Below are 115,343 nucleotides of genomic sequence, written 5' to 3'. Positions count from 1 at the left end.
TAAAAGTACAGGCAACGCAGTCCGGAAAAATCAGTATCTGGGATAATGGTTTATTGCTTGCTGAATCTTCTGCTGGGCTGTCATTAGAAAAATCGCTCAGCCTACAGAGCAATGGCCTGCACGAGCTTGAAGCACGTCTTGAGGCCGGGGGCAAAATATATTTCAGTAAAGCACAGTTATTTGTGCAATCAAAACCTACCATCGCTGCACTCCCGATAGGCGTCAATGCAAACGGAACAACCATAAACAGGGAAAAAGGAGAGGTCAGTTTTGCGCTCACAGCACCATTAAAAACGAGTGTGTATGTCTTGGGCGATTTTAATAACTATAAAGCATTACCAGCCTATGCGATGAGCCAGACACCGGATGGAAAAACCTGGTGGGTTACCGTATCGAATCTGGATTTCTCTAAAAAACAGACTTATCAGTTTTTGGTGGACGGTCAACTGAATGTCGCCGACCCCTATGCTGAGCTGATTCTTGATCCGCAAAACGACGCGGCACTCGGGCTGACCGCGGCGGCTGTACCCGCTTATCCCGCTGCTGCGCAGGGAGTGGTTGGCGTATTGGATCTCCCAGCCAAGTCTTACTCATGGAAAACCACGCTATTTAATAAGCCAGCTCAAGGTGATTTAGTTATTTACGAACTCTTGGTCCGTGATTTTGTCAAACAACATCAATATACCACATTGAAAGACTCTTTGTCTTATTTAAAACGGCTGGGTGTAAATGCGGTAGAGCTTATGCCTGTACAGGAATCGGAGGGGAATTCGACCTGGGGTTATAATCCTTCTTTCCACCGCGCTTTGGATAAATATTACGGCTTAAAAAACGACTTGAAAGCCTACGTAGATGCTTGTCATGAAAATGGTATTGCCGTGATTTTGGATGTTGTTTTTAATCATGCTTTTGGTCAATCCCCGCTAGTACAGCTTTATTTTGAGCAGGGCAACGTAGCTGGCAATAGCCCTTGGTTCAATACGGTTGCCAAGCATCCGTTCAATGTTGGCTTCGACTTTAACCATGAAAGTAGCTATACACAGACTTTTGTTAAGGATGTTTTGACCTATTGGATGCAGGAGTACAAGATTGATGGGTTCCGATTTGACTTGTCTAAAGGGTTTACACAGAAAAATTCGGGTACCTCAGAAAGTGATTTAAGTGCATGGAATGCTTACGATGCGTCACGTGTGGCTATCTTGAAGCAATACCAGCAGCATATTCGCAGCATCGATCCCTCGTGTTATATTATTCTCGAACATCTTGGCGGAGATCAGGAAGAGGCCGAACTTGCGCAATCGGGGATGTTGCTATGGAACAACATGAATGCGGTCTTCAATGAGGCGGCAATGGGCTGGAATGCCAACAACGGCTCGGATTTAGGCAGATTATTCCCTTCGGGCCATGGCATGACACAACCTTCGTTTGTGTCTTATATGGAAAGCCATGACGAACAGCGGCTGCTGTTCAAATGCCTGAATTACGGCAATTCATCAGGTAGCTATAACGTCAAGAACCTCAGTACGGCATTAAAACGTATGGAACAGGCCGCCGTGTTTTTATTGGCTTCGCCTGGACCTAAGATGATCTGGCAGTTTGGTGAATACGGCTATGATGTGTCTATCGATGAAAATGGGCGCACAGGCGAAAAACCATTGTTGTGGAGCTATCTACAACAAAATGATCGCAAAAAGCTCTTTGAGACCTATGCCAAACTTACACGTTTCAAAACCAAAAATAGCATTTTCCAAAACGGGACGATTATCACATCGGCTATGAAAGATGCCGTTAAATATTTTGTTCTCGAAAAGGAGGGACAACAAGTAGGGGTACTTGGCAATTTTGGGGTAGAAAGTGTGGACTTTGCCTTGCCGGCAGCGTTGCAGGGGCAGTGGGTCGATAATTTTACGGGAAAAGAGCTCAATTGGTCAGGCCAGTCAAAATTGAGTCTCCTACCTGGGCAGTACCAATTAATAAGCAAAACAAAACTAAATAAATAAATAAACAGTTATTTTATGAACAAACAGCTATCACGTCCATTTTGGGCTCTGAGCATGCTACTCGGTGTAAGTGCTTCGGCATTCGCGCAACAGGCAACGCTAAAAGGGCGAGTAATGGACCAGAAGGGGAGTTCCTTGGTCGGTGCTACACTGCGCTTCGAGGATATTCAAAAATCACTGTCTACCAATGCGAATGGGGATTTTAGCTTGGATAGACTACAAACAGGGAAATTACGTCTGAAAGTAAGTATGGTCGGATACGCGACCTTGGATACCTTGATCCAGGTCAACGATGGACAACATCCGTTAAACATTTACCTTAAATCCAATACCAGTGCACTGGAAGAGGTTGTAGTGATTGGTTATGGTACACAAAAGAAAAGTGACCTGACGGGTTCAATCAGCACAGTATCTGCAAAAGATTTTCAAAAAGGACAGATCTCCTCGCCGGAGCAACTCATTATGGGGAAAGTTCCAGGCGTACAGATTACAACAAGTGGGGGGCAGCCGGGTGCAGGAAGCACCATCCGTATCCGTACCGGAGCTTCATTGAACGCCAGTAACGATCCGTTAATTGTCGTAGATGGAATTCCATTGGCAGGTGGTTCTGTATCCGGGGTAGCTAACCCATTAAGTTTGATTAACCCAAATGATATCGAGACATTTACAATTTTGAAAGATGCCAATGCAACAGCCATTTATGGTTCGCGGGCGTCGAATGGGGTTATTTTGATCACGACAAAAAAAGGCAGTCGCTCAGGAACACAAATCAACTTCTCTACACAGAATTCATTGGCTACCGTAGCCAATAAAGTAAAGTTGCTCAACGCCGATCAAATCCGCGATTATGTCAATACAAATGGTAGTGATGCCATGAAAAAGTTGTTGGGAACAGCAAATAGCGACTGGCAGGATGTGATTTATGGCAATGCATTTACAACGGATAATAACGTTAATATTGCTTCCAGCGGGCAATATGCCTTACCGTATATCTGCGGGCTATATGAACCAGGATGGGGTATTGAAAAATGATAACTTAAAACGAACTACTGCTGCATTGGCATTAACGCCAAAATTTCTGGACAATCATCTTTCATTGGATGTAAATGTCCGTGGTACCTGGTCAAAATCGAAATTTGCGACACAAGACGCAATCGGAGCAGCCATTCAGTTCGACCCGACCCAACCTGTCTATGTGGATGATAAAAATAGTTTTGGCGGGTATTATGAGTGGATTCAAGGGGGGAAACCTAATCCCAATGCACCACGAAATCCTTTAGCCTTGTTGGATTTACGCAAAGATAATGGCGATGTGTTTAGAAGTATTGGAAATGCAAAGGTGGATTATAGTTTTCATTTCCTGCCGGAGCTGCATGCCAACTTAAACGTTGGATACGATCTGGCGCGTTCGAAAGGGAACACATTTACACCAGCGATAGCTGCACGTAATTTTAATGAAGGGGGTGAAAGAACCCAATATAAAACCGATATCAACAATAAAACGCTGGAGTTTTATTTAAAGTATGATAAGGAATTACCTACAATCAAAAGTACGATAGACGCGGCGTTGGGCTATGGCTACTATAAAAATAGCAGTAAGGTTTATAATTTTAACCGTACAAATGCGGAAGGTGATAAGATCCTAAATGAGCCAACTCGACCTTTTGATAAACCCGAAAATCTGTTGATCTCTTATTATGGGCGTCTGATTTATACCTATGACAACCGGTATGTTCTGTCGGGAACCTTGCGGTCGGATGGTTCTTCCCGTTTTAGTCCTGATAACCGTTGGGGATATTTTCCTTCTGTAGGATTCACCTGGCGCGCCAAAAATGAAGGCTTTTTAAAAGATATAGCTGCAGTGTCCGAACTGAAGCTCCGTTTAAGTTATGGAAAAACCGGGCAGCAAGATGGCATCGCCAACTACTCTTATTTGCCTAATTATACCATCAGCGGCAACGAGTCGATGTATCGCTTTGGTGATGAATACTACTATTTAAGTTCACCTGTGGCCTACGATAAAGACATTCGTTGGGAAAATACAACAACCTATAATGCCGGAGTTGATTTTGGCTTTAGCAACAATCGGGTCTATGGTAGCGTGGATTATTACTCGAAAAAGACCAAAGACCTGCTCAGCACGATTCCCGTTCCTGTAGGCTCTAACTTTAGCAATTTCCTATTGACCAACGTGGGTAACATGGAAAACCAGGGGCTGGAGTTTAATGTACACTTCGTCCCGCTAAAAACGGATAATTCGACCTTGGACATCGGTTTTAACCTAACTTATAATAAGAGTAAAGTAACCAATCTGACACAGAGTGATGATCCGAACTTTATTGTAGAGACCGGTGGTATCCGTGGTGGAACAGGCGGAAATATCCAGGCGCATAAGGTTAATTTCATGCCAAACAGTTTCAATGTTTTCCAACAGGTATATGATGAACAGGGGCATCCTGTCGAAGGTGTCTATGTTGACCGTAATGGAGATGGCGTTATCAGCGATAACGATCGCTATCTGTATAAATCACCGTTACCGAAATATCTTTTGGGTTTTACGGCGGCATACAGCTATAAAAAATGGTCGGCAACAACGGTATTGCGCGCAAATTTGGATAATTATGTCTACGACAATGTTTCCTCTAATTTGGGAAGTGGAGCTAATATCAACGATCAGGCCGTTCTGGTGATTAATAATGCGCCGGTAGATTTTTTAAATACCAATTTTCTGCTCAAACAGCTCCGAAGTGATTACTACATTAAGAACGCTTCGTTTTTGAAAATGGATAATGTCAACCTGAGTTATAACCTTGGAAAATTTATCCGGAATAGTAACGCTTCAATGTCGATTTCTGCAACTGTACAAAATGTATTTACGATCACCAATTATAAAGGTGTTGACCCAGAGATATCTAACGGTATAGACGATCGCTTTTATCCGAGGCCAAGGACTTATGTATTGGGTGTAAATGTGAGTTTTTAAACGATATAACAATGAAAAAATTAAATAAATATATAGGTGTATGCTTGCTGGCTATAGCACTGAGCAGCTGCCATAAGGATTTGGATCTAAAACCGACCAACGACGTAACTGCAGATGTAGCCTACAGTGATTTTAAAGGCTATACCTCCTCTTTCGCAAGATTATATGGATCATTGACCTTAACCAGTACATCGGGGCCGAATAACTCTGATCTGGGAGGATTGGATGCCGGTACATCGGATTTTTTACGCCTCTTTTGGAACGCACAGGAACTTACAACCGATGAAGCCGCCTGTGCCTGGCTCAATGATTCGGGGATTAGCGGACTGGATTACCTCGATTTTGACGATAGCAATCCCATGCTCCGTGGTCTTTATACCCGCTGTGTCTATAGTGCCACACTTGTCAATGAATTTTTAAGAGAAAGTACAGATGCTAAATTGGCCGAACGCGGTATTTCAGATGCCGATAAAAAAGAAATCGCTTATTATCGTGCCGAAGCAAGATTCTTACGTGCTTATAATTATTGGGTGCTGCTTGATTTGTTTGGAAATCCACCATTTGTAACCGAAGAAACTCCTGTCGGAAAAGTATCGCCGCCTCAGATCAAACGACCTGAACTTTTTGCGTATGTAGAGAAAGAGCTGTTGGAAGTTGCAGGCCAGCTAAAAGGTGCCAAACAGAATGTATATGGTCGTGTCGATCAAGTTGCGGCATGGGGGCTGTTGGCTCGTTTATACCTCAACGCTGAAGTTTACCTGGGTGCCGGTAATAAGAAATATACCGAAGCGATTACATACGCAGAAAAAGTACTGAACTCGAGCTATAGTTTGGGGACAAATTATCGGGAGCTCTTTTACGCGGATAATGATGTGAACAACCCCGAATTTATTTTCTATCTACCTTATGATGGAACCAAAACACAGAGCAAGGGTGGTACAACTTATCTGATCAATGCAGCTATTGATGCAACGATGGATCCCACTTCATTTGGTGTACCGGGCGGCGGTTGGGCCGGAAATCGGACACGCGACAATATCGCAACGATTTTCGGAGACTACAGCGGAGCAACGGACAAGAGGGCAATGTTTCACTTAAATACGAGCGTTAAAATTGAAGATATCGCCGTCTATAAGCAAGGACTGGCGGTTACCAAATTCCGCAATGTGAACAAGGACGGAAAAACTGCTCCTCCGGCAGCTGAAGGTTTCGTTGCTTCGGTGGATTTCCCGTTGATCCGTTTGGCAGAGATGAACTTGATCTATGCTGAGGCGACATTGCGTGGCGGCTCTGGCGGCAGCTTGGCCAAAGCACTGGACTATGTCAATAAACTGCGTGTACGTGCCTATGGAAACAACAGTGGGAACTTAACGAATCTTTCTTTGGATGATATTCTCAATGAGCGTGTGAAAGAATTATACTGGGAAGGATTTAGACGTTCGGATTTAATCCGCTATGGCAAATTTACGGGTGATAATTACCTCTGGCCTTTTAAAGGTGGTGTGCTTGCAGGTCAGGCAGTTGCCGGGTATAGGACGTTGTTTCCACTTCCTGCTTCGGATATTATTGCGAACTCCAATCTTGTACAGAATCCAGGCTATAATTAATCAGCATCGGACAGGAAGAACGGCGAGTCTCTTCCGGTCAATGTAGCCTTACCTGTAATAAGACAATTGTTGACAGATGAAACCGGGCAATATCTATTGTTCGACGCATTGGCGAATGGTCAGTTACCCGGGCTTTCATCAGCTATTGAAAACAAAAATTAAACAGATGAAAATTAGACACTATATCGGAATCATGCTGCTATTTATCGTGGCGTTCCAAAGTTGTAAAAAAGACGAGACGCGCGCTATATTGGCTAGCGGGGAGAGCATAAAGCCGGCAACTTTAAGCCTCGATAAAACGAATGTAACCTTGTCAAAAGATAACGCAGAGGATACGGTACTGCACCTCAATATGATTCAGCCTGACTTTGGTTTTCAGGCCGCAGTAACCAACGTCCTGCAGTTTGGACTTAAAGGAGATAATTTTAAAACAGTAAAAGAAGTTGTCATTCCCAACGGTCGGACAAGCCTTGGATTTACAGGCTATGAATTGAACAGCTATTTACTTTCTCTTGGTGTTCCGACGGGAACGGCTTCGGACTTTGATGTACGCCTCAAGTCGAGTATCAATACTAAAATTACGGTGGTGTTTTCTGCGTTAGCTAGTCTTAAAGCAATCCCTTTTGCTTCGACCAGCTATTTGTACGTTCCAGGAGCTTATCAGGGATGGGATCCGGCCACTGCTGAATCGATAGTCTCCCCAACAAGCAACGGCATCTATACGGGCATTATCTCCTTTCCGGAAGCGAATTCGGAATTTAAGATTACGACAGAGCGCAATTGGGCAAATTCCTATGGACAGACTGCAGATGGTAAACTCGCTTTTAATGGCGGTGGAAATATAAAAGCTCCCCGTGCAGGAAATCTGGAAATAGAAGTCAATACGACGGCAAATACCATTTCATTTAAAGATCACAATTGGGGTATTATTGGTAGTGCCACGCCTAAGGGCTGGGATGCCGATACGGATATGAAATTCGACAATGCCAATCAGGTATGGAAGCTCACAGTGAGCTTAACTGCAGGCGAGATCAAATTCCGTAAAAACCACGATTGGGGAACGAATTTCGGCGGAGCTAACGGCAGTCTGATTGCCGGCGGGGCCAATATCGCGGTTGCGAATGCCGGTACGTATGATATCGTCGTGGATTTCAATGCAAATACATATACGTTGACAAAGAAATAAAAAACGATGTTTAAACTAAATAAAAAGATTACCACAGTATTCGTGGCACTAATGGTGTTTGGATGGAGCCCCCTAATGGGGCAATCCATCCAACGTGTAGAACCCCTAAACTGGTGGGTAGGAATGGAAAATCCGACCTTGCAGCTTGTTGTCTATGGACCTCAGATAGGGAAAAGCGAGGTACAGGTGGAGGATAAAGGGATAGAACTTGTCAAAGTCAATCGCGTAGAAAATCCCAACTACCTGTTTTTGGATGTCAAGGTGGCTGCTTCGGCCAAACCAGGATGGTCAACTTTTACGTTTAGTCAGGGAAAGAAAAAACTAACCTATCGTTATGAGTTGAAGCAAAGGGATCAAAAAGTAAAAGCACAGGGTGTGAACAATGCCGATTTGATCTACCTGATTATGCCCGATCGTTTTGCCAATGGAAATAGAGAAAATGATCAGGTGAAAGGCATGTTGGATATGAGTTTAAACCGAGACTCGATGTATCTGCGTCATGGCGGTGATCTGGAAGGCATTATCGGAAAGCTGGATTACCTACAAGATCTTGGGGTGACATCCTTGTGGCTGACTCCTGTGTTGACCAATGACATGCCCCAGGCTTCATATCATGGTTATGCCAACACCGAAACCTATCATATTGATCCCCGTTTTGGTAGCAACGATACCTATGTCCAATTGGGTGAACAGCTGCATAAACGTCAGATGAAACTGATTTTTGATGTGGTGCCCAATCATATCGGAAGTTATCATTGGACGGTAAAAGACAAGCCGATGGCCGACTGGCTCAATGAATGGCCTACCTATACGCAGACATCTTACAAAGACCAGGCAGTTTTTGATCCTTATGCCTCGGCAGATGACAAAAAGAAAATGGTCAAAGGCTGGTTTGTTCCCACAATGCCCGATATGAACGAACAAAACCCATACGTTCAAAATTATCTGACCCAAAGCCATATCTGGTGGATAGAGACTGCGGCAATAGATGGATTCCGAATTGATACCTATCCGTACAATGATCTTGATTTTATGGCCAAATGGACAGATCGCATTCTGCAGGAGTATCCAAAATTCACCTTTTTTGGTGAAACATGGGTACATGGTGTGGGGAACCAGGCCTATTTTCTGGGTGGAAAACGAGTTGGTCAGGAGGTCGATTCCAAGCTGATGGGTGTGACGGATTTTCAGCTTAATTATGCCATAGGTGATGCACTCAACCAAAAGACAGAATGGACCGCCGGAGCCAATAAATTGTATTCAACCCTCGCTTCAGACTTTCTGTACCCACATCCCGAGCAAAATGTGCTTTTTTTGGATAACCACGATAAAGATCGTTTTTTCTCCGTTGTCGGTGAAAATGTGCAGAAATATAAATCGGCAATGGCTTGGCTTATGACAACAAGGGGCATCCCACAATTGTACTACGGGGCTGAAATTCTGATGAAGAATTTCTCAAATCCAGATGGTTTATTACGGGAAGACTTTCAGGGTGGTTTCGCGGGTGACAAACTGAACAAGTTTACCGCAGGCGGAAGGACTAAGGCAGAGCAGGATATGTGGACTTTTGTTCAAACGCTAGCCAATTATCGTAAACGACATGCTGTATTACAAACTGGTAAAACGATGCAGTATGTGCCCGAAGATGGTGTGTATGTGTATTTCCGCTACAACGAGCAACAGACGGTTATGGTCGTGATGAATTGCAATGATTCGACGAAAGAGATCAAACTGGATCGTTTTAAGGAAAGAAACAGCAGGGTCAGATCCTATGTTGATATTATCCAAAAACAGGAAACCACTCCAGCTGACAATACCTTGAAACTGGAAGCTTATGAGACTAAAGTTTTGGAGCTTAAGTTTTAATACAATTTAAAATTCTATAGAATTCATTTTTCAATGATTAATTATACTACTGTAAAAGCCGTAATATTTGATTTGGACGGTGTGTTGGTGGATACGGCAATCTACCATTTTCAAGCTTGGCATAGATTGGCCGAAGACTTGGGCTATTCGTTTTCCATTGTTGACAATGAGCAGCTGAAAGGTGTCAGCCGGATCGAATCCCTGGAGCTTATTTTAAAATGGGCCGGGGTGGAAAAGTCCGAAGCTGAAAAAGCGGATTTACTGGTGCTTAAAAACCAATGGTACCTGGAGTTGATTGAACAGCTGAGTCCTGACCACTTGCTTTCGGGTAGTTTGGAACTTTTGAAAAAACTACAGCAAAAAGGAATTAAGATTGGACTTGGTTCGGCCAGCAAGAATGCAATGGGTATCCTTGAAAAAACCGGAATTAAAACCTATTTCGATGCGCTGATCGATGGGAATGTAGTGCAGCTTTCTAAACCCAACCCGGAAGTTTTCCTTAAGGGGGCCGAGGTGCTGGAGATTGCGCCGGCCCACTGCCTGGTGCTGGAAGATGCACAGGCTGGAATAGATGCAGCACGGGCAGCCGGTATGCAGGTAATAGGTATAGGCCTGGAAGAACATCTCAGGGGAGCGGATTTGGTCGTGGCAGATTTAGGGACCTTAGTCGATAAATTTTAAAATTTAGGAGAAATTCAATAGCGGAAAGCATGCTGTAGATGGTATCGGTAAATAGGGCAATCATTTATTTGCCTTCGATTCCGAGCATGCGGTGAAAAAAATAAAAAGATGAAAACATATATCAAACATAACCCTTGGCAAATTATCGAAGATACATTTCGCCCCGAACATAATGAATTTTCGGAAAGTATCTTCGCTATTGGTAATGGTCGGATGGGGCAGAGGGCTAATTTTGAAGAACAATTCAGCGGGAAATCTTTGCAAGGGTCGTATTTGGCCGGTATTTATTATCCGGACAAAACACGTGTAGGCTGGTGGAAAAATGGGTATCCGGAATATTTTGCCAAGGTCATCAATTCCATCGATTGGATAGGCCTGGATATTCTGGTCAATGGGCAGGTGCTGGATCTGAACAAAGTTACGGTCAAATCTTTTGAGCGCCGACTGGATATGCAGCATGGCGTTTTGTACCGCAGTTTTGTCGTGGAAATGCCAGACGGAGCACAGCTTAAGGTAGAAGCAAGCCGGATGTATCATCTGTTTGCTTCCGAAACAGCTTCATTGCAGTACAACATCCAGGCGCTTTCTGGTCCAATTACATTGGAGATCAGGTCGCAGTTAAATGCTGAAGTCGTTAACCGTGATAGTAACTATGACGAGCAATTTTGGGAAAGTACAGCGCAGGGTAGGGATGGTGAAAGTACCTTTGTGGTAGCGCGCACCAAGAAAACGGGTTTTGAGGTCTATGCCATGCTTAAAACGAGTGTAGCAGGTCGAACAGCGGTCGTGGAAGTGCACGATACCGTCGCAAGTCCGGGCTGTATGACAGAGATCTATCAGACAGATCTTGCTGAATCTCAAATTTGTCGTGTTGAGAAGCGCGTTGCCATTGTCACCTCGCAGAATCACCTGCAAGCTCAGCTAAAAGAAGCTGCTTCGGTTAATCTACACCAATTGAATGGGCTGAGTTATGAGCAGTTAAAGGCTCAACAGGCAGCAGCCTGGCAAGCGATCTGGGCAGAAAGTGATATTGAAATTAGTGGTGATGTCGCAGCACAGCAGGCAATACGCTACAATATTTTCCAGCTTAACCAGACTTATACCGGCGAAGATGAGCGCCTCAATATTGGCCCTAAAGGTTTTACAGGTGAAAAATATGGTGGTGTCACGTATTGGGATACCGAAGCATATTGTATTCCATTTTACCTGGCAACACAGTCACCAAAGATTGCCCGTAATTTGTTGATTTATCGTCATCAGCAATTGGAAAAGGCAATCGAAAATGCCGCTAAACTCGGCTTTAATCGGGGCGCTGCACTCTATCCCATGGTTACGATCAATGGTGAGGAATGCCATAATGAATGGGAGATAACATTTGAGGAGATTCATCGCAATGGAGCCATAGCATTTGCAATCTATAACTATGTCCGTTACACCGGAGATCAGGATTATATCTGGTCACATGGATTGGAGGTTTTGGTTGCAATAAGCCGTTTCTGGGCACAGCGTGTCAATTGGAGTGCCGATCGCAAGCAATATGTTATGTTGGGCGTGACGGGACCAAACGAGTATGAAAACAACGTAAACAATAACTGGTATACCAATCGTATTGCTTCGTGGTGCCTTCAATATACACTGGACTGTTTAAAAAAGTTGGTGCAGCTGAGCGACGGTAATGCTGACGTATTGAAAAGGAAGCTGGCCGTAGCATCGGAAGAACAACAAAAATGGCAGCACATTGTCGATAACATGTATTATCCGTTTGATGCGCAACGCAATGTGTATTTGCAGCAAGATGGCTTTTTGGATAAAGAGCTGATTCCAGTGGCAGAACTTGATCCCTCTCAACGCCCTATTAACCAGCATTGGAGTTGGGATAGGATTCTGCGTTCCTGTTATATCAAACAGGCCGATGTATTGCAAGGTTTTTACTTCCTTGAGGATCAATTTGACCTGGACACCCTAGCTCGACATTATGAATTCTATGAGCCTTTTACGGTGCATGAAAGTTCACTCTCTCCCTGCGTACATGCGATATTGGCGGCTAAATTGAACAAGCCGGAAAAAGCGTATGAATTCTATCTGCGCACCTCGCGTTTGGATCTGGATGATTACAATAACGATACCGAAGACGGTTTACATATTACATCGATGGCGGGTACCTGGATGACAATCGTGGAGGGCTTTGCAGGAATGCGGATTAAGGAAGGACAATTGTATTTAGATCCGATGTTGCCCAAAGAATGGGAAGGCTATAAATTCCGGGTGTTATTTCGTGGAGCGACTTTACTGATTGCAGTAGATGCCGATGGCTATACGATCGAAAATGTCAGTGATACTGCAGTCCATATCCAGACGGTAACCGAAGCTTTCGTGCTTCCTGGGCAAAGCAAAAAACAGGTATTTCAGCTGAGATAAACCCCAGTTTTCAGCAGTGAAAGAACCTATCTTATGCTGCTGAAAATAACGGTTAAATGGTAATTAAATTGTATTTTGTCTTAAATTTTGATAGCCTATTATGGGAAATAAACCTGAATTAAGCATTAGCCAGGTCATCAATATGAGTTTTGGATTTCTGGGGATACAAATGGGTTTTGCTCTGCAAAATGGCAACGCCTCCCGTATTCTCCAGACATTTGGTGCTGATGTGGAACATCTTTCACTTTTTTGGCTTGCTGCTCCGATCACGGGGATGATTGTACAGCCAATTATAGGTCATTATAGCGATCGAACCTGGAATAGACTAGGCCGGCGTCGACCTTATATTTTGGTGGGGGCACTGTTAACTACCCTGACTTTATTTTTAATGCCCAATGCGGCATTATTGACAACATTATTGGCGCCACTTTGGATCGGTGCTGGCTTATTGATGTTTATGGATGCTTCCATCAATGTGACCATGGAGCCCTTTCGAGCGCTGATCGGTGATAATCTGCCGAGCAGTCAGCGGAGTTTGGGCTTCTCGGTACAGACGTTTTTAATCGGGATTGGCGCTGTCCTTGGCTCGCTACTTCCCTTTATGTTGACGAAGTATTTTCATGTAGCAGGTACTTCTGAAGCCGGGCAGGTACCGAGCAATGTTATCTACTCCTTTTATGTAGGCGGTTTTGTCCTGCTTCTAACGGTGTTATGGTCTGTGTTCAAAACAAAAGAGTACTCACCTACAGAACTTCAGACTTTTTCGGATACGGTTGCTATTGAACAGGATGCGGCACCAAAGTTTGGCTTGCGTTCTATCTTTAGCGATATCGGTAAGATGCCATTGATCATGCGCAAGTTGGGCTGGGTTCAGTTTTTCTCCTGGTTTGCCCTTTTTATGATGTGGGTGTATACCACTCCAGCTATTGCTGATTCGGTTTTTTACCTGCGGGAAGGAAATCGGCAGGATCTCTATATGGAGGCTGCCAATTGGGTAGGTGTGCTTTTTGGTATTTACAATGGAGTCTCGGCCTTGTATGCCTTGTTTATTCCGCGGATAGCTAAACATTTTGGGCGTGGAAAAACGCATGCTCTTGGGCTTTCCATTGGTGGGCTTTCGTTAATTTCATTATTTCTGATCAAAGATGCCAATCTACTGATTCTTCCTATGATCGGTATTGGTATCGCTTGGGGAAGCATTTTGGCAATGCCCTATGCAATTTTGAGCGATCATTTACCTACGGGTAAAATGGGGGTCTATATGGGGCTATTTAATTTTTTCATTACCCTACCTCAGATTGTATGTGGATTTTTTGGTGGCATGATCATCAAATATTTTTTTCATGGCCAATCCATTTATGGCTTGCTATTGGCCGGCATATTTATGTTACTGGCGGCATTCTTTGTTCCAAAGCGTAAGAATTAAGTTCATGCCATTATCGTAGACGTAGGCTAAACCTTCTACGTCTACGTTTTTTTTCTTCGCTAGCGTCTTTCAATAAGATTTTCGAGCTCCTTGTATTTGTCCCCGATTCTTTCTTTACCTAGGGACGGTTTCTTTCTTTATCAAGTGCCGATATTCTTTTGGCATCTCGGGAACAGTTTTTACGCCATTGGAATAATATTCTTCCTGGTACTAGAACTGGTGTTCATCACTTGCTGTTTTCAAGAATATAGCTGCTTGGCGACATGCCATAGTGCTTATGAAAGTCCCTTGAAAAATTGGATTGTACGGTATAACCGACCATCGTTGATACCTGGGTGATGTTATATTCTTTTTGGGTGAGTAGTTCTGCCGCCTTTTTCAACCGTGAAATATTGATCAATTCATTGGGTGTGAGGTCGGAGAGTCCTTTGATTTTACGGTAAAGTGTTGGACGGCTCATATGCATCAATTTGGCGAGTTCATCCACATTGAGATCTATCGTTGAAATATTCTCATAAATAACCGTATTCAGCTGACTGATAAAATCTTTGTCGGGTGCTGAAACGTTAATATCCATTAAGTTGGAATTGGAAGAATTGGTCAGGTAATTCTTGATAATTTTACGGTTTTTGAGGATGTTGCGTATCTGTACCATGAGGAATTCAAGCGAAAAAGGTTTTTCGATATAGGCATCGGCACCATTTTTTAATCCCTGAATTTTTGAATCCAGCGCATTTTTTGCCGTTAGAAAAATAACGGGAATATGGCTATACAGAATATCTGTTTTGATGCGTTTGCATAGCGCTAGACCATCCATAATGGGCATCATAATATCTGTTAGTACAAGTTGTACATTCTCTTGGTCTAATATTTCAAGGGCCTCGGCACCATTCCCTGCCCGTAGAACAGTGTAGCTGGTTTTCAATTCTTTATTGAGGTAGGCCAATATTTCTTTATTGTCCTCGACGAGTAGAATCACCGGCTTTTCTTCCTCCTGTTCATCGGATCTATCATGCAATACATGATCGTCATTATCTTCCTGAAAAGATTTGATGTCGAGCGATTGTTCCTGAAAAATTGGGATCGATAGCAGGAATATATTGCGGTTTTCCTCCAGATGTACAAGGGATAAGTTTCCTTGGTGCAATTCGACCAAGGAGCGGGATAAAGGAAGACCAATTCCCGTCCCCGTATCTTTATCGGATTCATTTAAGCGATAAAATGGTTCAAATATTTTTTCTCTTTTCTCAAAAGGAATGAGCTCACCATCATTCTTAAACTCGATATTGAACATAATGTCATCGCTATTAAAAGGGAGGAGTTTGACATAGACTTCTTGATCCGCATATTTGATGGCGTTGTGAATCAGGTTGGTAAAGATTTTTCGAAGGGCTTCCTCATCCACATAAGCCGTGAGACTGATACGCGGGAGACTGAGGTCATAGTGCAGCTGTTTATCTTTTGCGAGATAATTTAAATCGTGAAATACTTCGGATAGGAGGGCATTAATATCCGTTTTAGTAAAAATAAGGCTCATATTGTTGGTTTCTGCTTTTCTAAAATCAAGTAATTGGTTGGTGAGGCGAATTAATCGTGCCGTGTTTTTTTCAATCAGCGCAAGGTCTTTGGCTGTGTCGCGATCGGTAAATTTATGGTTATTGATTATTTTCTCAAGGGGCATTTTGATCAGCGTGAGTGGCGTACGAATTTCGTGGGCCAGGTTGGTGAAGAATTCCAGCTTGAGGTTATATATTTCCTGTTCTTTTTTTCGTTCATAACTATCCATCTTTTGGGCGTTGTTGGCCTTTATAAGGAGAAAGTAATACCGTAATACGAGCAATGCAATGGTGCCGAAGCTCAAAAAATAAAGTAAGTATGCCCAACCTGACTGCCACCAGGGTGGCGAAATGATGATGAGCAGTTTTTTTTCATCCGGATTCCAGACGCTGTTGTTATTTGCACCTCTGAACTTAAACGTATAAGTGCCCGGAGGAAGTTTATTGTAATAGATTTTTTGATTGCCTGTAATATCGGTCCAGTCTTTATCGTAACCTTCCATGATATAACGATAAGGATTGCTCTTTGGGGAAACAAAGCTCAAGGCGGCGATATTGAAGCTAATATTGGAATTGTCGTAGGTCAGTCGGATCTCTTCTGATAGGGAGATGGATTCTTTCAGTATGCCATTTTCACGAACCGGTACGCTCACATTGTTAATCTGAATGCCGCTGATGAACATAGGTGGAATAAAGCTGTTCTTAATGGATTTTGTCGGGTTGAAGCTTACCATCCCTTTGATAGTCCCGAAATATAAAGTCCCGTCGCTATCTTTATAAGCCGAATTATAATTAAACTGATCTGCGGGAAGCCCGTCTCTCGATGTATAGATGACCCTACGCGGGACACCTTCGTCCAGTCTGACCAGTCCACCACCGGTAGATATCCAGATGCTCCTGTTGTCATCTTCCAGGACCTTGAATACCTGATTGGAAGGTAAACCGGATTCGGTCAGATAATTGGTGAAGTGCCCATCACGACGGTATTTTGAGAGGCCGCTTTCGGTGCAAAACCACAAGTTATTTTTGCTGTCTTCAAATAGACCGTTGACGTAATTATTGACGAGTGTATTTTGTTTACCTTGTTCGGATAACAGATGCTGAATTTCTCCCGAACTGCGGTTATATTGGTAGACCCCGCTACCGTAGGTGTTGATCCAGAGTATACCATATTGATCTTCATAAATGCCTTGTATCCATGCGGTAATTGGAAGGAGGTCAAAACTGTCGCTATTTTTGTTGTAGCGGTATAGTGCGCGGTCTGTCCCGACAAACATGCTGTTGTCTTTAGACTTATAGAGGCATACGGCAAAGCTGCTTTGTAAGGGGCCTTTGCCGATACGATCATAGTGTTTTTTTAGTTTTCCGGTTTTTACGTCGAGAATGTCTAGTCCATGTGTTGTGGAGCCTACCCAAAGATCGTCACCAATTGTTGCCAGGCCATGAACATTGTTATGCGCTATACTTCCTTTTTTTCCATTGGCAAGGAAATGCTGAATCTGTTGTGTTTGAGCATCTATTTTGTTCAGGCCGCCATCTTCTGTTCCTATCCAGAAATTTCCATAGCGATCTTTTTTGATATCGTGTACAATATTGCCTGATAGGGCCGATTTTCCGAATCCGGATAGATACTTTTTGAAATTGTCGAATTGGTTACTGTATTGGTTAAAGCCGCCGAAAAATGTTCCAAACCAGATGTTGTCTTCACGGTCCCGATAGAAATTCAGGACGGCATTGTCAGATATGGCAAATGGATTGAGCAGATCTTTTTTAATGTGTTGGCTCTGACCCGTGTGAATATCATAGGTATATATTCCAGTTTCTGTTCCAATCCAGTATACTGACTCCGTTTGTTGAATAATACAGTTTGCCTGGATGACTTTACTGGGGTAATGACTTGCAAATAGATTTTTTAACCGGCCGTTTTTGAAATCAAACAAATAAGCCGAATTGATTGTACCGACCATTAACAGAGAATCATTGATGGCGTAAACGGTTTTGGTATTTGCCAATGCTTTTCGATCGATTTTTTTAAGGTCAACTTCGACAAATTTACTCGTATTAACCTGATACCGTTGTATGATACTGTTATTGTCCGTTGTCCATAAGCCGCCTTTTTTGCTACTGGTAATCGCTACAATGGTATTTTTGTTCTGATCAAATGGAATTATTTCTGTTGTATAAGAATTATAGCGATAAAGTTTTCCGTTCGAAAGTAACCAGATAAAACCGGCGTATTCGTGTATGGCATTTACTTCACCGATTGGTACACCCCTGAATGGTGTAAAATTTTCTTTAATAGGATCGTAACAATAGGTACCGCGTGTGGTTCCCACCCATAGCACTCCTTTACTGTCTGTGAGAATACTTAAAATGGACGAACTTCCGATACTTGTAGAGTCTGAAGCATTGTGTCTAAATATCTTAAATTGATTGCCATCAAAGCGATTGAGGCCATTCCTTGTCCCTAACCATAGAAAACCCTGAACATCCTGTGTAATACATTTGACTGTGCTATTAGAGAGACCGTCGTGGGTTTGATAATTTTTAAAATAGATCGATTGTGCCTGCACGTTAATACATGCTAGCAAGATATATAAAAGGAGTATGGTGGTTATTCTTTTCAAAACTGATTACGTTGAACTAAAAATAGTCAATTAAAAGATAAAAAAGAGTTTTACTGATACGCTTTGATATAAAATTGAGACGCTCTGATTGGACTAGCTACAAGGATTTCCGCATTTTTATAAAACAATAATAACCAAATATAAACGTATGTTTCGCCCTAGAATTATGACAGGTAAGTCCTGTGTCCTTGTTTTTCAGTTTGTTAGGTTTTTGTTTTTACCTGTGAGACATGATGTTCACGATGCTTTGGTTTTGAATTTTGGCTTTAAAGGCCTTGATACCCAGCGCTACGTCTTTGGCATTATTGGGGAAGACTATACGCATTTCAAAAGGGCTTTGGAGCCTAAAAAATATCATTAAAAATCACTTAGTATCATTTGTGTATCCTAGATGCACGATATAAAAATCAATTAAACCACCAATCAAAAAGCGTATGAAAAATAAACTACTTGCACAATGCGTAATGACGCTTACATTTTTGCTTGTATCTTTTATTGTAGTTGCCCAGACGAAAGTCTTGAAGGGAAAGGTTGTAGATGAGACTCAAGGTCCATTGGCAGGAGCTACAATTAAGGTAAAAGGGGGGACCGCGGCTACAACAACAGACACGGAAGGTTCCTTTACATTTACTGTTCCCAGTGAAGCGAAAACGCTGGAAGTATCCTTTATTGGATATACTTTAAAAGAAGTACCCATTGTGGGAAACGATATCACCGTAGCGCTGGAACCTAGTGCCGGTCAGGGCCTAGATGAGGTCGTTGTGATCGGTTATGGTACGGCCCGTAAAAAAGATCTAACGGGGTCTATGGTCACTATTGGAGCGAAAAACTTCAATAAGGGGATCATGACGAGTCCCGATCAATTAATACAAGGAAAGACACCAGGGGTTATGGTGATTAATAATACGGGGCAACCTGGCGGATCAACCACAGTACGTATCCGTGGAAACTCATCGATCCGGGCCAGTAACAACCCGTTATTTGTGCTGGATGGTGTGCCTATGTCGGGTAATTCGCCTCTGCCCGAAGGAAGAGGAGGCTTTTCTTCCGATAGAGGAAATCCTTTGACTTACTTGAATCCGGGTGACATTGCTAGTATGGACATCCTTAAAGATGCATCGGCTACAGCAATTTATGGTTCACGTGGGGCAAATGGCGTTGTCATTATTTCGACGAAAAGAGGTAAAGTAGGGCAGCCCGAGGTTTCTGTAGGAGCCTCAGCAGGTGTTTCTACCATGCGGGAATATCCTGATGTGTTAGATGCTGCTCGATTTAGAGAAGCGTTGAAATATTATACACCATCTGAAGTCGCAAATGCTGATTTCGGTGGCAATGAGGATGCTTTTAAAGCGATCACAAGAAAAGCGATCACGCAAAATTACTATGCTGATGTAGCTGGCGGAACCGAGTATGGTAAGTATCGCCTTTCAGGTGGATATTTAAACCAAAACGGTATTATTCGTGGATCACAGCTGAAGAAATACACAGCCAATTTTAACGGGAATTTCCGTTTTCTGGAAAACAAACGATTGGGATTGGATTTTGCAGTCTTTTTGACGCAAATGGATAATAAATACGCACCGATCAATGCGATGGTAGGTTCGGAAGGAAATGTGATTTCCCAAGCCTTACAATGGAATCCGACACGACCATTACGGGACGATCAAGGCAATTTAACCTTTGTCAGTTCAACTACGCGAAACCCATTGACAAGTATTGACGCCTTTAAAGATTTGGCGACAACAAATACCATGGTAATCAACTTGGCGCCATACTATAAAATTACAGACGATTTGGAATATCGCTTTATCTATAGTGCAATGCGACAAACTGGAAACCGTGAAGGTATGTACCGCGCAGGACTTATTGATCCTTCAGCTGTGAACAATGAGCAGGCCTTTATTTCCAATAACGGAGAAACCAACTTGCAAATGACGCATATGCTCTCTTACAATAAACAAATCAATTCAGATTGGAGTGTCAATGCGGTAGCAGGCTACGAGTATTTGGATTATAATTATAATAATAACATTTCCTTTGGCGGTGGATTTCGCTACCTGGGGTTAGATTATTTTGACTATCTACAATATACGCCTGTTTCCACGCGTGAAATATCGTCGTATAGAAGTCCAACAAACCAATTGCAATCGCTTTTTTTACGGGGCGGCTTCAATTACTTAGACCGTTATTTATTCACTGCAACAGTGCGAAGGGATGGTTCAACGAAATTTGGTTCAAACAACAAATACGCCATGTTCCCTTCGTTGGCCGTAGCCTGGAATGTTAATCAGGAAGAGTTTTTAAAGTCTTCCGGTATCTTTGACCAATTGAAAGTGCGATTGGGTTGGGGAAAAACAGGTAACCAAGAATTCCCTTCTGGTGCCTCATTGAATAGATTGGTCTTCGGTAATCAGAGTGTAAGCCAGGCTAACTATGGAAATCCTGACTTGAAATGGGAAACTTCGACGACGATCAATGCGGGTATAGATTTCGGAATCTGGGGCAACCGTCTATATGGATCCATTGATTATTTTAATAAAAAGACCACAGATGCGCTATTTGAGCAAACGCTTGCACAGCCAGCTCCTGCGGGACGTATTTGGGTAAATTTGGACGGTGAGATTGTCAATAAAGGGGTAGAGGTCGCGTTGACAGGTACAATTATTAAAAATGACAATTGGACTTGGGATTTGACAGGTAATGCAACGTTTCTTAAGAATAGTGTAAGTGGCCTTGTTGGTTATTATGAGACAGGAGCACTCCGCGGACAAGGTTTTTCTGGTGTATTGGGACAACGAATGGTCAATGGCCAGCCATTGAATGTATGGTATTTGGCCGATTACCAAGGTATCGACCCGCAAACCGGAATGAGCATGTACCGTGGACAGGATGGTAGTATCAGTACGGCCAACGATCCTGCAATTAATAAGTTTTATATGAACAGTCCAAATCCAACCACATTATTGGGTATCTCCACCAATGTAAATTATAAACAGTTTTCTTTGGCTGCCAATATGAATGGCGCTTTTGGACATTATCTATTCAATAATACGGCAGCGACGACTTTGGGATTGAGCAATTTGTCATCACGGAATATCGGTTCAGCATTCTTTAATACAGCTGTAAAAGAGTCTACTTCCAATTCGGCTGCGCCTTCGACGCGATTCCTTGAAAAAGGTGATTATCTAAAAATGGCTAATCTTACTTTAAGCTATCGTGTTGGAAATGTAGGTAGAACACTTAAGAACTTAAATGTATCCCTTACTGGACAGAATCTTTTCATCATCACGAAGTATACAGGATTTGATCCAGAGGTGAATACAGATGGTGCAACAAATGGTATTCCTTCGTTGGGTATCGAATATTTACCCTATCCACCGGCAAGAAATATCCTATTGGGGGTTAACTTCTCACTTTAAGCGTATACTGTAGATCATTAGATAATAAAAAGAGGAGAGCATCAAGATGGATTTAAACGTATTAGTGAATGAATAAAAATGAATAAATCTGATCGCCTCATTACAAATGAAACACCAAAGGCAGTATGAATGCCTTACAGTCAAAATGGATGAATAAATAATCAAATTTAGACGGATGAAAAAGATGAAATTAAGAACTTTATTATATATCGGAATAATTGGCTCCATTGTAACAAGTACATTTTCTTGTACGAAACTAAAGGAGGAATTTAAAGGAGAATTAGAGGAAGGGACATCCAATGTGGATCCTGGAAGCTTGTTGATCACAGCTTATAATTCATTGAATACCCCTTATCAGCAGGAACAGCGCTGGGTGATGCAGGAAATATCAACGGACGCAGCCATGGCTCCTACACGGGGAGGTGACTGGGATGATAATGGGATGCATCGTGCGATCCATTTACATACCTGGAATGCTGATAATGGTTATATGAACAATACATTTGTAAGTCTTGGTACAGCCATCTATAATGCGGGTAATGTGTTGCGGTATAATCCGAGTGCACAGCAAGGTGCTGAAGCGAAGTTTATTCGTGCGTTGGTCATGTTCGATATGTTGGATCTCTATGGCGTAGTACCCGTCCGGGAAGGAGCCTCTTTTGAAGATTTTAGAATCGCACCAGAGGTGTTACGGCCACAGGCGGCTATTGATTATATCGTGAAGGATCTCAACGAAATTATAGCGAGTTTGCCTGCAAACGGTCCGAAAGCAGCCTATGTAGCCAATAAAAATGCGGCAAAAGCATTGCTGATGAAGATTTATTTGAATAAGGGAACATTTTTAAACAGACAAGCTCCTTCTTTTGCTGCCGAAGATATGAATAAAGTGGTGGCCTTAGCCAAGGAAATTACGGCTTCGGGATCCTATACTGTTTCTGCAAAGGGCAAGTACTTTGATAATTTCGCGCCCGATAACGACGAAAAGTCTACCGAAAATATTTTCACTTTATATAATAAAAATGGCGATAGAGGTGGAAATGTGGATCGTACCTGGAATACTATTGCGCATTATAATATGAGACCTGGGGGCTGGAACGGTTGGTGTACATTATCAGATTATTACGATAAATTTTCGGATGCCGATGAAAGAAGAGGAATTTACTATAATTATCCGGCTGATACGACTTCTAACAGAACAAAAGAATTCAAACGTCAAAATGTAGGTTTTTTTGCAGGACAGCAATACAATTGGAGTACAAACAAACCATTGATGGCGCGAAATCCAGCGAATGCACCTTTGGTCTTCACGCGTGAAGTGACCATCCGGACCTCTGGAGCTACATTGGAAACAGCGGGTATCCGTCCAATGAAGTATGCCTTTGATTATGCTGTCACTGGTCAACGAAACAACGACTGGGTAGTCTTCCGTTATGCCGATGTATTGCTGATGCAAGCAGAGGCTATTCTGAGAGGTGGAACAGGAACAGCAACAGAGGCACTCGGTTTGGTCAATACTATTCGGACGAACCGTGGTGTTAATAACCTGACGGCATTGACGCTCGATAATTTATTGGATGAGCGTGCTCGCGAGTTATATTGGGAAGGCTGGAGAAGACAGGATTTAATTCGTTTTGGTAAATTTTTATTGGCCTGGCAAGAAAAGGCTGCGGATGCCGATCCCAAAACATTGGTTTATCCAATCCCGAGCCAACAGATTGCCGTCAATCCAAATTTGAAGCAAAATACGGGTTATTAATTTGCTATATATGCATCAGTAAAACAAGCAACTTCAAGAAGTTCGTTTTATTTTAAAAGGTATTTAGCTGATAGGAACTTACTCTTATCAGCTAAATACCTTCTTTTTTTGAAACAGGTCGTTTCTTACAATTCGTTTCTTTTGACCAGAAAGAACCAGCAGTTTACTTTCATGACAGTTGGTTCTTGTGAGACCAAAAAGCTTTTAGGAAAGAAGGTGCTTAAAATAGAGATAGAAGCAATTGCTTTATTGAAAAATATTGTCTTGTTTTTTTGATAAAAAATAATCACTTTAGAGGTGGATAACTAGCCAAAAAGCATGGGTCATATTGATGGATCAAATTGAAATTCTGTCAGATACCAATTTCGATATTCTTTGTGAAAAGGATAACAGCATTGAAACAAGACTATCTAAATGTAGATTATGATTAATAAAATCCTACAGCGGGCACCTACAAACGAAAAAGAGTTTTTTTTAGCTTATCGTTATTGGTACAGGAAATTATACTATTTTCTGTATCAGAAGACCCAATGTTCGAATCTTGCTGAAGATGTCGTCCATATAAACGCAAAAACGAAATGTAAGAATTTTTAAAACCAAATGTTACAAAATTTTTCTATATTTGATTAACGTCATCAAGGGATTAACTCCCTTGACTCAAAAAATTTTAAAAGGAAAAGGGAGCTACAAAGCTCCCTTTTTTATTATTCTTTACGGTTAACCATAAATTATATTAAATACCCTTACCGACCTTAGCTATATGATAAAAATAATTTTACCAAGTAGCGATGTTATTGAAGCAATCAACAAAGCTAAAGAGGATCACTTGTTTGTAACTGGTTTCTTCATTAAATACAATGTGAAATTCAACGAATCAAGTATTGAAATTGAACCCAAAGAGGGATTTGAGTACAATTTAAGAGACGTCTTTCATCTCGGTTGGGCAGCAAGGGAATACATGTAATTTAATGGCCGTTTAAATTAAATTTAAACGGCCATTAAAATCTATTAAATATCAAATAATATAAGGCGCTTCATTGGATTACTAGGATCGTAATTTGCAGTCATTACCTCGATCATATTTTACAATTTATTAGCAATGTAATTCATTAACATATTAGATATTTGATTGATACCAACATCATGAGGATGCACAACATCAGCAGGAGTGCTGTATTTAGTATCATTTTGAACCGAAATAGTTGTAGAAGCATTTGCAGGATAATTCCAAGCAAATGACCTATCAACCGACATGATCACAGGCACAAAATCAAGTTTGAAATTTAAACTTTCCAAAGTAGTTTTTAATGATTTAACTAATACAATTGCTCTCTCTAGATAATTACTAAAAAGAGTATTCCATATCAGATTAACATTTACTACCAATAATCCTGAAATTCCAACAACAACTTGTTTTGTAGGATTCGCAGTTGCATATTGCTTTAATCGATTCACAACTATCTCAATCCCCAGTAGCGCATCTTCAACACCTTGAGTGGTCTGCAAATGGTTTACATCATTAAATCCCCAATTAGAAATAAATATCAATTTATCCCCGACAATAATGTTGTGGCCACTTACATATCTTTCAAAGTCAAAGGTGTAATAATCTCCGCTATATCCACCATCTAATTGTGATTGTGTATAGTTCTTTTCATTATCCAACCCACCACTCGACACATGGTTTTCAAAGCACCAAGTTGGATTATTGGATATTTGTGCTGGTGTAGCTGGATAAATGAATGGATTTTGATTAATATCACTATCAGATCCTATCGGCTGAGGAAGGATTGCTTTAGCTTCATTGAACCTCTTAGTAGTCTTACCTATAGCTTGACGGTACTCCCAGCTTGAGCGACCTTCATTCCTTGTTGTCACTCCTGATATAATATCAGTCATGGTTCCTTGATAATTCAAGTTGATACCCTTTGCTGTCAATTTTCTATTGACGTTGCCCATCATATTAAAGTCTGTAATTGAGTCACCTGCTCCTATAACGGTGGCAGTCTTACCCACTAAGTCAGAACTGTTGACTTTATGAACTGTCAAGTCCTTGTAGTACGCTACATTATTAATACTCTTATTTTCAGAATATTTAGCAGAAATCCGTAGCGAGCTACCTAATTCTGAAGGACTAATCAAAGCACTATGAGGCACGTGATTCATCATGGGGTAATCTCCATCTATTCGTCCATAATAAAGGTTTACTCTATCTAAGTCGAATGAGCTTGAAAATACCGATTGCTTGAATATTGGCAACTTAGCATCATCTAAAAAGTAAATGTTGTTAGGCAATATCAAACGATGGGAGGTCGCTGTTACAGGCTTGTATAATCTTGTAGGAATAAAAATACGTGGACTTAGTAAAGCGCCTGTGGTAGTCCCAACTGTCGAATAACTAACATTTTCATGCACTGAGAAATCAACATCTATATAACCTATCTCAATATTTGCAAAACCTTTCTTATAAATAGGCAACCTTTGAACGCCTGATTGTATAGTCGGGGTTGATATATAAGCTAAAGTACTTGCTGATGGAGCAATTGTATACAAGAAGTTACTTCCGCCGCCCGAATCAATTCTTGCTATTGCAAAATAGATAAGATAAGCATTTTGTGTGGAGTTAAAATTGTTTAGATTGTAGTTTAATAAATAGTAATCTACGCCTAAATCTACATCGGCATCAAATATCACTATATTTTTCAACGATTTGTATAATTGACGATTGAAGTTGATATTTTTATTTGAAAATGGAAATATGTCAACCCCTGCTTTTTGGGCATTGTCCTTATATTTTTTAAAAATAGACTTCTTCAATATTCCATACATCGAAGTATTATTGTAGTTTCCCGAAGTGCGGATTTTGGAAAAATCAAAAGTGACACTTCCTATTGCTACATTAGAATTACCTGATTTATAGATAGAGAAAGTCTTTATTCCTGTGTAATCACCTCCTGTTATATTACCATTTCCCGATGGTGCTATACCGTATAGATTACCCGATGACATCTCGGTAGAGTATATATTAAAGTACAACACATTATCTGTTGTTCTAATGCCAAGACCTCTGATGTAGTAGTCTTTGTTCAAGTCAACCGCTTCATCCCATATTTCTAGATCCAATATTCCCCAATTACTTGATGAACGTTGGTATTTTGTATCGGTGAATATAAAGGATTCGTTACTTTTTACGTCAATCCAATCCGTTAGATTTGTCAATAGGGATGTATTTAAATTTTTTGTGCTTAAATACTCAAAGTTTTCACTATTTCTTATTACTTCATTTATTAAATATCCATCAACTTTATTTGCATCCCATAATTTACTTAAAGTTCCCCCGTCAGCTCCTTTTGACATAGGTACCTGATCTTGTATTCCCCAAACCTTTGTTGCACCAGTCCAAAAAAGAATACCTTCATAGTTCGGATTAATGGGATACTGAGCACCTTTGTAAGTAAATGTTTTGCCAGCTGTTCCTCCCAGAACTCTGGCAGTTTTGTTTTTAGTCTGAAAAGAAAGATCAGGCAACTCCATAACGCCCGGCTCAAGGATGACGGCAGAATCATCTGTCCATCCTTCAACTTGCGATGCCGGAATCTTTGTATCTTTATGCCAATAACTATCGATCCAATCGCCGAATTGATTAGCTGTAGGCATTTTAAATGCTCCAAACCATTCTTTTAATTTTGATATAGGTTGTTTCATGACTAGACAGTGTATAAAGTGATTGAAAACTCAACGGCCCATTTTGTATTCGCTGGAGCGTTGACAGAGAAATTAAGGGCAGGGTTCGTAAAGCATTGTGTAAAAAAGGCGGTCGACTGATCTGGAACCTTAAAAGTTCTTGCTATACCATTTTGCTGTCCGGCTATATTACCGATTGCTGGAAAACCGTTAACAACCAATCCTAATTGCGTTCCAGTCCCTAAAAATGTAAAAACGATATTACCGGATAGAATGACTAACTTCCCCATTTTAAACATCCAACATTCCGATACATTTAGATCTATAACATTATTAGGATAATTACTTAGAGGCGTCCACTGCATCACTTCCTGATCCTTGATCCGGTCAGCCATTGCAAGCAGGTTGGATACGCGTTTAAGCGAATCGAAATCCATCACACCGCCGGCAACTACCATCTTAGCCACTCGCGTGTAGTATACGGGCTTACTGACACCGTCTTCAAAGGTTTTATCGGTTACGGTTTCTTCGATGATTACACGTGCTAATTTAGGCCCTCCAACGAATGGCAGCACCTCGCCATCAATGACGATGGTTCCGTCTGTGACGTTACCGCCGACAACTGTACATCCGTTCAGGATATAGTTCTGACCTCCGAGACCAGCTAGTCCCGATAACTGGCCATAGGCCGACTGTAAAAATGAAAGTGTATTTGTTTCTAGCGGAAAACCGCCTGTCTGTTCAAAATTGACCTTATTCATATCTGATAATGTATTTGGTGCCTGCTAATTTGTATTTGTTGATCATGGCCTTTAAACGGGCCGTTTCTGCTGTATTGTTGAGGGCTTCGGGTACGATCACCACAAAGCCGGTTCCGCTGCGCAATTCATCTGCTGTATATATCGCACGTTCGCCCAGGAACAGGGGGCGCTGCTCACCCTCGGTAAAGATGTAAGAACGCTCATGCAGGTTCGCATCTTCAATCCTGATCGTTCGGTTGCTTCCATCAAAATAATCGTTCAGAACGCGTCTAAGGATGCAAACCTGCGGTGTGATCTGGAGCTCTTTGTTATCGTCGTTGCGCTTGCTCAAAAATAACAGGTAAACGGTACGCAATCCCGATGTAAAGGCGTCGATCAGCGCAAAGATCCTTTTGCGCCTAAAGAACTTTGGCAAAAAGTTCAGGATGACTTTCTTGAAATCGACTGCGAATATTCTATCCATTGTACGGCTGATAAGTGATGTTTGAAAAATCTTTCGGTTTAAAGTATCCGCTTTCCGGAATCTTGTACACCCCGATTGCTACGGGTGGATTATAACCACCGGACGTAGGATTGATCCATGCACTCGAAGCTGATACAATGTGCGGTATTTCTACACCCTCCACCTGCTGTAAGGCATCGACAAGCTTGACAAGTTGCAGAACCCCGTTAAACGGCAGGTTTTTCAGAAAGGTATTGATCGCCTTTTCAACCGGACGGCTGCCATCGATCAAAAGCGTTCCATCCGGTGCGAATATCAAAGGATCATAATAGATGACCATCGTCAGATAGAGCAGATCCGGCAGATAATTTGTCACGGTTATGGTATTGCCTGCATCCTTGACCTCGCTCAAGTATTCCTTGAATGCTGTGAGCTGCTCCCCAGTGATCGGCTGCAGGTTACCGTCCGAATCTTCGGTAGCAATCTTGATGATCAGGCGGCTTTCATTTACCGCTTCATTAACGGCGCAATATTTGATGATTTGCGAAGCGGTTATCTGTTCATCCGTTAGACCGGTATTGTCGTACTGGTCGCTATCCTCGATCAGGCCATAACCAAATTGAAATGCTTTCGCTTTACTCCGGTACCAGCGCAATGAATGCGGCTTAAGGTTCGCGATGGTATCGCTCACGTTGTTTGCATGCACATCAAATAGTGACTCCAGCGTCCAGGTGATGAAAGCCATGACCTCGATCAGGATCTTTTCAAAACTGACCTTGGAGAATTCGGCATCAAACTCGGCACCCACGGCAAAGCCATAGGACTGTGCCAATGTTTCATTGGCCATAAAGCTGATCTTAACAGCCTGTTTTATGTCGTTTAATGTTCTAGCCATATTATTTTACTTGAAAGTCTACCTCTACGATCCAATAGCCGATACCGGCATTTGATTCACCCAGCTGTTCATCTGGAGCAATGGATGTGGCCGGTGAATGGGTGCTGCCAAACAGGTTCGTGATCTGTGGCTTTACCGTTCCCTCAACCTTGACCGGACTCATCACCGGGATATCGTCCGTAATGCCCACACCGTTGGAAAGTGCCGTGGAAAAAACATTTTCCACATCTCCGGTCGTTTCGATGGTCGCATCAAAAAGACTCTGTCCCTGTTTTATCTTAGTATTCTGCATTGATGATAATGGGTTTGTCCTTGTATAAATCCAGTCTTGTGACCTTAAGGTCATCCTTTGCGAAATGCTCACGGATCCGGTGCCTGTATTTTAGATAATCCTCATCCAGCAGGATATCCTCCAGTCCGACACCCAGATCGGGATCGCTTTTAAATTCGCCCTGGTAACTGATCAGGATCACGGCCTTGTTCTGCTCGACCGTATTGCCGATCACCAGACCGCTAACGATCTTTCCCTCGCTGTCACGCTTGATATCAATCTTAAGATCCAGCTGATCTTCGGGCGTGATCAAATTGCCAAATTGGATTCCTACACCTTTCATTTTTTACTCCAGTTTACCGTTAAACGTTCCTGTCACTGCACCATTTGGAGCGACCAGACCCGACGTATAGGTGATCTTTGCACCTTTCACATAGGTATCAATCGCGCCTGCCAGACGCTCGGCAAATTCCTCCACCGAATCGGCATCCCTTTTTTGCATGTCCCGAACGATCGAGACAATTCCGCTTTTCAATTCCTGTTTATTAAGTGCCATTTAAATCTATTTTAAAAGACTGTTAATGTTCTGCTGTAACCGTTCGATCTTGACCATGCTATCCGGCAATGCGGTGCCTGACGGCCCCATATTGGTAAATAGCTTCAATGTTTTCAGGATATCGACCAGATCATCCATAAGCGACTTGAGCGATACCGAATTATTGCTGATCGCGACCTTTTTGTCGCTACTGTCAAATACGATCTTAAGACCGGACTGCATCAGTTCAAAGCGCTGCACCTGATCGACCTGGATAATGGTCAGCGTGTCGAGCGAACCATCGTCCGACAGCATCAGTACACTTGATCCGATGGCAGGTATCAGCATGAAGTAGTCACTCCCCTGGGAAACGACCGCTTTCATTTTTACCTCATCCACTTCCAGCCCCGTGACCAGCTGCACCGTACAGGTCTGACCGGATACGGCCGTCACCTCTCCACGGATCGGATAATTGACCATGATACCCAGGGCTTTCTTTAAAGCATCCTTTACCTGACTGTTCTTATCCATTTGAACTCAATTTTATGCCCGGAGTAATCGTACGCACGCCACCGGACGCACTAAAATTTGTTTTTACGCTCACCACATAATACCATCCCGTTTTATAGGGATAATCATGGTCAACTATCTTTGCCGAATAGCCGGGTGCGACCTGTGGGATCAGCCAGCTGTCAAAACTACCCTCATAACCGTCATAGCTGCCACGCAACAAGGCGGCTTTGGCCACTGATCGCATATCCTGTTCACTCATCGGACCTACTTTAAAAGTCTGCTTGTCGCCACCGGTAGTCCCCACGGTGATCGACTTCATTTTTCCCTTGGTGTCGGTACTTTCGACCGTTACCTCAATTTTTTTATCTATGGCCTGCTTATACTCCAGTGAACTTTTTTCAATATTCCGGCTCATGGAGTAGACTACAGAGCCCGCCTTTTCGATATACGGGGGATGGATATGCAATACTTTGGCCTGCGAATCAAAGTAGATGTTTGCCTTTGTTTCCTCCTGGAGCTTCTTGAGCACATCGTAACCTGTAGCCTGATGGATCGTAAACTTTTCATAGTTTATCGTATAATCACAGGAAAGCTTATAGGATTTATCTATATGAGCGATCAGGTACTCGGCGATCTTTTTGACCGATGTCGGTTTGAGCTGCACATCGGGAACCGACACGCGGAACAGAAAAAGACTGTCCTCACAGTGGATCACCAGTGAACCGTCGTTTGTGATCTTTTCGACATAGCCCTCAAATTCATTTACCAGTTCGTTGTCATAGCCCAGCTGGATCACGACTTTGGATCCGCGTTTGATTTTACCTTCGATCTGGAGAACACGGTTGATCACCGCTTCGGGCAAAATAATCTTTGCCCTGTCAGCAAGGTTATCCACGGAGCATTCGATCTCACAGCTTTCCAGCGTGCGGAGCTCATAGGTACGTCCATCTGTGGTGAACTTGATCTGCCAGGTCATGTTAAACATCTTTTTCCTCGATTAAAAGTTGATAACTAAAGTCCGATAACGCTTTGATGTTGTAAGCCTGCACATTCTCACCCTTGGTAAAGGGGAAACTAAAATCTTCGATGACTATAAAATTTATTCCCAACTGTTCAAGCGGCGGACATTTTATCATTATCTTCTTAGCAGTAGTCAAGACATTTTTTAATCTCACAAAATCCTTTAAAGGAAAACAATCCTCCACATTACCAGTGAGCATTGAGCCCATCAAGTAACCAGTGATCTGGATCTGATAATCGTCCCGGCTCCAGCGCTCCTTTATCGTTCCCTGAAAGCTCTGATCCCTATTAGGATCCTGTTTGGCCACATTGCGCTTGACCACATTATTCTTACTGCTGATCGTGATCATTGGCTCATAGGGCAGTAAAAAATAGGTTTTCCCCTCATCAATTGACAGGGATAACGGGAAAAACTGTTCTGATTCTGCCTGTGGCCGGTCTGCCTGCCAGATATCGCCGATAATCTCCGATGGCCGGCCGGTATCGATCCCCAGCTGGTTCCTGATCGGTAAAAAAGGAACCGTGGGCAATACGTGTTTTGCCAGTTCATTTTCCAGTGCCGTAAACCGTGGTACCAGTTTGACCACCTCGCTGCCTACCAGTGAAGCAAATAATATATCCTGATTTGATAGTGCCATAATTAACTGTTTGCTGTTGTGGCCATCGCAAGCAACCGGAGCAATGCGTCCTGTGTCTGCGTGGTCATCTGATCTGCTGTATCCTTAAAATCATTTCCCTGTATTGTCAGTGCCCTGATCAGGCTGTCCAGGTTAATGGTGATGTAATTGTGTTTTGTACCGCCGGTGGCCATGGCCTCATTGGATTTGTCCTTATCCTTGTTACCATTTCCACCAGCCAGGTTGCTGTTTACCATATTTGCGCCCGGAACCCCGGCCGGCGTCGCGATACCCAGTTTGGATTTCATCTCACGGGTAAAGTCACCGATACCCTTATCGTTCCATTTGAGCGATCCCGCCGCTTTTTTGGTTTCCTGCCATGCTGCTGCATAGTCCGATTTCGCCTGGTTGCGTGTCTGGGTAACAGCCTGCTGCCGCTCCTCGCTGCGCCGGGTAATTTCATCAATTGCCAGCTGCGCGCCCTCGGAATCCCATAGCCCCTTGAGCTTATACCAGGCGATCCTGATCTTGTCGATACCCGAAAGCAAAAAGTTTTCGGATTCCAGCCAGCCCAGTTTGAGCGAGCCCATCAGTCCGCCGAAAAGGAACTTGATCGCATTAACGGTATGTTTCCAGGCTTCACCCCAGCCGTCCACCTTATAGATCAGCAGTCCGATCAGCGCGATCAGTGCGATCACACCGGCAACGATCCAGGTGACAGGATTCGCCAGCATGGCCGCATTGTTGAGCCACCAGGCTTTTGTGCTCATATTGATGGCCAGTGTGGATATGGTCGTCCAGGCAGCCTGTGCCATGGTCGCCGCTTTCATGATCATCAGTGCACTGGTCACCACGCCCAGGGCAATAGTGATCCCCCAGATGACGGGATTGCCCTCCTGGAACTTATCCACGAGCCAGCCGATACCGTTAAATACTGCATCCAGCGCCGCGCCCCCCAGATCAATCAGCGCCATGGTGGCCGGACTGATCACACCGTACAGGATCAGGAACTTTTCGCTCACATTGTCCATGAACTGCGCCCATTTACCGCCCATCGTCTGGCCCATCTTGACCGCCATGTTGTGGAACTGGCCGCCCTCTTTGGTGGCGCCCATAAAGGCATCTTCAACCATTTTGGTCGATATCTTGCCCTTTTCCATTTCTTCTTTCAGCTGGCCGATGGATTTGCCCGTCGTTTTGGAGATCTCATTGAGCGGATTGAACCCGGCATTGATCATCTGCAAAAGATCCTGACCCATCAGTTTACCCGTGGACGACATCTGCGAGTAGGCCAATGTGAGCGAGCTCATCTTATTAGCGTCCCCCATGGCAATATCACCGATCGCCTTTAGCGTCGGCATGATCTTCTGGGAGGCAATACCGAACGAGAGCATCGTTTTGGCATTTTCGCCCAGGCCCATTTTATCGTACGGGGTTTCCATACCGTACTTGGTGATATCGGCCACCATTTTCTTTGCGGCCTCCTCAGAATTCAGCAATACTTCAAAAGAGGTGTTCTGTAGATCCTGCTGGATCCCCAGGCGTAAAGCCTGCCCGGCAGCGGCACCGGCCACGATCAGCGGATTGGTAAAGAATCCGGCAAAAGGTATGGCCTGAAATGCCTGGGCAAACATGCCCGGCATACGCTGCCCTGTACGCTCCAGCTGTGCGATCTGGCGTTCCAGATCCTGGATCTCCTGATTGTACCGCCTGATCGCACGTATGTTGGATGTCGGTATCCATTCGCGCTCGGCACGCAACAGCTCCAGGCGCTGCCTCAATGTACCCGTCGTACGGCCGAACTGTGCCATGGCCAGTTCCACCTCACGCGCCTGGCGCTGGAGGTTCGCAAAGCGATTGAGCGCACCATCAGAGTTGACTCCGATCTGTCTCATCGCCGCGCTCATCCGGTCACGTAAGGAAAGGGTATATTCTAAAAGGTTAGACATCTGGATTATTTGATTTTGACTGTTGCTGTTTGAACCAGGCTAGCTCGACCACCCGGCGTCCCCATTCTTCGGGATCAAGGCCGTATGGATCGATGTGCAGGTAATACCGCAAGCCCATATTTGTCTGCCTCAGCCAGCTGGTCCAGGCGAACATCTCCCTGCACCACTCGACCTCGGTGATCTGCTTTGACTGCTGCGGACTGCCTTCGGGGGCTTCGACCCGGTAATCAAAAGAGGCGTCCGCTATAGCTTTTCCAGGCTCGCGGTCACGGTCTCCACCGTCTGCATCATCATGGATGACGCTGCCATCAGTTTATTTTCGTGGGCCTCCACGTCATCACCGCCCAAAAAGCAGGTTCTGAACAGGGAAATATTATAGGTAATGAATTTGCCCTGCTGCAATAAGCTCTGACAGGCTTCAATTTCTTTGATCTTCGGTGAACGTACATAACATACTTCGCCCGTTTCCAGCGGAATGCGGTATACGGATCCGTACTTTACTTTCCACGCTTCGATCTGTTCTTTAGTTACTTCTATCATGATTTCTATTCTTTAAAAAAAGGACTTTACAGTCTGTGGCTCCAAAGTCCTTTTTTATGGTTGTATCTATTATTTGCTATACGTTCTTTTGGATATCCAGCGCCAGGAACGGCACGGTGATCTCCGCAAATTTGTCGCCCTGCTTGAATTCGACGGCCTCCTCCGTAAACCGGATCCCGATCAGCCTGTCCGTCCGCAAGGCATCGCCCCTGGAGGGATTGCCATAGGTAACCTCGGTATCGATGGACAGCGAAAGGATATCGCCGCCGGATGAGTCCAGCAGTTCATTGTAGGTGGACTGCAACAGGACAAGTTCACCCTCCACGGATTCATTGCCCGACTGGATCGCCTTTGCCTTGCGGCCTTTGGCATAGACGGCTTCTCGCTCGATCTTGCGGGTGTACTTTACGCCCCGGATGCCCAGCAGATCACGACCACCGGCAATCACGGTGATATCTGCCCATTCATATTCTCTACTGTTAAATGCCATGTGCTATGAGTTTGAAGTGACCGGAACGAAACCCAGCGGCACATCGATAAAGCGATTGTACCCTTTGGCACGTACCTGTAATTTTGCCAATTTCAGCGTTGAGGTCGAGGTGACATTATAAGTCAGATCCAGCTTACAGATCACGCCACGGTCTTTTGGATCATTTGCATTGAACGACAGTTCATTGTTGGCCGACATCTGTGCATAGATCAGTCCCTCTACCCGGTTTTCTATGGTTTTCGCATAGATCACGCTCACTGTACCGTCCTCATTGACCGTGCTGTCATCCAGTAGGAAGTCCAGCAGCGCTTCATAGGCCAGACGGTAGGCCTTGTCGATCACACGGCGGTGCGTACCATAGTGATAATCGTCCTCTATCGAACAGGCCAGTGGATCATCGGTAAAGAAATAACCGGATTTGCCCGTATGTGTCCTGAACGTGACATATCCCTTATCATGCAGCGCCGTGATATCGTACTGCTCCACCAGTGTATCTTTGATGAATACCTGCGAGAAACTCAGCGCACCATCGATGACCTTGCCCGGATTGACCTGCACCTGGATGCGGGCTTTCCTTCCGGCCAGGAGACCGACAGCTGCACCATTCCCGGCCGGTGATCCCGTACGTGACAGGGTATCGCCGATCAGGATCTGCACGCGGTTGAGGTCCAGCTCTGTCAGATCTTTCAGCGTGACCTTGTCACCGTCAAATCCATAGCCCTCCAGTAACGTGTAGAAAGGTGCATACTTGTTTTTGGTATAATTATCGGCCAGCAGCTGCGCCTTTGTGGCTGCAAGAAATACATCTTTGTCCAGTCCCGTCTCCACTGTGAGCACATATTCTGCCGATGGCGAAAAGGATGTAAACAGCATCCTGATCTTACCGTTGGCGGCATTCAGCAGCGTCTCTGCCGGAGCAGATCCCGATACGTCCGGCGTGAACCAGTCGCTGACCTTGGTTGTCTTCGCCAGGCCCATCAGCCATAGTTCGGTACCTTCACCGGCTTCACCGTAAAATTCGGACAGTGTTTTGTGGAGCATGTAATTGTCGATGCTCGCTGTGATCCCAAGATTCGCAACATCTTCCATGCTGCGAATCTGGTAGGCTTTGCCCAGGACAAACGTAGCGCCAACGGCAACAGCGCTGGCCAACAGGCCAAATACACCGTCCGGAGATTCTACTAGCTGACCGAGATTGCCATTTTTGAAAGTTATTGCTATCCCTGGTAACATATTATTCAGCGTTTTCGATCAATACTTTTCTACGTTCCTCCAATGCTGCCACCACTGTAGCGCGCTTGTCGCTCTCAAATGGAGCGAGGCCTTCCAGCGTATCGACCAGGGAAATTGCCTCGATCTGCTCGACAGCGGTTTTCTTGCCTTTTTTACCGGATTCTTCCTGGTTCTCATCATCCTCACTGGTGCGTTCCACTTTGCTGACCGATTTATCCGTCAGGCCCTTTGCATAGTTTTTGGCGTCCTGCTTTTTGTAGAATGCCTGACCGTCGCTGGTCTCGAAGTATTCCAGTAAGTCTGGATTATTTTTAAAATGCTTGTTCATGATCTTACTTTTTGATGGTGTAGATTAAATATCCCGCTCCGATTGTCCCCAGTATGCCGCCCAGCCACATTAATGTTCTGTGATACCAGCTGAATGGCTTTTCGATATAGACCGGGGGCTTCTGTATGGTGACCGTTCGCGTATTCAGCCGGTGCTTTTCCTGCCACTCGGCAAAAAGTTCCTTTGCCCTGGTCTCACAGTCCACCGTCAGTTTGTTGTTTTCGATACGGACAACCGGATTCTTCAATGTACCGTCCTTCGATGGTCTGGCAGCCGCGTCAATGATCACGACCTTGTTCTTTTCAACGGCCAGTGTCGCCGTGTAGCTGCTCTCCTCAGCCGGGATATGGAAGACTGTATCGCGCTTTACGATACTGTCCCTGATGACCTGTGTCTCTGTGACCGTCGGGGGATCGGATGCGATCCTTTTGGACCGGCACCCGAAGAGCCCAACAATCAAGAATAGAATCATACTGTAACCTAAAATGCTTTTGATGCTCATTGAAATGATTATTTGATGCTGTTTAAATTCTGATAAAACCTTTCATCGTACTTATTTTTCTCACCCTTGAGGTGACGATGTAACCCTCGCGGCTGGCCTCCTGGTCGGTGTTCCCTTCAATGGTTGTCACCGTGCCGTCAGCGTTGACCTTGTCCACAAAACCTGTATGGCCCATGCCGCCCGAAAACTCCATGATAAAAATGTCTCCGCTATGCGGGGCCGTTACGCGTCTGGCCGGCAACGCATTCCATTGTGCCAGCACACCGGCAGTTCTGGTCAGTGGGTTTACCACACCGTTCTGCTGTGCTGCCTGCTGCACGCACCAGTAAACGAAAGCCATGCACCAGGCATAACCTTTGCCCAGGCCAACGCTCCTAAGATATTTTTCGACTCCCGGACCTGCATTGCTGCCTCTGGGGAATTCCTGTACGCCGTACTGGCTGTGAGCTTGCTGTAGCGAACGTTCTGCTAATGTCATGGCTGTTTCCCGTTTAACTGTTTGTATTTTTTGAGTTCATCCGTCATGTTTTCGATCTCCTGGATCAGATCCCTGATCTTTTGATCCTGCTTCTGGATGGTATCGATAGCTGTATCGAGCCTTTTGGTAGCATCGTCGAGCAACGCCCTGTAGAATTCAGCTGCCCTGGACTCTGCCTCGATCTCGGCAATGGATCCCTCAGCAACATTTTTACGACGTGCCAAAAACCATGTCAATACAGCTGGAACCACAAGCATTGCTAGATTAGATACCAGTTCCTGCATTAGATGATCGCCCCGGCATATTTTTCCATCACCTTGACAGCGATGTAATAGTGACGTAAATTGTACTTGTTGGTCTGATGCTCCGGGCTAGTGGCAGCGGATGCAAAGTACTGTTTGGTCAAACCCGTTTTCTTGACCACGTTTTCAGGATGGAAGATGATACTTCCTTCCAGATCCGCCGGATCAGCAACAGCGCCCCAGGCTTTTTTCACGCCGGCAGCGGTGTACTTAGGATTGTCGATGTTTTCATAGATATTGAATCCAGCGAGCATTCCCTTGAGTTCACCGGATAGGTAATCTGCAAGTTTGTCCGCGTACTTGTTGGAGTTGTCCTCCAAAAGGTCGTTGACGTGGTCGCTGCACAATACCAGGCGGCGGCCTTTCTTTTTACACTTCTGTTTGTCCATACGGCGGCGTGCTGTGACAAGGTCTTTCCATAACAGCTTTCTGCGGCCGCCCGGTTCCACCTCATCACCCGTACATTTGATGACAAATGTTTCATTGCCATTATCCGCCTGTGGTGCCAGTGAGTGGATCGCTTTGGCGTATTTGGAATCCGTAATGGAATCACGGTGCGACTTGGTCACCACGTCGATCTGTGCATAGCTCGCGCCCATCACCTGGTCATCGGACAGTGTTGTCACCGTTGTCTGGTATTTATCCAGTTTCACGGTCATGCTGTCATCATCATAGGCAACCATCGCGATCGGATAGGCCGTATTGTTGATCAGCACTTCCGGGCGGAATGTAGAGATCGGGATATGGATAATGTTCTGCTCAGATGCAGAGCCGGATCCCACTTCAAGGACCTGCGTATCGATCTCATCGATACCCTCCAGCCATGGTGCATTGTTTTCGTCGCGCAACAGGGTTCTTACCCTGTTTTCCCATACTTCAGGAAAATTTTGTGGCATATCTTTAATGATTAGATTGTAAATAATTTGTTGTAGGCATCGGGCTGCGTTGCCTTAAAGTTGAGCTGGTCAGCAAGGCTCAGTTTCTGGAAGTCGTCCAGGGTTTTCACCTCGGCTGCTCCGCCGCTCGGATTGGTCACCGAAGCCGCAAGGCCTGTTTTGCCCGGGATGGAATCCAGTGTGGACTGTGCCAGTTCGGGATTGGTCTTAAAGAGGCTCAGGAATGTCTCCTTGCTCTTTGCTTCGATCTTGCCGTCCTTGATGGCAGCATCCACGACAGCGAGGTTCGTCTTTTGCTTTTCGGCCTCACGTTCCGCTGTCAGCGTGTCGTTCTGCGTTTTCAAGAGCGTATTTTGCTGGTGCAGTGCCGTGATCTTTTCATTGACCATGGATTCTTCCACACCATCTTTGTCCGTATCGGTAAAGCCCAGGGCTACCAATGCAGCAAGTGATAATTTAATTTTACTCATATCTGAATGTTGATTTGTTGTCGTTGTCGGAGGGACTACAGCACGCACGGACAGGCAGATATTTTTGATCTGCTCATCGGTCATCAGTTCGCGCTGCTCATTGTAGAGTGCAAGTGATTTCTTGTTGGACGGTACCGGAACAATGGAAGCCTCGACCATTTCCCAGTCCACCAGGTACAGTTTATCGTCGATGATCTCGAAGCGGTACGGGATGAGTCCTATGGACGCACCCTTGATAAAGCCATTGTCAACTTTTCGCTTGACCTCCAGTGCCTTTGTATCGTCGGTATCAAAGTTTGGCTGTGCCAATAAAACATAGGGCTGCTCCTCCAGGTCCTGCCAGTTCCCCAATACCGATTCGTTTTCGTTATTGTGATCCGACAGCATCACCGGATTGTCGGCAAACCGGTCAAACCGGCCACCCGAATTGAGTACATAAAAGCCGTGCGAATTCTCGACACGCTCATCGTTCAGTACAAATTTTTTACTCGTTTTACCTGGCATTTTCTTGTGTTTATGGAGGCAAATATGGTGGGAGATTTTAGGGCAAAAAAATAGTTGTACAGTTTCTGAACAGGTGTGTAAAGTGGCTATACAACAGTGTTCAGCCGCTTTACAACTAATTTAAAAGGAGAGTTTTCAGGGCCATTTTTGCTTCAAAAAGGTATGGCAAATGATATTGGAAAGGACAAGGAATGGGCAAAGTCCCTGTTCCTGGACGGGCTCACCCGAAAGGAGATCGCACAGAAGACCGGACGCACGGAAAAGACCATTGGCAAATGGGTGACAGACGGCGGCTGGGAAAAGATGAGGCAGTCACTGCTGGTGACCAAGGACAATCAGATCAACGCTCTTTATGCCCAGCTGGAGACCATGAACGAGGAGATCAAGACACGCCCGATTATCCATGATGTGCCGTCCCATCTGCTCAAGCCGGTCAAGCTGAAAGATGCGGAGGGCAATGAGTTCCTGGAGTGGCCAGCCTACAACGCAAAAGACTATCCGGTGAAGATCGGCAACTTTCCGACCTCCAAGGAAGCCGATATCATTTCCAAGATCACCGTATCCATCAACAGGCTGGAGACCGAGACCTCGCTGGGCGAATATATCGAAGTGTCCAAGCAGCTGATCCAGTTTGTCCGCAAGCAGGACGTCGAGTTTGCCGGCATGCTGACCAAATACTGTGACGCACTTATCAATGAGCAGCTGAAATAATGGGAAAAAGAAAAAGAAAAAAGACCGAAAAGCAGCTGCTTGAGGAATGGAAGGTATTTCGGGAAAATAGCCTGCGGGCCACACCCATAGACCTCAATGAGACGGCTATCGAAAAAGCAAACCGGATCAAGAAACTGGAGGCCGACGATGAAGCCTGGTTCAAATACTACTTTCCGCATTTCTACACCTCCGAGCCGGCAGGTTTCCATAAGAAGTCCACCAAAAAGGTAATGACCAGACTGGAGCTATACCTGATCCGCTCCTGGGCACGCGAACTTTCCAAGTCAGGGCGTACCATGATGGAAACGATCAAACTGGTACTGACCAAAAAGAAACGCAATGTACTGATGGTATCGTCCACCTATGACAATGCCGTCCGCCTGCTATTGCCCTATAAGGCGGCCTTTGAGACCAACCAGCGTATCATTAACGATTATGGCCAGCAGCAGAGCATCGGACAGTGGGAAACCGGGGAATTTGTGACCATGGGCGGTGCCGCATTCCGCGCACTGGGTGCCGGACAGTCCCCACGGGGTACCCGTAAGGATGAAGTCCGGCCGGATGTGATCCTGATTGATGATATCGATACCGATGAGGAGTGCCGCAATCCTGAAAGGATCCGTAAAAAGGTCAAGTGGATCGAGGAGGCACTGATCCCGACACGTTCCATATCGGGCCACCTGCTTGTCATCGTCTGTGGCAATATCATCGCCAAACTGTGCTGCGTGACCGAACTGGCCAAACGTGCCGATGAACAGGAGATTGTCAATATCCGTGACAAGTACGGAAAAAGTACCTGGCCATCCAAGAACAGCGAGGAGGCTATCGACAGGGTGCTGGCTTCCATTTCCTACAATTCAGCGCAAAAGGAGTATTTCAACAATCCGATAAATGAGGGTACCGTCTTCAAAAAAGTGCGCTTTGACAAGTGTCCGCTGCTGCGCAGCTGTGAGCATGTACTGGTCTATGCAGATCCGGCAACCTCCAACAAGGACAAGGGCAAATCATCCACCAAAGCCGTCGTGGTGATCGGTTACAAGGATTTCAAATTCTATATCTACAAAGTATGGCTGGATACCATGCGCAATTCCAGGTTTATCGACTTCCTGTTTGAGGCATTTATGTATCTGGGCAGGGAACGCGTGGATCCAAAACGGATCTACATTGAGAATAACTCCTTGCAGGATCCATTTTACGAACAGGTATTCACACCGCTGATCCGCGAGCAGGAACAGACTGTGGGCTACACTTTGCCCATCACCCCGGATACCCGTAAAAAGCCTGAAAAGTTCTTTCGGATAGAGGGTACCCTCGAACCCATCGACCGCCGTGGTGACCTCATTTTCAACATTGCAGAAAAGGCAAATCCTCACATGGAACGCATGGAACAGCAGATGCTGGCCGTAGAGGAAAACTGTAAGGTCATGGACGGACCGGATGCTGTCGAGGGCGGAGTAAGTATCATTAAAATTCGTGTATCGGTATCTGGAAATACCTACGTATCGGGTGCACGTGTCAACCAAAAATATTGATTATGTTTTTACAAAGGGAAGATCTCAAGAATAACATCTACAACTACCAGTTGGATCAGATCACCGAGGGTGATGAGGGTATCGTCATGCAGGCCATGCAGGCGGCAGAGGATGAAGCGCGGAGCTACATGGAAGCAAATATCTACCAGAAAGAAAATCAGGACGGCCGCCTGATCTATGATACCGATGCCATTTTTGCCGCTACCGGTGAAGACCGCCACGCCCTGATCGTGCAGCAGTGCATCACAATTGCCAAATGGTATATCGTGGATCTGTGCAATGTCGATATCATCTATGAGCAGGCCAAAGAACGCTATGACCGGGCAACGGCATGGCTGACCAAACTGGCAGGGGGCGATATCGTCCTGAAAAATTTACCCACCAATGAGATCAGCGAGGAGGATACCGAGTTAAAGCCCTTTTCGTTCGGATCACGTCCCAAATTCAACTACGAATAAGCCATGGCAAAAAATAAGAATTCAGTCAAAAAAAATAGTGCGCCCGGCATCAGCCATTCGATTGCGCCAAAGAGCGTATACCGTACACGCATCGATATCCAGCAGTGGAACCGCTCACTGGATATGTTCCGCAATGTCGAATATCCGAAGACCTATCCCTTGCAGCTGCTGTACAACGAGATCAGCAGCGATGCACTTTTATTGTCCCAGCTGGGCAACCGGATCTCCAAATCCCTCAAGGCCAGTTTTACGATCAGCATCGGTGATAAGCCCGACAGCGATATGACCAAAGACTTGCAGAATAAGAAATGGATCAATGACATCAACAAGCAGATCCTGCTCAGCCTGTTCTTTGGCTATTCGGCCTTTGAATTTGAATTTGACAAAGATGGCAACTTTGTGGTCACGCCGATCAAACGCACCAACATGGTACCGTCCAAAGGTCTTTTTTATAAAGACTATACGGACGACACAAATACCATCCTTTACCGTGACCGTAAGGAATACGGCACCTGGTTCCTGGAGTTCGGCGAACCGGATGACCTCGGACTGCTCAATAGCTGTGTACCGCATGTGCTTTTCAAAAAATTTGCGCAGAGCTGCTGGGCAGAGCTCTGCGAGATCTATGGTATTCCGCCACGGGTAATGAAGACCAACACGCATGACAAGTCTATGGTCGCCCGTTCCGAAAAAATGATGCGCGACATGGGTGCAGCGGCCTGGTTCATCATCGATAGCACCGAACAGTTTGAGTTTGCAAAAGGTGTATCCACCAACGGCGATGTTTACCAGAACCTGATCCAGCTCTGTAACAATGAGATGTCCATGGTAATATCCGGTGCCATCATCGGTCAGGATACCGTCAACGGCAACCGGTCAAAAGATGAATCCGCACAGGAGGTACTGGGCGACCTGGTGGAAAGTGACCTGTCATTGATCGAGATGTACTGGGAATCATCCATCATCCCGGCGCTGGTACGGATCGGCATATTGCCCGAAAGTGCTTCGCTCACCTACGACAAGGCCGAAAACCTGGGCGAGCTCTGGGACAGGACAAAGGAGGCCATGCCTTACTACGAAATCAAGCCCGAATGGATCAAGGAAAAATTCGGTATTGAAGTGGAGGGAAAAAGGGAAGCAAATCCGCTGGCAGCGCTCAACATCGCAGACCGTTTTTTCGTCTAAGCCCCCAAAGCTACTTTGCGGGGCTGCATCACCGTTTGAACTTTTTATACCAGTGCGAGTGCCCGGACTGCAAGGTGATCCGGCTGGCAAAAAAGGAAGAGCAGAACAGCCTGTTTAAACCAGTTTTAAAAGCCGCTGAAAAGGCCTTTAAATACCTGCACAAACAGGGAGGTTATAAGGTAGAGGATCTGAGCGCAAAACCCTATCAGGATCTGATCAGGGAGACGGCAAATGTATTTGACATGGCCATCGCTGACAATGTGGTCTCCGAAGAGCTCAGGAGGGCTTTGCAGTCCGATGCGTTTCACTTTGGCACGATCAAGGCACATGCCGAACTGTTCGATGCCTCGCTCTATCTGCTGGATGAAAATGGACATATTAAACCACTGTCACAGCTCAAGCATCAGTTTGACCGGCTCAATATCCAGTACAATGAGCAGTACCTGGACGCCGAATATCAGTTTGCGATAAACAGTGCGCTTTCGGCCGATCAGTGGAGCCGTATCGGGGAAGACAATGAGGTGCAATACCGTACCGCCGGGGATGAGCATGTGCGCAAGCAGCATGCCGAACTCAACCGGATCACGCTGCCAAAGAGCAGCCCGTTTTGGCTGAAATGGTGGCCGCCCAATGGCTGGGGGTGCAGGTGCCGCGCAATTGAGGTATTAAAGGGTAAATACCCGTTGTCCAATGAAGAGGATGCGATCAGAAAAGGCGAAGAGGCAACCACCCAGATCGCCAAAGATGGAACCAACCGTATGGCTATATTCCAATTTAACCCCGGGCTGTCCCTCAAGCTTATGCCACCGGAGCACCCGTACAATAAGGTTAAAGATGCCGATAAGATTGAGGTCAGAAATGAAAAACCGTTTATCCTGGACAAGGCATCTGGAGAGCGGCTTATAGGCCGTGGATTTACCATCGATCTGAATGAGCCGGCCACAGATTTTTTTAACAAGAATTTCGCCGGGTTCAATTTTGAAGAGCTTGACGATGAAATTCAGGCATTGGCAGATGATCATGGCCTGACATTTAAGAACAAGGAGATCACCCAGCTAAGCAGCAGGCATATCCAGTTGGTGTATGAAGCAAACGGGAATAAGTTTACACTCTATAGGGATCTATTTATCAAGGATGACCTTAAAACAGTGGAGCATTATTATTTCAAGATCCACGAGGATTTACAGGGTACGGGTATTTCAAAAAGACTGTTCAACTCGCTTTATACCCAGTACCAGAATGCGGGTATCGAATCCATTTCGGTACATGCCAATATCAATATCGGAGGATATACCTGGGGAAAATATGGCTTTAGTGCTTACAAGAGCCACGACGTTGAAACCCTGTATGAGCGCGCAAGTGGTTTATTCAAGAATGGCACATTGACTGATAAGGACTTTGAGCATTTTGATGGACTCTATAACTACTACAAGACAAACGGGGGTAATTTCAATATGCACGATGTGGCAAATACCGATTATGGTAAAAAACTGTTATTGGGTACGGACTGGTATGGAAAAATTGATCTTCGGGATGAGGAGCAACGGACTATTTTTGAGAATTATCTTAAAGGGAAGTAAGATATGAGCGGATATCATCAACAGATATGCCATATATTTCAGCGGCTTTTTGTTCAGAGTACCCAAGTTTATTCATGGTAGAAACGGCCGCAATAACCTTATGCAGAACATCGGTCTGTGATGTTACAGTAAATTCACTGTGCATTTTTGAGGTTAATTCTTCTTTCATGTTGGACAAATATATAAAATATTGATCAGATGCAAAATTTTGTTACCGAGTTTATTAGAGATGTGGCCATTGACCTCAATGATGAGTTTGACCAGAACTTTGAACGCAAGGCCTTTTTTACCGATAGCTGGCCATCGGTAAAGATGTATAATTCCAAGGGATCCATGATGATACGTACCGGAGCTTTGCGCAATTCCATCAAGTACGATATCATGGGCGACCGTATTACCTGGAGCTCATCATTGCCCTATGCAAGTATCCACAATGAGGGCGGTGAGATCCGCGTCACCCAGAAGATGAAAAAATATTTCTGGGCAATGTATTACAAGGCCAATGAAGCAATGACGACCACAAAAAAGGGTATTTTGATAAACTCTCGCAGAAATATAAGGTTAGCGAATGAAGCCGAAAAATGGAAAAACCTTGCGCTGATGAAAGAAGGGTACATGATCAAGATCCCCAAAAGACAGATCATCGGCAACCACCCGGAAGTCAACAGGCGAATTGAAACAATATGGGCGAGCAAGTCCGAAAACTTCCTTAATTATATGACGCAAATTTTAAGAAGACGATGAAAGACATTATTTCAAATATTCAGCATATTATCGCTACAAACAGCAATATCAAATATGTGGATGAAGATTGGGGACAGCTGGATGACTACAGCCCTAATTTTCCGGTGCAGTGGCCCTGCTGCCTGATCGATATTACGGGCGGTCAGTTTTCCAACATCGGGATGGATAGATCCGCCAAACCACAGAACAGGCAGGAAGGAGACCTGGCAATCACTTTGCGTGTGGCCAATCTACGTTTGACCAATACAAGCGCACTGGCTCCGATCAGGCAAAAGGATCATGTCAGATCCCTGCATCCGCTCATTGAAGAGATACATCAGCTGATCCATGGCACCAGCCCGGTAGAAAATGGGGGAAAATTAATGCGAAGTGCTTTCCGGCGGATCCGCCGTGACGATGGGGTTCAGGAATATCAGATCATGTACACGATGGGCGTACACAATGTTTAGGCAAATAGCCTGGTCTGATAACTGGCCTCGGCCTTTTCAAGTTCCCTTTTGACAGGTGTGCTCAAAACAGCATAAAGCGTGGTACGTGATATGGGATAGATCGGATAAATGTATTTACGCCACACAACAGTTGTGGCCACATCAGGAGTTTTGTATTTATTGTATAGCTCAAGTATGTTCTGATAACGTTTAAGCTTATTGATATTGGCGCCAGCGATTCGGTTATTCATACTATAAATAAAAACTATATTGTACAACTACAAATATAGCAAATGTTTGTTGACAAAAAAAGCCTGAACGATTGTTCAGGCTTTTTTATGACCAGTTTCTTATTGACCAAGTTTTACCATCTTTCAATAATCTAAATCTAGAATTACCATAATTAATAACTTGGAATTTTGGCTCTTCAATAGTTGCTTCGAGTGGAACACCTGGTTTAAAAAATCGCTCCCAAATAGGAAATAAATCCAAATATTTACCGTATACATCTTGAAACCTATAACTAGGATCCCCTTTAATCTCCAGGTCCTCATTGGAGTTTAGGTATCTTTTGATAAAATTAAATTTCATGGTTTCGGTCTCATCCAAGGAATTAACAAACGTTACCACATAATAATCAGGGTTTGTTATTTCCTTATCTTTTAAGAATACCCATTTTGTTTTCGATAATGCCGCGCATTGTTTGGCGAACTCCAGGGCCTCCTCTTTTGGAAAAAAGTTATACTTTGATATATCTGGTTCAGTTTGGGCGACCACTATGCTCCAGGAACTGAAAAGTATAAATAAAGCAAATAGTATTCTTTTCATGGATTTAATAGATTTAAGCCCAAATATAAAATTTTTCTTCTGTTATTTAATCCAATCTGTTGTATTTCCAAGCCTATCTTTTTTCGGCTTGAGCCCTAAGCCCCGGAGGTGTTTCCAATATTCTGATAGATCTGCTGGACTCAATTTGTCCGCATAATCCTTTGACCAACTGTTTGGAAAACCCACGGTACCTTTTTTAGATATCTCCAGCAATAGTTCATTATAGTAACGCACTAGGTTGGATATCGAATGTTTGCCCTTGAACAGGAAATTTTCGCTTTCAAAGTAATGCTTTAAAATCTCTTCAGTAATTTTTATACTGGAGATCTTTCCGCCATCCTGTCGCGAGGCTTTGTATTTGATCCTATTGCATTTTTCGTACATCAGGCAGAACATAGCCACTTTTCTATTTGTGGCCATTTCAACAATCTTCTCACAGGTTAGTCCGATCTGGTTACTTTTGCTGGCGATCTGTTCCTCAGCATATGGGATATTGATCATTAAACCTCTAAACTGTCCATCGTTTAAAGGACTTTTAATAGCTATTTCAATAGCTGTTAAATAGCCCTGGTCAAAGGTGACGTACAGACAGCCTTCTAACTTTTTGGACGTTAATTTATACACCTGTTTCATCGTTTCAATGCGTTAAGATGATCCGGTTTAACTTTTTTTTCGAATATCGAAAGAACCTGACCGAGCTCGATCACATCCAATCTGTTCAATGGCTTCTTTTTTTGCTTTATGCAAAAATCGTCAATGATTGTTTTCAGTTCAGTATTTGATTTATGGAAGTACATTTCCCGGGCTATGCTGAACATCTTTTTTCGCATCGCATCTCCAGGAGCAGGCTCCCAGTCATCCGGGATTTTTTGAACGGCTGTCTGCAGTGTTACAATTTTTGCAAAAAGCTGGTCGAATTCCTCATCGGAAAGTTCCCTGCAGCTTTCGGTTCGGCCGTCTGTAAATTCACAGACGGCCTCTTCTTTTGTTTTATCCAGTGCCTTGCACATGGCGTAAAACCTACGGTAATCCCTATGATTCATTTTCAAAATACACCTTGTAGTAATTCATACCCTTTTCCTCATCAAAGCCTCTCTCGATCAGCTCACGTTTTCCATGCACGCTGATCTGGAAATTTTTATCAAGCTTGATCATATTTTTAAAACCTGCCTTGCTTTTTTTGATTATAGCATTGGAAAGTGGGAATTCATCTGGAATCTTCGCATCCAGTAGGTCTTCAGTATTCGCTTTGGATATTCTAAATAACTCGATAGCTTGTTCTGATCCAATGACCGATTCTTCAAATTCTTCTTGAGAAAACGTCTCATTATTTTTAAAATATGCCTGTGCTTTATTGAGCAGATCGATCTTGTCCATTTTTTCAACCTCAAAGACTTCATCCAATCCGTCAACAAAAGTTTTAAAAATTCTGATCGTTGCCTCGGTCTGGAAATTGGAATCGTTGCGCAATTTCACCTGAAGGAATTCGTCCCGCCAAAAGCTATCGTCAAAAGATTTGGTATTCTCTGCTAGAATTACCTTATATCCGTTGTCGGCTTCACAATTTAAAATGATGACAGCCTTGTCAATATCCCCTACACCGACGCCATTCACAATTTTCAGCTTATATGTGCCATTTTCTGGATTTGCATCTAGGTAACTCTCTTTGTTATCATCTACTTTGAAAAGAGCGAGTGCTTCCCTTTCTTCACCTTCAAAAAGTACATTGTTAAATTTAACTGTATAAAATTCTCCAGCCTTGATTTTTGGATGATTGGAAACCTCATATAATCGTTGTGCCAAAATCTTAGAGGCTTCCAAAAATTCATACCTACCGTCAAAAATCCGACAAGCGTAATAATAAACTTCATTCAGATCCAATGAACTGTTGATATCGGACAATCTATAAACGCGCGGCTCCTTATGGAAAGGATCAATAAAAAACCGCATTAAATAGGCTTCTGTTTCTTCATCAAGGTCAAGGGATTGATCGGACAATATATAAAATTCGTCCTGTGCTTTGTTACCGACTCTATGGACGGAAACAGCTTTAATTTTGCTATCGATAAAATTTAACATAATCGTATTATTTAAGTTGTTATTAATTTAAATGAACTTGTAACCGCGTGGTTTGATTGCTTCAATTGTCGCTCTAAATGGAAAGCCGTTCATCTCCCTAACTTTTTGGCATTGCTGCTGGAGGATCACGGAGCCGGTAAAGATCACCCTGTCCCTGTTGTCATATCGGATCTGTAAGACCAGGCACTTGCTGTTACCTTTGTCCTGGTACTTGGAGGGTTCGATCTTAAAGTCCAGCACCTCGATGGTATGACCGACAACCTCATCGATCTCTATTTTCTTTCCATTGAACTGATCTATCTGAATATTCAAATCACTAAAGTTTTTCATGTATGAGTTTTTTGATTAAATTTTTGGAATTGCAGTGTTTTGCCCAGCCAAGATAACTGGCGATACTCTCCTTGGGTTTGTTCGCCTTTATCGCACGGGCAAAAGCCTGCTTGATGGTTTTTCGCATTAATACATGTGTGGGATAGTGTACATAGCCTCCAAAGTCAATGCCTGTACTTGTTGGAAATGGACCGCGGTTCGGCTTCAATGAAAGCTTGAGGTTATCATATAGGTATCGTTGGATCCTGTCAAACAATCCTTGTAGATAATTTTTATCCTGGTGCAGGATGACGATATCGTCCGCATAGCGCAGATAATACTTGACCTTGCACTCTTCTTTGATCCAGTGATCAAAATACGACAGATAAAAGTTGGACAGATATTGGCTTAAGTAATTACCGATCGGAAGACCAGGGGCACTGTCGACGATCCCATCCAGTAGCTGAAGCATTTCCCTGTCCTTGATCTTTTTCCGTAGCATGGACTTTAGGATCCCATTATCGACGTTGGGATAAAATTTCTTAATATCTAACTTTAGACAGTACATCGTACCCTCAGTATCGCTCATATACTTCTGTAGCACTTTGCTAGCCAAATGCACACCACGACCTTTGATACAGCTATAGGTGTCGCGTGTAAAAACAGACACAAACATCGGTTCAAGGATATTCATAATAGCATGCTGCACGACACGGTCGCGATAAGGTAAAATAGATATCTCACGTTCTTTTCGTTCGTAGATTGTCCGGTGTCGATATGGGGACGTCTGGTAAGTATTTGTTGCTAACTCGCGATATATATCGGCGATATTCTGATCGTAATTTTTATCAAATTCGATGATTCCTGTTTGCTTAGACTTTCCTTTCCTTGCGATGCTATCCGCAAGGAGAAGGTTGTCTATGCTGCATAATTGGTCGTATATGTTGCCTAATCTTTTCATTGTTGCGCCTTTGCTTAAAAGGTCGTCTTCGCCCGGTTGAGCTACCAACGCCCTGCAAGGAATAAGTATTTTTTTACCTTTTGGGTAAGGCCTGTGCTGTTATTATCATTTTTAGCATTGTGGGCACTGACATTCGCGTTGTCGTTGTCGTAATTGTAATCGTTGTACGAAAACGAGGAGGACGAACCAGTACAGCACACGACCTGTTTAATTTTTATCTGCTTGGGGCTAAACTCCTGGTATAAATAGCAGCGAACTGTTTACCCATGTATATAGCCTTTTCCGGCGTATCTACAGAACGGCGGGCACCGACAGACGCGCAGTCGTCGGCGTAAAGGTAACCGTTGCCCGAAAACGAGGAGGACGAACCAGTGGGCTTATAAAAATATGGATAGTACCATTTTTGCCCCATTTCAAGTGTTTTACCTTCACGGAGAGCCATTGCAATCTCTTCTATCTCTTTATCCGCCTTTTGTGCATCCGAATCCCTTTCGGTCTCCCAGTTAAACTGTGCTACTGTTTTACCATTATACACCAGTGCATCTTCCACTGTCTTGATGCGATCCATGATATTTTTGACAAATACCTTTTCGCCAAATAGATTTTTAAGAAGGTTTTTACCTTTATCGTTAGCCCCGTCAAAAGCTTTGATAGCGTTTTCTTTCGTGATTGTTAGATTTTCCATGATTAATCGTTTGTATTGTTAATGTACTGACTGTACTCCAATGGGAATGTCCTTCCGGCATATCTAGCCAGCTCACTTGTTTTCAAAAGCTGGCGGGCACCGACACCCGCGAAGTCGTAGTCGTAAGCGGAATCGTCGTACGAAAACGAGGAGGACGAACCAGTGGGATTGTAAAACCAAGGATAATACCCACGTTTAACATGTTTACCGCCGTTTAGGGCGAATACGATCGCTTTCACCTTCTCATAGCCAATGGTGTCGATATCCATTCCTTTTGTACGCTCATTGAACTGTTCCAATGTTTCGCCTTTGAATTCGAGTGCTTTCTCGAATGTGTTGATTTGTTTGTAATCCATTTTTATTGTGTTAAGATTTTCGTTTTTAATTCTCTTTTAAAAGCCTCTTGCAGATCATCGGAGTAGTTGCCTTTAAAAGCCTTGATAACTTCTTTTTGCTCCTGTAGGAAGACATTTTGATAAGTATTGACTTCCAGTTCCTCCACAGCCATCATAATCACATATCCCCGAGCAAGGAGGAACTCGGCCATCTCATCCTCTGTGAAGTACAACTGCATTATATTTCCTCCTTTTCGATTTTCAATACGAAATAGGACTCTCGCTCTATTGCGTCAGTATATAAGCCATAGACTTTCATCTGGCTACCTATTTGCAACAGATGTGGGTTTATCACGACGCGATCATACCAGTAGGCAGGATCCTTGTCAGCCTTTTTTATCAGGCCATCTACACCAACCCATACGGTAACATATTCGTCTTTGCTTTTTTCAAATTCTATCTTGAACATTTTTTGTTTCGGTTGTTTTTTTTGCACGTAATAAATTGTACCAATGCAGACCAGGCAAAACACAATGACCAGAATGCAGTTTGAAAGTTCCTCTCTCATTGAAAAAAACTCCTTCCTTCCAAAAAGGCATCATGGATGTATCGCATCGCGATCTCATCGTCACCTCCATCTGGCTGTGGCGCAAAGCGATGATAACGGAAAATGCTTTCGTATGCTTCAATGGATTTATTTACCATGACATCATTGTGAAGCTCTTTAGCCTCGTCAATGGATGGGATGGACACCTTAGTGTCCTTGTCCCATCCGATTCTATTTGATATATCGCTGTATATGCTCATTTTGATACTATTTTTTCTACTTTATGAATAAGTGTTCTTAACCCGTCGCGATACTTGCTTATAAATTCTAACTGATCGCCTACTTTAATAAAATCGGGTGCTATAACTTCACTTCCAGTCCAAACGGCGCTTTGGAAGGGGCTACAGTCAACCACGATACCTAACTCATTTATTTCCCACCAGAGGAAATCCTGACCGTTATCCTCGAAATAGATCCTTTTCATACTAAAGACTACTAAAATTCATCTCTAAACGAACCCATTTACCAGCTGCATTTTTCTCCTTGAACTCATAACCGAATTTCTTAAAGGTGATACTGTAGGCTTCCTTGATCAGTTCAAGACCTTTTACCCAACGGGGATCCTGGAAGGTATCCTCATGTTGTAAAAGCTTCATCACTTTTGCATACTCTAGGTCACCATCATCATTTCGTGCTATATAATCCATTAAGATGCCATGCACGCGCCCCGCTGTTTTTTTTATACCTTCAGATAACAAGAACTCTTTGATAAGTTCTACAGCCTTGTTAGCTCGCTCGTCCCATGATGGATCGGTATCTCGGCGCCTGGTGATACGAAGATCATTTCGGGAATGATTTAACGTAAATCCCCCTCGACTATTTGACCGGATTCCGCCATAATTATTTAAGGAATCTTGGTGGTTTTCCATGACGATATGCATTTTAGCTTTGAAACGTGCATTTGCAAGGGATAACTCTCGAGCCTCATCCATCAGCTCCTCGATCGAAACATCTTTCTTAGCTTCATACTTCCTTTTTTCTTTTGCCCGTTTTACTTTCTCTGCCTTAGCCTCTTTAGCTAGTTCAGCCATCAGCTCCTTGCGCTGCTCTGCTGAAAGTTTTGAAATATCTGTCATCTTCTTAATTTTTTGATTCGGATTTCACGAACGATACAATAAATTAAAAAACCAATTATTAACATTGCTCCTGGAAACCATATCGGTGCCAGTACCCACCACCAAGACCAATCGATCTTACCGATCAGCTTCAATACGATGAACACTATGGCCAGTAAACCCGACAAGCCTATTGAACCGCCATTTGAATTATTGTTAGTTGACATTACCTGCATCCTTTCCTTTAGTCTTTAATTCATCCAAAAACCCTGTCTTTTCGGCCATTTTAAAACCTTCAACGGCGATGTTCAATATTTTTATAGCTTTGGGGTTATGCTCCTGAAATTCGCATAGTTTTGCAGAGACTTTGATAACTGATCCATTAAGATGAGCTACCGTGTGGCCCCCGTGGCTGACAATGGAGAATGCTACTGCATCTCTGGGCATTGTACGATACAAGCTGTCAATCTGATCGATATAATCGGATGATTCGGTCTCTCTTTCAGTATGAGGAAATTTGTATGCATCATAAGCCATGGTAATGATTTCGGCAAGGCCTCGGTTTTCTTTCATCTGTATCGACAGCATTGCTGCAAATGCAATTGGATCCTTGGTCACCAATCCGATCAGTGCTTGTTCACCGTCTTCTGCCAATACGAGTCTACTTATTGAATTGTCCATTGAAGTAAATACTTCTTTCAAATTCTCCATTGATTCTTTTTTTGTTTTGTCCATTTTTAAGTTGTTTTATGATCTATTATTCCTATTATTCCATTTATGATGGCAGCATCTGTTGGATTGACCAGATAGTTTGTATATCCCTGCATGTGGGCAACAAACGCCAGGGCTTCCATACTGTCCAGACTAAATCTGTATTCAGATTTTTGGATCAGTGCCTCTGATCTAAGTTTGTGGAACAGGTTGGAGAGTCCATGATAGGCCATTCTTACAATGGCCGGACTATCCCGTTTGGGTTCCATCCAGCATAATTCAAGGCACGCTATCCAAACCCGAAGTTGGTTATCGCTGATTTTAAACTTGATTTTCATAGCTTGAAGATTAAATCCAGTACATGTTCAAACCTGACGATAAATTCATGGTTTACGGCCAGTAGATTGCCGTTATGTAGCGTATGGTAATCATCGTATACCTTTGCAAAGGTTGCGTGGTCGGGAGGTGGTACAGTAATAATTTCACCCGATGGATCTACTTCCTTCCCTGAAAAAAGCTGATATCTGGCAATCAATATAAATTCCTCGTTCCGCTGGATCCACTCATTGTTCCAAAGGCCTCGCATGAGCGGAGCGTGCCTGACCTTACTTAAAAAGCTTTCATCGTTTCCGTGTAAGACTCGTTTCAAGAACTGCTCATACTGTTCAAATTGATGCTCACAGTATTGTATCTCGGTCCATTCGAGGATATCGCATATTTCATTGATCTGGGAGCTGTTAAGTATCCTTGTCTGCTCTATAAGACTGACACGTTTAACACCTTTGTGATTTTCTGTTAATGTTTTCATCTTATTTCCGATTAATCGTATCTGTTATCAATTTGGCACGGTCAACTTTAGAGCATCCCGCACATTTCTTTGGTAGTTCCTCCTTTTGAGGTACAGGTAAATCGTCGTCTTTTTTGCACGATGTCAGTGCTGACAGAAGCATGCAGAGGTAAATCAGTCTTTTCATCTATTCAAAAATTTTATGTTAGTTTCATTTGTGCTTTTCGCATCCCTTCCTCCCAGATCACCATTGGTTCACTTCCTCCATACCGTGTGGCTTCCACCGGAGTGGCCACAAAGTGACGTACACGCAATTTCACATCCGCATCATACCTTACATCGTCGGCAAGGTCACCCTTTGGCCATAAACCCTGTGCGTGGCAGGTAAAGACAAATAACTTGTCGGGAAACGCTTCAATGAGTTCAAAATATTGCGCTTTGGTAATGCGCAGATATTGAAGACTGTCAATAAAAACGACTTTTCTGCTACGCTCCCTACGCAAACGGTATTTCATGTGTTCAAAGGATTCGCTCTGGAACTGGATCCGGTTTCCTACAGCTCCGACATTTGCCAGTCTTAACGCCCGGCGGAAAGTCATTTTCTTTTTTTCCTCCAGGGAATTGAAATACACCGGCTCAAATCCAGAGAGATACTTTGCCATCTCCAGTACAAGTTTTGTTTTACCATTGGCTGATTCTCCCCAGATGATCCATACCCCTGCGAGCTCAATCTCCTCACCAAGGAGTTTTGCCCAATCACCCTCCAGCTTTACCGTCTTGTACTTGATTTTCTCGATATCAGCATAGCTGAACAACGGTGCTAACTTGATATCCTGTGACATTTACGCGACCTCCTTACCGTTCAATAGAAAATATTTGGCTACCTCTTTACGTACTACCCGCAAATCCCCCTCACTAAGATTATAGATACGTGCTATCTCATCTTCATCATCCAAACCGTTCGCCTTGCATACCGCTTCCACATCGCTATGATCAGGTATATTCAGTTGCAGAAAATTTCCGTGAAGCCTGGACAGTACCTCACGATATCCGATCTTGTCATTTTTGGCACCTCTAAGGATACGTTTCTTAAGTGCCGGTACACCGGAGACCACAAAAGAGCAGCATCTGAAAAGGTAGTTATACATGTCCATGAAAAGGTCAAAAGGTCCCTCCTTAAGCTTATCCATCTGATCGATGATAATAATAGGATCTTCCAGCCCCATGACATGATCAATAAAGCATTCGATCATTTCCTCCATGGTTCCAGATGGGACAATACCACAAGCTTTGAGCAGATTTGATATATATGATCTTGTCCGCCAGAAATTGGCACACTCAATATGGATCACATTTCTGTTATAGCGTTCGTAATCTACATAGGCATGTGACTTGCCCACACCGGCATTGAAGCTGATACCTAAAGTCAGATGCCGCTCTTGGGCTGCCTTCAATAGTTCCATCAGGTTGGTGTAGTTGGTCGTTGCTCCGGTATTCCAGTCCATATCAAGCTTTAATGTCGCCTGTACTTTGCGCCACATGGCGTCAGAAATATTATTCCATTGTCCAGATATCATTTTGCTTACCGTCGCGTTACTGATCCCCAGACGTGCGGAAAGTTCCACCTGTGAATATTTATACTTGTCTGTTTTTGACTTTCCAGATCCTGCTAAACGGAAGAGCTCCGTTGCGATGGATGTTTTATATTCGTTTGTCATAGCTAAATTTATATTTCAGTTAATAATGTCTTCTTTCGGTCTGTATCTATGCTGATAGATTTATTCAAACGGCCATGCATCTTAATATTGAGCTCCTGATCAGCGGCGATACGTTCTGGAGTTATCCCTGTACGTTTCTTGAGCGATTCATACGCTTTCTGATCGCGCTCATGCTCTTTGTCCCGCACTTCAAAATCTTTTTGCCACAAAGCCTTTTCACCCTCTGCCATGGTCACCGGTACCGGATCAAACTCACGTTTTGGCTGCGCATAGGCGACAAGGAATTTCTCTCCCTGTTGATTTGTCTGTAGCAACTGTATATAGGAGTCAAGCCCGTCAGGATCGTAACGGACAATGAATTTTGCACCGACATATTTGCGACGGAATTCAAGATCTATGTTTCCCTCATCATCATACACCTCAAATAGATAATCCTTTTTGTCGATCGTGATCTCCAAGCCGTGCGCACGATAGGTAATCGGGCGTTTTCTCTCTTCAATCCACATGTATTTAAGGATATCTTCATAATTCAGCTCTTCGCTCATCGGCATCGGATCAGCGTAAAGAGTATTGCGGCTGACAAGTTTTGTTGAATGTTTACCTTCATTCCATGTACGTACTATTGCTTCCCATTGTCTGAGTGCCTTATCTTTCGTTGGTAAGCTTTCCTTGATAGACTCCAGATAGTCCATATTGGCGTGCGAATCCGCCCTTTTTGTTTTTATACCCTGACCATCAGAATTGTACAGTCTTGTTGTTACTTCCTGCTGTAACATCCCGTGTAATTTATCCGCTGGATTTCCATGGCCGTAGGCTCTGTGCGGATAATGCGTGCCACCGCTATCTGCTACGATTTTGCTATAGAGTTCCTGCATCTTCGCTGTTTTATGACCGGATTGCTGATCATAGGTTAGAAGGTACGGGCGGCATCCCGCAGTCTGCACGGCCATTTTTATCGCTTTGAAGTGGTCTACATGTGATTCTGTCTCTGATAGGCTCCAGCCAATGATCGTCTCGCTGTAAACGTCAAATACAACGTCAATACGGAAATGTGCGCTCATCTTTGTCGAGCTGTCAGGATCAAAAAATGTCAGATCCAGTTTGGTACCATCCAGTGACCAGTACACATTTGGGAACCACCTGGTCCGATTGCGTGATATTGTATGCTTGAACTCCTTGTCATAGGCATCTTTACCCAGACGCGGCTCTATCCAAATCCGTTTGTTTTCAGGCTTGTTCAAAAACAGTTTCACTGCGGCCTCACTTAGGCTGGGCCATCCTTTCGCATCCATTTCACCCCGATAAAAGTTTAGCAGTTCAGGGATGCTGTACCTGTTCGGCAGGCAATAAACGGCCATGATATAATCGGCTACATCACCCTTTATCTTGATCGTATTTGCGTTTCCCTCACCTGCATGGATGAAAGAAGCATAACCTTCTTTTTGATATTTGTTGTATCTGGCCTGTAAACGGGATGGATGCTTGGGTAAATTATAGCTCCATCGCTTTTCCTTTTTGCCTTCATTCAACGAATTAACGGCTTTGGATATCTCCACCCATGCTTTACTCATTTTAATGGATCTGCTCGAATATTTAGGGTCCTTTAAAAGAGTTTTAATAGCATTTAAGATACAGCAGTTGGTAGCACGCTCTATTTTGGCTTTATCATCCAGTTCTCTACCATCTGGATAACGATGCATTGCAAAGAAATCTATTGCTTTGGTGTCCGGTACAATGTATGGCTCCAGTAGATTGACTACCACCACCTCATTGTAATCACCTAAATTTTCTTTACATGCCATTTTGTATTCTTCTGGAAGAGCATGATAACTTACCAAAGCTTCATTACCCTTACCTTTACCTTCACGAACTCGGACTAATTTTCTGGTTTCGCATTGATACAAGTATTTTCTATAGCTCATTAACTCCCAGTCCTCATATAGAAGACTAGCAGGTATACACAGCTCATTTTTATGGTATTGATACGTTTTCGTTTGCATCATCTTTACTTTTTTCTGTTCCCGCCCGGCGGCGATGACCGGATTACGCTTTCGGGAATTTTGCTAACTTGATAGCTGTCAAACTTTCCGTTTTACAATTCGCTTATTTTCTTTTGGATTGCTGCTTTGGAAGCGCGATCCAATTGATGATATTCATCCTTTATTTTTGTCGGAAAGGTTCCGACACGGTCACCTCGCACCGACATGATGATATAGTTCTTGTGGAACCCGTATTTTCTCCTCAACTCTTCGATGACTGCATCATTGTAGTTGTGTTTATTTTTCCTAGTTTTGTTCATTGTTCAAACTGTTCTTATTGTAGAACAAATATATAAACATTGTTTCGATTTAAACAAGTAAAAATCGAAACAAAAGTTATTTTATTCTTAACTATTTAAAAATGACTGAACTAAGTAGAGTTAAAAAGGTATGCAAATGGCTAATTTTTAATGAAGTTGCAGATAACGACAAAGAACTCTCTGATATTTTAGGTTATACTAAATCGTCTTTTTCACAAATAATTAATGGTAAAGTTCCATTATCAGATAAGTTTATAGATAAATTGATTGGCTTAGATCAAAATATAAACAAAGTTTGGATAAAAACAGGGGAAGGACAAATGTTGCATCAAGAGGAAAAAAATAAAGTTTTGAGCATGACACCACATGCTTCTGACAATAGTCTCCCATTAATTCCAGTAGAAGCTTTTGCCGGTGCAGCACTTAATAATGGCTATGCAGTAGACTTTGAAGCGATTGAGGAGCGCTATAATATCCCATTGTTTGAAGGCAAAGGAGTTGATTTTTTAATGTACGTTCGTGGATCTTCTATGTACCCAAAGTATAGATCGGGCGATATCGTAGCATGTAGATTTGTTAGAGAACTTTTATTTATTCAATGGAATAAAGTATATATAATTGATAGTAAAAGCCAGGGAGCTATGATTAAGAGACTTCTTCCAAGTAAAAATCCTGATCATGTTATTTGTCGATCTGATAATAAGGAGTATATCGACTTTGAGGTCCCGTTAAGTGATATACAAAACATAGCTATGGTTATTGGCTGTATTAGCTTAGAATAAGAACAAAATGTATTCTCAATTCAAAAATCTATCAATATTATCCATTTAGCCACTTATAATCAGTGTTTTATAAAAAATCAACAGGATGACATTACTAAACCACATGTCAATTCAATTAAATTTACAGGCAAAACACACGTTTTTATGTAAAACTACTATCATACTCACGTCAATAAAACAAGTGCTTTCATGTACCTAAACATGTATCTAAACTAGTATCTTACTTAAACAAACATAACAATACGCCATTTTTTCTAATGTTTAAATAACAATCAAACAATAGCAGTTCCTACAGTTGCATATCATAGCTTTTACAAATAAAAATCACATTTAATCGGGTATCAGGCCGTTTAAAGACATTTTAATTTACGAATGGTACTTATGGGATCACTATGGTATCAAACTTTTAATACAATGGTATTAAAATGGTAGACTATGGTAGGCTTATAACACTTTGTTTTTTTCGCGCTATGCGCGGCGTTTGTGGGAAAACGCCGTTTGTTATATCATTAACAATGATTTTAACCGTTTTTGCCGTTTTTGATTTAATAACGTTTTGTTTTACCCCCTATATCCAACAGACTTTTTTAATTGTTTGGGAACGTAAAAATAATGCGAATCAGCAAATCCAATTCAGTACCCAGCTCTTCCAGATTGCGCGCACAAAATTGATTGATGAATTGCGCCGGCGTGCATTGAATAGAAAATATGTAGCGTTTGAGAAACCATTTGTACTGACCCAATATGAAGATCTTGAACGACAAATTGCCTATAAAGGAGAGTTAGAATACGTAAAAGAGCTGATTACACAAATGCCTTTTATGCGGCAACAGGTGTTTTATCTTCATAAAATTGAAGAATTGAGTTATAAAGAAATTGCCGTCAAATTGTCCATCTCCCCGAAGACTGTAGAAAACCACGTTAGCATTGGCCTGAAATTTATTAAAAAATTTTTTAAGTTGTCTTAGGGGACAAGCCCATCACTATTCGTATAACAGTTATATACCTATCCCGCTAAAAGGATAGAAACTGTTATGAATCGCAAATCCTTATTAAATAAATTCCTGGCGAATGAATGTTCTGCTGAGGAAGCGAAACTTGTGTTCACCTGGCTGAATGACGATCCGACATTATTGGACGATCTCATTTCGGAAGATGATTGGGTATCCTATATCAATCAGGAAAATAAGTCAAAACGTGGTGGCGATAGCCTGTTGAGAATTATTACTGTATTTGTTCTGTTTGGTTTCCTGTTCGTTTTATCCAATCTTTTGAGCACATCAACCGATAAACCTATACAAACAGCAAGCTTCATTCATGAAATTTACTACAACCCTTCTGCTCAGCCTAAAGAAATTATTGCAGCAGACAATTCAATTTTAACCTTGGAACCCGGTGCACTGATTCAGCTAGGTATAAAACCGGATCTTGATTTTCGGCGGGTTAAACTATTCAGTGGAAGAGTCAATTTTAAAGTAGCAAAGGATCCTTCAAAACCTTTCATCGTCGAAAGCGGCACGTTGATGACCACAGCGCTGGGAACAGAATTCATTGTGGATTATAATGCGGCAGTTGAACATGTTTTGATCCGATTATTTGAGGGGAAAGTTCGCGTTGAATCTATAGAACCGTCCGTAGTAGAGACAAATATTTTGAAACCTGGCCAACAGATTTATTTTGGCGGGGCGAACAAGATGCTTGTTTCAAATTTCAGAGGTACGCCAAAAATGAGCGCGAGGGAAAGTCTACCAGCCCAGCTTATGCTTTCCGCGACGGAAAAACAGTACCGCAATCCGGCAACAATTCACCAGAGCGCCAATTGGCTCCAATTGGAAGAAACCGCTGTATCTGATATTATTCAATATATCAATCATGAGCTTGATGTACCTATATCCTATGATTCATTAATCGTGAAAAACTATCGGATAAAGGGGCGGTTTAGCAAGAATCCAACAATGGATCTGAAAGACAAAACGGATCTTGCGGCGTCTATTCTGCAGTTGATTGTTGAGGTGAATCCGTTTATTCTTGAAAAACAACATAATACATATATACTCAAACCTAAAAAATAGAATCATGGTAAATTTCAACTTAACCAAGAAACCATTTTTTGTTTTTCTTGTCTTGACACTGTTATCTTTTCGATGTCTAGCGGGAACAATAAATGGTGTAATCAAAAACTCGTCGGGGCAACGGCTGGCAGGGGTAAGTATAATTTTGAAAAATCCCGGCAGCAGTTTTTCAACAGCAGCCTCGAGTGCGAGTGATGGGAGTTTTCGTTTTGCTGATGTACCGAATGGAAAGGGGTATGAACTGACTTTTTCATACATCGGGTATCAAAGCTATGTAGAACGAAATGTGCAGGTTTCCGCTGATGGAGCCACCACTCTTTCCATTATTTTGGAGGATCAGGTGAATCAGCTAGAAGATGTTGTCGTGATCGGATACGGTAAACAAAAGAAAAGCGATCTGACAGGTGCCATTGCATCGCTTTCCAGCAACGAGCTAACGAAAGGAGGAGCGGTGAGCAATGTAGGTCAGGCCCTACAGGGTAAAGCTTCCGGTGTCGTTGTAACCCAGAATTCAAAGGCCCCGGGTGGTAGCACGTCTATTCGGATTCGCGGAACCAATTCGATTAGTGGAAGTAATGATCCACTCTATGTGATCGATGGATTTCCAACAAATAATGGAATCAACATCAATCCTGATGATATTGCTTCCATGGATATCTTAAAGGATGCTTCGGCAACGGCTATCTACGGTTCCAGAGGTGCCAATGGTGTTATTATCATTACCACAAAACGTGGTCTTACGGATAAAAACAACATTACCTATAGTGGCTATGTGGGAACACAGAAACCGATTATACCGTTCACCTTTCTCGACGGTAAGCAATATATGAATCTTGCCAATGCACTTTATAAGGAGATTCAGGGGCAAGAAAATCAGGAATATGCAGTCTACACCAAATCACAGCTCGAGTCTGATGTCAATACGGATTGGGTAAAGGAGACCATGCGGAACGGTATTTTGCAAAACCATAATTTACAGTTTTCCGGAGGTGGTGAGAAAACCAAAGTGTTGACGAGCATAGGTTATTTTGATCAAAAGGGTGTTTTGAAGACGACAGACTTTAATCGAATTTCGGGACGTATCAACGTGGATCAAAAGGTAAACGATTATATTCGCACTGGGGCGAGCCTATCCGCGCAACGGGAAAAATCGAATATGCAGGTGTATGACGGAAATATCCTGAATTCAAATGTTTTGTACAGCATATTGACCTATGATCCGACGGTACCTGTTTACAATGCAGACGGTAGTTTTGGAAGACCTCCAGGGGGGCAGGGTGACAATCCCTTGGCCAACCTGATGTCACGGATCAATGATGTGCAAAGGGACAAGTTGAATGGAAATATTTTTCTTGAGGTAAATCCGATCAAGGAACTGACTTTGCGCATGGATGCAGGAACAGAAATAACGCATGATCAATTGGGCAGTTATCTGACTAGAGACTCTTATCAGGGTGGGATAGATGATGGTGTGGCAAGTCAGGCCGATTATAATGAAACCCATAACCTGATTGATTTTTATGCCACCTATGCGAAGGTGTTTAATGAGAAACACAATTTGAGTGTGATGGGGGGCTATTCGTATGAGAAATACGTGCGAAACAATAAGGGGATCAATGTGAAAGGTTTTTCAACGGATCTGCTGGAATACAATAATTTAGGAATGGCCTCTAGTATTACGGGAGTAAATTCTGCAAAAGCTGAGAACTTGGTCATCTCTTTTTTCGGGCGGGTAAATTACGCCTATGCTGATAAGTATCTGTTGACTGCAACCTTACGTCGTGATGGATCCTCGCGCTTTAGTCCCAACCATCGTTGGGGAACCTTTCCTTCAGCAGCTTTTGCATGGAAGGTCAACAATGAGGATTTCATGAAAGAGCAGCAGTTATTTTCGGATCTAAAATTTAGGTTGGGTTACGGACAGACGGGTAATGATCGCGTTGCGGATTATGCTTCTTATGGATTGATGGATAATGGTCACTATACGTTTGATGGTGTGACCAATTCGGGTGGCGTTAAACAAAACCCAACTTATCCTGAAAACGATAAATTAAAATGGGAATCCACAACGCAATATAACGTAGGACTTGATTTTTCATTTTTTAAAAATCGATTAGCCTTTACCGTAGATGCCTATTATAAGAAAACCAATGATCTTTTGATTAAGAGTATATTGCCTTATTACACAGGATATACCTCCGGACAGCGCAATCTAGGTACGATGAATAACAAAGGGTTGGAGTTTTCGGTAACCAGTAAGAATATGACCGGAGCGTTTACCTGGGAGACAAAATTGAATTTAACGATGAACCGCAATAAGGTGTCAAGTTTGGGTGGAGAGCCTGAACAGTTGTTGACTTCGTCAAAACCAATGGGTAATGTTTCTGAAGAAGCTTATTCGGTTATTCGTGTCGGGGAATCGTTGGGCTCTTTATTTGGCTATAGATACCTGGGGGTTATTCAACAAGGAGAAAACTATGCGCCACAGCCAAATTCTAAACCCGGCGATCCAAAGTTCGCGGATGTGAACGGCGATGGTACAATCAATTCTGCGGACCGGACGATCATCGGTCGTGGTTATCCGAAGTTCAATTTTGGTATGACCAATACATTCGCGTATAAAAACTTTGATCTGACGGCCTTCATTTATGGAAATGTCGGAAACGATCTCCTTAATATGACACGCATGAATCTGGAGTGGAAACGTACCACAGAAGCTTTAAATCGATGGACACCGACAAACACCAATACGGATATTCCAAGAAACGGATTCTACTACATGAACTATGGTGGCTATATCAATGACCATTTTATTGAGAATGCTTCTTTTTTGCGGTTGCGTAATCTGACACTCGGTTATACCATTCCATTGAAAACAAAAGCGGTTCAATCGATACGGGTATATGGTATGGCGGAAAACTTATTTACGATTAGCAATTATTCTGGATGGGATCCTGAGGTGGATACCAAGGGATATGAAAATGATGCGCTGGTTAAAAATAGAGCTGGAAATAATCAGAGTGCCAATGCAGGGGTGGGGCTGGATTTTAATTCATATCCTTCGATGCGCTCGTTTACTTTTGGTGTAAGTGCAACATTTTAATAGCTAATATCTAAATCAGAAATGACATGAAGACGTTTAAAAATAATATCAAATATATCTTGGGTATGGCAGGTTTGGCCATTGTTTTGGGCCTCAGCTTGAATAGCTGTACCAAGCTGGACCCTAAATTATACAGTGATCTTACAACAAAAAATGCCTACTCAACAGAAAGTGATATCAATGCTGCCCTGACGGGTGTCTATACGAGTTTATCGCCTTATCCGGGGGATGCTTATTTATACTATGCGGGTTATTTGGTGATGATCACCGATTACGCAACGGATATAGGCTTTTCTACAGCGGCAGGTGATCCTACACGGATGAGCAACTTTACCTATGATGATAATAACAGGTATTTTAAATTTAATTATCAGAATATGTACCAGGTGATCAGCAATGCCAATATGTTGATTGATCGTATTGAGAGTGTAACTATTCCCGACGATCGGAAGAAGAAAATTATCGCACAGGCCAGGTTCTTGCGGTCATTATCTTATATGGATCTTACAGATGCCTGGGGACCGGTACCACTGATAACGACAGTCAAGAATCCGACGGAAAGCTACAATGAACCCTTGGTTGCTGTAGAGAAAATTGATGCACAAATTGCTGAAGATTGTCAGTATGCAATCGATAACTTGCCGGAGAAATGGTCGGACGAACTGGGCATTGGCCGTGCTACAAAAGGCGCCGCGTTGACCTTAATGGGAAAGATGTATATGCGTTCGCACAATTATGAAAAAGCAAAAACGTATATCGATCAGGTTTTAGCGTTACGTGATAAAGGTGTATACACGCTGAATCCAGATTTTAAGAAGGAGTGGTCCGACAATAATAAAATGGATATGGGGCTGATATTTGGCATCTTGCATGAGCCTACATTAAATGGAGGCGAGATTACCAATCACTTTGGTCCGACCGACAACCCTGAAGTACCGGATAGATGGCAGTACTATGGTGTTTCCCTTGATTTTTGGCGAAAATATAGTGATCTCGATCCGCGTAAAAAGTTTTTCTATTATAATTACACCGGAAAGGCTGCACGGGACAAAAATACAAAGTATGGATTTTTTTACATGTTGCCTGCTAAAGGACAGACTACTCCGCCAAGTGATACCGTAAAATTCCTGCAAAATGTTGCGACGAAAAAGTATTCTTATGATATGGTCAATAACTCCTATCTGGATGGGCGCACGATTCAGGTTCTCCGTTTGGCGGATGTTATTTTGTGCAAGGCTGAGATTGAAAATGCACTGAACGGACCCGCGGCAGCATTGCCTTATATCAATGAAGTCCGGAAGAGAGCTGGAGCACCTGAATATGGTAAGCATCCTGATTTCCCTAGTCCTGCAAGTAAGGAGGCTCTGATCGATGCGCTTGTTGACGAACGTGGTTTTGAGCTTGTCTTTGAATACAAAAGACGTCAGGATCTGATCCGCCTGGGCCGCTATGAAAAAGTAAGCAATGCTTATTTGAAAGGTCGCGGACTGAAAGAAAATGTCACTGAAGCCATGCGCTATTTCCCTTATCCATTGGAAGAAGCACGTTTGCATCAAGAAATGACTACAGCCAATCCATCGCGATTGCCTAAATAACCCAAACTAAAGCGCATTATATTCGGTAATGCGCTTTGTTTGATAGACCAGTGGAATTGAAATTATTTACAGATGAAACCAATTAAAGCAATTATTGCACTGATTGTGGTGGCTATAGCAGTATTTGCTGCTTACTATTATTATGCACATCAGGTTGACATTGAAAATATTGAGGTGAGCTCACCCAATAATTTGCCGCTCAACGCTGCTATTCAGGTGAAACTAAATCAGGCAGAAGCCGTGTATGTGGAGTATTGGAAAGAGGGGGATAAACAGTCTTATAAAACAACTGTTTCAAATGCTGCTGTTCAGCATAACATTCCGTTAATGACGCTTGAACCAAATACAAGTTATAAATTTAGGGTTATCATAGACCGGATTATTCCCATAAAATCCAGCGAACAATCTTTTAAAACAAGAGCGCAATCGCCATGGATGGTGCACGACTGGATCAAGGCCGACCATCCACATGATGAAAAGGCCCTAGGTAATGGTATGGTATTATTATGTTATCGCGGATTTCCAGGCTACATGGCCATGGTGGACGGCAAAGGGACGATTCGTTGGTATTGGCAGGACGAAAAGCTGGGCGTGCGTCTTGCCTCTTTGACCCCAAGGGGTACTATCCTCGCCTTATTGGCTCCAGCGAGTAAAGATGAATTCAACAAACCCAATCAGCCAAGCAAGAAATCGACCAATGCAAGTTATTATTTAAGAAGTGGTCGTATCGGATTTGTCGGTGGGACTGTACTTGTTGAAATTGATCTTACGGGTAAAGAAATAGCACGTATCGATTTGGATAAAAAAGGGATCATCATGCACCATGACGTGCAGATGGATCACAATAATAATATTGTCGGTATCGTGCGGGATTTTAGGATCGACGATCGGCCCAACCATCCAAAAGATACCCTTTGGGGCGATGCTATTTTGACGATGGATATAAAAGGTAATATTTTGAAGAAATGGTCTCCCTGGGAAAAATGGGATATTCAGCAGGATAAAAAATTAGACAGCCTGAAGCATGACCGATTTCATTTTAATACCATTTCCTTCGATCGTGACAACAATTATTTGACTTCTTCGCCAATTGAAAATCAGGTCTGGAAAATTGATGCCAAAACTGGTGATATTCTCTGGAAATTGGGAAAGGGTGGCGATTATAAATTAAAGGACCAGGAACTGTTTTATTTCCAGCATGCACCGCATATCACAAAAACTGGTGAGCTGTTGCTTTTTGACAATGGTGATTTTTCTCCGCGTGACAGTACAACAGCCAATAAGCAATCTCGGGCGATCGCTTTTAGGCTTGATCAAAGGAATAAAACGGCAACAGTAGCTTATACGGCCCCAATTCCTAAAAAGCAGTTTACAGCAAGAATGGGCAGTGCCTATGAACTGGATAATGGTAATTTACTGCAGACTAGCTCAAAAACAGGTAGTGTATTGGTGACGGATAAAACAGGAAAAGTGCTTTGGGAATTAAACGCTTATTTTATTCCGTATCGCGCTATTTATGTGCCTGAGGAAACCTGGCATAAATACAGACAAAACTAAGTTAAGATGTTAGGAATAAAACTTAATATTAGTTCTCTTATTGACCAATAAAAGTAGCTGCACTATAGACTCATGTTAGGGAAGCAGTGCAGCTTGTAAATCGTATCAGGCCTATGGAAAAGCTTGGTAAAGACAAAAATATTTTGAATAAATACTATTCGCATGAAAAAAAGAACAGCCTCTTATAAGCTGGCAATTATCCTTGCCGTATCCTTATGCGCAAACTCGGCCCGGGCGCAATTGACCTATCCTCCGGAAACACAAAAGTGGGATGCGGACCTGCTGGGTAATCATCGAGCAGTGCTGCAGGTAAACACGGATCAGAAGGAGGTGCAGGTTACTATTCCGTGGCGAAATCGCTGGGTTGAGGCAAATCAGCAAGTTATTATCGTCGACAGTGCCAGCAATAGGCAAATCGCACCCAGCTCTTATCTTTGGATGAATACGGAATCTGGTGGACTACGGTTTAAGCCGATTTCCGGGAAGGGCGTTTACTATGTCTATTATTTACCGTATCAGATGGGTGGCCGCAGCCGCAATTATCCGGATGCAATTTATCTTAAAAATGCCGTTTCAGCACCAGTGAAAGTAGCACAACATGAGGCAGGGAACTCAAAAGGAGTTACTGTTGCACGCTTTGATGCCGTAGATAAATACAATAGTAATGATCCGATGGAACTGATCGCGAGTGCCGAAGAAGTGCGAGGCTTTGTGAACAGAAATGCGAATGCCGCTTATTATCTTTTTCCTGAATTGCGGGAGTTTCCGATTAAAATGGAAAGCAATCTTCCGCAACGCTGGCTTATGAAGGGTAAAGCCATGACTAAGTTGCAGGGCACAGGGCAGAAAGGTGAATTTTATGGATTTCAACTCGGGGTATGGTCTCCAAAGCAGGACCTCCATGAAATTCAAATTTCTTTCTCGGATTTTAAAGCAAGTGATGGGGCTATTATTCCCGCGAGTAGCCTGAATTGTATCAATACCCAAGGTACGGATTATACCGGAAAAGCAATGGCACTGCAGGTTGATATACCAAAAGATAAGGTTCAGGCCCTGTGGTGCGGTATACAGATTCCGGAGGTTACTGCAAGCGGAACTTACCATGGCGTGGTTACCGTAAAGCCAAAAAATGCGGTAGCGAAACAGGTCAATGTGGAAATAAGGGTTTCAGATGCTTCAGGTGATATATCCGGTGTTGATCAACCATGGAAAATGACGCGACTACCATGGCTCAATTCGACATTGGCCCAAAAAAACACAGTGGTTGCGCCTTATACAGCTATTGAATTAAAAGCGGACTCTACCTTACATATTTTAGGCCGCGAGGTGAAACTCCATGCGAGTGGTTTTCCAAAACAGATCAGCACGTTTTTTACGCCCGAATTGACTGAAATATCGTCCAAGGCGAATAACCTCTTATTTGAACCGCTTCATTTTCATTTTTATAGTGCTTCAGATGGAAAGGAAATTCAACTTAAACCAAGCGGGATCCGATTTGAAACCAAAAGTGAAGGTGAATATAGTTGGACGGCCAAAAATGAGTCTTCCGATCTGACAATGGAAGTAGAGGGTAAATTGGAATTTGATGGCTATATGCATTATGTGGTCAAGCTCACGGCGCTAAAGGACCTGTCATTAAAAGATGCCACGATGCATATCCCGATGATGCCCGATAAGACGGATTATTTTATGGGACTCGGGCAAAAGGGAGGAAAGAGGCCCGAACAGCTTACCTGGAAATGGGATGTAGCCCATAAAAATCAGGATGGTGGTTGGATAGGTGCTGTAGATGCCGGACTCCAGTTTTCACTCCGTGACGAGCATTATTCTCGGCCGCTCAATACGAATTTTTATCTTCAAAAGCCGCTTGTGCTGCCACAGTCCTGGGGTAATGAAAATAAAGGGGGAATTGATATTGGCCTGAAAGGAAAATCGGTTTTGGTCAATAGTTACAGCGGAGCCCGTGAACTCAAAAAAGGCGATGTGCTTTATTACAATTTTAACCTGCTAATTACCCCTTTTCACCCGATCAATACGGAAGCACAATGGAATGAACGGTATTACCATGCCTATAAACCCGTTGATTCTGTTGTTGCAAGTGGATCTAATGTCATCAATATCCATCATGGAAATGAAATAAATCCATATATCAATTATCCGTTTATTGCGACAAAAGAAATGAAGCAATATATCGATCAGGCACATGATAAGGGCTTAAAGGTCAAGATCTACAATACCGTTCGTGAGGTTTCAAATCGGGTTTATGAGCTCTATCCATTGCGTAGTCTGGGCACTGAGGTGTTTTCACCTGGAAAAGGAGGCGGATATTCCTGGTTGCAGGAGCATGTGGGTAAAAATTATATCGCTGCATGGTATGTTCCCCAATTTAAAGACGCGGCTATTATCAATAGCGGAATGAATAGATGGCACAATTATTACGTGGAAGGCATGAATTGGCTGGTAGATCATATCGGTATCGATGGGATTTATTTGGATGATGTTGCCTTCGATCGGGTAACCATGAAAAGAATAAAACGTGTACTGACAAAAAATGGCAAACCTGGTCTGATCGATTTGCATTCGGCAAATCAATATAATAAAAGTGATGGATTCAATAATAGCGCGAATCTGTATCTGGAGCATTTTCCGTACATCAATAGATTATGGTTTGGTGAATACTTTGACTACGAGAATAACCAACCCGATTTTTTCCTTACCGAGGTGAGCGGCATTCCGTTTGGTTTAATGGGTGAAATGCTACAGGATGGTGGAAATCCTTGGCGGGGTATGCTCTATGGCATGACCAATAGGATGCCTTACCAAAAATTGACACCTGCTGATCTATGGAGAGCGTGGGATCAATTTGGCATCAAAGGGAGTAAAATGATAGGTTATTGGTCGCCAAATATTCCTGTTAAAACCGATCATGATAAGGTTCTTACAACTGTTTATAGCCGTGCGGGCAAGGCGATGGTAGCTATCGCTAGCTGGGCGGATGGTGATGTGGATGTAAAATTGGCCATTGACTGGGAAAAATTGGGGATTGATTCTGGAAAGGCAAAATTATCCGCACCATTAATCCCTAATTTTCAAAAGGGAGCGCAGTATAAATTAGGCGATGCGATTCCGGTAGCAAAGAATAAAGGACTTTTGTTGATTATTGAATAGCAGTACGATATTGCTACAAGATGCAATTTATCATAGGCTTTTTGTTGATGCAAAGATGCAAATAACCTATGATAGATTCATTTATGTTGAAGTTCGGTGAAGTTAATGGCTTACATGACGGATTTAATCAGATCGGACAAATCAACGATTTGGGGAATGCCATTAAAATTGTGAAATTTTTAAATTAAAATGCCAATGAAAAAGTGGATTATGTTATGGGCAATGGGCAGCTGTGTGCTCGGAGTTTTTGCACAGCATCCGGCAAAGGTTTCTGAGCTTAAGAAACGTTATGTAACCTATCCCTTTACGGATCCGGATCCCATAGCTTCAGCTCAAAAGTTGTATCCTTATTTCCGCTTTGACGGTTTTACAAATACGGCTATTGAAAAGGACTGGAAAACCGTTATCCTGGAAAACGATTATATTCGGGTACAGGTGATGCCAGAGATCGGTGGGAAAATTTGGTCGGCCTATGATAAGGTCAATAAGCGGGACTATATTTACAACAATGGCGTTGTGAAATTTAGGGATATTGCCATGCGGGGACCATGGACGAGTGGTGGTATCGAAGCGAATTATGGTATTATTGGACACACGCCCAATACTTCTACCCCGGTCGATTACCTTACGCAGGAAAATGCGGATGGAAGCGTAAGTTGCTTTATCCACGCTTATGATATGCTGAGCCGTAGTAACTGGACCTTGGAGATCCGATTAGAAAAAGACAAAGGTTATTTTTCTACACGTTCCTTTTGGTATAATGCCAATGCGGTTGAACAACCTTATTATACCTGGATGAATCTGGGTGTTGCTGCGGGACAAGATCTGAAGTTTTTGTATCCCGGAAATCAATATATCGGTCATGATGGGGATGCGCATGCCTGGCCTATCGATAGCCAGGGACGGGATCTTTCTAACTATAGCGAGAATGCTTTTGGCAGTTCTAAATCATATCATGTATTGGGCGCGCATAGTAATGCTTTCGGGGTTTACTATACAGATCATAATTATGGAATGGCCCGTTATGCCCTCCGTGAAGATAAATTAGGGAAAAAGATATTTCTTTGGTCGCAGGCTGGAGATGGCAAGATCTGGGAAAATTTATTGACTGATCAGAGTGGGCAATATGTGGAAATCCAAAGTGGACGTCTGTTCAATCAAAATGTTCCTTCCAGCAGCCAGACCCCCTTTAAACAACTTGGATTTGCGCCTTATCAAAGTGACAGTTGGACAGAATACTGGATGCCATTTTCAGGGATAGGAAAACCGAAGGAGATACAACTTTCAGCAGCAATTCAGATAAAACGTGAGAACAATACGCTATTATTGGATCTTGATCCAAAGCGACCTTTAAAAGATAGTATATATGTGCTTGATAGCATAGGTACTGTATTAAATCGAAGTTTTATTGAAGCCCAATTGGGCGAACCTACCAGGTTATCCTTGATGGTAGCAACCGACTCAAGACCTCGCTATCTGAAATTGGGACAGGATTATTTTAATCTCAGAACGGATACATCTTGGTCAAAACTGAATAGACCCACTGTAATTTCAGCGGAAGTAAGCTCAGATACGGGGCAGACCAAATTATTGGAGATACGTGATCTCATTCGCTTTAGGCAATATACGCTTGCGGAAGTAAAATTAAAGGAACTGATCCAGCATGGCGCTACTTCGCAGACCTACCTTGAAATGGCCAAAATGGCCTGGTTTAAAATGGAATATCAGCAATGTTATGCCTATGCCCGGCAAGCATTGTCTATGGATACTTATGATGCACAGGCAAATTACTACTATGGTTTGGCAGCGATTAAGCTAAAAAAAGATAACGATGCTTTAGATGGTTTTGAAGTCGCTTCATTAAATCCGACTTGGCGAAGTGCTTCCTTTGTGCAAATGGCCAAATATTACTATCGGATTAAACAATATGAACGTGCAGGGGATTATATCGCAAAAGCTGTAGTTGCAAATCCGCTAAATATAGATGCCTTGCAGATGGACGTGTTGGTTCAGCACAAAAAAGGAGCTGTAACAGATCGTCTTTCCCATCAGGCAATTCTCCAATATGATCCGTTTAATGCCTTTCTCCAATTTGAGGAAAAGAAGACATTTTCATCCCGGCAAGAGTTTGCCGCTGAAAAGCTGATGGAACTGGCGATATGGTATGCTGATCTTGGAGAGTTTGAATCGGCCACCGATCTACTCCGCTCGGGACAGAAGAATACGGAAGCATTAATTTGGCTAGCTTGGCTGACACGATCGAATAAGTCGATCAGTCAGGAATGGTTAAATCAGGCAACGCAAAGTAAGCCAGCTTTTGTCTTCCCATTTCGAGAAGAAAGTAACCAAGTATTCCAATGGGCAAAAGAGAACAGTAAAAGTTGGACGATCGATTATCTGACTGCACTATTGTATCGTTTCAGGAATCAGCCCCAAAAAGCAAGAGAAATTTTGTCGGCAGTAGGCCAGGAGCCAACAGATTTTGCCGCCTATTATGCGCTGAAATCAAGTTTGCAAGATACGAGCCGTATAGATCTGGCGGTACAGATGATGCAGCAGGCAACCTTGATGGAACCACAAGAATGGCGATATGGGCTACATTTGGTGGAGCTCCTAAACAATAGTCAGTCTTATAAAGAAGCCCTTAAGGTGAGTACAGCATATCATCGCAAATTTCCGAAGAATTATATACTAACCTTGGCACAGGTACGTACATTGTTATTGGGGAAAGAATACATGCGGGCTGAGAAAGAATTGGAAGAGGTGACCATACTTCCATTTGAAGGTGCAACTGAAGGCCATCGGTATTATGTACAGACTAAATTAATGTTGGCCTACCAATTTATCCTTGAAAAGAAATATAAAGAGGCAAAATTGAAAATTGCGGAATCGAGATTATGGCCCATGGATTTGGGTGTTGGTGAGCCTTATGCCGATGAAAAAAATGAAATATTGGCTGACTGGCTTGAACTGCATTTGCAGCAAGGGAATAATCCGGGAAATCCAGATCTTTTGAAAAAAATTGCCCAGCGTAAACCTTCAAAAAACAGGTATGAACTGATGCTTCGAAAACTTGCAGAAGAACAATTAAAGCTGTCGAAAGGGGAAGGATCTGCCGCGAAGAAGGAAGATTTAAAAGGAATGATTCCTTCGGATCATGATCTTTTCAAGCGGATTAAAGAAGGAACCCTTGCAAGTTATTGGCCTGAATTGATCCGAAAAATCTATTTTGAACAGGATCAACGGTTATTCTGATGCGGTGTTAACGTTGCAAGGATATGTTAATCACATTAAAAAGTAGTCGCTTTTGCGACCACTTTTTAATGTGATATTTTCAGATTAATCTAAGCCTATACGAATGGCTTGTTCAACTGGAGTATATCCTTCTGTGGAATCCGAGATTGCTAATTCCTCCCTCAACAACAAGGGCGGTTGTGCCATAAATTTAGGAAGAGTTCCACTGTGTGGTTGAGCTGAATGGACTAGAAACGGATGGCAAAGATAAACTGTACCTGCTTTACCCGTTGCATACACCTCTTTCCTTTTGGGCAGCTCGTCCAACTTATTCGCAAGCTGCATAAACGAAAGACCAAACTCTCCCTCCTTGGCTAAGAGCTTTGCCACATCAATGTGAGAACCTTCATATATGATCGTAGACGCATCATTTTCGCTTACCTCCGAATACAACACAAGCATTAATAAAGCTCGACCTTTGGATCTGACATTGATACGCCACTCTAAATAATTGTTTGGGTCATGGCCAGCGAAACTTGCGTCGACGTGCTTACCCGTATCATTTGGTTTCTGGATAGATGGAAACCTTATAGGGAAGGTACCCACATTTCGACAGGGTATCCACCTGTCTTTACCCACCAATTGATCAAAAATTAAATGTATTTTTTTTGTATTTAATGATTCGATAAAAGGTGGTTGAGTATACATACCCAAGCGTATAACTGGTTCGGTCCAAGTTTGCGGATTAGACCTTTCACAGGGAAGGTCATTCCATAGGATATCTAAAACTGCATCCGCTGTTTCTTTTGAAAATGCATTTTCAATGCGAACAAAGCCACTAAGAATGAATTGCTCTATTTCCTTTTTACTTAGTATTTCTGACATAATTCTTTTGATATATAACCTATTTAGGGACAATAATTGCGTATTGACCTATTTGTTTAGATAATGAATAAAATTTTAAAATAGAAATCTACGCTATGTGGATAGTACACAGCGCCATGCTTAAGAACTAAGCAAGAAAAGGGTGTTATAACATTACAGTCATTTTCATAGTGCAAATGTAAAGAATTATTTTGAGATCGAAACGTATCATATGGGGCCGGGTAGTAGGTTCTGTACTAGCTTAGATAAAAAAAGCCCTAACATTCGTTAGAGCTTCTCCCGTCGGGATGGCCGGATTTGAACCGACGACCTCCAGCACCCCATGCTGGCGCGATACCGGGCTACGCTACATCCCGTTTATTCCAATTTGATTGAAAGTCGTATTTAAATAGGACGATTAGCCGGAATAATTTTTTTGTAGGGCTAAAATAGTAATTATTGACAAAAAATAAAATGTAAATACGAAAAAACGCCATTTTAAATCGAATGGCGTTTTTCTTAGTTAATAGATGCTGATTAGAACTTATAACCGACCATAATGCCGATTGTTTTATTTTTTGCGTCTAAGGTCTTGTCGATACTCGTAAAACCATGGCTGTAATAAGCATCTAATGTAAGGTGACTGATATCTACACCGATCCCCACTCTACCATCAAATGAAAATTTCTTATAATCGGTATTTGCGCTGGACTTCACTGTTTTTACATCATAGTTTAACTGCGGGCCCAATAGCCCACGGAGGTTGAAGTCGCCATTTTCCAAAAATTTATAACCGACCTGTAATGGTAGATTTATTTGATAGAATTTAGGTGTTTTCTGCACATTTTCGAAGGTATATTCTTTACGCAACAGACTGGCACCGATTCCGGGCTGGAAGAAAACGCGATCTCCAATACGGGCAAATCCTGCTACAGATACGCCGACTTTGCCATTATTATCTTTGACAGACTTGTTGCCAAAGGAACTCATATGATAGTTGCTTCCGACCTGTAAACCATAAGTGATATCTTGCGCTTGTGTAGTACCTGCAATTCCTAATAATGTCAATCCCAACAGGGCTACTTTGAATGTTGTTTTCATTGTCAAATTATTTTTTGTGATCAATTGTATGTTGTTCTTTCCTTTATGACAATGGAAAATCCATATACCCTTAGAAAAAAAATATTTTATAAAATAGATGGCTTACCTTTAGTCGTCACAAAAGCCTTTTTATAAAGTTTTTTGGGTAAATATCATTGGCCGATGGGAGGATGTCATGTACTCGCCTGAGCATCTATACGAAAAGAATTACGAATAGGTATAAATAAGGGATTTGAAATTATATGGCGGATGTATCGAAGTTGATATTAAAAAAAGTGAAAAATTTGTAAGGGTAATAGTCTATTGGGGTGTCTTACTAATAAAGTGGATTATTTAAACAATAAGACAGATTTGATCAATGTCGGAAAATAAAGAAAAGAATTTTGAGCAGCTTTTTCGGGCGCACTACAAAGAGTTACATCGTTATGCCTACCGGTATCTAGGCGATAGTGATGTGGCGGAAGAGGTTGTGCAACAGGTGTTTTTGCGGCTTTGGGAACGCGATTGGGAGGAGCAGATACATACTTCATTAAAAGCGTATTTATATCGGGCTATTTATAATGAAAGTATGAATGTGCTGAAAAAAGAGCAACGTAAGCTAAAATATCAATCCCACGAACTGCATAGGCAGGATTTTGTACCTGCGGTTGATGAAAGTACGCGGGATTTGGACGAAAAGCTACAGGTCGCATTGGCGGAATTACCTGAAAAAAGCCGTACGGTCTTTGAGTTAAGCCGTTTTCAGGAAATGAAATATAAGGATATCGCAGTAACCCTGGATCTGTCGATTAAAACTGTTGAGGGACATATGAGCAAGGCACTGAAGCATTTGCGTATCGAACTTATGGATTATTTAACATTGATTATTTGCTTTCTTATCTATACGCTATGAATAAGGAACTGTTAGAAAGATATATCATTGGCGAGACCAATGAAATAGAGAATATCATGATACACGATTGGTTAGAAGAAGACGCTAACAATAAGGAGGAGTACATAAAAATGAAAAAAATGTGGGATAGTTTGCCCAAACCCCTGGATGTTCCTGATGTGAACGTAGATAAGGCTTGGGCTGACTTCAAAGTTGTGCGAGATAAAAGAGCGGCAGAAGCTGCGGTAATCCCCCAAAAAAAGACTTCTGTAATTCAATGGAGCTGGTGGTTAGCAGCAAGTATCTTGGTCTTTTGTGCTGTAGGATTCTATGTGTTTGATCAATCTCATCGTGAGGAAATGTTTCTTTCGAGTATGGAGCAAGTGCGCCAAGATTCCCTACCTGATGGTTCGGTAGTTACCTTAAATAAAAATACGGAGCTGGCTTATTCAAGCAGGTGGACCAATAATAATAGAAATGTGGCATTGAAAAGAGGGGAAGTGTTTTTCCAGGTCCACAAGGATAAAAAACATCCCTTTGTCATTGAGACAGGGAAAACCAAAATTACGGTATTGGGCACCAGCTTTAATGTGCGCCGAACATCAGATGCGACGGAAGTTATTGTTGCTACAGGATTGGTTAAAGTCGGTTATGCAAAAAAGGAAGTCTTTTTGCGACCACAACAAATGATTACAATCCGGGATAGTGATACAATAAAAGTAGGAAAGGAACCTGTCAAGGATCAGTTTTATAAATATTATGTGGATCGTGTGTTTGATTTTGAGAATACCCCATTGCAGCGTGTTGTTGAGCTGCTAAATCAAGCTTATGCGTATAAGATTATTATTGACCATCCTGCTGATCAGAAATTATTATTGACAGCAAAATTCGAACAAAATAGTTTAACTGAAATTTTGAAAGTCATTTCTAGCACATTTGGATTAAACGTAAATGTGAAAGACAGCGAGATTCATCTGACGAGGTGAGCCAACAGATAGATATATTTTCAGAACAAAATTGTATAGAAAACAACATGATACTATTTTTTATAAAGAGGGTAGAGCTTTATCTCTTAATTTTAATGCTGTGTTCGTTCCATTTGGGAAGGGCACAGCAAAAGCTCGCTGCAACGATTCAAATACCAGCCTTTCCAGAGACTACTGTAGGTGAAGTTTTTCGTTTGTTGAAGGAGCAGCAGGATGTATTGTTCTCCTTTAATGGAAATATCCTACAGACAGACAGTGTGATTCATACTAAAGCCTTCAAAGGGAATTTGTATGATTATCTGGATCGGATTTTGGGCAAGGAATATAGTTTTAAAGAACTTGGACGGCATATTATTATTCAATATACACCTCAGCGGATGTCGGTGGAGTTTGAAGTGAAGACACCTCATAAAAACAAAGTTGTTATAGCGGGGTATATCAAAAATATTCGGACTAATAATCCGATTTCCAATGCCAGTATCTTTGATCGAAGTGCTTTATTGTCTACGTTGACGGACCGAAATGGCTACTTTGAGCTGGACGTAAAGAAAAAAAGTAATCTCATTGCAGTGAACGTTAGTAAGGAGGCTTTTCGGGACACCAGTGTTATGGTGATTTTTCCGATAGAAGCGCAAATTGGCGATAAGAAGAAGCGTGAATATGGCTATTTTGAAGGGTATGAAGAAGATCATGGTCTTTATCGATCTTTTTGGGGACGGGTATTTCTGTCTCCTGCCCAAAAGATCCAAAGTATGAATTTGGGCGGGATGTTTTTGTATAGCCCATACCAAATTTCGATGACACCGGGATTAAGTACACATGGTTTTATACAATCGCAAATTGTGAATAAATTTTCCATAAACATTATTGGTGGATCTACTGCGGGGGTAAAAGGTATTGAGCTTGGTGGCGTATTTAATATTAATCAATATGATATGCAAGGCTTGCAAATGGGCGGTGTTTTCAATGCCGTTGGGGGAAGTGTGCGTGGTGTACAACTTGCCGGTGTAGGAAACCGTGTGTTCGGAGAAATGAAAGGTTTGCAAGTGGCAGGCGTCTTCAATGGTGTAGGAGAAAATGTAAGTGGGGTACAGATCGCCGGTGTGGGAAACCATGTTTCCGGGGAAGTGAAAGGTCTGCAAATAGCGGGTGTTTTTAACAAAGCGGATACGGTTAGAGGTGTTCAAATCGCTGGTGTTGTAAATTTAGCCAATGAGGCTCCAGGAACGACACAGCTTGCTAGCATACTTAACAATAGCGAATCGACTGTTGGAAGTCAATTAGCAGGCATCGCTAATAAAGCTAAAAAAGTAAGCGGAGTTCAGGTGGCAGGTATCGTTAATATTGCCGATAGTAGTGATTATCCCATTGGTCTGCTTAATTTTATTAAAAATGGTGAGCAGAGTCTTTCAGTAGCGGTCAATGAGGATAGCTATCTCGGATTACAATTTCGTTCAGGTGGTCGTGTACTCTATAGTATATTATCGATCAATAGGGCACTCGATGGCAACAGACCGGATAAATATGCCTTTGAAGCAGGTTTAGGTGCAGTATTGATCAATAGGACCAAGTTTAGTCTGCGTACGGAAATAGCTACACGTAATTATCTGACAGAGAAATTTAAAAGCCTGGATAATCATCAGTCCTCGCTGCGGGTAATTCCGGCGTTTAAACTAAGTGAGCGCATGTCTATATTTGTGGCTCCCAGCTTGAACTATGCGGAAAGAGACGAGAATTCAATTTATGGTGGTAGTACATTGTGGAAAGCTTGGCGGAGAGACCGTACCCGAAATACGTTTTATGGAGGTGGAATGGCAGGTCTTATGCTAAAATTATAAAACTAAAAACTATTTGGCAATAGCATTGTTCTATAGATAGCTTTTAAACATTTAACATTTTACGTAAACGCCCTATATCAATCTGATAGAGGGCGTTTATCTTTGTATAGCTGAGAAAGAACAGTGTTTAAGCAACTGTCGCAGTCTTTAATACATTGCGGTAAGGATAAGAATGGAAGATGTGTCTACGGGCAAATCGACCTAAAGAATCTGCGTTGACAAATTTAATATAGTCATTCCGCTGAACACCGAAATATTCATATTGACTGCCGTCATGAAAAGTGACTGTCAATATTTGTGCTTTCCAGTCAATATCCTGAATGCCAGAATTGGTAATTGTCTCCGTGTAGATCGGCAACTGTTGCTCTAATGTTTCTGGACAGATGCTTACCAGGAAATGGTAGGCTTCAATCATTTCCACACTTTTTTGCTCTGCAGCCAAACGACCTTCTTCATCATTGACAAATTTATCTGGATGACATTCTTTCATGATTGTCCGGTAGGTAGATTTTAGGGTTTTAAGATCCACAGATTTCTCTACGTTAAGTAACTTCCGGTAGTCGGCAATTTTTTTCATGGCGGCAAAGATATGCTTAATAATCAGATTATTCGTTATGAAATATGAAAAAAACTTATTTCTTCAACAAGGTTTTTACATAGAGCTGTTCGACCTTCTCTCTAGCCCAAGGTGTTTTCCTTAAGAAAGTTAGGGAGGATTTGACGCTCGGATTCTCATTGAAGCAACGGATGGATATGCGTTGTCCCAACTCTTCCCAACCATAATACTCCACTAAATATTCAATGATCGTGTCGAGCCTTTTTCCGTGTAATGGATTATTAATTTGTTCTTGCATGTCGTAAAGATAATAATCTTCAAATTATGGATTGCGCTAATTTTTATGGTTTGGATGAAAATGGAGCTGAACCTAGTGTGTATTAATCTTCTTTAAGTTGTGTTGCCAGCTTTTCTAGTTCTAAATTGAGCTGTTCGTCCCAAATTGCCCCAGTGGCATCCAGTTTCCCTTTGACTCCTTGTATCAGCAGATTTCGTTTTTCATCAATTTGAGCGCCCAGTCCCTGCAGGATACGTTGTAGTTCGATATGCGCTGTTTCGCCTTGCGCAGCAGCGGTAATGATACTAACGGGTTTATCGGTGAAAACCGTGGTTGCGGCGCACCATTCAAGTAGATTTTTTAATCCACTGGGTACACTGAAAATATATTCAGGGCTACTGATCAATACCAAATCGGCATCGTTGATTACCTGACGAAGTGCAATAATTTCGATTGGTGGATGGGTCTGGCTTTCTTCAGGATCAAAATGAGGCAGTTCTTTAAGACGGTCAAATAGCGTGAAATGGATATTGGCACTAATCTCCTGTTGGAGGTGACTTACAATATGATGATTGGATGAATGTGCACTGGCGCTACCTACAATGGCAAAAATAGTTTTCATGTGAGTTTAAATCTAGTCAACGGCTGTATACTGCTGTTGTGTTTTTACTTTTTATATCCTTAATGAAGGAACTAAATTACAATATTCAATTCAAACGATTTACTTTGTTCTTCGCTTCAATGTAATTTTTCGTTTCTTTCTCCTTTTACCGATTAAGTTTATACTTTTGGAACTGAGGACTTATTATTGGCTTTTTTCGGATTATATGCTTTATTATGAGAAATAAAATGGGGTACCGCTTATTGTGGGAACGTATTCGTACAGGAGACGAGACGGCTTTCTTTGATCTATACGCGGCGCTCTATCAAGAGCTTGTCAATTTTGGAATACGCACTTGTGGCGACAGTGACTTGGCAAGTGAAGCAACCGATCAGGTATTTGTTAAAATTTGGGAGAAAAGAGAACAGCTAGATCGGGTAGAAAATGTACAGTCCTATCTCATTACTTTTTTAAAAAGACGTATTCTGCGTCTACTGGAGAAACAACATAAAATCAATACAGCCCTTCAAAATGTGAAAGCTGAAGATGATTGGGTGGAGATGCCCTATGAGGAGTTTGTCATCAAAGTACAGACGAATGAAATTATACAGATCCGTTTGAAGGAGGCGCTGGAGAAGTTGTCTTTTCGTCAGAAACAGCTGGTGAATCTGAAGTTTTTTGAGGGCTATTCCTATGAAAAAATAGCTGAAACTACGCAGATGTCCGTGAAAACTGCCTACAATACACTTTATGATGCTTTAAAGATTCTGAGGGAGGAATTAAAAGATATCTAAGTTTTGTGTCTGGCTTTTTATTTTAAGCCTTCAATAATAACATGCTCGTACGATGTTTGCAAAAGTAGGTGTGTTGATATTTTTTATTTAAAATAATTGATTGATTTTCAGTTGATTGAAAAATAATTTAAATTTTCCTTAGGAAAAAGCCATGCTTTAGGGCACTATAGAGTAAATACCCAAAAGAATGAGCCAAAAAGATTATAAACAGTTAGAAGATTTTTTGATTGATGATACTTTTCAGAAGTATTGTTCGGGAGAAGATAAAAACTGTATTCTATACTGGCAACAATATAGCCTGAATCATCCAGAACAAGCGGAGACGATTCTGAAAGCCAAACGCCTATTTCAACTCTTGGTTGGTAACCGTAGACCTGTGAATGAGCAATTGGAAAAATTGAAGACAGATCTGCAGAATGCTCCAGTAGAACATCGCGTGTCCTATCGGTTTAACTGGCCTAAATGGGCAGCCATTGCCGCTGTATTTGTCGCTTTGGTATCGGGTGGTATCTGGTATTATGCTCAACCAGGCAAAGTTGATACGACATTACCAATAAGCGCAATTGGCCAGGTCTATCAAACAAAAAATGGTGAAAAAAAGACCTTCGAATTAAGTGACGGAAGTACAGTGACATTAAACTCTGCTAGTAAACTGGAGTTATCGGCAGATTTCAATCAGGAATTGCGTGTGGTGCGGCTTGCGGGTGAAGGTTATTTTCAGGTGGCCAAGAATAAGGAAAAACCTTTTGTGGTACAAGCATCTGATTTTGATATCAAGGTCCTGGGAACAACATTTAATGTGAAGAGTTATTCCGATGAACCTACAGCAGAAGCACTGCTTGTAGAAGGTTCGATTGAAATGACGAGCAAAGGACAGCGTGAAAATTCTGTGGTCATCAAGCCGAATCAAAAAATCACGATCTTTAAGAATCAAGCTGAAATAGCAGTCGCTCGTAAAACCAATAAACCAACCGCGAGCAAATTACCGATTAAGGAGATTGCCATAGAGAACATCCCTACAATAGAATCCAATACAGCTGAAATACCAGATATTGCATGGCGTGAAAATAGATTAGAAATCGTGGACCAAGATTTTGAATCGCTTCGCCGGACATTAGAACGCTGGTATGATGTGGATATCCAAATCCAAAATGATCAATTAAAACAATACCGTTTTACGGCAACTTTTAGTAGGGAGAATATTGCTCAGGTACTGAGTGCTTTACAGAGCGTTGAACCTTTTAAATTTAATGTATATGGGAGAAAAATAACTATATCAGAAAAGTAAAAAGGATGGTGGACCAACACCATCCTTCATTGAAAAAATGATTAACCAAAAGCAGCAACATTGGGGCGTGCTGCTTAATATTAATTTTAACCAACACTAAAATATGATTAAAAATTGCTTATTGCAAATGCGCAATGGATATATTGTGCATTTTAGATTCATTATCCGGATGAAACTAGCCTTAATTATGACTACGTGTGCTGTTATGAATGTTTCGGCAAATGTATTTTCCCAACAAAAAGTCTCCTTTGATGTCCAAAAAACAAAACTGAGCAAGGTACTTAAAATGATCGAAGAGCAAAGTGATTATTACTTTGTTTATAATTCGACGAATGAAAATTTAAATAAAGAAGTGTCAGTCAATGCGAATAATACCAAGGTATTGGATGTGTTGGCTAAGCTTTTCAATAAAAGTGGATTGGTTTATTCCGTTTCTAAGGAAGGTCTTGTGGTTGTCAGTCAACAGCAGCAGGTGGCTGTCGCAGGTGTCGTCACTGACGATAAAGGCAATCCCTTAGCTGGTGCTACGGTACGTGTTAAGGGAACCGCGGTAGGACGTGCAACAGATATCAATGGACGCTTTATGATCGATGCGGCAACGGGAAACACCTTAATTATTTCTTTTGCAGGTTACACTTCGCAAGAAGTGGCCGTAACCAAAGAGGGTGATCTGAAAATTGTTTTATTGGAAGATAATCGGATGCTCAATGAGGTCGTTGTGACGGCATTGGGTATGAAGAAAGAGAAGCGCTCATTGGGGTATTCTGTTACGCAGGTTGCCGGTGAATCGCTAACCACAGCCCGTGAAAATAATGTGATGAATTCACTCGTAGGAAAGGTGGCCGGGTTGGATATCAGTTCTACTTCTGGCGGTGCCGGAGCTGCGTCCAATGTGACCATCCGCGGGGTATCGAGTTTGAATCAGACAAATCAACCATTATACGTAATTAACGGTATTCCTATGGAAAGTAAGCCGGTAGGTATCGGAAACGCCAATTCCAAAGGAAACTCAGGGAGCCAATGGGATAATGCACCCGATCTTGGCGATGCAATCGGCAATATCAACCCAGACGATATTGAAAGTATTTCGGTATTGAAAGGTGCTGCAGCATCTGCATTATATGGTTCAAGAGCCAAGGCAGGGGTTATCCTTATTACAACAAAATCAGGAAAAGGCAATTCGATCGATTTTAATAGTAACCTTGTTGCCGAGCAAATTATAGACAACACGAATTGGCAAACAGTCTATGGTCAGGGGGCAAACGGTGAGAAGCCAACGACCCAAGCAGGCGCAGCCCAAGTGGGAGGTTCAAGCTGGGGAGCTAAATTAGATGGAACACCCGTCGTACAATTCGATGGCGCATCAAGACCTTATTCATTACAAAAGGGAAATTTAGATCGGTTTTACCGCACTGGTTCGACATGGACTAATACATTAGCGTTAAATAAATCATTTGATGGTGGCTCTATTCGTCTGTCAGGGACAGATGTCAATAACAGATCTGTTGTTCCAAATTCGGGACTGAAAAGACAGTCGTTCAATTTGGTTGGACTTTTTGAGCCACTCAAAGGTTTGACGATTGATGCACGCTATAATATGATTCTGGAGCAAGTCAAAAATCGTCCAATGGTTTCTGACGGTGCTGGAAATGCCAATTACAACGTCATGTTTTTGCCAACGAGCATCAATGTAAACGATTTGAAGCCATGGAAAGATGACAATGGAAAAGAAATCCTTTATAATTCGGGGAATGTGTATGCAACCAACCCTTGGTTTGCAGCAAATGAGTTTATCAATAATACGAACCGGGATCGTTCGATCGCTTCCGTAACAGCAAAGTATACCATGGGTAATGGTTTGTTTGTTCAGGGAAGGGCAGGAAGAGATGGTTATACCGATCATTATAAGAATGTTGTTCCTTCTGGCACCGGCTATTATGAGAATGGTAAAATTGCAGAGCAAGAAACTAAATTTGCAGATATTAATGCCGATGTTTTGGTCGGTAAGTCATTCACTTTCGGAGATTATACCCTTACACCTAATCTTGGTGCGAGTTACCGAAATACTAAAATCAGACAGACGACCAATTTAGGTACCGACTTCGCGATATTTGGTGTGTATAATATTTTGAACGCAAAAAATAAGTCGGTAGCGTATCTCGAAAGTGAATCGGAGACACAGTCTACTTATGGTACCTTAGAATTTGCTTATAAAGATATAGCTTATTTGACTGGTAGTTTACGCTCTGACTGGTTTTCTACCTTAGCCACACCTGGAGTAGATAATAAATTAAACTCTGTTTATCCCGCAATCTCGGGTTCATTTATCTTTTCAGAATATCTAAAACCATCATGGTTGAGTTTTGGAAAGTTGAGAGCAGGTTTTGCTCAGGTAGGACAGGCAACAGATCCTTATCAAACCTTGTTAACCTATAATTTTAGAAGTGAGGTACTTAACGGACAACCTTTAGGGGTTATTAACAATGTGAATATTCCGAACTCTTCTTTAAAAGCTTCTACAGCAACAGAGTTGGAAATCGGAACGGAGTTGCGTCTTTTTAATAATCGTGTAAATTTGGATCTAACATGGTATAACAAAAAGTCGAAAGATGAGATTTCCTTTATCACAACGCCTTCCGCAAGCGGATATGCCGGTGCCGTACTCAATGCCGGTAAAATGCAAAATAAGGGATTTGAAGCATTGATTTCAGCCACAGTTGTCAAAACGGAAGATTTTAAATGGGTATCCTCATTGAATGGTTCTTACAACGACAATAAAGTGATTTCATTGGCTGAAGGAATGGACGAGCAGACGGTAGCGACTTCGCGTTCGGGTGTAGGTTACTTAATGAATAAAGTTGGTATGCCTGCTTTTCAGATCATGGCTTTCGATTATAAATACGATAGTAATGGTGAGATCGTAAAATTGGCCGATGGTTCTCCTGACCGGGGTGAGTTAAAGTCCTACGGTTCGGCAATGAATAAATGGTTTGCTGGCTGGAATAATGAGTTTAGCTACAAAAGGTTCAATTTTTCTTTCTTGGTTGATGGAAAATGGGGAGGAAAGCTTTTCTCGGGAACAGATTACTACGGTTATATTTTTGGATTACATCAGGAAACTGTGGCTGATCGTGAAAGCTTGGGCAGAACAGCTTCTACTTATTATACCAATACGGCAAATAATGTATCTAAGATATTTGTAAACAGCGCTGATTTTGTAAAATTGAGACAGGTCGTTATGGGCTATACTTTCCCATCCAATCTATTTAATAACAAAGTTAAGTCGATTACAGTAAGTGCTGTAGCGCGCAATCTCTGGACGATCATGAAGAAAACAAATAACATAGATCCAGAGTCGAGCTATAATGCAACTTTCCCGGGCCTAGAGCTTGGAGGTGTACCAGCTGTACGTACTTACGGTGTTAATTTAAGTGTTAAATTCTAATTGCAAACAATCATGAAAAGATATATTAAACCGGTAGTTATTAGTTTAATGGCAGCGACGTTATTTATGGAAAGTAGCTGTACAAAAGATTTTGATAAGATAAATACAGATCCAGTTGCTTATGGTAAAGAAAATTGGGATCCAAATTATACATTGAGCTCTGCACAATTATTTTATACAGGAAGTTTTGATTTTGCATACGATACATGGCGTGGAAATCTAATTTACTCGTCGACAATGATGCAGGGTCTATCGACTGTAGTGAGTTATTGGGCCGGCGATAAATATATGCTGAATGAAAGCTATACCGCGGCGTATTGGGGTACGGGTACAGTTGGGGCCTATATTGAGCAGGTTCGTAATATTGTGGATGTGGTTGAGTTTACAAAAGACAAACCAAAATATGCAAATCTGTACAATGTCGCACGTATTTGGAAAGCTTTAATTTTTGCTCGCTTAACTGATTTGTATGGTGATGTTCCCTATTCGGAGGCGGGACTGGGTTTTTATACCAAAGTTTATAAACCGAAGTATGATAAGCAGCAGGACATCTATAACGATTTGCTAAAGGAGCTTGAAACGGCTACTGCAGCATTAAAGGATGATGGTGATAAAGTCACTGGTGATGTTATTTATAAAGGTGATATTGCGAAATGGCGCAAATTTGGCAATTCTCTGCTCTTACGAACAGCGATGCGTTTGGTTAAAGTAGACGAATCTAAAGCGAAGGAATATGTACAGAAGGCTGTGGGTAAGACAATGGACAGTAATGCCGACAATGCATTTATTTTACACGATGAATCAGGATCTAGGGTTACTCAGAATAGAAATAGCCAGGTTTTATTGGGCGATGGTGGCCAAGAGAATTATTATGTAAAATGGTCTAAAACATTTATTGACTATCTAAAAAGCAATAATGATCCGAGGTTGCAAAAGGTTGCTGTTACAAAACTATATTTATCGGAAAAGGACAAAACACAGAACGGGAGTTTTATCACAGATCCAACCAAGCAAAAGGGGATGCCGAATGGAAAAGATTTGGGATCAAATGCACAGTATAACATTAGTAGCGACCCAAGTTACACGACATTTGCAGAATATTCTTCGCCCAATCCTAATATGATCAAGCGGACCGGTGCGACATTTATTTTGACCTACGGTGAATCCGAGTTGCTTTTGGCTGAGGCTGCCCAACGTTGGGGAGTAGGTGGTAGTGCAGGCGATCATTATAAAAAAGGTGTGAAGGCAAGCATTACCTATCTGAATCAGTATGATGGTTCTTTGACAATAAGTGATGCAGATGCTGAGACTTATTTGGCTGCGAATCCATATAATGCTGCTGATGCCTTAAAACAGATCAATACCCAATACTGGGCACATACGATAACGATGATGGATTTTTATGAAACTTGGAGCAACTGGCGCAGAAGTGGGTATCCGGCGTTAACTCCTGTGAATTATCCAGGAAATGCTACTTCGGGGACTATTCCTAGAAGATTCCCTTATCCTTCTACTGAAGCGGCTATCAATGGCGAAAACTACAGAGCAGCTTCAGCCGCAGTACCTGGCGGAGATAAGTTGTCTGGTCGAGTTTGGTGGGATAAATAATTACAATGGTTTGTTTTTGATTGAGGCTGAACTTTCGTAGTTTGGCCTCTTTAAACCTTTTATAAAATATGATAAACCTAAAAAATCAACTGCTATTTGCGATTGCGATTTCCTGTCTTGTTTTTTCATGTAAAAATACTACCGAAAAGAAAGATGTGGATGCCGTAAAAGCCAAGTCCTTGACCGGTACCTATAAGCTTATTGAAAGCAAAACAATCAAAGGGAAAGATACGGTAACTGCTTTTACGGACACGAGCAAAACCGAAATGTTTAAAATGTTCAATGATGACCATTTTTCCTTTTTTAACCACGATAAGGAAAAAGGTAAAGGTAAAGAACCGCTGTTTGTCGCAGGTGGGGGGACCTATTCTTTTGATGGTGTCAACTATCAAGAAAGATTACAATATTGTTCAATGCGCGATTGGGAAAGTAATAAGTTTGATTTTCAACTTACTTTAAAAGGAGATACATTGGTTCAGACAGGTGAGGAAAACTTACCTGAATTGGGAGTTAAACATACCATTGTGGAGACCTATCTAAAAGTTAAATAATCGATAATCTTATACCTGGAGTTTTAAAATCCTTATTAAGTTTATTTTATTAATGCAGACACTCAAGTTCATTCTTGAGTGTTTTTTGTTGAAAGGAGGCCCTTTAATGGGCTTTTGTGCATTTTTAGAATTATTTTAGAAAAAAAATAAAATTATATTGCAACATTTTCAGCAGAGCCCCGACTACATAGTAGAAACATAAGAATTAACAGTATTAATTTTAGAACGTGCAAAATCAGCTTAGCGATAAAGATTTATTAGCGATGTGCCAAACGGGCAATGAGTCTGGATTTGCACAGCTCTATCATCGGTATGCAAAAAAGATTTTTAATTCTATTTATCGGATTTTGTCCAATCAGGAAGAAAGTGAAGATATTTTACAGGAAACCTTTGTTGACTTTTTTTCAAGATCAGATAAATGGCATTTAGTTCTCAGTGTGGAAGCCTGGTTGAGAAGGATGGGGGTGAATAAGGCAATCTCACTGTTACGGAAGAATAAGCAATATTTTACGCCGGTGGATGATTTGGAAATCAAGGATGATGGCGAAGACGAATTGCTGGAAAAAGAATGGCGTGAATGTCGTTTGACAGATTTAGAGCATGTGATCGATCAATTGACAGGCGTACCTAAGATGGTTGTTAATCTTTACCTGTTTGAAAACATGAGCCATGATGAGGTTGCGGAAACATTGGGGATGACAGCGGTTGCTGTACGTAGTCAATATCACCGTGCTAAAAAGAAAATTTACGAAGAATTGAAGGAAAGGTATAATTATGCGGGATAATTTAAAAGATTTTGTGAACGCTAATCGGGAGGCATTTGATCAGAGAGAACCTTCGGCTGACTTATGGAATAAAATAAGACCACAAGTAGTTCCTCCTGTTCAGGAAAGAAAGATTAAGCCTTTATGGACGTGGGCTAGTATTGCGGCAGCAGCCCTGTTAGTTGGGACAGCAACTTTTATTGCTTTTAATCAACAACGAGCAATAGAAGTAGAAAAGCCTGTGGCTGCGGTACATCCTATTACTGTTCCGGAAAAAGAAGACAATGCAAAAGCAGTTGATGCTGAGGTGATGGGAATTCATACTGATAGCCAAGAGGCTTCAGCTCCCGTTAAGGCAATCGCCGGTATCGAAAGCAAAGGAAAACAATTGGCAAAAGCAAGCGTATCGGAAACTGCTCATCGTGAAATGGAAGAGAAAATGGATTACGTTCAGATGCTTCAGGATTCGAGTTCCGCAAGCACGCGTTTAAGTGCTGTCTTGGCGATGAAAGATGGGGGTAAGTTAGACCGGAATAGTGTGGGAGCTTTGGAAAAGACAGCAGTGTCAGATCAAAGTAGTAATGTCCGCATGGCTGCAATCGAAACCATATTAAGTGGACTTAGTCCAGAAGAACGTCAGCAGAAAGTTCAGGACTTCTTTGTGGAGCAAAATGACCCCACTTTACAAATGGAACTGATGCAAATGATGGCTCAACAGGAGGATCCGACGATGAAAGCAACAACAAAAGAAAAGTTAAATGAAATTGTGGAAGATCCATTTACCCTGAAATTTGTGAAGGAGCAAGCATATGCGGTATTATTAAATCAATAATAGGATATATTAAGGTAGAAGTCAGATTGTGTAGGTTAATCTATGAAAAAGCTTAAAATGCATTATTTGACAAATAATGAAGATAAATTAAAACGAAATGAAAAAGATAAGGATAATGATGATTGGGGTCGCACTGATCTTTGCAAGTGTATTGCAGGCCCAAGTAAATGAAACTGTAGAAAGTGTGGCTGCGCCAAAACCTCCTAATCCTCCTAAAAAGGCTAGAGCGGTTTCAGGAGTTGTTGTTAGTAATACTAATAATTTTACATACAGTTCTGCCGGATTCGGCCGTAAAAAGGGACCGAAAAACTGGAAAGAAATTAAAGTGCCCAACTTGGGGAATAAACTTTTACTAAAATTGGATAATGTTTATATTGAAGGTTATAAGGGAAACGATGTGCTGATTACAGCCAAGGTAGAGGAAAGTGAAGAAAATGACCGTGCAAAAGGCCTACGTGTGATCAATGGCTCGGGATTATCGGATAATTCAGGACTTGGTATGAACATCAAAACAGAAGGTGGAGTGACTGAAATAAGTATGGTTGGGATGCCCTTAGAAGATTCTATTCGTATCAAGATACCAATGGATTTACCTGTGACGATCAAAGGAGGGCGTGGGGCTATGTTTAATGCTGGAGTTATCGAATTAAAAGATATCCGGGCTGAGGTTGAAGTTGCTAGTACGATAGGCGACGTGAATTTATTGAATGTTACCGGGCCGATCAATGTAAAGGTTTCACAGGGAGATGTTACAGCCAAATTTGTTCAACCTGTCAAAGGACCGATTTCTTTAGTCGCTGCCATGGGCGCTGTAGATGTTGCCTTCCCAAAGAATTTCGGCGCTAATGTGGATGTAAAATCTGCTATGGGGAATATCTATGCTGCGGACGAATTTCAATTCGAAAAACCTGCCGAGGAAGCCAAATCAACTCCGATGGGTAACGCCGTGAAAGGCAAAATGAATGGTGGTGGACAGGATGTTATTTTAAAAACATCCATGGGAGATATCTATATAAGAACACAGAAATAATATATATAATAACATAGAAATAATAAAAAAAATAGCCTGTTATAAACAACAGGCTATTTTTTTAGTTCCATGCGGACGAGGTATTGATCATTCTCATCTTCATACAAAATTTGGACAACCCAACCCAGTTCGTGCGAAATTTTGATCAATAAATCCTGGTCTAAATAGAGCCATTTGAAAAGATTTCCTCGAGTCCCTTTGTACTCATACTGGTATTGAATTTCCCCAAAATAATGCGCTGGTTTTTTGATGTTGTAATCTTTGTACAAATAACTGATGTCTGAAGAGTCAAAAATCAGTTGGCCATTTTCAGTCAGTAACTCTTTACTATGCTGTAATAGTTTTCGAAAACCATCTACGTCACCGGCAAGACCTATTCCGTTCATTAAAAACAATAGCGTATCATATTTTTGGCCTTCGAATTTATAGAAATCTTCGCAGATAATATGTTGTACCCCGCGTTGTTGCATAATATGGCAAGCGGTTTGCGAGAGTTCCAGTGCATCTACTTCAAAACCTTTTTCTTGGAGATACAGGCTATGGCTGCCAACTCCTGCTCCAACATCCAGTACACGTCCATCACATAAGGATAGTCCAATAAATTCCAGTTCAGGAAAATCATCGGGTTCCCGAAAGAAAATCTCAACGGGCATTTCATCTTGGTCGCCATAACTTGTATTGAGTATTAAAGGGAACTTTTCTTCTTGATGTACAAAGTAATCATCTAAGGCCTCACCGTATACATCTCTATGCATTGTCATCATCAATCATTAATACTTTTTTTGCAATATATATGGAGTCCTCATCTCCTGTATGTTTCATTGGTTCGTCAGATAGCTTAATGACCGGGGTCCATTGATCATCTTCTGGTAAAGCGTCAGTCATCTTAATGACGATATTCATGGGTTTGAGTCCCACATCATTGGTGAAATTGGTGCCAACGCCAAAGGAATGCAATATTTTTCCCTCACAGTAGCTCGCGATTCTTTCGACCTTCTCATAGTCTAGGCCATCCGAGAATATGATTGTCTTTGAGAGGGGATTGATTCCATTTTTATTATAGTGTGCAATAACCTTATCTGTAAATTCAAGCGGGTCGCCGCTATCGTGGCGGACTCCATCAAATAATTTGGTTAACTTTTTGTCAAATTGCTGAAAGAAAACTTCCGTAGTATAGGTGTCCGATAGTGCTATTCCGAGGTCACCTCGGTAGACATCAGACCAATGTTCAAGACCAAGTAGATTGGCCATTTTATAACCGTATTTGGCGGCGTGAAACATAAACCATTCATGGGCGTGTGTGCCAATTGGTTTCGTCTCATATTTCATTGCCAAATGTACATTGCTGGTACCTATAAATGTTTTTTCGCCATATTGCTTCAGTGTGCGAACGACCATATCATGGACTTCATAAGAATGACGTCTGCGGGTGCCAAAATCAGCAATTGTGATATTGAGTTTTTTATATTTTTCGATTTTATCTTTGGCTGTGGCGATTACTTCTGCATCCGAGGCACGTTGTAGACCTTGGGATTCATAAAAAAGTTCACATATGAGCGACATCAACGGAACCTCCCAAAGAATAGTACGGTACCAGTACCCTTCGATAATGACTTCAAGGTCGGGGCCATCCTGGAATATTTTGATCTCTTCGGGATCGTAGCGATAACCTTGAAGAAAGTCAAAATAGGTTGGGTCTATATAAGGACATGTTCTGGCAAAAAATGCCTTTTCTGCTTTTGTTAACTTCAAATTAGCCATCTCATTGACGGCTTCCTTCAGGAGCACGTCAAAACCATCGGGAAATTTATGATGTCCCCGGTTAATAAAATGATAACGTGCCTTGGCCTTTGGAAACAACTTAACCACAGCATGCTGCATGGTGAATTTGTAAAAGTCATTATCTAATATAGAGGTAAATGAAGCCATCTTTATCGATCTGTTTTTTTGTTTGAAGCGGTAAATTTACTAATTAACGTGAAAATGTATGGATTGTTCATGATAAATATAAAAAGACATGCATATAAAAGGCGGATAAAATTTTTCATTTTACCCGCCAGATATGAATTATTATTTTACTCGGCTGTCATTATCTTGTTCTAGATCTTTCTGATCCTTGTGAAGAACGTCCAGAGCTACGTTCACCGGAGCTTTCTGAAGACCTTGATCGCGATACGGACGATGAATTGTCTGTATTTGATCTACTTCTTGTGTTTTCGTAGCTCCGATTTTGAGTTGGTTGTGCTACAGGTTGCGATACCGGTTGGCTCGAACGGCTCCTGCTGCCAGCGTTGTTATTTCCATTTTGGACAGGCTGTGACACCGGTTGGCTTGAACGTGTTCTACTGCCATCATAATTTCCATTTCGTTGCGGCGTTGTTGTCGGTACTCGTGGAGGCACAGTCTGATTAGAGCTGCTTGCATTTGACCGCGAACGTGAATTATAATCTGTGTTTCTATTGTAGTCTGTACTTCTGCCGTTTACAACACCATTATTATCAACGGAGCCATTTTGTCTATTTCTACTGGTAGATGTAGGGTTGTTATTGTTTGAAGCATCCGATTGGCGACCTGATCGTGTTCTAAAATCATAGTTATTCGAATTAGGTTGTGTACCGTTCGTATTTCTATTTACAGTTCCATTGTCGCTGCTTCTCGTATTATTATTTGAACTACGACTCGAGCCACCGCTGTTGGCATCATTACGAGACCTTACAGAAGCATTTCCACTGTTATCGATATATAACTCACGACTTCCTGATCTTGAATCGATGTTGTCTCGATTGCTGATAACACGATTGGTACGATCTGAAATCTCACTATTGTTATTACGTGTTCGGGTAGATGCATCCACGACATTTGTAGGACGTGCAGAAGATCTTGTATTACGGTCTACATTTGGACGGTACATACTGATTTCATTACTACGATTGCTGCTACTGCGGGCAGATCCAGGTCGATCGGCATTTGCAATTCTATTAACTGTTACGCTTCTTCCTGTCGAACGTTCGATGTCAGATCTTCGAGGGCCACCAACATAATAGTTGTTGTTAATTATCGTTGTATTGTTGATAATGGTGGTTCTGTTATAGATAATATTGTAATTTCTTCGATTAACATAATATCTATCCATATCCCTATTCATAAAGTGATTGACTCCCACAAATGTCCAAAAGTTCATTGGAATATTAACAGATACATTTATACTCATGCCCGGGCCCATTGGTGCCCAACCGTAGTAGTCGTTACTTTGACGCCAATTTACCCATGCTGGCCCCCATTCATAGTCAGGAACCCATCCCCATCCATAACGGTCATTGTAGTTCCAGCGACCATAGTGAAATGGAGCCCAACCCCAGTCATAGTTGGATACCCAGGTATTACCATAGTCGGTCATTGTCCAATAACCATTGGTTGCATAAGGCTGGAAGTTCGGGCCAACGTCCGGAATCCAGACATAACCATAATTGGGATCATTAACCCATTGTCCGTAAGGGGAGAGTTGATCATAGAACATCTGGAACGAAACTCCAGCATTGTTATAATTGTTATAACCATTATATCCACTCCGTTGGGCCATTGAAGTCGCGCAACTTGAAAAAGAAGCGATACCTATAAAACCAAGTACCCAATATTTTATGTTGCCTAAATTTTTCATGACTGTAATATTTAAAAGTGTGACAAAACTCTATTGTATTGTCTTTGTTATTATGACAGCATAACGTATAAAATGGTTTAATCGGTACACTGGAAATCTGATTTTTTTTATATAAAAGTCAAATTGATGATCTTTTTACATAAACGACAATTTTAGATACATATTTTTTATTTACCTTTACCGCTCGAATTGCTACGTGTTTGTTCAGCATAAGACGTGTTTTATGACACATTAATTTGAAATAGACATCATTTAAATGGCTAAAAAACTTCAGACTTTTTTTCTAGAATTCGCAAACATTCACCGTTTTTTGCTACGGTTTTGGCGCGAATTGGTAACTCCACCATATGAATTTAAAGAAATTGTCCGCCAGTGCTATGAAATAGGCTACAAATCTTTGCCTTTGATCAGTTTAACGGGGTTTATTGTTGGATTTGTCTTTACAAAACAATCGCGTCCTTCTTTGGAAGAATTCGGGGCGACTTCGATGTTGCCTTCGCTTATTTCGATTGCTATTGTTCGTGCTCTTGCACCGCTGGTGACAGCTTTAATAGCTTCGGGTAAAGTGGGCTCGCAAATCGGTGCGGAACTAAGTTCGATGAATGTCACGGAGCAAATCGATGCCATGGAAGTTTCGGGAACTAATCCATATAAGTATCTTATTGTAAGTAGAATATTAGCTACAACTATTGGGATTCCTGTACTATGTTTTTATGTAGCGGGTATAGGTCTTTTAGGCGGTTACCTAAGTATGATGAGTAAAGACGACTTAAGCTTTTTGAGTTTTTTTACGCAAGTATTTGAGACGATAGCATTTAAGGATTTAGGTGCTATGGTTTTGCGTGCGGTTATATTTGGTTTTACTATTGGAGCTGTAAGTTGTTATTGCGGTTATTTTTCTTCAAAGGGGACTGAAGGTGTGGGTAAGGCAGCCAATGCTGCCGTTGTAGCTTCGATGTTCCTTGTATTTATTGAGGAAATAATTATTGTTCAAGTTTTATCGTTCTTTGGATAGCGAGCTATGGAAAAGATTAAATCAACCATCGACCATTCGAAGCCGGTCATTGAAATTAGGGATGTTAGCAAGTCTTTCGGTGATAATCACGTCCTACGTGGTGTCAACCTGGATTTATATAAAGAAGAAAATCTCGTTGTGCTTGGACGTTCTGGAACGGGGAAATCAGTGTTGATCAAATTGATTTCTGGTTTATTAAGACCGGATGAGGGGACGATCAATGTTTTGGGAGAGTCAGTTCTTGAATTAAATGATCGCGAACTGCGTGAATTACGCTTAAAAATAGGGTTTTCTTTTCAGAATAGTGCGCTTTATGATAGTATGACTGTGCGCGAAAATTTGGAATTTCCATTGGTTCGAAATAAACGGAACTTAACACGTTCGGAGATCAACTACGCTGTAGAAGAGGTTTTGGATGGAGTAGGGCTTTCGCAAGCTATCAATCAGATGCCATCGGAGTTGTCGGGTGGACAACGTAAACGAATTGGTATTGCGCGCACACTGATTCTTAGACCTGAAATCATGATGTACGATGAACCAACAGCAGGACTAGATCCGATCACTTGTTTGGAGATTAATGGATTGATTAATGAGGTTCAGGAGAGGTATAAAACAGCATCAATTATTATTACGCATGATTTAGCTTGTGCGAAAGAGGTGGGAGACCGTATTGTAATGTTGTTGGATGGCAAGTTTGAAAGACAGGGGTCTTTTGAAGAGATTTTTGATACAGATGACGCACGTGTAAGAGCGTTTTATAATTATAATTTTATTCTATAATATACATGAGTAAGGCAGAAAATAAAAGAGCAATCATTGTCGGTATTTTTGTTTTTTTAGGCGTATTGATTCTTTTAGCGGGTATTTTTATTTTGGGTAGCCAGCAAAAGAAATTTACTAGAAATATCGAAATTACGACTTCATTTCCCGATGTCGCTGGATTGAAAGTGGGGAGTAATGTGTGGTTTTCTGGGGTTAAGGTAGGGATCATTAAGAATATACATTTTAAAAGCGTGCAGGATGTTGAGGTGGTATTGACAATCGAGGAGAAATCTGCTGAATATATTCGTAAAGATGCTGTAACAAAATTGGGCTCGGACGGTTTGATTGGTAACAAGATCGTAGTGATTTCTGGAGGGTCGCAAAATGCGCCAACAGTGGAGACAGGTGATTTCTTGCGTTCGGCGAAGACTGCGGACATGGAAGCAATGATGGAAACATTGCAGGTAAATAATGAAAACTTAGCAAAGATTACGACTGACTTTGTAGAAATATCACGTGGATTGGCGGACGGAAAAGGAATGGTTGGAGCGATGTTGACCGATACTTCTATGGTTAATACATTGCGTGCTACATTATTGTCAATCAGTGCTGCAATGAATAATGCGAATAAAGCATCTGCTAATTTGGTTACCTTGACAAACTCTTTAAATAGCAATAAGGGCTTGATTCATGATTTAACGACTGATACCGCTATATTCTCTAACCTGCGTCAGTCTGCAGCGCAGTTGCAAGGAGTTTCTCAGACAGCAAATGCATTGATAAACAATTTGAATAATGCTTCAAGTCGATTGAATGATAAAGATAATGCGGTGGGTGTGTTATTGAATGACCCGGCATCGGCAAATCAAATTAAATCGGCAATCAATAATTTAAATTCGAGCACATCCAAACTGGACGAGAATATGGAGGCATTGCAGCATAATTTCTTGTTGCGTGGTTTCTTTAAAAAGAAGATGAAGGAGGATGCGAAAAAAGCTGAGTTGCTTAAAGCGGACACTGCAAAGTAAGTTGTGTTAAAAAAGAACATAAGGAAAGGCTGTACGCTTGCGTAGGGCCTTTTTTAATAAATAATAGCGTCATTATGGGATCCAACTCAACAGGTCTTAGCACTGTATAGTATTTGGATAACCCTTTTATATTTGAAAGAAATGAATCACAGCGAAATAACCGATAAAGACGTCATTTACGAAGACAATCATCTCATCGCTATAAATAAGAAAGCCGGGGATATTGTGCAGGTGGATGAAACAGGAGACCTATCTTTAGAAGATATGGTGAAAGTATATTTGAAAAAGAAATATGATAAGCCAAATGAAGCATTTGTTGGTGTTATTCATCGATTAGATAGACCTGTTAGTGGTATGATTTTGTTCGCCAAAACAAGCAAGGCGCTAGAGCGAATGAATAAATTTTTTCAGGATAGACATGTGAAAAAGACCTATTTGGCAATCGTTAGACAGCGTCCGCGAAAAACTGAGGGGAAACTTATCAATTGGTTGGTTCGGAATAGACAAACAAGGGTAACAAAGGCCTTTCCACGCGAGGTGAAAGGCGGAAGTTATGCCGAGTTGGATTATACATTGGTGGGTGAGTTGAATGGATTCTATTTGCTGCGCGTAGAGCCTTTAACAGGTCGTACACATCAGATTCGTGCGCAACTTGCAGCGATGGGATGTCCTATTGTTGGTGATAATAAGTATGGATATCCAAGAGGCAGTTCTTTGGGCAGTATTTGTTTACATTCTCGTTCATTGACCTTTACGCATCCAATAAAAAAGGATAAGATGGAATTGATCGCTTCTTTGCCGAAAGATGGCTTTTGGGATAAATTTGAATCTTTGGCACGCTAATCGTTAAAATTTCAGTACCTTTGTGCTATGAAATGGTTTAAATATTTACTCCTAATATTTACCTTAAGCTGCTCGGCTGTGTCTGTTTCGTACGGACAGTGTGCGATGTGTACATTGAACGCTGAGAATTCTACGAAGGAAGGAAATATGCAAGGAAGAGGTCTGAATGACGGTATTTTGTTTCTATTGGTAATACCTTATCTAGCCGCGGCGGGCCTTGGTTATTTATGGTATAAAAAATACCGCAAGAAGAACCCCGTAACAAAGAAATTTTTAAACGAAATAAAATAGATTCTTAATGCCCACATCCAAATTCCATGCAATGATACATTCCAAATGTCCGAAGTGTCATATTGGTAATGTATTTGTAGGAAAGGTATACAGTTTACATAAGCAGCATATGAATGATACTTGCCCTTATTGTGGTGTCAAGTACGAGGTTGAGCCGGGGTATTTCTATGCTGCCATGTATGTGAGTTATGCTTTGTCTGTCGCTGAGATTGTTACTGTATCTGTTGCTATCGCAATTTTGACAGGAAGCGAGTCTCCTTGGTCTTATCTGATTGGTCTAGCTGTAACCATTTTGGTCTTCGCACCTTTTAATTTTAGATATGCCCGTTTGATTTTACTTCATTTTTTAACGCCAAAAATCAGTTATGATCCGCGCTATGAATTGGCGGCAGAGATAGGTGAAAAGAATAATAAGAACTTTGAAGAAGATGGTAACGATATTAATGAAATAAAAAAATAAAAGAGCTCCACAGAGCTCTTTTATTTTTTTAGATACTTCATGGTACTGTCGAAAAGGAACACCTTGTCTTTATATACTTCCGAAATGAGTTGTTGTAATGGAATTAGATGCACTTGCTGAAAATCTGCTATATGGTCTTCTGTAGGGAGTATAACTTGAATGCAGTAGGTCATACCTTCGTGTGGAGACTGTAGCATTTCCAGAAAATGCACTTGAAATTTTTGGGATTGCACGATATTATCCTGAATCCATGAAACGACCTCTTGATGGATTGTTTCTTCTGCTATAACGGAGACATTGTATAAAAACATATGCAAAAATACGCTATTTTTCTGCGATAAAAAAGATTCTAAAGGACAGAACCGAGATAAGTTTGAATATTACATTTAATTACTATATCTTGTAAAAATAAGGTTGCATTTCATGCAATTCCGTATTTAATTGCAATATTTGGAATAAATGATAAGGATGTATTTGGGATTATGAGGATGAAATTTTGGATAGGTTTGTTTTTTTCTGCCATGATCATGTTGGGGTGTCAACGACATAGTGTTGATCTTATTCCAATAAATCAATTTTTTTCTACACCTGAAAAATCAAATTTTAAGATTTCTCCAAATGGTCGATTTATCGCTTACATTGGCTTAGATAATCATTGCAAAAATATCTATTTAATAGATTTGATCAATAAGGATAGTTCCAAACAGCTTACTTATCAAAATGATATTAATGTAAAATCCTTCGCTTGGAACAATGATTCAAAAATTTCCTTTTTGACGGAACAATCTTCGCAGGACAGTTTACGTTTATATGCTGTGGACATCAACACAGAAAAGATTTGGCCATTGATTAAACCGGTACGAGGTCGGTTTCGATGGATTCATGCTATGGCGACCGGAGGTGATAGTTTTATAGCGGGAATCAACGATAGAGACTCTTCTTTTTTTGACCTTTATCGTATCTATTTAGACGGGAGGCCTCGGGAATTGGTTTTACAGAATCCCGGAAATATGAGCTCCTGGGTTGTATCTAATGATGGGCAGGTACGATTGGCTGTGGCCAACGATTCTGTACAGCAATCTGTGCTCTATAGAAGTTCAGAAACAGAACCATTTAAAGAGATTATACGATGTGATGTTGAAAGTAGTTTTACTCCACTGGGTTATAAGGATAGTTCAAATGCCATCATTTATGCTTTATCCAATATAGACAGGGATAAACTGGCCTTGGTAAGTTATGATTTATTAAACCAAAAAGAGCTGGGCGAGCTATATAGTCATAAAGATGTTGACGTGAGCCCTGGGGGGTATTTCACTGAACAGAATAAGCTGTTATTTGTCAATTATAGCACATCAAGACAGAACAGACATTTTTTTGATGAGGCTACCAAAAAGAAATATGATCAATTGTCGAAGCAGATTGATGGCTTTGAGTTTCAGGTATTGAATACTGATATTTCGGGGAACAAGGTCATTATCAAAACCTATACGGACGTAAACCCGGGCGGGATTTATTTCTATGATTTTTCGACTCAAAAATTAACGAAGCTAACAGATAATAATTCCGATCTAAAAGACAAAGAACTTTCTCCAAATGAGTATATCACTTATACGGCGAGAGATGGCATTCAGATTTCGGGTTATTTAACTTATCCCATTCATTCCAATCGCAAAAATCTGCCTATGGTTGTATTGCCCCATGATGGACCTAACGGACGGGAGGTTTGGGGATTCGATAACGAAGCGCAGTTTTTGGCGAACAGGGGTTATTTGGTTTTTCAGATGAACTATAGGGGATCGACCGGTTTTGGTAAGAAGTTTTGGACTGCGGGATTTAAGGAATGGGGCGGGAAGATTCAGGATGATATTACTGATGGAGTAAAATGGTTGATTAAAGAAGGAATTGCTGATCGGGAACGTGTCGCTATTGTAGGGAAAGGTTTCGGAGGCTATTCGGCGCTACACGCTGCTTGTTTTAATTCTGATCTTTATAAATGTGCCGTGTCTTATTCCGGCTATACCAATCTGTTCACTTACTTTAGAGATATACCGCCATATTTTAAATCGTATGTGCAGAAAATGTATCAAGTAGTTGGGAATCCGATTCGGGAGGCTGAGCTATTTAAAAATATTTCACCTGTATTTCATTCGGATAAAGTAAAGATACCGGTGCTATTGGTACAGGGAGGAAAGGATCGGTTTAGTTCGGTAACAGATGCAAATCAATTTGTACAGAAATTAAAGAATAATAATATTCCCGTACAATACATCCTAAAAGAGGACGAGGATAGAACTTTTAAACGGGACGAGAATGTCTTTGGTTACTATAATGAGTTGGAGCGATTTTTGGCGAAATATCTTGTAGACTAAGGGCGGGAGATTATGAAAGCAGAGAAATATAGCTATCGAAAAAATTACGGATTATTGTTGATGTTTTTCATCGTGATTAGTGGTCTGTATATATTTGCCCTTTTTCTTTCGCGTAATTATACAGAATCGCATATTAAGAACGAATTTACCAATCGGAAATCGGAGATATTTGATCAAACCTTAGTCCCTTTCAATGATTTTTTTCAGAATAGAATTCCTGAAGTATCTTTTTATCAAGGTTTTTTGGATTCAGTCCAGGCGGGAAAATATGCATATAGTATATTAAGTTCCTACCCATTCGTTAGAGAAATTGGTTTTTTTGATTTACAATTTAATAATGATCATAACTTGAACTATGGTTTTATTGTTAATAACCTTAGAATTCAACCGAAAACCATTACTTTTTTTACCGTTTCCAGGTCTGGCCTGAATAAAAATACGATTCGGGATCGTGGACAGATGGGCTTGCATTCCGAAGAGATTAATAATATTGGTGTGAAGCTGGCAACTTATATCGATAAATTGCAACCGAATGCCAAGCTTTCTGATAAGGATATTCTGAAGGTTTTTTATACCATAAGACCTGGACAGATTACCTATCTGAATATTCCAAGGGTCAACGACTTAATAGTCTATAAGTCCATTATGGAAGGTAATTTGGATCATACTGTCGGATATGAACAGGATATGTTCAATTTTCAGATTGATCCAATGTATCTGGAAGTAAAAAATAGTTATTCAAATCTTTATGAGAAAGTAGAAATAGTGCCACTGGTTGGTGCTCCGATCACGCCGGAAAATGACGAGATTTCAACGGAGATGCCGTTACCTGGAGCGTTAGCAGACTACAAACTTCTTTTTAGGTCGAGTAAAAGTTTTCTGTCAAAAGAGATAAATCGCAGTTTTTGGCCGGTATTGGGAGGGGTATCCCTGATTTATATTATTTTGATTGCAATATTATATTTAATTTATAGAAATTTAGAAATTAACGGAAGACTTTTTAAATTGCAGTACGATTTCATCAATAATCTTACCCACGAGTTTAAGACGCCTGTGAGTGTTATTAAAATTGCTGGAAATAATATTAAGAGTGCGCAGGTACTCTCTGATGAAGAGCGGAAAATGTATGGAAATATATTAGATCAGGAGGCAGACCGATTAAATAACTTGATGAATAAGCTGTTGTCTTTTAGTCAGATCGAAAATAAAACCATAAAATTAAATAAAGAAGAAGTTGATTTGGAGGAATTTACCGAAAATCTAGTAGCTTCGTCAAGAATAAAATATGCGGATTTCAAGATTAGCACAAAAATTGATGTAAGAACATCAATGCTTGCAGATCCGGTACTGTTAAGTAGTGTGTTTCAAAATATGATCGATAATGCCTATAAATATTCGAAAGCGGGGCATAAAATCTTAGATATTGCGATACAACAAAACAAGAAGAATTTTGTTATCACTTTTAAGGATGAAGGAATAGGTATTGAGAAGGCAGAGTTTAACAACATCTTCAAAAAGTTTTATAGAATAAAAAGTCAATATAATCAGCAAGGAAGTATCGGTTTGGGCTTGGCTTTCTGTAAAGAGATTACCGAATTTATAGGCGGTGATATTACAGTAAAAAGTCAATTGGGACAGGGGACCACCTTTACCTTGGTATTTCCGGTTTAAAAAATAAATTTAAATATGAATAAAGACATCACTGTTGCTGTTATTGAAGATGATGAGAACTTACGGTTCTTGGTAAAACATCGATTGGAATCCGAAGGCTATCAGGTCATTCAGAGTGGAAATGGGAATGAAGCGGAAAGTTTGATCTTGGAAAAGAGACCCGATGTGGTTTTGTTGGATTGGATGCTTCCAGGAAAAGAAGGCAACGAAATCTGTGAAGATGTCCGTAAAGCCGGGTTTGAGAATATCATTATCATGATGACAGCGAAGTCTCAAGATGTGGACAAAATTGAAGCCTATAGCTTTGGTGTGACTGATTACATTAGTAAGCCATTCAATATGGATGTGCTTATTGCTATGATCGATAATAAGGTGAAATTTTTCTTACCTAAGAACAGTCCCGAAGTATATAAATTTGGGCAAACGGAACATCATCCGAATATTCATTCCTTAATACGTGACGGAAGGAAAGTTGAGTTGACCATTTTGGAAAACCGAATTTTGCTTCATTTTTTACAAAACTTAGGCCGGGAGATTACACGCGAGGAGTTAATGGAGGTTGTCTGGGGTTATAGCTCCAATGTCAACACACGTACTTTGGATATGCATGTGGTTCGTTTAAGGAAAAAGATCGAAACAAATCCAGATAAGCCACATTATCTACAAACAGTTCGGGGGCTGGGGTATAAATTTGTTGATGAGGAAGAGATTTAATTTTATTTAACGGGTAAGAATTTGTTTTGTTGAAAACAATTATTATCTTCGTATAGATTCAAAGCAAGACCATGTTTCCTGACGAGGGAAATATGGTCTTGTTTCTTTTTTAAAAAGTAGAAAATAAGAAAAAAGATAAAATTATGGCAGAAGTAACTTATTTTACGGAAGAAGGATTGCGTAAGCTTAAAGAAGAATTGGCTTATCTGAAGACGGAAGGAAGGTCTAAAATTGCCAATGCTATTGCAGAGGCTAGAGACAAAGGAGATTTGTCAGAAAATGCAGAGTATGATGCAGCTAAAGAAGCTCAGGGGCTTCACGAAGCTAAAATTGCCAATTTGGAGAATACATTGGCGACTGCACGTTTAATTGATGAGTCCAAATTGGATACATCTAAAGTTTTGGCCTTATCGATTGTTAAGATCAAGAACAAAAAGAATGGTGCTGAAATGACTTATCAATTGGTGGCGGAGTCAGAAGCAGATTTGAAGTCGGGCAAGATTTCAGTTAAATCTCCTATTGCCCAGGGTTTGTTGGGAAAATCGAAAGGTGATACAGCTGTTATTGAAGTGCCTGCCGGTAAAATTGAATTCGAGATCGTAGAGATTTCAAGATAATATATGTCGGTTATGTGCGGTATGCCATAACCGCACATCCACAAATTAACTTTATATTAAGAAGGTCGTGATATAGTAATCGCGACCTTTTTTGTTTATATTTGTTGGCAGTAGAAAAACAGGGTGTGATAAAATCTGCAGTTAAATTTTTAATTGCTAACATACCGAAGGCTTTGCATTTTAAAGTCTGTTTTTTGCTAATTATTGTTTAAAAGATTTATTCCAAGATTAGAATAATATGTCGACAATTTTTTCAAAAATCGTTGCTGGGGAGATCCCAGCTTACAAAGTTGCAGAAAGTAATGATTTTCTAGCTTTTTTGGATATCAGTCCATTGGCTAAGGGGCACGTTCTTGTGATCCCTAAGAAAGAGACCGATTACATTTTTGATATAGAAGATGATGAATATATGGCGCTTTGGGTCTTTGCTAAGATTGTTGCTCAAGGTATTAAAAAGGTAATTCCCTGTGTAAAAGTTGGTGTTGCAGTTGTTGGTTTAGAAGTGGCTCACGCACATATACATTTGGTGCCTATTAATAAAATTAGTGATTTAAACTTTGCTGGACCTAAATTGAGCTTGGCAGAGGACGAACTTCATGAAATTGCGACTACTATTCGCGAGTCTATCGTCAGTATAACTGCTCAAAATCAATAATTAGAAAGGATTATATTACACTTGATTTACGTTCGTTTTTTAGAAGAATGCTATATTTGTACCTTGTCGTTTCAAATTTGTACAGAGATAAGCGTGGAAGTTGTTCTAAAAAAGGAACGCAACATTGATTTTTACTAAAGGTTATGCATGAACTCTTGTTGTCATTTCAACAATTATTAAACCCGGAGGAGCTATTGAGTTCAGGAGGGTTTTATCTGGTTATCTTAATTGTATTTGCTGAGACGGGCCTATTTTTTGGATTTTTTCTACCTGGGGATTATTTATTATTTCTTGCAGGATTATTTTGCGCGCTAAATAAAATTGACGTTAATATATACACGCTTTGTTTGGGCTTGTTTATAGCGGGAGTGTTAGGGAATTTTACAGGGTATTGGTTTGGTTATCGAGCGGGGCCGATGCTGTTTAAGCGAAAAGATAGTTTCATCTTTAAGCGAAAATATGTGGTCATGGCCGAAGAATTTTACCATAAATATGGTGGAACTGCTTTAATTATAGGAAGATTTGTTCCAATAGTTCGTACTTTTGCACCTATCTTTGCAGGTGTTGTAAAATTAGATTTTAAGAAGTTCGTTCTGTATAATGTTGCCGGAGCTGCCATTTGGGTACTTGTATTGACCCTGTCTGGATATTTCCTTGGTATTGAGTTCCCTTGGATTATACATTATGTAGAATATGTTGTCGTTGGTATGATTGTGATCGCATTTTTACCAATTGCAATAACGTTGTTAAAAAAGCGTATAAAAGATAAAAGAAACAAACAAAATATACAGTAAAATAAAAAATGAGTAAACAAAACCCTTGGCACATGGTTTCTCCAGGTGAGAATGTTCCAAATGCCGTAAATGCTATCATTGAGATTACAAACGGATCCAAAGGAAAGTATGAATTAGACAAAGAAACTGGTTTGTTGCTTTTGGACAGAGTAATGAGTTCATCTGTCGTTTATCCTGCCAATTATGGTTTTATCCCACAGACTTATTGCGATGACAAAGATCCTTTGGATATTTTGGTCATTTGTTCAGTGGATATTTTACCATTAACATTGGTTGAAGCACAGGTCATTGGTGTGATGAATATGGTTGATGGTGGAGAACAAGATGATAAAATTATTGCGGTAGCTAAAAATGATCCCGTTTTTAATTACATTAAAGATATTGATCAGTTACCTCCGCATACCATGAAGGAGATTGTACAGTTCTTTGAGAGTTATAAAGCACTTGAAAAGAAGCATGTCATTGTTGAGGGTGTAAAAGGACGTGAAGAAGCACAAAGAATCTTGATCGAGGCTATCGATTTGTACAAAAAAGAATTTGTTAACAAATAACCCCAAGCATGGCGCTCGATATATTTTGGACATTGTTTTTAGTATTGGCCAACGGCTTTTTTGTCGCGGCAGAATTTGCTATTGTCAAGGTCCGAGTCTCCCAAATTGAAGTTCAGGCAAAAACAGGTAGCAAAGTTGCTACAATAGCCAAAAGTATAACGGAGCATTTGGATGGTTATTTGGCCGCTACACAATTGGGTATTACACTTTCTTCACTGGCCTTAGGTTGGGTAGGAGAGGCTGTAATGACCCAAATTGTGCAGGGGGTACTAGGTTTTTTCGGTGTTGAATTGACAGGTACAATCGCGACGAATGCAGGTCATATATTGGCTTTTACGATTATTACCGTGTTACACATTGTATTTGGAGAGCTCGCTCCTAAATCAATTGCGATTCAAAAACCTGTTGCAACAACAATGAAAATTGCGGTTCCACTGCAATTTTTCTACTTTATCTTTAGACCATTTATTTGGATTTTAAATGGTTTCGCTAATTTTCTGTTGAAGATTTTAGGATTTGAAGTTACTAAAGGGGAATCTGCACACTCTTCTGAAGAGTTGCAATATCTTTTGGATAAAGGTAAGGAGTCTGGTGCTTTGGATATTTCTGAGCACGAGTTGATCAAAAATGTATTTGATTTTAACGAACGTATCGTTAAGAATATTATGGTACCTCGTACCAAAATTGTGGCTGTGGAGGTCACGGCTGATGCCTCTGAGCTGATAGAAACCATGACTGAAGAAGGGTACTCTCGTCTGCCAATTTATGAGGATAATATTGATCAAATCGTTGGTATTGTCCATACGAAAGATATTTTACCCCTCTTAGCTAAAGGAAAAGAGGTTGTCATGAGAAATATCATGCGCAAACCTTATTTCATTCCTGAGACGAAGAAGATCAATGATCTAATGGCTGAGTTCCAGCAAAAGCGTCTACAGTTAGCGATTGTATTGGATGAATTTGGTGGAACTGCGGGTATGGTTACCCTGGAAGATATTGTTGAGGAACTTGTTGGTGAGATTCAGGATGAATACGATGAGGAAACTCCAGTTGTCGAACGTATCTCGGAAACGGAATATATGGTCGATGCAGGCGCTAGTATTCATGATGTGAATGAATTTCTCCCGATAGAATTACCCGAGAGTCAGGATTACGATACGATGTCCGGTCTGGTGAGCGAAATCTTTGATAAGATTCCTGAAGTCGGTGAGCGTAAAGAAGAATATGGTTACGTATTCACTATTATCCGTAAGGCCCAGCAGAACATAGAGTTTGTCAAATTGGAATTGGTCGAATCGGCCGATGATGATACAGAAGAATAAAACAATAACGAAAGCACATGCAGTTATTTTTTACACCGGATTTAAACCCTTCATTAGAAAATTTTATCCTTAGTGAAGAAGAAAGTAAACATGCTATTCGTGTGCTTCGTATGGATACTGGTGATCGCCTACATCTCATAGACGGTCGCGGTGGTTTGTACGAAGCTCAAATTATTGACCCTCATCCCAAACGTACTGTTCTTACGATCTTAACTGTTGAGGAGGAATTTCAGCAGCCAAAATATCATTTGCATATTGCTGTTGGTCCAACGAAGAATATTGATCGCATCGAATGGTTTTTGGAGAAGGCGACTGAGGTTGGCATTCAAGAAATAACTCCAGTTATCTGTGAGCATTCTGAGCGAAAAGAGGTGAAATTAGATCGTCTAAATAAGGTGGTAGTTGCAGCGATGAAACAATCGTTGAAAGCCTATCTTCCCAAGCTAAATCCAGCAGTATCGTTTAAACAGTTTTTGAGAGAAATCCCAAAAGAAGGTGTTCAAAAGGCAATTGCACACTGTGTTGACGCTGAAAAGAAGTATTTAAACCAGGTTTTGGAGCCTGCCCAGCATTATATTATCCTCATTGGTCCGGAAGGAGATTTCTCTGAAGAAGAAATTGATTTGGCACTACAGATGGGGTTTCATCCGATTTCGTTGGGAGAAGCGCGTTTAAGAACCGAAACGGCTGCTTTAGCAGCTTGTATGGAAGTTTCCCTGCTGAATAGAGGATAGGGGATAAAAGACGGACCCTGGCCCACTAAATGGGCTGTGAGAGATCTGCAAAGCCCATTTAATGGTTTAATAATAGACGCTAGTTTATTTTATTGGTTCTGCATCTACAATCTGGATTTCAGCATTTCCTTTAAGCGGATCTTTGGTAAAGATCATTTTCCCTTTTAATTTAATCGGATCTTCAGAGAATTTTATTGCATTGCCCTTTAATGTTACTTCAACCATTGGTGGTATTCCGTTGGATCCACAGAATTGGCATTGCATCACGGGTAATACAGACATCATAAAGTTTTTATGATTACGACCACTATGAAGAGGAACCATATAACCTGGTAATTCAACAATTTTATTTTCAAGCGCTTTAAGTTCTTTTGGGTAGAAAGGAGTATATACTTTCTTTGCCCCATTATAAGTTACTTTATAAGCCATTTTATCAATTGCTTCCCAAGTTTTGTTCATCATAGGTGTATGATCGGGAACATCCGGATTATTGCCTATTTGGGCTTGGGACTGTATGGTACAGAATAATATAAATAAGAATACTGTCAGTGTTTTTTTCATGTGTTATGCTATTGTTATGTATCGAGTGTTATGTATCGAGAAGCTGTTCGAATGTATTTTCCGTTTTCCTGCCTAGAGGATAAGCTGCTCTTCTTATTGCGATCTTTTGTCGTTGTGTAATCTTAGTTAAACTTATTTATTTGATAGTGTTCCAGAAATACTTGTCCTGTAGGCCTTGATCGCCGGAATAAGTGCTGCGAAGATACCTATTAGACAAGCAACAAACAAGAAAATCAGTTCTTTAGGATGAAGTGTAAAAGCCTCTATAAAATCGGCGCTTTGACTTGTCTGATTACTGATATAGTAAAGCGCTAGATGTGCCATTATAAGCCCAATTAACCCACCAAGAATCGTAATGATTAGTCCTTCAAGAAGCACAATGGCAAAGAGTTTTCCTTTGGAGGCTCCAAGCGTACGCATGATGGCAAGATCGTATTTACGTTGCTTTAATGCGTTATATAAATTAATAAAGACGCTTAAACCTGCAATAAACATAATTACATAAGCGAGTATCGATAAAGAATCTATCCCTACGCCTAATAACGAGAATAGACGAGTGCTTTCCATGGCGGGAGATGCGGCCTGCATGTCTGTTTGCTGATCAATCAATTTTGGCAAAATTCCGATCGCTGCAGGGGATTGATATTTTAGTAGAATGGCGGTTATTTCCAGTCCATTCTGTTTTACCATGTCGGCACCTATTGACTTCACAAACATGCCTTCCTCTGCGTGCTCATGATGGTCTTCCTGCTCCTGATGCCCTTTTTCGTTCGTTTGGGCTGGAGCAGATGAATTTTCTGCTATATCTTCACCATGATGGTGCAGATGTGCTTTGAGGGTTTCCTCCCGGTCTTCTTGGCGTTCCCGTAATTCTTTCTCTACTGCTGTTTCTTGATGCTCATGTTTATGTGCAATGCCATGTACATCCCAAACACTTTCTAAGTTGGTTAGTATTAAGTTATCGGTAACGTTATTGTTATGTTTTAGAATACCAACAATGGTAAACGGATGTTCGTCATGATGATGTCCATCTTTGCTCAAGCCATGTGAACTATGGATCTGATCGCCAATTTTGAGCTGTTGTTTTTTTGCAACTTGATCACCAATGACTACTTCAAAGTTATTTTGCCAGATACGGCCTTCAGTTATTGCTGTTTCATAAATAGCTAAGAAAGATGAATCTGTTCCAACAATGCGATGGCCTTTGAAATTGTCACCTAAAGATAGGGGCACTGCAAGCTGAACAAGGGGATTTTGGCGTAATGGTTCCAGTTCGTCCAGTGGGATATTGCCGGTTGGATTGTCAATATGATAAATACTTGATAAGATCAATTGAAGGGGGCTTCCCTTGGCTCCAACAACCAAATCAATATTTTTACTGTTATTGTCAAGCTGCTTTTCAAAAGTTTCGCCGGTAATTGAAAGCACGGCAAGGATGGAAATTCCAAACGCCGTTAACAGAATGCTTAGAAAGACCGAGCCAAACTGCCTACTTAAATTTTTCCAAACCAATTGTATCGTGTTCATAACAAATTCTAAAAACTAAGGGTGACGCGTAAATTAAAGTAAAACAATTATTTTAAAAGGTACATTTTGGAGAACTGATCTTTTATTCTCTTGTCGTGTGTTGTTATCAATAAAGTCGATCCTGCAGTGTCAGCTATCGATAATAACAGTTCTAATACCCTGTAGGTATTGTTGTCATCTAGAGCGGCAGTTGGCTCGTCAGCAATAAGTAGAGCTGGTTTATTAATGATGCTGCGTGCAATAGCAGCACGTTGTAATTGGCCGCGACTCAATTCGTTCGGGTAGGCATCACTTTTTTGATCTAATTGCAGTTGCGTCAATATGAAATGTATTGCATTAAGGTCTATTCTTTTCCCTGCTAAAGACTGTGCCAACTTGATGTTTTCCAAAAGTGTTAAATTTCTTAGGAGGTGAGCTTCTTGGAATATAAATCCGATATATTGCGCACGAAACTGATCCAATTTGCTGTTTGATAATAAGGATAGGTCTTGGTTATTTATTTTGACTAGACCTGTCTCTGGTCGTGACAAACCTCCTAATATATTAAGTAACGTTGTTTTTCCAGAACCCGAATCCCCTAATAACAGCGTATGCTGACCTTTCTCGATGTGAATATCTGGAAATTCAATTGGCGTTGAATTAGGATACTGAAATGATAACTGTGTAGTCGATACGATTGGAGTGCTCATGAGGATCAGAAATTGAAAATATATTCAAACTTAGATAAATTGCTTTTTATATGCAATATAATTGCAATTATATTGCATATAAAAAGCAATTTACTGCAGTTAGTTAAGAGTTGGCAATGGAAGATGATTGGTTTCTCTCAACTGGCAGTGCCACTTATCTATATAAAGCCGTAAATGGCATTCATTAAAGTGTAATTTAGAAAAATAACCTTATTGTGTTAATAAATTAAGTGCTTAATAATTTTATTACACTTCTTTAATATGCTGTCCCATTAAGGGGAGGAAATATTCGTGTAAATTGGATAAACAGCTGTTTTTTGCTGAAAATCAAGAAAAATAGGAGGTGAGTAACATTAAATTAACAACTGATTGATGTAATGGTAATTTGTTGTTAATGTTAATCTAATATTCTGCTAATAGATTTGCAGAAACAAAAAACAAATAAATTGAAACCACAATTACAACTTAAAGGAATCGCTGCTGCCATGACGCTTGTAGTAGCTGCATCTACAACAGTTTATGCGCAGAGTAGTGGGAAGTTAATGGGGACTATTACTAACAGTAAAACTGGTGAAACAATCACCGGAGTAACTGTTCGTATTTTAGGAACATCAAGAGGTGGAAGCTCTGATGTATCCGGAAAGTACAGTATTCCAGCTTTACCGGCAGGTAAATATACTGTAGAATATATTTATATTGGTTACTCGACAAAGCAAGTTACCGAGGTTGAGATTAAAGCGAATGATTTGACCAATTTGGATATCGTTCTTGATAATTCAGAAGGACAGGTGTTAGATCAAGTTGTGGTTACGGGATCTTTTAAGAAAGAATCTATTGGTGCATTATATTCGCAACAAAAAAATAGTGCATTGATTTCTGATGGTATTTCAAGTGAGCAGATTAGAAGATCGCCAGATAAAAATACATCCGAAGCACTACGTCGTGTCAGTGGTACGACAATTCAAGATAATAAGTTTGTCATCGTTCGCGGTTTAAGTGACCGCTATAATGTTGCTATGATGGACGGCTCGGTACTACCAAGTACAGAAGCCAATCGTCGCGCTTTTTCATTTGATATTATTCCTTCGAATCTTATTGATAAAATTACGATCTCAAAAACAGCTACTCCAGATTTACCAGCAGATTTCGCGGGGGGAGCTGTACAGATTACAACAAAAGATATTCCTGATCAAAATTTCATTTCTTTTGGTTTAGGGTATGGTTATAACACTGCTTCAACTTTTAAAGATTTTTTGCAGACCAAGAAGAATTTTCAAAACTATCTTGGTTTTGATGATGGATCTAGTCAGTTGGCCAAGAATTATCCTTCGCGAGAAGCATTCGCGGCTGGTTTATCGCAAAAGTGGCAACGTTTAACTATGAAATCGTTGTCGAATGATTTCTCTGTTGAAAATAAGAAGGCTCTTCCCTCTCAAGCTTATCAATTTTCTTTGGGTCGAGTAAAGCAATATGAGAATAACAATAAGTTTGGCGCGCTATTTTCTGTAAATTATCGGAATTCCCAAAATATTCTATCAAATATTGAACGTAAGTGGTATCAATATGATTATACAGATAATCAATATAAATTTACAACGAATTTGGGGGCAATGGCTAATTTCGGTTATTCTTTTGGAAAGAATAAAATCTCTTGGAAGAACTTGTACAATCGAAATTATGATAACTTATATACTGAGCGAACAGGAACACATCTTGGAACGACATCAGTAAATAAATTCTATGCTTTTGATATTTTGCAAAAATCATTGTTCAAGTCAACCTTGGAAGGAGATCATGTACTTTCGGATCTAAATGATAGAATTAAATGGACAGCATCGTATAGCAACATTAAAAATAATCAACCGAATCAGATGAAAATCAATTATGCAAAAGCGATTGATAAAGAAAATGATTCTACAGTTCCTTATTTGGCCAACATTACAAGTCCTAGTAAAGAGAATACACGTTTGTTTTCAGATCTTAATGAAAATGTTTTCTCTGGTGAGTTAAACTATGCTAGACCAATGAATTTTCTATCGGCACCAACTACATTGAAAGTCGGTGCTGGAGCGAATTATCGTCATCGTGATTTTGATGCACGTTTTGTTGGACTGGTCTTAGATGTAATTAAGATGGATTCAAAATTAGCTGATCAAATACGTGAACTTTCTCCAGATAAAATATTTGCTGCAGATTTGATCGATAAAAACTATTTTAAATACGATGAAATTCAAATGCCTGGTGATTTCTATACAGCAAAATCAATGACAGGATTTGGCTACGCTATGATGGACCAAAAGTTTATGGATAAGTTTCGCGTAGTGTATGGCTTGCGTGTTGAAAACTATAATGTTCAAATTGACACAGACAAAAAGGACGTTGATGATACAAAATTAGACTTTTTGCCTTCAATTAATATGACTTATAGTTTAAATAGTAAAACAAATCTTAGAGCTTCCTATTATAGAACAATTGCTCGTCCAGAGTTACGAGAATTAGCACCATTTAGTTTTTATGATTACGAGCAATTTGGAACTATTTCAGGGAATACAAAACTAAAAAGAAGCGCAATCAATAACGCGGATTTGAGATTTGAAATATATCCTAAGGCTGGCGAAATCTTTTCTATCTCTGCATTCTATAAACAGTTTACAGATGCTATTGAAGCATCTCGCTATGATGTGAATTCGACAGTTGATGTTTCCTATTTCAATACACCAAAAGCAACTTTATATGGAGCTGAGTTAGAGGCAAGAAAGAAATTGGATTTTATCAATGAAAATAAATTGTTTTCTAACACAACTGCATATTTAAATCTTTCTTATGTGCATTCGAAGGTGACTAATCCAACTGATCAAGATTATAAAGAGAAAACTCGACCTATGGTTGGACAATCTCCCTATACGATCAATGCAGGATTGCAGCATAGTGCATTGGATAATAAATTGAATGTCAATGTCCTTTTTAACCGTATTGGTAAGCGGATAGCACAAGCAGGAGGAATTACCTTTGCGAGTGCTTACGAAGCACCTCGTAATGTATTAGATGCGCAAGTTGGCTACAAATTGATGAAGAATAAAGCGGAGGTAAAGGTTAATTTGGGTGATATTTTGAATAATCCTGTAAACGTATATTTTGATAACGAAGCTAAGGAAATTCTATATCGCTATAAGACCGGTGGAAATTATTCAGTATCAT

The 115,343-nt window shown here is 41.4% G+C and carries 111 protein-coding genes and 1 tRNA gene (2 of these 112 cut by a window edge); 54 read left to right on the top strand and 58 right to left on the bottom strand.

Annotated elements, in window-relative coordinates; genetic code table 11:
• The 9 genes from IQ31_RS07870 to IQ31_RS07835 all read left to right on the top strand — a co-directional run.
• Positions 1-2,000: the 3' portion of an alpha-amylase family glycosyl hydrolase gene (locus IQ31_RS07870; protein WP_145327660.1), read on the top strand. Its footprint begins 586 nt before the window's first position; 2,000 of the gene's 2,586 nt are visible here — the last part of the coding sequence; the start codon falls outside the window, past its left edge; it ends in the stop codon at positions 1,998-2,000.
• 15 nt (positions 2,001-2,015) lie between these two features.
• Positions 2,016-3,032 (top strand): TonB-dependent receptor plug domain-containing protein, encoded by a 1,017-nt coding sequence (locus IQ31_RS27850; RefSeq protein WP_244294414.1) that lies wholly within the window; start codon positions 2,016-2,018, stop codon positions 3,030-3,032.
• Complete coding sequence (locus IQ31_RS07865) at positions 2,977-4,983, top strand: SusC/RagA family TonB-linked outer membrane protein (protein ID WP_244294412.1); 2,007 nt, start codon at positions 2,977-2,979, stop codon at positions 4,981-4,983. Before IQ31_RS27850 ends, IQ31_RS07865 begins: the two co-directional genes overlap by 56 nt.
• Before the next feature lie 11 nt (positions 4,984-4,994).
• A complete protein-coding gene (locus IQ31_RS07860) occupies positions 4,995-6,590 on the top strand; it encodes a RagB/SusD family nutrient uptake outer membrane protein (protein ID WP_145327659.1) in 1,596 nt (531 codons plus the stop codon).
• Between the two features lie 166 nt (positions 6,591-6,756).
• Positions 6,757-7,776: a SusE domain-containing protein gene (locus IQ31_RS07855; RefSeq protein ID WP_158638823.1), complete on the top strand. Its 1,020-nt coding sequence runs from the start codon at positions 6,757-6,759 to the stop codon at positions 7,774-7,776.
• A gap of 6 nt (positions 7,777-7,782) precedes the next feature.
• Positions 7,783-9,642: a glycoside hydrolase family 13 protein gene (locus IQ31_RS07850; protein WP_145327658.1), complete on the top strand. Its 1,860-nt coding sequence runs from the start codon at positions 7,783-7,785 to the stop codon at positions 9,640-9,642.
• Between the two features lie 33 nt (positions 9,643-9,675).
• Positions 9,676-10,323, top strand: coding sequence for a beta-phosphoglucomutase (pgmB, locus tag IQ31_RS07845; RefSeq protein WP_145327657.1), 648 nt, complete (start codon positions 9,676-9,678; stop codon positions 10,321-10,323).
• 108 nt (positions 10,324-10,431) lie between these two features.
• Positions 10,432-12,741, top strand: coding sequence for a family 65 glycosyl hydrolase domain-containing protein (locus IQ31_RS07840; protein WP_145327656.1), 2,310 nt, complete (start codon positions 10,432-10,434; stop codon positions 12,739-12,741).
• 100 nt (positions 12,742-12,841) lie between these two features.
• A complete protein-coding gene (locus IQ31_RS07835; protein ID WP_145327655.1) occupies positions 12,842-14,167 on the top strand; it encodes an MFS transporter in 1,326 nt (441 codons plus the stop codon).
• Positions 14,168-14,393: 226 nt separating this feature from the next.
• On the opposite strand, the gene IQ31_RS07830 is transcribed toward IQ31_RS07835, so the two are convergent.
• Positions 14,394-18,350: a hybrid sensor histidine kinase/response regulator transcription factor gene (locus IQ31_RS07830; protein WP_244294410.1), complete on the bottom strand. Its 3,957-nt coding sequence runs from the start codon at positions 18,348-18,350 to the stop codon at positions 14,394-14,396.
• A 434-nt stretch (positions 18,351-18,784) separates the two neighbouring features.
• On the opposite strand from IQ31_RS07830, the gene IQ31_RS07825 reads away from it, so the two are divergent.
• From IQ31_RS07825 to IQ31_RS07815, 3 genes are all read left to right on the top strand, one after another.
• A complete protein-coding gene (locus IQ31_RS07825) occupies positions 18,785-21,769 on the top strand; it encodes a SusC/RagA family TonB-linked outer membrane protein (protein ID WP_145327654.1) in 2,985 nt (994 codons plus the stop codon).
• A 184-nt stretch (positions 21,770-21,953) separates the two neighbouring features.
• Entirely contained in the window at positions 21,954-23,525 is a 1,572-nt protein-coding gene (locus IQ31_RS07820; RefSeq protein WP_145327653.1) for a RagB/SusD family nutrient uptake outer membrane protein, read from the top strand.
• A gap of 760 nt (positions 23,526-24,285) precedes the next feature.
• Complete coding sequence (locus IQ31_RS07815) at positions 24,286-24,489, top strand: hypothetical protein (RefSeq protein ID WP_145327652.1); 204 nt, start codon at positions 24,286-24,288, stop codon at positions 24,487-24,489.
• Between the two features lie 119 nt (positions 24,490-24,608).
• Here IQ31_RS07815 and IQ31_RS07810 read toward each other — a convergent pair whose 3' ends face one another.
• The 21 genes from IQ31_RS07810 to IQ31_RS07715 all read right to left on the bottom strand — a co-directional run bounded on the left by IQ31_RS07810 (position 24,609) and on the right by IQ31_RS07715 (position 39,955).
• The gene (locus IQ31_RS07810) at positions 24,609-27,230 is read right to left on the bottom strand and encodes a hypothetical protein (protein ID WP_145327651.1); all 2,622 of its coding nucleotides are present in this window, start codon (positions 27,228-27,230) and stop codon (positions 24,609-24,611) included.
• 2 nt (positions 27,231-27,232) lie between these two features.
• A complete protein-coding gene (locus IQ31_RS07805; RefSeq protein WP_145327650.1) occupies positions 27,233-27,970 on the bottom strand; it encodes a hypothetical protein in 738 nt (245 codons plus the stop codon).
• A complete protein-coding gene (locus IQ31_RS07800; protein WP_145327649.1) occupies positions 27,963-28,433 on the bottom strand; it encodes a hypothetical protein in 471 nt (156 codons plus the stop codon). Before IQ31_RS07800 ends, IQ31_RS07805 begins: the two co-directional genes overlap by 8 nt.
• The gene (locus tag IQ31_RS07795; RefSeq protein ID WP_145327648.1) at positions 28,426-29,307 is read right to left on the bottom strand and encodes a nucleotidyltransferase; all 882 of its coding nucleotides are present in this window, start codon (positions 29,305-29,307) and stop codon (positions 28,426-28,428) included. The genes IQ31_RS07800 and IQ31_RS07795 overlap by 8 nt, the downstream gene beginning before the upstream one ends.
• A gap of 1 nt (position 29,308) precedes the next feature.
• On the bottom strand, positions 29,309-29,599 hold the full coding sequence (locus tag IQ31_RS07790; protein WP_145327647.1) for a hypothetical protein: 291 nt from the start codon (positions 29,597-29,599) through the stop codon (positions 29,309-29,311).
• A complete protein-coding gene (locus tag IQ31_RS07785) occupies positions 29,586-29,921 on the bottom strand; it encodes a hypothetical protein (RefSeq protein ID WP_145327646.1) in 336 nt (111 codons plus the stop codon). The genes IQ31_RS07790 and IQ31_RS07785 overlap by 14 nt, the downstream gene beginning before the upstream one ends.
• 3 nt (positions 29,922-29,924) lie before the next feature.
• On the bottom strand, positions 29,925-30,134 hold the full coding sequence (locus tag IQ31_RS07780) for a hypothetical protein (RefSeq protein ID WP_145327645.1): 210 nt from the start codon (positions 30,132-30,134) through the stop codon (positions 29,925-29,927).
• A gap of 6 nt (positions 30,135-30,140) precedes the next feature.
• Positions 30,141-30,644: a hypothetical protein gene (locus tag IQ31_RS07775; RefSeq protein ID WP_145327644.1), complete on the bottom strand. Its 504-nt coding sequence runs from the start codon at positions 30,642-30,644 to the stop codon at positions 30,141-30,143.
• Positions 30,637-31,602 (bottom strand): hypothetical protein, encoded by a 966-nt coding sequence (locus tag IQ31_RS07770; protein ID WP_208734160.1) that lies wholly within the window; start codon positions 31,600-31,602, stop codon positions 30,637-30,639. The genes IQ31_RS07775 and IQ31_RS07770 overlap by 8 nt, the downstream gene beginning before the upstream one ends.
• Before the next feature lies 1 nt (position 31,603).
• Complete coding sequence (locus IQ31_RS07765; protein WP_145327642.1) at positions 31,604-32,284, bottom strand: DUF6046 domain-containing protein; 681 nt, start codon at positions 32,282-32,284, stop codon at positions 31,604-31,606.
• 2 nt (positions 32,285-32,286) lie between these two features.
• Positions 32,287-34,212 (bottom strand): tape measure protein, encoded by a 1,926-nt coding sequence (locus IQ31_RS07760; RefSeq protein ID WP_145327641.1) that lies wholly within the window; start codon positions 34,210-34,212, stop codon positions 32,287-32,289.
• Complete coding sequence (locus tag IQ31_RS28060; RefSeq protein ID WP_280176846.1) at positions 34,205-34,330, bottom strand: hypothetical protein; 126 nt, start codon at positions 34,328-34,330, stop codon at positions 34,205-34,207. Before IQ31_RS28060 ends, IQ31_RS07760 begins: the two co-directional genes overlap by 8 nt.
• Positions 34,331-34,455: 125 nt before the next feature.
• On the bottom strand, positions 34,456-34,752 hold the full coding sequence (locus tag IQ31_RS07755) for a hypothetical protein (RefSeq protein ID WP_145327640.1): 297 nt from the start codon (positions 34,750-34,752) through the stop codon (positions 34,456-34,458).
• A gap of 76 nt (positions 34,753-34,828) precedes the next feature.
• Positions 34,829-35,242, bottom strand: a complete 414-nt coding sequence (locus IQ31_RS07750; RefSeq protein ID WP_145327639.1) for a hypothetical protein — start codon at positions 35,240-35,242, stop codon at positions 34,829-34,831.
• A gap of 3 nt (positions 35,243-35,245) precedes the next feature.
• Positions 35,246-36,475, bottom strand: a complete 1,230-nt coding sequence (locus IQ31_RS07745; RefSeq protein ID WP_145327638.1) for a DUF2586 family protein — start codon at positions 36,473-36,475, stop codon at positions 35,246-35,248.
• 1 nt (position 36,476) lies between these two features.
• Complete coding sequence (locus tag IQ31_RS07740) at positions 36,477-36,803, bottom strand: hypothetical protein (protein ID WP_145327637.1); 327 nt, start codon at positions 36,801-36,803, stop codon at positions 36,477-36,479.
• Between the two features lie 4 nt (positions 36,804-36,807).
• Positions 36,808-37,305 (bottom strand): hypothetical protein, encoded by a 498-nt coding sequence (locus tag IQ31_RS07735; RefSeq protein WP_145327636.1) that lies wholly within the window; start codon positions 37,303-37,305, stop codon positions 36,808-36,810.
• 22 nt (positions 37,306-37,327) lie between these two features.
• Positions 37,328-37,783 (bottom strand): CHAP domain-containing protein, encoded by a 456-nt coding sequence (locus tag IQ31_RS07730; RefSeq protein ID WP_145327635.1) that lies wholly within the window; start codon positions 37,781-37,783, stop codon positions 37,328-37,330.
• Positions 37,780-38,067, bottom strand: a complete 288-nt coding sequence (locus IQ31_RS07725) for a hypothetical protein (RefSeq protein ID WP_145327634.1) — start codon at positions 38,065-38,067, stop codon at positions 37,780-37,782. The genes IQ31_RS07730 and IQ31_RS07725 overlap by 4 nt, the downstream gene beginning before the upstream one ends.
• Positions 38,067-38,981 carry a phage major capsid protein gene (locus tag IQ31_RS07720; protein WP_145327633.1) on the bottom strand — a complete coding sequence of 305 codons (915 nt, stop codon included), beginning with the start codon at positions 38,979-38,981 and terminating at the stop codon, positions 38,067-38,069. Before IQ31_RS07720 ends, IQ31_RS07725 begins: the two co-directional genes overlap by 1 nt.
• An 11-nt stretch (positions 38,982-38,992) precedes the next feature.
• Positions 38,993-39,955: a hypothetical protein gene (locus IQ31_RS07715; protein WP_145327632.1), complete on the bottom strand. Its 963-nt coding sequence runs from the start codon at positions 39,953-39,955 to the stop codon at positions 38,993-38,995.
• Positions 39,956-40,117: 162 nt separating this feature from the next.
• Here IQ31_RS07715 and IQ31_RS07710 point away from each other — a divergent pair, with 162 nt between their 5' ends.
• From IQ31_RS07710 to IQ31_RS07690, 5 genes are read left to right on the top strand one after another with little or no spacing between them, the layout of a single operon-like run.
• A complete protein-coding gene (locus tag IQ31_RS07710; RefSeq protein ID WP_145327631.1) occupies positions 40,118-40,666 on the top strand; it encodes a helix-turn-helix domain-containing protein in 549 nt (182 codons plus the stop codon).
• The gene (locus tag IQ31_RS07705; protein WP_145327630.1) at positions 40,666-42,198 is read left to right on the top strand and encodes a hypothetical protein; all 1,533 of its coding nucleotides are present in this window, start codon (positions 40,666-40,668) and stop codon (positions 42,196-42,198) included. Before IQ31_RS07710 ends, IQ31_RS07705 begins: the two co-directional genes overlap by 1 nt.
• Before the next feature lie 2 nt (positions 42,199-42,200).
• The gene (locus IQ31_RS07700; RefSeq protein WP_145327629.1) at positions 42,201-42,656 is read left to right on the top strand and encodes a phage protein Gp36 family protein; all 456 of its coding nucleotides are present in this window, start codon (positions 42,201-42,203) and stop codon (positions 42,654-42,656) included.
• 3 nt (positions 42,657-42,659) lie between these two features.
• Positions 42,660-43,841, top strand: a complete 1,182-nt coding sequence (locus tag IQ31_RS07695) for a phage portal protein family protein (protein WP_145327628.1) — start codon at positions 42,660-42,662, stop codon at positions 43,839-43,841.
• 35 nt (positions 43,842-43,876) lie between these two features.
• A complete protein-coding gene (locus IQ31_RS07690; RefSeq protein ID WP_208734158.1) occupies positions 43,877-45,421 on the top strand; it encodes a phage minor head protein in 1,545 nt (514 codons plus the stop codon).
• Here IQ31_RS07690 and IQ31_RS07685 read toward each other — a convergent pair.
• The gene (locus tag IQ31_RS07685) at positions 45,408-45,590 is read right to left on the bottom strand and encodes a hypothetical protein (protein WP_145327626.1); all 183 of its coding nucleotides are present in this window, start codon (positions 45,588-45,590) and stop codon (positions 45,408-45,410) included. The genes IQ31_RS07690 and IQ31_RS07685 overlap by 14 nt on opposite strands.
• A gap of 29 nt (positions 45,591-45,619) precedes the next feature.
• Here IQ31_RS07685 and IQ31_RS07680 point away from each other — a divergent pair, with 29 nt between their 5' ends.
• The gene (locus IQ31_RS07680) at positions 45,620-46,165 is read left to right on the top strand and encodes a phage virion morphogenesis family protein (RefSeq protein ID WP_145327625.1); all 546 of its coding nucleotides are present in this window, start codon (positions 45,620-45,622) and stop codon (positions 46,163-46,165) included.
• Positions 46,162-46,614 carry a hypothetical protein gene (locus IQ31_RS07675; protein WP_145327624.1) on the top strand — a complete coding sequence of 151 codons (453 nt, stop codon included), beginning with the start codon at positions 46,162-46,164 and terminating at the stop codon, positions 46,612-46,614. The genes IQ31_RS07680 and IQ31_RS07675 overlap by 4 nt, the downstream gene beginning before the upstream one ends.
• Here the strand turns inward: IQ31_RS07675 and IQ31_RS07670 are convergent.
• The 22 genes from IQ31_RS07670 to IQ31_RS07565 form a co-directional block, all read right to left on the bottom strand.
• Positions 46,611-46,844 carry a hypothetical protein gene (locus IQ31_RS07670; RefSeq protein WP_145327623.1) on the bottom strand — a complete coding sequence of 78 codons (234 nt, stop codon included), beginning with the start codon at positions 46,842-46,844 and terminating at the stop codon, positions 46,611-46,613. The genes IQ31_RS07675 and IQ31_RS07670 overlap by 4 nt on opposite strands.
• 85 nt (positions 46,845-46,929) lie before the next feature.
• Positions 46,930-47,421 carry a hypothetical protein gene (locus IQ31_RS07665; RefSeq protein ID WP_145327622.1) on the bottom strand — a complete coding sequence of 164 codons (492 nt, stop codon included), beginning with the start codon at positions 47,419-47,421 and terminating at the stop codon, positions 46,930-46,932.
• 42 nt (positions 47,422-47,463) lie between these two features.
• Positions 47,464-48,054: a hypothetical protein gene (locus IQ31_RS07660; protein WP_145327621.1), complete on the bottom strand. Its 591-nt coding sequence runs from the start codon at positions 48,052-48,054 to the stop codon at positions 47,464-47,466.
• Positions 48,051-48,464, bottom strand: coding sequence for a hypothetical protein (locus IQ31_RS07655; protein ID WP_145327620.1), 414 nt, complete (start codon positions 48,462-48,464; stop codon positions 48,051-48,053). Before IQ31_RS07655 ends, IQ31_RS07660 begins: the two co-directional genes overlap by 4 nt.
• On the bottom strand, positions 48,454-49,500 hold the full coding sequence (locus IQ31_RS07650) for a nucleoid-associated protein (RefSeq protein WP_145327619.1): 1,047 nt from the start codon (positions 49,498-49,500) through the stop codon (positions 48,454-48,456). The genes IQ31_RS07655 and IQ31_RS07650 overlap by 11 nt, the downstream gene beginning before the upstream one ends.
• 27 nt (positions 49,501-49,527) lie before the next feature.
• Positions 49,528-49,830 (bottom strand): hypothetical protein, encoded by a 303-nt coding sequence (locus IQ31_RS07645; RefSeq protein ID WP_145327618.1) that lies wholly within the window; start codon positions 49,828-49,830, stop codon positions 49,528-49,530.
• Entirely contained in the window at positions 49,817-50,770 is a 954-nt protein-coding gene (locus IQ31_RS07640) for a reverse transcriptase domain-containing protein (protein ID WP_145327617.1), read from the bottom strand. The genes IQ31_RS07645 and IQ31_RS07640 overlap by 14 nt, the downstream gene beginning before the upstream one ends.
• A gap of 214 nt (positions 50,771-50,984) precedes the next feature.
• A complete protein-coding gene (locus IQ31_RS07635) occupies positions 50,985-51,455 on the bottom strand; it encodes a hypothetical protein (RefSeq protein ID WP_145327616.1) in 471 nt (156 codons plus the stop codon).
• A gap of 2 nt (positions 51,456-51,457) precedes the next feature.
• Complete coding sequence (locus IQ31_RS07630; RefSeq protein WP_145327615.1) at positions 51,458-51,811, bottom strand: hypothetical protein; 354 nt, start codon at positions 51,809-51,811, stop codon at positions 51,458-51,460.
• A gap of 2 nt (positions 51,812-51,813) precedes the next feature.
• Complete coding sequence (locus IQ31_RS07625; protein ID WP_145327614.1) at positions 51,814-52,029, bottom strand: hypothetical protein; 216 nt, start codon at positions 52,027-52,029, stop codon at positions 51,814-51,816.
• A complete protein-coding gene (locus IQ31_RS07620) occupies positions 52,029-52,259 on the bottom strand; it encodes a hypothetical protein (RefSeq protein ID WP_145327613.1) in 231 nt (76 codons plus the stop codon). Before IQ31_RS07620 ends, IQ31_RS07625 begins: the two co-directional genes overlap by 1 nt.
• Positions 52,260-52,354: 95 nt before the next feature.
• A complete protein-coding gene (locus IQ31_RS07615) occupies positions 52,355-52,597 on the bottom strand; it encodes a hypothetical protein (protein WP_145327612.1) in 243 nt (80 codons plus the stop codon).
• A gap of 225 nt (positions 52,598-52,822) precedes the next feature.
• Positions 52,823-53,473, bottom strand: coding sequence for a DUF3164 family protein (locus IQ31_RS07605; RefSeq protein WP_145327610.1), 651 nt, complete (start codon positions 53,471-53,473; stop codon positions 52,823-52,825).
• Positions 53,470-53,679 (bottom strand): hypothetical protein, encoded by a 210-nt coding sequence (locus tag IQ31_RS07600; protein ID WP_145327609.1) that lies wholly within the window; start codon positions 53,677-53,679, stop codon positions 53,470-53,472. The genes IQ31_RS07605 and IQ31_RS07600 overlap by 4 nt, the downstream gene beginning before the upstream one ends.
• The gene (locus IQ31_RS07595) at positions 53,669-54,187 is read right to left on the bottom strand and encodes a hypothetical protein (RefSeq protein ID WP_145327608.1); all 519 of its coding nucleotides are present in this window, start codon (positions 54,185-54,187) and stop codon (positions 53,669-53,671) included. The genes IQ31_RS07600 and IQ31_RS07595 overlap by 11 nt, the downstream gene beginning before the upstream one ends.
• Positions 54,188-54,189: 2 nt before the next feature.
• Entirely contained in the window at positions 54,190-54,501 is a 312-nt protein-coding gene (locus tag IQ31_RS07590; protein WP_145327607.1) for a hypothetical protein, read from the bottom strand.
• Positions 54,498-54,971, bottom strand: coding sequence for a hypothetical protein (locus IQ31_RS07585; protein ID WP_145327606.1), 474 nt, complete (start codon positions 54,969-54,971; stop codon positions 54,498-54,500). The genes IQ31_RS07590 and IQ31_RS07585 overlap by 4 nt, the downstream gene beginning before the upstream one ends.
• Before the next feature lies 1 nt (position 54,972).
• Complete coding sequence (locus IQ31_RS27280) at positions 54,973-55,137, bottom strand: hypothetical protein (protein WP_158638819.1); 165 nt, start codon at positions 55,135-55,137, stop codon at positions 54,973-54,975.
• Between the two features lie 13 nt (positions 55,138-55,150).
• The gene (locus IQ31_RS07580; RefSeq protein WP_145327605.1) at positions 55,151-55,792 is read right to left on the bottom strand and encodes a P-loop NTPase family protein; all 642 of its coding nucleotides are present in this window, start codon (positions 55,790-55,792) and stop codon (positions 55,151-55,153) included.
• On the bottom strand, positions 55,793-56,668 hold the full coding sequence (locus IQ31_RS07575; protein ID WP_145327604.1) for an AAA family ATPase: 876 nt from the start codon (positions 56,666-56,668) through the stop codon (positions 55,793-55,795). It lies immediately after the preceding gene.
• An 8-nt stretch (positions 56,669-56,676) separates the two neighbouring features.
• A complete protein-coding gene (locus IQ31_RS07570) occupies positions 56,677-58,671 on the bottom strand; it encodes a hypothetical protein (RefSeq protein ID WP_208734156.1) in 1,995 nt (664 codons plus the stop codon).
• A gap of 89 nt (positions 58,672-58,760) precedes the next feature.
• Entirely contained in the window at positions 58,761-58,967 is a 207-nt protein-coding gene (locus IQ31_RS07565) for a hypothetical protein (protein WP_145327603.1), read from the bottom strand.
• A 101-nt stretch (positions 58,968-59,068) separates the two neighbouring features.
• Between IQ31_RS07565 and IQ31_RS07560 the strand changes: the two genes are divergently transcribed.
• The 8 genes from IQ31_RS07560 (at position 59,069) to IQ31_RS07525 (ending at position 74,499) form a co-directional block, all read left to right on the top strand.
• Entirely contained in the window at positions 59,069-59,749 is a 681-nt protein-coding gene (locus IQ31_RS07560; RefSeq protein ID WP_145327602.1) for a LexA family transcriptional regulator, read from the top strand.
• 515 nt (positions 59,750-60,264) lie between these two features.
• Complete coding sequence (locus IQ31_RS07555; protein WP_158638816.1) at positions 60,265-60,717, top strand: RNA polymerase sigma factor; 453 nt, start codon at positions 60,265-60,267, stop codon at positions 60,715-60,717.
• Between the two features lie 66 nt (positions 60,718-60,783).
• Positions 60,784-61,821 (top strand): FecR family protein, encoded by a 1,038-nt coding sequence (locus IQ31_RS07550; protein WP_075991637.1) that lies wholly within the window; start codon positions 60,784-60,786, stop codon positions 61,819-61,821.
• A 4-nt stretch (positions 61,822-61,825) separates the two neighbouring features.
• A complete protein-coding gene (locus IQ31_RS07545) occupies positions 61,826-64,924 on the top strand; it encodes a SusC/RagA family TonB-linked outer membrane protein (RefSeq protein WP_120336755.1) in 3,099 nt (1,032 codons plus the stop codon).
• Between the two features lie 26 nt (positions 64,925-64,950).
• Positions 64,951-66,519 carry a RagB/SusD family nutrient uptake outer membrane protein gene (locus IQ31_RS07540; RefSeq protein ID WP_208734154.1) on the top strand — a complete coding sequence of 523 codons (1,569 nt, stop codon included), beginning with the start codon at positions 64,951-64,953 and terminating at the stop codon, positions 66,517-66,519.
• 72 nt (positions 66,520-66,591) lie between these two features.
• On the top strand, positions 66,592-68,076 hold the full coding sequence (locus tag IQ31_RS07535) for an aryl-sulfate sulfotransferase (protein ID WP_145327600.1): 1,485 nt from the start codon (positions 66,592-66,594) through the stop codon (positions 68,074-68,076).
• Between the two features lie 162 nt (positions 68,077-68,238).
• Positions 68,239-71,244, top strand: a complete 3,006-nt coding sequence (locus IQ31_RS07530; RefSeq protein WP_145327599.1) for a glycoside hydrolase domain-containing protein — start codon at positions 68,239-68,241, stop codon at positions 71,242-71,244.
• Between the two features lie 195 nt (positions 71,245-71,439).
• The gene (locus tag IQ31_RS07525; RefSeq protein WP_158638814.1) at positions 71,440-74,499 is read left to right on the top strand and encodes a DUF5107 domain-containing protein; all 3,060 of its coding nucleotides are present in this window, start codon (positions 71,440-71,442) and stop codon (positions 74,497-74,499) included.
• Positions 74,500-74,583: 84 nt separating this feature from the next.
• Here IQ31_RS07525 and IQ31_RS07520 read toward each other — a convergent pair whose 3' ends face one another.
• The 3 genes from IQ31_RS07520 to IQ31_RS07510 all read right to left on the bottom strand — a co-directional run bounded on the left by IQ31_RS07520 (position 74,584) and on the right by IQ31_RS07510 (position 76,443).
• Positions 74,584-75,363 carry a phytanoyl-CoA dioxygenase family protein gene (locus IQ31_RS07520; protein ID WP_145327597.1) on the bottom strand — a complete coding sequence of 260 codons (780 nt, stop codon included), beginning with the start codon at positions 75,361-75,363 and terminating at the stop codon, positions 74,584-74,586.
• 282 nt (positions 75,364-75,645) lie between these two features.
• Positions 75,646-75,719 (bottom strand) — tRNA-Pro (locus IQ31_RS07515).
• Between the two features lie 160 nt (positions 75,720-75,879).
• A complete protein-coding gene (locus tag IQ31_RS07510; protein ID WP_088160652.1) occupies positions 75,880-76,443 on the bottom strand; it encodes a porin family protein in 564 nt (187 codons plus the stop codon).
• Positions 76,444-76,801: 358 nt separating this feature from the next.
• Here IQ31_RS07510 and IQ31_RS07505 point away from each other — a divergent pair, with 358 nt between their 5' ends.
• Genes IQ31_RS07505 through IQ31_RS07495 form a run of 3 tightly spaced genes read left to right on the top strand, consistent with a single transcriptional unit; the run spans position 76,802 to position 80,138 of the window.
• Positions 76,802-77,335, top strand: coding sequence for an RNA polymerase sigma-70 factor (locus tag IQ31_RS07505; protein WP_075991645.1), 534 nt, complete (start codon positions 76,802-76,804; stop codon positions 77,333-77,335).
• Positions 77,332-78,300, top strand: coding sequence for a FecR family protein (locus IQ31_RS07500; protein WP_088160653.1), 969 nt, complete (start codon positions 77,332-77,334; stop codon positions 78,298-78,300). Before IQ31_RS07505 ends, IQ31_RS07500 begins: the two co-directional genes overlap by 4 nt.
• 47 nt (positions 78,301-78,347) lie before the next feature.
• Positions 78,348-80,138, top strand: a complete 1,791-nt coding sequence (locus IQ31_RS07495) for a carboxypeptidase-like regulatory domain-containing protein (RefSeq protein ID WP_145327596.1) — start codon at positions 78,348-78,350, stop codon at positions 80,136-80,138.
• 127 nt (positions 80,139-80,265) lie between these two features.
• Here IQ31_RS07495 and IQ31_RS07490 read toward each other — a convergent pair whose 3' ends face one another.
• The 3 genes from IQ31_RS07490 to IQ31_RS07480 form a co-directional block, all read right to left on the bottom strand.
• Positions 80,266-80,715: a KTSC domain-containing protein gene (locus IQ31_RS07490; protein ID WP_088160655.1), complete on the bottom strand. Its 450-nt coding sequence runs from the start codon at positions 80,713-80,715 to the stop codon at positions 80,266-80,268.
• Positions 80,716-80,770: 55 nt separating this feature from the next.
• Entirely contained in the window at positions 80,771-80,992 is a 222-nt protein-coding gene (locus tag IQ31_RS07485) for a VF530 family protein (RefSeq protein ID WP_046674232.1), read from the bottom strand.
• Positions 80,993-81,074: 82 nt separating this feature from the next.
• The gene (locus IQ31_RS07480) at positions 81,075-81,593 is read right to left on the bottom strand and encodes an NADPH-dependent FMN reductase (RefSeq protein ID WP_075991649.1); all 519 of its coding nucleotides are present in this window, start codon (positions 81,591-81,593) and stop codon (positions 81,075-81,077) included.
• Between the two features lie 215 nt (positions 81,594-81,808).
• On the opposite strand from IQ31_RS07480, the gene IQ31_RS07475 reads away from it, so the two are divergent.
• From IQ31_RS07475 to IQ31_RS07440, 8 genes are all read left to right on the top strand, one after another.
• Positions 81,809-82,366, top strand: coding sequence for an RNA polymerase sigma factor (locus IQ31_RS07475; protein WP_075991650.1), 558 nt, complete (start codon positions 81,809-81,811; stop codon positions 82,364-82,366).
• Between the two features lie 187 nt (positions 82,367-82,553).
• On the top strand, positions 82,554-83,654 hold the full coding sequence (locus tag IQ31_RS07470; RefSeq protein WP_075991651.1) for a FecR family protein: 1,101 nt from the start codon (positions 82,554-82,556) through the stop codon (positions 83,652-83,654).
• A gap of 187 nt (positions 83,655-83,841) precedes the next feature.
• Positions 83,842-87,099, top strand: a complete 3,258-nt coding sequence (locus IQ31_RS07465; RefSeq protein WP_244294407.1) for a SusC/RagA family TonB-linked outer membrane protein — start codon at positions 83,842-83,844, stop codon at positions 87,097-87,099.
• Between the two features lie 12 nt (positions 87,100-87,111).
• Positions 87,112-88,707, top strand: a complete 1,596-nt coding sequence (locus IQ31_RS07460; RefSeq protein ID WP_088160656.1) for a SusD/RagB family nutrient-binding outer membrane lipoprotein — start codon at positions 87,112-87,114, stop codon at positions 88,705-88,707.
• Between the two features lie 68 nt (positions 88,708-88,775).
• Positions 88,776-89,258, top strand: coding sequence for a hypothetical protein (locus IQ31_RS07455; protein ID WP_075991653.1), 483 nt, complete (start codon positions 88,776-88,778; stop codon positions 89,256-89,258).
• A gap of 227 nt (positions 89,259-89,485) precedes the next feature.
• Positions 89,486-90,043 (top strand): RNA polymerase sigma factor, encoded by a 558-nt coding sequence (locus tag IQ31_RS07450; RefSeq protein ID WP_075991654.1) that lies wholly within the window; start codon positions 89,486-89,488, stop codon positions 90,041-90,043.
• Complete coding sequence (locus IQ31_RS07445; RefSeq protein ID WP_088160658.1) at positions 90,033-90,854, top strand: hypothetical protein; 822 nt, start codon at positions 90,033-90,035, stop codon at positions 90,852-90,854. Before IQ31_RS07450 ends, IQ31_RS07445 begins: the two co-directional genes overlap by 11 nt.
• A 97-nt stretch (positions 90,855-90,951) precedes the next feature.
• Positions 90,952-91,884 carry a DUF4097 family beta strand repeat-containing protein gene (locus tag IQ31_RS07440; protein WP_083663539.1) on the top strand — a complete coding sequence of 311 codons (933 nt, stop codon included), beginning with the start codon at positions 90,952-90,954 and terminating at the stop codon, positions 91,882-91,884.
• Between the two features lie 53 nt (positions 91,885-91,937).
• Here IQ31_RS07440 and IQ31_RS07435 read toward each other — a convergent pair whose 3' ends face one another.
• The 3 genes from IQ31_RS07435 to IQ31_RS07425 all read right to left on the bottom strand — a co-directional run bounded on the left by IQ31_RS07435 (position 91,938) and on the right by IQ31_RS07425 (position 95,542).
• The gene (locus tag IQ31_RS07435) at positions 91,938-92,648 is read right to left on the bottom strand and encodes a class I SAM-dependent methyltransferase (protein WP_244294405.1); all 711 of its coding nucleotides are present in this window, start codon (positions 92,646-92,648) and stop codon (positions 91,938-91,940) included.
• On the bottom strand, positions 92,632-93,813 hold the full coding sequence (gene pncB, locus IQ31_RS07430; protein WP_088160660.1) for a nicotinate phosphoribosyltransferase: 1,182 nt from the start codon (positions 93,811-93,813) through the stop codon (positions 92,632-92,634). The genes IQ31_RS07435 and pncB overlap by 17 nt, the downstream gene beginning before the upstream one ends.
• 160 nt (positions 93,814-93,973) lie before the next feature.
• Entirely contained in the window at positions 93,974-95,542 is a 1,569-nt protein-coding gene (locus IQ31_RS07425) for a DUF6600 domain-containing protein (RefSeq protein WP_145327595.1), read from the bottom strand.
• A 256-nt stretch (positions 95,543-95,798) separates the two neighbouring features.
• Here IQ31_RS07425 and IQ31_RS07420 point away from each other — a divergent pair, with 256 nt between their 5' ends.
• The 6 genes from IQ31_RS07420 to IQ31_RS07395 all read left to right on the top strand — a co-directional run bounded on the left by IQ31_RS07420 (position 95,799) and on the right by IQ31_RS07395 (position 99,941).
• Complete coding sequence (locus IQ31_RS07420; protein ID WP_075991659.1) at positions 95,799-96,557, top strand: MlaE family ABC transporter permease; 759 nt, start codon at positions 95,799-95,801, stop codon at positions 96,555-96,557.
• Between the two features lie 6 nt (positions 96,558-96,563).
• Complete coding sequence (locus tag IQ31_RS07415; RefSeq protein WP_075991660.1) at positions 96,564-97,337, top strand: ABC transporter ATP-binding protein; 774 nt, start codon at positions 96,564-96,566, stop codon at positions 97,335-97,337.
• 5 nt (positions 97,338-97,342) lie between these two features.
• Positions 97,343-98,347, top strand: a complete 1,005-nt coding sequence (locus IQ31_RS07410; RefSeq protein WP_070567326.1) for an MlaD family protein — start codon at positions 97,343-97,345, stop codon at positions 98,345-98,347.
• A gap of 141 nt (positions 98,348-98,488) precedes the next feature.
• Positions 98,489-99,190 carry an RluA family pseudouridine synthase gene (locus tag IQ31_RS07405; protein ID WP_070567324.1) on the top strand — a complete coding sequence of 234 codons (702 nt, stop codon included), beginning with the start codon at positions 98,489-98,491 and terminating at the stop codon, positions 99,188-99,190.
• A 27-nt stretch (positions 99,191-99,217) separates the two neighbouring features.
• Entirely contained in the window at positions 99,218-99,481 is a 264-nt protein-coding gene (locus IQ31_RS07400) for a hypothetical protein (protein ID WP_070567322.1), read from the top strand.
• A gap of 109 nt (positions 99,482-99,590) precedes the next feature.
• Positions 99,591-99,941: a DUF983 domain-containing protein gene (locus tag IQ31_RS07395; RefSeq protein WP_232475712.1), complete on the top strand. Its 351-nt coding sequence runs from the start codon at positions 99,591-99,593 to the stop codon at positions 99,939-99,941.
• 20 nt (positions 99,942-99,961) lie between these two features.
• On the opposite strand, the gene IQ31_RS07390 is transcribed toward IQ31_RS07395, so the two are convergent.
• Entirely contained in the window at positions 99,962-100,252 is a 291-nt protein-coding gene (locus tag IQ31_RS07390) for a DUF4286 family protein (RefSeq protein WP_070567317.1), read from the bottom strand.
• Between the two features lie 177 nt (positions 100,253-100,429).
• Here IQ31_RS07390 and IQ31_RS07385 point away from each other — a divergent pair, with 177 nt between their 5' ends.
• From IQ31_RS07385 to IQ31_RS07345, 9 genes are all read left to right on the top strand, one after another.
• A complete protein-coding gene (locus tag IQ31_RS07385; protein ID WP_145327594.1) occupies positions 100,430-102,310 on the top strand; it encodes an alpha/beta hydrolase family protein in 1,881 nt (626 codons plus the stop codon).
• Between the two features lie 12 nt (positions 102,311-102,322).
• A complete protein-coding gene (locus tag IQ31_RS07380) occupies positions 102,323-103,981 on the top strand; it encodes a sensor histidine kinase (RefSeq protein WP_088160664.1) in 1,659 nt (552 codons plus the stop codon).
• Between the two features lie 15 nt (positions 103,982-103,996).
• Positions 103,997-104,695 (top strand): response regulator transcription factor, encoded by a 699-nt coding sequence (locus tag IQ31_RS07375; RefSeq protein WP_046674214.1) that lies wholly within the window; start codon positions 103,997-103,999, stop codon positions 104,693-104,695.
• Between the two features lie 143 nt (positions 104,696-104,838).
• Positions 104,839-105,312 (top strand): transcription elongation factor GreA, encoded by a 474-nt coding sequence (greA, locus tag IQ31_RS07370; RefSeq protein ID WP_046674213.1) that lies wholly within the window; start codon positions 104,839-104,841, stop codon positions 105,310-105,312.
• Between the two features lie 238 nt (positions 105,313-105,550).
• Complete coding sequence (locus IQ31_RS07365) at positions 105,551-105,967, top strand: HIT family protein (RefSeq protein ID WP_075991665.1); 417 nt, start codon at positions 105,551-105,553, stop codon at positions 105,965-105,967.
• Positions 105,968-106,110: 143 nt separating this feature from the next.
• Positions 106,111-106,761, top strand: coding sequence for a DedA family protein (locus tag IQ31_RS07360; RefSeq protein ID WP_075991666.1), 651 nt, complete (start codon positions 106,111-106,113; stop codon positions 106,759-106,761).
• An 8-nt stretch (positions 106,762-106,769) separates the two neighbouring features.
• Entirely contained in the window at positions 106,770-107,312 is a 543-nt protein-coding gene (locus IQ31_RS07355) for an inorganic diphosphatase (RefSeq protein WP_075991667.1), read from the top strand.
• Between the two features lie 8 nt (positions 107,313-107,320).
• Positions 107,321-108,634, top strand: a complete 1,314-nt coding sequence (locus IQ31_RS07350) for a hemolysin family protein (protein WP_088160665.1) — start codon at positions 107,321-107,323, stop codon at positions 108,632-108,634.
• Positions 108,635-108,651: 17 nt separating this feature from the next.
• Entirely contained in the window at positions 108,652-109,368 is a 717-nt protein-coding gene (locus IQ31_RS07345; RefSeq protein WP_145327593.1) for a 16S rRNA (uracil(1498)-N(3))-methyltransferase, read from the top strand.
• An 84-nt stretch (positions 109,369-109,452) separates the two neighbouring features.
• On the opposite strand, the gene IQ31_RS07340 is transcribed toward IQ31_RS07345, so the two are convergent.
• The 3 genes from IQ31_RS07340 to IQ31_RS07330 all read right to left on the bottom strand — a co-directional run bounded on the left by IQ31_RS07340 (position 109,453) and on the right by IQ31_RS07330 (position 112,145).
• Positions 109,453-109,929, bottom strand: a complete 477-nt coding sequence (locus IQ31_RS07340) for a hypothetical protein (RefSeq protein ID WP_070567302.1) — start codon at positions 109,927-109,929, stop codon at positions 109,453-109,455.
• A gap of 132 nt (positions 109,930-110,061) precedes the next feature.
• The gene (locus tag IQ31_RS07335; protein WP_145327592.1) at positions 110,062-111,456 is read right to left on the bottom strand and encodes an ABC transporter permease; all 1,395 of its coding nucleotides are present in this window, start codon (positions 111,454-111,456) and stop codon (positions 110,062-110,064) included.
• 47 nt (positions 111,457-111,503) lie between these two features.
• Entirely contained in the window at positions 111,504-112,145 is a 642-nt protein-coding gene (locus IQ31_RS07330) for an ABC transporter ATP-binding protein (RefSeq protein WP_070567298.1), read from the bottom strand.
• Between the two features lie 446 nt (positions 112,146-112,591).
• Between IQ31_RS07330 and IQ31_RS07325 the strand changes: the two genes are divergently transcribed.
• A protein-coding gene (locus IQ31_RS07325; protein WP_244294401.1) for a TonB-dependent receptor crosses the window boundary here: on the top strand, positions 112,592-115,343 show its 5' portion. The gene runs 17 nt beyond the window's last position; the window shows 2,752 of its 2,769 coding nt (coding positions 1-2,752); its start codon is at positions 112,592-112,594; the stop codon falls past the right edge of the window.

The organism is Sphingobacterium siyangense, assembly GCF_007830445.1.
GTDB lineage: Bacteria > Bacteroidota > Bacteroidia > Sphingobacteriales > Sphingobacteriaceae > Sphingobacterium > Sphingobacterium siyangense.
Note: the sequence above shows the minus strand (reverse complement) of the source record. Positions and strands in the feature narration are given on the sequence as shown.

Bases quoted from the DNA above. Each gene is read 5' to 3' on its own strand.
- IQ31_RS27850 (WP_244294414.1), top strand. From the start codon at position 2,016: ATGAACAAACAGCTATCACGTCCATTTTGGGCTCTGAGCATGCTACTC.
- IQ31_RS07865 (WP_244294412.1), top strand. From the start codon at position 2,977: ATGCCTTACCGTATATCTGCGGGCTATATGAACCAGGATGGGGTATTG.
- IQ31_RS07860 (WP_145327659.1), top strand. From the start codon at position 4,995: ATGAAAAAATTAAATAAATATATAGGTGTATGCTTGCTGGCTATAGCA.
- IQ31_RS07855 (WP_158638823.1), top strand. From the start codon at position 6,757: ATGAAAATTAGACACTATATCGGAATCATGCTGCTATTTATCGTGGCG.
- IQ31_RS07850 (WP_145327658.1), top strand. From the start codon at position 7,783: ATGTTTAAACTAAATAAAAAGATTACCACAGTATTCGTGGCACTAATG.
- pgmB (WP_145327657.1), top strand. From the start codon at position 9,676: ATGATTAATTATACTACTGTAAAAGCCGTAATATTTGATTTGGACGGT.
- IQ31_RS07840 (WP_145327656.1), top strand. From the start codon at position 10,432: ATGAAAACATATATCAAACATAACCCTTGGCAAATTATCGAAGATACA.
- IQ31_RS07835 (WP_145327655.1), top strand. From the start codon at position 12,842: ATGGGAAATAAACCTGAATTAAGCATTAGCCAGGTCATCAATATGAGT.
- IQ31_RS07825 (WP_145327654.1), top strand. From the start codon at position 18,785: ATGAAAAATAAACTACTTGCACAATGCGTAATGACGCTTACATTTTTG.
- IQ31_RS07820 (WP_145327653.1), top strand. From the start codon at position 21,954: ATGAAATTAAGAACTTTATTATATATCGGAATAATTGGCTCCATTGTA.
- IQ31_RS07815 (WP_145327652.1), top strand. From the start codon at position 24,286: ATGATAAAAATAATTTTACCAAGTAGCGATGTTATTGAAGCAATCAAC.
- IQ31_RS07810 (WP_145327651.1), bottom strand. From the start codon at position 27,230: ATGAAACAACCTATATCAAAATTAAAAGAATGGTTTGGAGCATTTAAA.
- IQ31_RS07805 (WP_145327650.1), bottom strand. From the start codon at position 27,970: ATGAATAAGGTCAATTTTGAACAGACAGGCGGTTTTCCGCTAGAAACA.
- IQ31_RS07800 (WP_145327649.1), bottom strand. From the start codon at position 28,433: ATGGATAGAATATTCGCAGTCGATTTCAAGAAAGTCATCCTGAACTTT.
- IQ31_RS07795 (WP_145327648.1), bottom strand. From the start codon at position 29,307: ATGGCTAGAACATTAAACGACATAAAACAGGCTGTTAAGATCAGCTTT.
- IQ31_RS07790 (WP_145327647.1), bottom strand. From the start codon at position 29,599: ATGCAGAATACTAAGATAAAACAGGGACAGAGTCTTTTTGATGCGACC.
- IQ31_RS07785 (WP_145327646.1), bottom strand. From the start codon at position 29,921: ATGAAAGGTGTAGGAATCCAATTTGGCAATTTGATCACGCCCGAAGAT.
- IQ31_RS07780 (WP_145327645.1), bottom strand. From the start codon at position 30,134: ATGGCACTTAATAAACAGGAATTGAAAAGCGGAATTGTCTCGATCGTT.
- IQ31_RS07775 (WP_145327644.1), bottom strand. From the start codon at position 30,644: ATGGATAAGAACAGTCAGGTAAAGGATGCTTTAAAGAAAGCCCTGGGT.
- IQ31_RS07770 (WP_208734160.1), bottom strand. From the start codon at position 31,602: ATGACCTGGCAGATCAAGTTCACCACAGATGGACGTACCTATGAGCTC.
- IQ31_RS07765 (WP_145327642.1), bottom strand. From the start codon at position 32,284: ATGGCACTATCAAATCAGGATATATTATTTGCTTCACTGGTAGGCAGC.
- IQ31_RS07760 (WP_145327641.1), bottom strand. From the start codon at position 34,212: ATGTCTAACCTTTTAGAATATACCCTTTCCTTACGTGACCGGATGAGC.
- IQ31_RS28060 (WP_280176846.1), bottom strand. From the start codon at position 34,330: ATGGGCTTGCGGTATTACCTGCACATCGATCCATACGGCCTTGATCCC.
- IQ31_RS07755 (WP_145327640.1), bottom strand. From the start codon at position 34,752: ATGATAGAAGTAACTAAAGAACAGATCGAAGCGTGGAAAGTAAAGTAC.
- IQ31_RS07750 (WP_145327639.1), bottom strand. From the start codon at position 35,242: ATGGCATTTAACAGTAGAGAATATGAATGGGCAGATATCACCGTGATT.
- IQ31_RS07745 (WP_145327638.1), bottom strand. From the start codon at position 36,475: ATGTTACCAGGGATAGCAATAACTTTCAAAAATGGCAATCTCGGTCAG.
- IQ31_RS07740 (WP_145327637.1), bottom strand. From the start codon at position 36,803: ATGAACAAGCATTTTAAAAATAATCCAGACTTACTGGAATACTTCGAG.
- IQ31_RS07735 (WP_145327636.1), bottom strand. From the start codon at position 37,305: ATGAGCATCAAAAGCATTTTAGGTTACAGTATGATTCTATTCTTGATT.
- IQ31_RS07730 (WP_145327635.1), bottom strand. From the start codon at position 37,783: ATGACATTAGCAGAACGTTCGCTACAGCAAGCTCACAGCCAGTACGGC.
- IQ31_RS07725 (WP_145327634.1), bottom strand. From the start codon at position 38,067: ATGCAGGAACTGGTATCTAATCTAGCAATGCTTGTGGTTCCAGCTGTA.
- IQ31_RS07720 (WP_145327633.1), bottom strand. From the start codon at position 38,981: ATGCCACAAAATTTTCCTGAAGTATGGGAAAACAGGGTAAGAACCCTG.
- IQ31_RS07715 (WP_145327632.1), bottom strand. From the start codon at position 39,955: ATGCCAGGTAAAACGAGTAAAAAATTTGTACTGAACGATGAGCGTGTC.
- IQ31_RS07710 (WP_145327631.1), top strand. From the start codon at position 40,118: ATGGCAAATGATATTGGAAAGGACAAGGAATGGGCAAAGTCCCTGTTC.
- IQ31_RS07705 (WP_145327630.1), top strand. From the start codon at position 40,666: ATGGGAAAAAGAAAAAGAAAAAAGACCGAAAAGCAGCTGCTTGAGGAA.
- IQ31_RS07700 (WP_145327629.1), top strand. From the start codon at position 42,201: ATGTTTTTACAAAGGGAAGATCTCAAGAATAACATCTACAACTACCAG.
- IQ31_RS07695 (WP_145327628.1), top strand. From the start codon at position 42,660: ATGGCAAAAAATAAGAATTCAGTCAAAAAAAATAGTGCGCCCGGCATC.
- IQ31_RS07685 (WP_145327626.1), bottom strand. From the start codon at position 45,590: ATGAAAGAAGAATTAACCTCAAAAATGCACAGTGAATTTACTGTAACA.
- IQ31_RS07680 (WP_145327625.1), top strand. From the start codon at position 45,620: ATGCAAAATTTTGTTACCGAGTTTATTAGAGATGTGGCCATTGACCTC.
- IQ31_RS07675 (WP_145327624.1), top strand. From the start codon at position 46,162: ATGAAAGACATTATTTCAAATATTCAGCATATTATCGCTACAAACAGC.
- IQ31_RS07670 (WP_145327623.1), bottom strand. From the start codon at position 46,844: ATGAATAACCGAATCGCTGGCGCCAATATCAATAAGCTTAAACGTTAT.
- IQ31_RS07665 (WP_145327622.1), bottom strand. From the start codon at position 47,421: ATGAAAAGAATACTATTTGCTTTATTTATACTTTTCAGTTCCTGGAGC.
- IQ31_RS07660 (WP_145327621.1), bottom strand. From the start codon at position 48,054: ATGAAACAGGTGTATAAATTAACGTCCAAAAAGTTAGAAGGCTGTCTG.
- IQ31_RS07655 (WP_145327620.1), bottom strand. From the start codon at position 48,464: ATGAATCATAGGGATTACCGTAGGTTTTACGCCATGTGCAAGGCACTG.
- IQ31_RS07650 (WP_145327619.1), bottom strand. From the start codon at position 49,500: ATGTTAAATTTTATCGATAGCAAAATTAAAGCTGTTTCCGTCCATAGA.
- IQ31_RS07645 (WP_145327618.1), bottom strand. From the start codon at position 49,830: ATGAAAAACTTTAGTGATTTGAATATTCAGATAGATCAGTTCAATGGA.
- IQ31_RS07640 (WP_145327617.1), bottom strand. From the start codon at position 50,770: ATGAAAAGATTAGGCAACATATACGACCAATTATGCAGCATAGACAAC.
- IQ31_RS07635 (WP_145327616.1), bottom strand. From the start codon at position 51,455: ATGGAAAATCTAACAATCACGAAAGAAAACGCTATCAAAGCTTTTGAC.
- IQ31_RS07630 (WP_145327615.1), bottom strand. From the start codon at position 51,811: ATGGATTACAAACAAATCAACACATTCGAGAAAGCACTCGAATTCAAA.
- IQ31_RS07625 (WP_145327614.1), bottom strand. From the start codon at position 52,029: ATGCAGTTGTACTTCACAGAGGATGAGATGGCCGAGTTCCTCCTTGCT.
- IQ31_RS07620 (WP_145327613.1), bottom strand. From the start codon at position 52,259: ATGTTCAAGATAGAATTTGAAAAAAGCAAAGACGAATATGTTACCGTA.
- IQ31_RS07615 (WP_145327612.1), bottom strand. From the start codon at position 52,597: ATGAGCATATACAGCGATATATCAAATAGAATCGGATGGGACAAGGAC.
- IQ31_RS07605 (WP_145327610.1), bottom strand. From the start codon at position 53,473: ATGACAGATATTTCAAAACTTTCAGCAGAGCAGCGCAAGGAGCTGATG.
- IQ31_RS07600 (WP_145327609.1), bottom strand. From the start codon at position 53,679: ATGTCAACTAACAATAATTCAAATGGCGGTTCAATAGGCTTGTCGGGT.
- IQ31_RS07595 (WP_145327608.1), bottom strand. From the start codon at position 54,187: ATGGACAAAACAAAAAAAGAATCAATGGAGAATTTGAAAGAAGTATTT.
- IQ31_RS07590 (WP_145327607.1), bottom strand. From the start codon at position 54,501: ATGAAAATCAAGTTTAAAATCAGCGATAACCAACTTCGGGTTTGGATA.
- IQ31_RS07585 (WP_145327606.1), bottom strand. From the start codon at position 54,971: ATGAAAACATTAACAGAAAATCACAAAGGTGTTAAACGTGTCAGTCTT.
- IQ31_RS27280 (WP_158638819.1), bottom strand. From the start codon at position 55,137: ATGAAAAGACTGATTTACCTCTGCATGCTTCTGTCAGCACTGACATCG.
- IQ31_RS07580 (WP_145327605.1), bottom strand. From the start codon at position 55,792: ATGTCACAGGATATCAAGTTAGCACCGTTGTTCAGCTATGCTGATATC.
- IQ31_RS07575 (WP_145327604.1), bottom strand. From the start codon at position 56,668: ATGACAAACGAATATAAAACATCCATCGCAACGGAGCTCTTCCGTTTA.
- IQ31_RS07570 (WP_208734156.1), bottom strand. From the start codon at position 58,671: ATGATGCAAACGAAAACGTATCAATACCATAAAAATGAGCTGTGTATA.
- IQ31_RS07565 (WP_145327603.1), bottom strand. From the start codon at position 58,967: ATGAACAAAACTAGGAAAAATAAACACAACTACAATGATGCAGTCATC.
- IQ31_RS07560 (WP_145327602.1), top strand. From the start codon at position 59,069: ATGACTGAACTAAGTAGAGTTAAAAAGGTATGCAAATGGCTAATTTTT.
- IQ31_RS07555 (WP_158638816.1), top strand. From the start codon at position 60,265: ATGATTTTAACCGTTTTTGCCGTTTTTGATTTAATAACGTTTTGTTTT.
- IQ31_RS07550 (WP_075991637.1), top strand. From the start codon at position 60,784: ATGAATCGCAAATCCTTATTAAATAAATTCCTGGCGAATGAATGTTCT.
- IQ31_RS07545 (WP_120336755.1), top strand. From the start codon at position 61,826: ATGGTAAATTTCAACTTAACCAAGAAACCATTTTTTGTTTTTCTTGTC.
- IQ31_RS07540 (WP_208734154.1), top strand. From the start codon at position 64,951: ATGAAGACGTTTAAAAATAATATCAAATATATCTTGGGTATGGCAGGT.
- IQ31_RS07535 (WP_145327600.1), top strand. From the start codon at position 66,592: ATGAAACCAATTAAAGCAATTATTGCACTGATTGTGGTGGCTATAGCA.
- IQ31_RS07530 (WP_145327599.1), top strand. From the start codon at position 68,239: ATGAAAAAAAGAACAGCCTCTTATAAGCTGGCAATTATCCTTGCCGTA.
- IQ31_RS07525 (WP_158638814.1), top strand. From the start codon at position 71,440: ATGAAAAAGTGGATTATGTTATGGGCAATGGGCAGCTGTGTGCTCGGA.
- IQ31_RS07520 (WP_145327597.1), bottom strand. From the start codon at position 75,363: ATGTCAGAAATACTAAGTAAAAAGGAAATAGAGCAATTCATTCTTAGT.
- IQ31_RS07510 (WP_088160652.1), bottom strand. From the start codon at position 76,443: ATGAAAACAACATTCAAAGTAGCCCTGTTGGGATTGACATTATTAGGA.
- IQ31_RS07505 (WP_075991645.1), top strand. From the start codon at position 76,802: ATGTCGGAAAATAAAGAAAAGAATTTTGAGCAGCTTTTTCGGGCGCAC.
- IQ31_RS07500 (WP_088160653.1), top strand. From the start codon at position 77,332: ATGAATAAGGAACTGTTAGAAAGATATATCATTGGCGAGACCAATGAA.
- IQ31_RS07495 (WP_145327596.1), top strand. From the start codon at position 78,348: ATGATACTATTTTTTATAAAGAGGGTAGAGCTTTATCTCTTAATTTTA.
- IQ31_RS07490 (WP_088160655.1), bottom strand. From the start codon at position 80,715: ATGAAAAAAATTGCCGACTACCGGAAGTTACTTAACGTAGAGAAATCT.
- IQ31_RS07485 (WP_046674232.1), bottom strand. From the start codon at position 80,992: ATGCAAGAACAAATTAATAATCCATTACACGGAAAAAGGCTCGACACG.
- IQ31_RS07480 (WP_075991649.1), bottom strand. From the start codon at position 81,593: ATGAAAACTATTTTTGCCATTGTAGGTAGCGCCAGTGCACATTCATCC.
- IQ31_RS07475 (WP_075991650.1), top strand. From the start codon at position 81,809: ATGAGAAATAAAATGGGGTACCGCTTATTGTGGGAACGTATTCGTACA.
- IQ31_RS07470 (WP_075991651.1), top strand. From the start codon at position 82,554: ATGAGCCAAAAAGATTATAAACAGTTAGAAGATTTTTTGATTGATGAT.
- IQ31_RS07465 (WP_244294407.1), top strand. From the start codon at position 83,842: ATGACTACGTGTGCTGTTATGAATGTTTCGGCAAATGTATTTTCCCAA.
- IQ31_RS07460 (WP_088160656.1), top strand. From the start codon at position 87,112: ATGAAAAGATATATTAAACCGGTAGTTATTAGTTTAATGGCAGCGACG.
- IQ31_RS07455 (WP_075991653.1), top strand. From the start codon at position 88,776: ATGATAAACCTAAAAAATCAACTGCTATTTGCGATTGCGATTTCCTGT.
- IQ31_RS07445 (WP_088160658.1), top strand. From the start codon at position 90,033: ATGCGGGATAATTTAAAAGATTTTGTGAACGCTAATCGGGAGGCATTT.
- IQ31_RS07440 (WP_083663539.1), top strand. From the start codon at position 90,952: ATGAAAAAGATAAGGATAATGATGATTGGGGTCGCACTGATCTTTGCA.
- IQ31_RS07435 (WP_244294405.1), bottom strand. From the start codon at position 92,648: ATGATGACAATGCATAGAGATGTATACGGTGAGGCCTTAGATGATTAC.
- pncB (WP_088160660.1), bottom strand. From the start codon at position 93,813: ATGGCTTCATTTACCTCTATATTAGATAATGACTTTTACAAATTCACC.
- IQ31_RS07425 (WP_145327595.1), bottom strand. From the start codon at position 95,542: ATGAAAAATTTAGGCAACATAAAATATTGGGTACTTGGTTTTATAGGT.
- IQ31_RS07420 (WP_075991659.1), top strand. From the start codon at position 95,799: ATGGCTAAAAAACTTCAGACTTTTTTTCTAGAATTCGCAAACATTCAC.
- IQ31_RS07415 (WP_075991660.1), top strand. From the start codon at position 96,564: ATGGAAAAGATTAAATCAACCATCGACCATTCGAAGCCGGTCATTGAA.
- IQ31_RS07410 (WP_070567326.1), top strand. From the start codon at position 97,343: ATGAGTAAGGCAGAAAATAAAAGAGCAATCATTGTCGGTATTTTTGTT.
- IQ31_RS07405 (WP_070567324.1), top strand. From the start codon at position 98,489: ATGAATCACAGCGAAATAACCGATAAAGACGTCATTTACGAAGACAAT.
- IQ31_RS07400 (WP_070567322.1), top strand. From the start codon at position 99,218: ATGAAATGGTTTAAATATTTACTCCTAATATTTACCTTAAGCTGCTCG.
- IQ31_RS07395 (WP_232475712.1), top strand. From the start codon at position 99,591: ATGAATGATACTTGCCCTTATTGTGGTGTCAAGTACGAGGTTGAGCCG.
- IQ31_RS07390 (WP_070567317.1), bottom strand. From the start codon at position 100,252: ATGTTTTTATACAATGTCTCCGTTATAGCAGAAGAAACAATCCATCAA.
- IQ31_RS07385 (WP_145327594.1), top strand. From the start codon at position 100,430: ATGAAATTTTGGATAGGTTTGTTTTTTTCTGCCATGATCATGTTGGGG.
- IQ31_RS07380 (WP_088160664.1), top strand. From the start codon at position 102,323: ATGAAAGCAGAGAAATATAGCTATCGAAAAAATTACGGATTATTGTTG.
- IQ31_RS07375 (WP_046674214.1), top strand. From the start codon at position 103,997: ATGAATAAAGACATCACTGTTGCTGTTATTGAAGATGATGAGAACTTA.
- greA (WP_046674213.1), top strand. From the start codon at position 104,839: ATGGCAGAAGTAACTTATTTTACGGAAGAAGGATTGCGTAAGCTTAAA.
- IQ31_RS07365 (WP_075991665.1), top strand. From the start codon at position 105,551: ATGTCGACAATTTTTTCAAAAATCGTTGCTGGGGAGATCCCAGCTTAC.
- IQ31_RS07360 (WP_075991666.1), top strand. From the start codon at position 106,111: ATGCATGAACTCTTGTTGTCATTTCAACAATTATTAAACCCGGAGGAG.
- IQ31_RS07355 (WP_075991667.1), top strand. From the start codon at position 106,770: ATGAGTAAACAAAACCCTTGGCACATGGTTTCTCCAGGTGAGAATGTT.
- IQ31_RS07350 (WP_088160665.1), top strand. From the start codon at position 107,321: ATGGCGCTCGATATATTTTGGACATTGTTTTTAGTATTGGCCAACGGC.
- IQ31_RS07345 (WP_145327593.1), top strand. From the start codon at position 108,652: ATGCAGTTATTTTTTACACCGGATTTAAACCCTTCATTAGAAAATTTT.
- IQ31_RS07340 (WP_070567302.1), bottom strand. From the start codon at position 109,929: ATGAAAAAAACACTGACAGTATTCTTATTTATATTATTCTGTACCATA.
- IQ31_RS07335 (WP_145327592.1), bottom strand. From the start codon at position 111,456: ATGAACACGATACAATTGGTTTGGAAAAATTTAAGTAGGCAGTTTGGC.
- IQ31_RS07330 (WP_070567298.1), bottom strand. From the start codon at position 112,145: ATGAGCACTCCAATCGTATCGACTACACAGTTATCATTTCAGTATCCT.